Below are 114,446 nucleotides of genomic sequence, written 5' to 3'. Positions count from 1 at the left end.
CGCCCCCGTCGTCAACCCGGCGCATTGCGCGGACGGATCAGAATAAGCGAAGATTTTGATGAGACACCGACGGACCTTCTTGAAAGCATGGAACGCGACCTGTGAAGGTTCTGCTTGATACGCATGCGTTGCTGTGGTGGCTTTCGGACTCCGACCGGCTGGGTGAGACTGCACGGGAAATCATCGCAGACCCGGTTCACGATATTCTGGTGAGTATCGTGTCACTCTGGGAAATTGCGATCAAAATCCGTATCGGAAAGCTGGATGCGGATATGAACGATATTCTGGCAGCCATTCCTGAAGAAGGTTTCTCTCTATTACAAATACAGCCCGAACACCTGCAGATCCTGATGTCTTTGCCTCTGCATCATCGTGATCCGTTTGACCATCTCCTGATGGCGCAGGCGCAAGCTGAACACGCCACATTTCTTTCGGAAGACGGACAAATGGATCATTACCCCATCAAGAGAATACGCTGTTCGTGAAGCAGAAACTGCCTTCAGAACACGCCTCATATTTGACATACACACCGACGAACAGCTTTCCGCATAACGGACATGAGCCGCACGATCTCTTGCAGGCGGGTTGGGCCGATAGTGAGATTTATAATTTTAAGGTAAAATCGGGGAGATAAGCACGCGTTTCCTTAAGGCGATGCTGTTTGCCGAATCCCCAGGCCTCACAGGCATGTCTCATTATTGCTTATATACGCAGAATGATGCGAAAAATCAATCAGACCGCTTTTTGAGCCAGGCTCTCGGGTAAACATGGTGTTTGCCGTTCCGCCGCAGAAAAATAGTGAAAGTCGTCGCATTTATGAACGCTGACAATCTGACAGGGCTTATCGGATATCTGAAGCAGGATCAGTGGCAATCCTGCTTTGAAGAGGTGTTGGGTGAGCATTTGGGACCGGCTTTAGAGGCGGCGGATATCAGCTTCGAAGACCTGGAAGATATCCTAGGGCAGGGTGCGGCGATGTCACTCTGGGGCTGTGCCTTCGAAGATTTCTTGGGACAGGAATGGGATAACGAAAATTTCGTTGAAGTCTATCTGAAACGACGGGGCTGGAAAGAAGGTCCACGTAAAAGTGCTTATATGCGGGGCCTCAAAGAGGCCGTCATGAGCCTGTATGAGGTTTCGCAGATCGTGCCGGGTCAAAGCATGATGGTGCGTGACCTGTTGCGGGGTGGTGACCCTGTTCTGGTTCATGAACGCTCAGCCACACAGTCCTTGAAGCCTTGGGCGCGCATCGCGGCACGCCTTGTTCCCGAAGACGGTAAAATGGTTTTGGCAGGGAGTCTGTTGGCATATTCGCCGCAGGCTTGCGAATATCTGGCTGAGAATTTGCGCGATGTTCTCAAGCGTAAGCGAGGTCAGGCTGAGTTTCCAAAGATCAAAACAGAGGTGCTCCGCGATCTGGCTCCGGTCTTTACGTTGACCTGGCTCTTTAGAACCATGGAAAACATGGTGAGCGCCTCTGAGCCACCCGTTCTGTTTAACGGCGATGGCGAAGACCTGGTCTTTCATGACGTGTGTTTTCCTCTCAGCAAGGGAAGCACCCAGAAGAGCATTGCCAAGGTTTTGAAGACGATACCCTGTTTGCAGCATGCGGGGCGCATGATCTGGAATTGGACGCGTCAGGCTGGGGACCATGTTCCTGAGGCCCATTCTAAAGCAGGCGACAGCAAAGCTCAGTTTTTGAGCACCACGTTGGATGATGGTGGTCTTGTTCTGGGGACTCTGGAACTGAAAGGCCATCAGCTGAGATTGCAGGTCAACTCAAAAACACGGGCTGAGCAAGGCACGGCTGTACTCCGCAACGCCTTGGGAAGCCTGATTGGATCTCCTCTAACACAGATTATGACCGCCGAGCAGGCTTTAGAAGAACAGCGGACCTCTGGCCGAGGGGACGTGCTTGAAGACGAGATCCCGCTCGAAGCGGAAGCGGAAATTTTGGCTGCTGTTTTTGAGCAGCATTATCGCCGTGTTCTGGATGAGGTTGTTCCGGGGCTTGGGCATGTCACGCCGAGGCAGGCTGTTAAAACAGCGGCGGGGAAGAAGAAAGTCGCGGCCTGGTTGAAGCAGATTGAAGCCACGACAGCAGGCCTGGGGCGTGAGGAGGCAGGGGCCTCTTTCAGCTTTGACTGGATGTGGGAAGAGCTGGGTATCAAGGGGTTGCGGAAGTGAAGGGGAGCGCTGCTCACAAACGCAACCAGTCGGGCCAAAGATGTGTTTTAGGTCGCCACTCTATGAGAGGCACGCGCCTCTTTTTAGGTGGGATAGTCGCGGCGTTGTTGTGCATGCCCATACCCAGTCATGCCGCTTCGTCTCGCTGTGATCCTGTTACCTATGGTGCACGGCATGATGGCCGCACCAATGACGATCCGGCCATTCAACGTGCCATTACAGCCTGTAGCGAGGCAGGCGGTGGCATGGTGTCGTTGACGTCAGGAACATGGTTGAGCGGACCTTTATCTCTCAAAAACCATGTCACGCTGAATCTGGGGCAGGGAAGTACCCTTCTGGGGAGTTCGGACACGCGTCTATTCCACTGGGCCTTTCTGGGGAAAGCAGCGCAGCCCGGTGAAGCCCTTGTTTCTGCGATTGATGTTCAGGACGTGGCTATAACCGGTCAGGGCCATATTGATGGGAATGGGGCTGCTGTCTGGTGGCCTCAAGCGGTGCGGGCGCACAAGACGCAGACCTCAGGTCCTTTACCTTACGGGCCAGACTATCCGGGGGTTCCTGCTGCTAATGGCCTACCACGTCCTTGGCTGATTGAGTTTTCGCATGTGCAGCATGGACGGATCTCAGGCGTTACGGCGACCAATTCTCCGATGTGGACGGTCGTTGTAAGGGAGTCCAGCCAGATCAAGATCGATCATCTCACGATCCGCAACCCGGCCTCGTCTCGGAATACCGATGGTATTGATCTTGTCTCCTCGGATCATGTCACGATGAGCACTCTCGATATTGCGACGGGGGATGATAATATCGCCATCAAGTCCGGTTTGAGGCAACCGGGACGAGCCGTGAGTGATATCAGCATTACACAGTCTCGCTTTGGCGAAGGGCACGGTCTGTCTATTGGCAGTGAACTGGCCAATGGGGCCCATCATATCAGAATTTCTGACGTCTCGTTTCAGAACACGCTGTCCGGGCTGCGGATTAAGTCTGGACGAGATCGTGGGGGAGATATTGGCTGGATTAGCGCGGAACATGTGATGATGAATCATGTCCGCGCTCCGCTGTCGATCAGTGATTATTATGCAGGGCAGCCCGGTGGAACCCAGAAGACTGTCTCAATGACCGATCCCGCTGCTCCGGTAACGTCAACAACCCCGCATATTCACGATGTCACCATTACCGATCTGACGGCGAAAAATGCGGAGACTGCGGGGGTTGTGTTGGGATTGCCCGAAGCGCCGATTGAGGGACTGACTTTGAGAAATATTCGACTATCGGCCCGGAAGGGGCTTCAATTTAGTCATGTTAGCGGACGGGCCTCTGAAAGTACGTTTGCAGTCCAGACGGCTCCAGTTCTTCAGTGTGGATCTGCTGTGCATATTGACGGATCAGATCTGCGCTGCCCAGATGAGAGAAGCGTTCATGAATGAGTTTTTGCTCGTCATGATTGACCGTCTGTCGACGCAAAACAAAACAACACAAAACAGACAGGCGGCAGTCGCCTACATGTCAGTCATAGAAAAGATCTTAATAATTTTCCAAAAGCGGACGTGATCTCTAGAATTAGAATGCTGATATCTCCGAGTTAATTCATTATTTTATTATTGCCACGAACGAGCCAGTAGACGATCCCCAAGGCCAGGATTGCTGCCGATAGTGCTAGAACTTCCATGACGTCGACGCCGCTGAGATCGAGAACAATGAATTTGCGAACGGTCGCCATCATGCCGATGAGAAGGACGGACCGCATCCTGACCATGCTGTGCGAGGGTGTGTCAGGCGAGACAAGAATAGAGTGCTTGAACTCCAGTGCAATCAGGACTGTAAAAAACAGACCAAAAAGGCTCTGGAGAACCGCAGGATTGGTTGGGGAGAGGGTCGCGGTCAGCACCATTTCAAAAACGGCGTACAGAACATGTACGAGACCCAAAGCCGCAACCACCACGATACAAAGCGTAAGAACCAGCATTGCGAGTTCTTCAAAAAGGTCGAAGATAGCAGAGAGCTTTAAAAATCCGGGAATATTCTTGATCATTCTTGTCGTCACCATTTTTCAACGCATCTTCGGGCAGTTAAAAACCTAATACTACATCAGCTCCAAAAGTGAACTGACCAACATTTCTGAGATCATTGAATGGCCTAGTTCCGTTCAGTGAGCGATCAAACCGAATTTCAGGACGGATCTCAAACAACTTGACGGAATGGCCGAGCACAGGACGCCACGTAGCACCCAGTGTCAGCGCGCCGTATGTCGTCGGCGGCGCCGATTGCGTGATCGTGGGTTTGCCAAGCGTCGCTTGCATGTAGGCATTATTTGCGATGAAGGATGTTACTAACAGACCACTATCATCACGATAGATCTCGCCGCGGTAATTCAGAAGAAGTGTCGGCGTCAGTTGATAGGAAAGGTAGCTGACAAAACTGTATGTGTTGGCATGAAGCCCTTCGTCGTGCAGGAAATTCAGCTCGCCGGTAAAGGAAAGCCGATCCGAAATCTTGTAACTCCCGCTCAGATCATTCCAGTAACGTTGCGCGGAGTTTGCACGCTGCCCGAGGGCGCGGGTAGCGTTTTCAGGACCGACGCGCCCAAGATAAGTCAGAGACAATTTGCCATTCGCAAGACTGGACGCCGTTAGACCGAAATACCCTGCAGCAGCACGATTGTTGTCACCTCGCCCAAACGAGACCTGATTGCCCGTATCGACGCCGAACAATGCGTCGATACGGTCGGTCAGATGCCATTGAAACATCGCCCCCACATGCTCGAACGGCGTAGAATACTCGGTCGTGTAGGACAAAGTATAGAAAGGACGGAGGGAAGGATCGAGGGATTCCACGCCCATCGGCGAGGCCAGTATGCCCGCCTGCATGTCCAGTCCGTGTCGGGTTAGCCACGGCAGGTGAACGTCGATATGGGCCTGAGGCACAATGAACTGATAACGGCTGGTCATCAGACGGTCCGTGACACCCGCAATATTGAAGTACCGTCCATCAGCACCGTAGAGCCCCCGGATCATGAAGCCCACGTCGTAAGACGACGCTGTCGTATCCACGGCGCGCGCAACCGTCAGTGTCAACTGGTCCAGTTGGGCCTGGTTGGCCCTGTCACCGAAGAACTGTCCGAAATTGACCCCGTTTGCGGGGCGGCTGACGTTGGCGTTGATCCCTCCCTCGATCTGCCCTGCAAGAGTGACGTCATCGAACCACTCCGAAGGGGTTTTCGCGGCCGCATCGTTCATATCCAGAAAGCCTGCCATAATGGCTGCTGTCAGGAAAAGGCCTGCACTTCGGGCTTGGGTCGCCCTCTTCGGAAACGTTGATCCGTCCGGGTAAACTCTGTTCATCATCGTCGTGCTCTTGCCAGAAAGAAACGCCGCATGAACCGGCTCTGACATCAGGGGGGCGGTTGGGCGACGATCCGGAGCTAGTCTCCAAAGACGGCGCACGACAAGACGGGTAAGACGTTGAGTCAGCGTTTTAGGGCAGATTCCTATGACTTTCCTATAAACATTGCCGCCCTCTTCTCTGTCATTCCTATGCGGTTCGGCTGGATACTTCGAGATGCACACAAGGAGCATTCTCGTATGCTGGATATTCTGTATATCGCACTTGGAGTGTTCGGCTTCGGCGTTTGCGTTGCCTACATCTCCATTTGCACGAGGGTCTGATCATGACCTTTGAACTTATCATGGCCAGCGTCGTTACGCTCGGCCTCCTGGTCTACATGACAGCGGTTCTCCTGCGCCCGGAGAAATTCTGACAATGTCATTTTATGGCTGGGTCACCATCATGGCCTTTTTCATCTGCGTTGTGGCGATGACGAGGCCGCTTGGTGGTTTCCTGAAACGTGTTCTCGAAGGAGAGCCGCATATTCTTGGGCGGATCTTTAGTCCGTTTGAACGCGGCATCTATCGTATCGCAGGTATTCAGCAGGATCGGGAGCAATCCTGGTCACAGTATGCAATCGCAGTCATCGTCTTCAAGATCATCTGTTTCATTGCAGTTTACGCGCTTTTGCGTTTCCAGGGCTTCTTGCCACTCAATCCGAATGGCATGGGAGGCGTTGCGCCTGATCTCGCTTACAACACGGCGATCAGTTTTGTGACCAATACGAACTGGCAGAGCTATGCGGGCGAGACGACCATGAGTCATCTCAGCCAGATGCTGGCATTGACGGTACAGAACTTTGTCTCCGCTGCTGCAGGCATTGCGATTGCAGCGGCCGTCATCCGTGGTTTCACGCGTCGGAGTGCCTCATCGATCGGCAATTTCTGGAGAGACCTCGTCCGCACGACGTTGTATGTCCTTCTGCCGATCTGTGTGGTTCTGACCCTTTTCTTCGTGCTTGAAGGGGTGCCACAGACCCTGACCGGCTCTGTCACGGCTCAGACGGTCGAAGGCGTGCACCAGACGATCGCGCTCGGCCCGGTTGCTTCGCAGGAAGCGATCAAGATGCTCGGGACGAATGGCGGCGGCTTCTTCAACGTAAATTCCGCCCATCCGTTCGAGAATCCGAACGCACTGACCAATTTTGTGCAGATGCTTGCCATTTTCACACTAGGTGCCGGACTGACCAATATGTTCGGGCGCATGGTCGGCAGGGAGCGGCAAGGATGGGCAATTTTCTCCGCTATGGCGGCGTTGTTTCTCGTCGGAGCCGCTGTGACGTACTGGTCCGAAGCCCATGCCAACCCTTTGCTGCACGCACTTGGAATTGATCCGTCTCTCGGCAACATGGAAGGCAAGGAAACACGCTTTGGCATCGTGGGGTCGGCGCTGTTCGCAACGGTCACGACCGATGCGTCCTGCGGTGCGGTCAACGCCATGCACGAGAGCTTCCTGCCACTGGGTGGTATGGTTCCGCTCGTGAACATGATGCTCGGCGAAGTGATCTTCGGTGGCGTCGGTTCGGGTCTCTATGGCTTCCTGCTGTTTGCCATCATTGCCGTCTTTATGGCGGGGCTGATGGTTGGACGCACGCCGGAATATCTCGGCAAAAAGATCGAAGCGCGCGAAATCAAAATGACGATGCTGGCTGTCTTGTGCCTGCCTCTGGTTATGCTCGGTTTCACTGCGCTCGCCATTGTCGTGCCATCTGGCCTGTCCGCCCTGTCCGCGAGCGGCCCGCACGGCTTTACCGAGGCGCTTTATGCCTACACGTCGGCCGCAGCAAATAACGGCAGTGCGTTCTCCGGTTTAACGGCAAATTCGTTCTGGAACGTCACGCTCGGCATTGGCATGATGGTAGGGCGCTTTTTTGTCATCATTCCGGTACTGGCCATTGCCGGGGCAATGGCGGCGAAGAAAACAGCCGCTCCCACGCCCGGCACATTCCCTACCGATACGGGTCTCTTTATCGCCCTCGTGACAGGCGTGATCCTGATCGTAGGGGGGCTGACTTTCCTTCCTGCACTCGCTCTCGGGCCGATCGTCGAGCATCTCGCGATGCTGCGTGGCACCCGGTTCTAAGAGGCGCATTGTTCATGGCACTCCATTTACCTCATTCCGAAGCCAATCATGGCGGGCGGCATTCGGAACATCGCAGTCAGAGCAGCCTGATGCAGGCGTCGCTTCTGCTGCCCGCGATCAGGGAAAGCTTCCGCAAGCTTGACCCGCGCATCATGTGGCGCAATCCGGTCATGTTCGTCGTGGAGGTCGTCACCATTCTGACGACTGTCCTGCTGGTACGCGACATAATCATTGGGGGAACGCATCCCGGTTTTGCGATCCAGATCAATCTCTGGCTTTGGTTTACGCTCCTCTTTGCCAATTTCGCCGAGGCCGTCGCGGAAGGGCGTGGCAAGGCGCAGGCCGACAGTCTGCGCCGCACCCGAACCGAAACACTCGGAAAGCGTCTCTTGGCCAATGACGACGGAGGCTACTCACATCTCGGTCTGTATGAGCAGATCCCGGCTCCTGAACTCGCGGTGGGCGACATCGTGCTGGTTGAAGCTGGCGACTTCATTCCGAGCGACGGGGAAGTCGTCGACGGGATCGCATCAGTCGATGAATCCGCCATCACCGGCGAGTCCGCTCCCGTGATCCGCGAAAGTGGTGGCGATCGCTCCGCGGTGACGGGCGGCACACGAGTCCTGTCCGACTGGATTATCGTGAGGATCACGGCGGCTCAGGGTTCCACCTTCCTTGACCGGATGATCTCGCTTGTCGAAGGTGCGCAGCGCCAGAAAACGCCCAACGAGATTGCGCTGACGATCCTGCTGGCAGGCATGACGCTGATCTTCATTTTCGCGGTCGCGACGATCCCGAGCTTCGTGCATTACGCAGGTGGTCATATTTCTGTTCTGATCCTCGTCGCACTGTTTGTAACGCTCATTCCGACGACAATCGGTGCTCTGCTGTCCGCGATCGGTATTGCCGGTATGGATCGTCTGATACGTTTCAACGTGCTCGCCATGTCGGGGCGTGCGGTAGAGGCTGCGGGCGATGTCGATACGCTACTGCTCGACAAGACTGGCACGATCACTATTGGTGACAGACAAGCTACCGCGTTCGTTCCTGTCGCGGGCGTGACGGAAAACGCGCTCGCTGATGCGGCGCAGCTTGCATCCCTGGCCGACGAAACGCCGGAAGGGCGCTCGATCGTCGTGCTGGCCAAGGAAAAATTCGGTATTCGTGGCCGCGACATGAACGCCCTTGGTGCGCATTTCGTCCCCTTTACGGCACAGACACGCATGAGTGGGGTGGATATCGGGGACAGACAGATCCGCAAGGGTGCGGTGGACAGCGTCATCGCCTGTCTCGGAGAAACCGCGCCATCGGTCGATCAGATCCGTCAGATCGCCGACGAGATAGCCCGCCAGGGCGGTACGCCGCTCGCGGTAGCGGACAATACGCGCCTGCTCGGCGTGGTCCATCTGAAAGACGTTGTCAAAGGGGGAATACGCGAGCGTTTCGCGGAACTGCGACGGATGGGCATCCGGACCGTCATGATCACAGGGGATAATCCCCTGACGGCCGCAGCGATCGCGGCGGAGAGCGGTGTCGATGACTTCCTTGCGCAGGCAACACCGGAGGCAAAGCTCGCGCTGATCCGTTCGGAACAGGCGTCAGGCAAGCTGGTGGCGATGTGCGGTGATGGTACCAATGATGCTCCGGCTCTCGCGCAGGCCGATGTTGGGGTGGCCATGAACACGGGAACGGTCGCGGCACGCGAGGCCGGCAACATGGTTGACCTGGACAGTGATCCGACGAAACTCATTGAGATCGTGGGGATTGGAAAACAGCTCCTTATGACGCGTGGAGCCCTGACGACGTTTTCGATCGCCAACGATGTCGCCAAATATTTCGCCATCATTCCCGCGATGTTTGTGGGCTTCTATCCAGCGCTTTCGGCATTGAACATCATGCATCTTGCCACACCGGAAAGCGCAGTGCTCTCGGCGATCATCTTCAATGCCCTGATCATCATTGCGCTCATTCCTCTGGCGCTGAAGGGTGTTCGTTATCGTCCGGTAGGCGCGGCGTCGCTTCTAAGGCGCAATCTCCTGATTTACGGCATTGGTGGCCTGATCGTCCCGTTCATCGGAATCAAACTCATAGACATGCTCGTGACGAGCATCGGTCTGGCCTGAGGACACTGGCATGACACTTATCCGTCAACTTCGTCCCGCGCTGGTGATTTTCGGGCTTCTGTCCCTTCTCACCGGCATCCTGTATCCGTTAGGCATGACTGCCGTTTCGAGCGTTCTGATGCCGGACAAAGCGGCCGGCAGTCTCATCCATGACGGCGAACGAACGGTAGGTTCGTCACTGATCGGTCAAAATTTTACGCAGACCCGCTATTTTCATGGTCGTCCCTCGGCAACGACAGGTGCAGACCCGGCCGATCCAACGAAGATCGTCCCGACCCCCTATAATGCCGCGGTGTCGGTGGGGTCCAACGCCAGCCCGACCTCAAAGGCGCTCGTTGAGCGTGTGGCCGCAACTCTGGCGCAAGTAAGGGCGGAAAATCCTGAGGCCATTGCGGCGGGCTGGCCAATCCCCATGGATCTTGTGACGACGTCAGCCAGCGGTCTGGACCCCGATATCTCGCCACAGGCTGCGTTTTTCCAGGTCAAGCGTATTGCGCGCGTGCGTCACCTGACCGAGGAGAGGGTCAGGCAACTGGTGGAACACATGATTACACATCCCCTCATGGGTTGGCTTGGCGAACCTCATCTTAATGTGCTGGAACTCAACATGGCTCTGGATTCCCTACATCGGTAATGGAGACACATCTCATCCGCCCCGATCCTGACGCCCTTCTCCGGCAGACTGTGCTGGACGGTGACAGCCACAAACGCGGCCGCTTCAAGGTTTTTCTTGGTGCGGCTCCCGGTGTCGGCAAGACATTCGAAATGCTGACCGTTGCGCATCAGTTGCAACGCGACGGTGTGGACGTCGTGATTGGGGTGGTCGAAACGCATGGTCGCTCTGAGACGGCGGCCTTGGTGAACGGGTTGGAACTGGTACCTTTACGGACCATGACGTACCGCCACCGGATCCTGACCGAGATGGATCTCGATGCTGTGCTGATGCGGGTGCCGCGTGTCGTCGCCGTGGACGAACTGGCGCATACAAACGCGTCGGGATCACGCCATCCGAAGCGATGGATGGATGTCGAGGAACTGCTTGCAGCCGGCATTGATGTTCTGACGACCGTCAATATTCAGCATCTTGAAAGCCTTAACGATATCGTCGCATCCATCACGCGGGTCCGTGTGCGGGAGACGGTTCCCGATCACGTGATCGGAGATGCGGACGAGGTCGAACTTATTGACCTGACACCGAACGATCTGTTGCAACGCATGCGGGACGGCAAGATCTATGCTGAACACACCGCTGGAAGGGCGCTGCTTCATTATTTTTCTCCAGGTAATCTGACGGCGCTACGCGAGCTTGCCCTGCGTCAGACTGCACAGCAGGTTGACGCACAGCTTGTTGACCACATGAAGGCCAACGCGATTGCCGGACCATGGGCGGCAGGCGAGCGGATCATGGTCTGCCTGACCCTTCAGGACGGGGATGCCAGTCTCCTGCGTTATGGCAAGCGCCTGGCTGATCGTCTTCATGCTCCGTGGATCGTGCTCCATGTCGAGACGAACCGTGATCTGAGCGATACGGCTCGTACAAGAATGGCGTCTCAGATGCATCTGGCGCAGTCCTTGGGCGCGGAGACGGTCACGATCCCAGGCCAGGACGTAGCGCTTGATGCTGTTGCCTATGCAAGGACGCAGAACGTGACACAGATCGTGGCGGCACATCCTGCCGGTCACGGGTGGAGCGGGCGGATCCGGCAATGGTTGGGACGCGCAACGACGGAGCGTCTGATCCAGTGTGCTCAGGGTTTTCCTGTGCATGTCGTGCCACGTTCTCCCAGCGACGATGCGGTGACAGAACAAAACAGCAATGTCGAATCTTTCAGGGTTGGCCCTTATGTAACGGCTACCCTGATCGTTCTCGGCACGCTGGCGGTAGCGCTTCTGTTGCGTCGGGGCTTTGAGGTCAGCAATGTTTCGCTGGCCTTTTTGACCGCTATCCTCGGCGTGGCGGTGGCCTACGGTCTCTGGCCATCGTTGTGGGCATCCCTGCTGGGGATGCTCTGTTTCAATTTCTTTTTTTTGCCTCCTCTTTATACGTTGACGATTGCGGCCCCTGATAATGTTGTGGCCCTGTTCTTCTTCTTCGCAACGGCTCTCATCGCTAGTAACCTTGGGGCACGCGTCCGAAATCAGGCTGTGGTGGCGCGACACCGGGCGGATATCACGCAATCGCTGTATCATTTCAGTCGCACAATCACGGGGATCATTAAACTCGACGATCTACTATGGTCTGCAAGCCATCAGATCGCGACAATGCTCGACTGCGATGTGGCCATGTTGCTTCCTGAGAGCGAGAAGCTGGAAGTCAAGGCGTCCTATAACGGCGGGAAAGTCGTTGGGGCTGACGATCTGGCAGCGGCAACCTGGGCATGGAAGCACAATAAAGTAGCGGGTCGAGGGTCAGATAATCTCCCGGGTGGGCGATGGCTCTTCATCCCTCTGCGAACCGGACGTGGACCGGTCGCCGTGATCGGCCTTCAGACAGAGAGAACAACAGGACCCATTTTTGACCTTGAGCAGCAGGGGCTGCTGGATGCTTTGGCCGATCAGACCGCATCCGCCATTGAGAGTATTCTTTTGGCTGGGGAACTGGATCAGGCACGCCTTGATGTCGAAACCGACAAATTACGGGGTGCATTACTGACGTCGATTTCCCACGATCTGAGAACGCCCCTAGCCTCCATTCTGGGCGCGACATCCAGTCTTGAAAGTTACGGAGAAGAACTCGACGGCACTGCGCGCCAGGAACTGCTCTCAACCATTCACGACGAAGCAGAGCGGCTTAATCGCTTTGTCGCTAATCTGCTGGACATGACCCGCCTTGAAGCCGGTGCTCTCCAGCCACGCAGGGAACCCGTGGATGTTGGCGAGGTCATTGCAAGCACGCTTTCCCGCGCTGCGGGTCTGTTGTCCGATCACGAGATCGAGATGCTCATTGAACCTGATTTACCAATGCCGCTTCTGGACGACGTTCTTCTGGAACAGGCGCTTTTCAATATTCTTGATAACGCTGGGAAATATACTAACCCGGAGACAAAAATCACCGTCATAGCGTCCTCTGACGCCGGCTCTCTTCTCATCCATGTCAGAGATCAAGGAGAGGGATTTGCGGTGAGCGATCCAGAGGTCGCCTTTAGTAAATTCAAACGTTTCAAATCTGCTGATCGATCGAGACCCGGAACCGGTCTGGGGCTTGCCATCTCCCGGGGTTTCATTGAAGCCATGGGAGGAACAGTTGTGGCGCGCAATCGGCAGGACCGTTCGGGCGCAGAGTTGATCATGACGTTTCCTTTGAACGAGAAAAATACAAAATGAGCGATCCGTCGGTACTGATTGTGGATGACGAGCCTGCCATTCGTCGGCTTCTCAGAACGTCGCTCGTCAGCCAGTCCTGGCGCGTAACAGAAGCCCGGACCGGGGAAATGGCACTGAACATGGCAACAGAGGTCTTGCCAGACATTGTCGTTCTTGATCTGGGTCTTCCAGACATGGACGGTGTGGAAGTCCTTCGACGCCTGAGACGCACTCATCCAACCTTGCCTGTCGTGATCCTCTCGGTTCGTGATGACGAACGGGAGAAAGTCGCGGCACTTGAAGCGGGTGCTGATGACTATGTAACCAAGCCATTCAGCATGGCTGAACTTATCGCTCGCATGCGCAATGCATTGCGTCACGCATTACAGCAGGAAGGCACCATCCCACTGTTTGTGTCAGGTGATGTGACAGTTGATCTCGTGCGCCGCCAGATCTTTCGTGGCGAGGGGGAGATCCGGCTGTCACCACGAGAGTGGGATATCCTGCGCATGCTGGTTCGTTACGCGGGACGTGTCCTGACGCATCAGACCATCATGAGTCAGCTATGGGGAGCAACGGGCGATGTTCAGCAGCTTCGCGTCTATATCCGCCAGATACGTCAGAAGATCGAAATTGATCCGGAGCGGCCACGTCTTATCATCACTGAAACGGGCGTCGGGTATCGGATGGTTCAATTGTGAAAACTCTCCAACAAACTCGTCACACATCAAAATTATTTTTACGAGTTAAAATAAATTAGGTCTGCTTCAGGCAAATCCAGTCGAAAACCGGACCTTCCGTTTACCCCCCCAAGTCAGTCGCAGCACGTGAGTGGTCAGAACCCCATCGCCTCTCTCTGAGCCTGCCGATTAAAAGCCGTTCCCCGTTGGAGCGCGGGACGGCGCCTGAGATTGCGCCCCCAGCCATCCCGCCGCGCCTGGAGCGGGATCTCGTCGATGAAACAGCTCGGACTGGCCTGCTCGCCCCGACGAAACTCGCACCAGGACACGCTAACGCGCTGGCGGCCTCGGGTGAGTGCGACATAGGCCAGACGGCGTTCTTCTGCCGGGTCAATATTCGTGCGCGACGGGAACAGTGTGTCTTCCCACCCGATCAGAAAGACATGCCCGAACTCCAGACCCTTTGATCCGTGAATGGTCATCAGCTTGACCCGGCCGACACTCTCATCGCCGCTGCTTTCCGAGCCAAGGGCCGCATGGTCGAACAGCTCCTCCACCGAGCTGAACTCGTTGGCGAGCGATAGAAGCTCGTGCAGGTTTTCGAGCGCCGTGCGGCCATCGTCCCCGGCTGCCTGGTGCATCGCGAGATACCCGCTCTCTTCTACAAGAACCCTCAGACGCTCTCCCAAACTGGGCTCGCCACTGCGGGCGCCTTTCAGGATCACGTCCAGAAAGCCGCGCAGCTTGTCAGCAGCTTTGCCAGTGCGTCCCTGCACCGTGCGCTCCGCCGCCTCGTACAGCGAGATCGCCTCCTCATCCGCGACCTGTTCGAATGTCGCCATGGCCTTGGCCCCGATCCCCCGGGCGGGCTGATTGACGATCCGGCGGAATGCCTCATCTGACTGCCGCTCATACGGAAAACATGTCAGACGCAGGAAGGCGAGCGCATCCTTGACCACGCCGCGCTGCCAGAAGGCGGTGTCATTGACCAGCTCGTAAGGGATCTTTGCGCGCAACAGAGACTCTTCCAGCAGCCGGGAGAGATGGTTGAAGCGATAGAGCACCGCCATGTCCTCGTAAGGCACGCCTTCCAGGGCGCGACGTCCGATCTCCGCGGCAATCCCGGAGGCCTCGTCCTGGCTGCCGGTGTGTCGCAGAATATCCACTGGCTCCCCATCTCCGGACGCGGTATACAGTGTTTTCTCCAGCCGGTTAGCGTCGTGAGAAATCACTGCGTTGGCCGCTGACAGGATGTGACCGGTCGAACGGAAGTTCTGCTCCAGAGCAATCATGCGTCCGGTCGGAAACTCCTTGAGAAAGCTTCGGATAATCCGGACATTGGCCCCACGCCAGCCGTAAATCGACTGCGCATCGTCGCCCACAACGAAGAGCTCGTTGTGGTCTTTGGACAGGCATTTCAGCCAGAGAAACTGGAGCCGGTTGACGTCCTGGAACTCATCGGCCAGCACGCAGTCAAACCGGTCCGCCCAGTCCCGTCTGTAGCGTTCGTCGCGGAGCATGGTCACGGTAGGCCACAGCAGCAGGTCTGCAAAATCCGCGCGATTGCTTTCGCGCAGCATCGCCTGATACGCAGGATAGAGCACGGCCGCATCCCGCCAGACCATGATGTCATCGCCTTCGGTGATGGCATCCGTCGCAATCCGTCCCTCGACCCAGGCCACGGCATCCGGGGGAAGAACCATGTTTTCCTTGAGCATGGCGATGCGCGAGCTGACGGACTTCACACGCTTGCGAAACGTCTCTCCGTCATCGGCATTCATGACGCCTGCTTCAATCGCCTTTTCCAGGAGCCTGCGCACGATCTTCGTGCTGTCTTCGCTGTCACAGACGTCGAACCCCGGACGCAGACCGGCAATGTCGGGGTCGGTCCGCAGCTGACGGCGTCCGTGCGCATGGAAGGTGCCCACCCAGTACGGGGCTTGCGCGATGTTCAGGGCCGCCGCGATCCGCGTCTTCATCTCCCCGGCCGCCTTGTTGGTAAAGGTCACGGCCAGAATGCGGTCAGGCGACATCCGGCGCTTGACGACACGGTCGACAATACCGGCCACAAGCGTCTTGGTCTTGCCGGTCCCGGCACCCGCCAGAACAACAACCGGTCCTGTCTGATGCGCGGCGTCTGCCTGGGAGGGGGTCAATCCTGAGAGATGATTATCCACGACCACGTCCCTGCTCCCGGGTGCCATGAAGAACCTCGCACCGCGTCGCACGGCGGCCATCAAGGCTGAGGATCATGTCCGGCTCGACCATCAGGTCGAACTCCTGCCCGAAGTCCCATGTCCCCTCCGCCAGGACCGTGCCTCCGACCACGAGACCGCGCAGCACATCATCGCCGAACGCGATCTCGGCGTAGGTCTGCGGGAAAGGCGGCTGATTGTGCAGCAGAGCCCAGGTATGCCAGGCGCGGGTTGTCTCTACATCGGCATGCCAGGCGGCGGTCAGTTCTGCGACATCTCCCAGAAGTGTGACGGCATCCGGACGGTCAGGATGAGGCGTGCTTCCGGGAACGGTGCCAATCAGGACAAGCTGCTGCTCCCCCGCCCGGCAGGTCAGGAACCCACTGTCTCCGGTTGGAGACTGAACAAACAGGACGATGCGTCCGGAGAGATCCCAGCCTGCCGCACTCCAGCGTCCGCCAACCACGAGACCCTGACGCCGATCCGTCTCAGGACCGTATTCTACCAGCGCCCAGGGAATACGACATCCGAGGTCTGGCATCCGGCGCAGATAATGGTCCGCATCCGGGTGCGCCAGAAAGGCCGTTCTCAGAGCGTCATTCTTTTCATGCCCGGGAAACAGCGCCTCCATTTCCCGTCGTGCCTTGTCATTCGTCATCAGTCTCTCCTCAGGCGGCGCGGGCGGCGGCCACAACAGTCTTCAGGGCGTCGTTGAAATCTTTGCAGCCACCGTGGGGAATACGGCGGATCACGCGGACACCGGCTTCGCGGCCCAGCTCTGCAAGGCGCGCGGCATAGCGGTTGCCGGCTTCATCATTATCGGTTGCAGCCACCAGAACGGCAGCCGGATCTTTTGCCATTTCAGCCAGCTCGGCCGTGAGGGCTTCGACCGTCTCCGGTCCCATGCCACCTGCGGTCGAGCAGTACAGGGTTTCGCGCGTGCGCTCGCTGTCGAGGGCGGCGTAGGACAGGGCATCAATGGCGGACTCACTCACCACCAGCCGACGGACCGTTCGGCCAAGGCCGGGCTGGAACCGGAACAGCGTTTTGACCGTACCCGACAGACAGATACCCTTGGTGTCCGGACCGCGCAGTTCCGCACCGCAGACCGCTCCCGCCGCATCCCGGTGGCAGAACCAGGCGGCGTGATAGCCGTCCCGGATGCAGCCGGTCATGTTGGCCCGACGCAGAACCCATTCCGGAAGGCAGCGCTCCTCGGTGAGATACGCCCAGACCTTCGTGCCGGATTTGAGCTCTTTCCTGGCCTGCCAGCGCTCGGCCGGAGCAACGTCTGGCGTTTTGGCCTGACGCTCGCGGACGTATTCTGCCCCCTTTGGTTCAATACCTACCAGTTGACCCAGTTCCCGACAGGCATCGCGAAACTTCAGACCGGGCGTCAGGCGCTGGATCAGGGAGAACACATCTCCCTTTTCGTCCGATCCCGTATCCCACCAGCCACGGCCTTCATGGTTGACGATAATCGTCTCGCCCTTTCCCGCACGGTATTTCAGAGCGTTCCGCGTGCTTTCGGGCTTGTCGAGAAGATAGCCATGGCGCTCAAGCAGCAGAGCACAGGAGACGCCTTTGACAATGTCGGTCCGGTCGTCATCAGACAGTCTGAACGGCTCAAAGCGTGCCATGATCGTCATCCTTTCTCGCTTCGGGGCGGCGCAACGGTCAGAACCGGCCTCAACGCCCCTGTGATCTGGGTTTAATTTACGAAAAATCCGCAAGTATTGCAAGGGAAAAACGGCTGTTTACTGCGGTTTTTATCGGTTTTATTTGCGGTAACTTGCCAACATACAAACATCATCGCCACACACTTAACGAATACTTAAACAAGCCTTTCGTTCGACCCGTGCCGGAGGCAAAAGGGGCGAAAGCAAGCGCAGCGACGCCTTTCGTCCCGACACTGCCAGGTCCGTCACAAACGCAGCGCAGGACACGATGCCTTCTCAGGGGACCCGGCTGCACGGAGCAACCGAAGGGCGCGGAGGAAGCTGGGGTGGAAGGTCGTCTTGTCCGGAGCGAGGCTTGTGGCACTCCAGACCTTTCCTGGCAGAGGCTCCCGCCCCTTCATGCACAGCTCCGCCCCATGAAGGGCTGGGCATCACGCTTGTCTGGTGTGCGCTCCGCGCCCGCTCGGGAAGGTGAGCCGATCCCTCGAGCTCGCGCGCAATGGCGTCGATCTGAGCCTTCAGGGCCTGAATATCCTGCAGGCAGGCCGATCCGGTCCCTTCGAATTTCGAGGCGTCCGTACAGGGCGATCCGCTCAGTGCCGTTCTCAATCGTCAGGTCATCGATCTGAACACTTTCGCCTGCGTCAAGGAAAGGAATAAAACTCATGGCATGGTCTCCAGCACAGGGCTTCCGGAAGCAGGCCGGATGCGATCAGCATAAGGACTTTTAAGGGGTCGAGGCAGCGTCATGGCCGTCTGACGGATCTCATCGGGAAGAGACGGGAAAGGATCTACACCCGTCGCCTGGGTTAACGCGCCGATGCTGATGATCGTACAGGTTGGTTGGCTGCTATTTTGACAGAAATACGCGCCTGCTTCGTCCTCGACAGGATCGTAAACAGCCTTCCAGGTCGCAGAGGGCACAAAAACCCGATGCGATCCGATGGTCTTGACCGACGCTTCAAATGCCGGACCGGTCACGACGTAAAGCTCGCCTTCGCGCTGTGCGAGACGACGCACCGCCATTTCCACGCCCGTCCAGATGCCTTCATTCAGTTCCGGGGTCTGGGGAACAACATTGGCGAGCGAAAAACTCTGCTCCTGCGCCTGAAGACTGTCTTCGTCCGCCGAACAGGCCATATGGCCGCGGTCATAATCCGACGCGCGGTAGTCGCTCAGCTCGGCCCTGTCCTCAAAGGACAGACGGGGATCGGCATGAAAGAACCGGAGGACCCGGCCGATCTGCATGCTGCGCTCCAGGCCTTCCTCGGTCAGATGCTCTGCCGTCCACAGGGGGCCATGACTGATCCCCGAGTGCAGGACAGCAAAGCCGTCATTGCACAGAAGCACGATCTTCTGCCCAAGCGCTGCGTTAGTCAGAACCGGGAGCTGACCGTCTCCGCCGAAAGTGGAGCACTTTGCAGCGGCCGCGTGGGTTATGCCTGCCCATAGCAGGCTTGCCAGGGTCAACCCTGTCATCGGAAGCCGCATGGCCCATCCTTTTCTTCCTCGAAGCGTCTGTCTCAGGTCGCAGGATCGCACGGCCTGTTGTGAGTGCAGGTGCGCGGCTCTCAATGGCAGACACTCAGAAGCGTGCGCTGTGCCGAGCGGTGTGCGGTGCTGGCGTCCCGCCTCAATGCAGCCCGTAGCGCCGCTCCGAGACGAACATCATTCGCGTCGTCAGCCAGAAGATCGGCTTCCGCGTAAAAGCGCCGTGCGCGGCCAATGGTCTTGCCTGCCGAGACGGCGCGGTGAAAGACGGGCGCCTCAAGAGCGGGAAGAAAACTGGACGTAGGGGTGAGCATCTGGATCTGCACGATGCGGTTCCTTTCTTGTGTTTATTGACCGGATGCGGGCCGCGCTGCGGCCCTGATGTCAGTGGAGGAAGGAGAGGATCGGGAGAGTGGTCTCAGTCTTCCGTCCCAGGCAGGGAAGCGCGCTTGACGGCCCGACCGTCGCTCGCAAGGCATCGCTTTCCGTCGTGCATGTAGTGGTTGCGGCGAACCTTTCGATACACGGCTCCCAGCTCTGCCCCAGCCATGCGGAAGGTTTCTCCGAGTTCAAGATCTGCAAAGAGAACCGTATCCGGCCCAAAGACCTCTGCCTTTTTACGGACTGCTGTCAGATCTGTTTTCCTGCGCTTGGACATGTTCTGCCTCTCTCGGAATATTTCGTTCCCGATTGGCAGCCTCATGGGGCGGGTGGCGTGGCATGGGCGGCGCTGTGCGCCGGGAGCGGAGCGACGCACCCTTGCTGCGACGCCTGCCCCATGAGAGCCCCTTCCCTCCCTCCTCTTTCTCTTTCGCGCGCGTCTCTTTTCTGGCCCCCAGAGGTTTTCGCGAGGGCCAAATAATGCCGGTATCTTATTGTTTTTATTGACTTTTATTTGTGGCGCGCTTTACGCTTACCGCACAACGACAGGAGGACACCGATGAGTGCACAGACAGATCAGACCGCCACGGTGATCCGCTTTCCGCAGGAGCGACGTCGTGCGCCGACCCTGGACGCGCTCACCGACGCAATCCTGCCCGAGACGCAGTTGCGGTCGCTTGCCGAAATCCGGGCCGTGACACCGCCCCGACAGGTTGAGCGCCTCCGCGCGTTCGGACGCGAGAGGGCGCGACAGATTTTCGAAGCCACGCCTTTGCCCGACACACGTGAGGGTCGTCAGCGCATGGCGTCTGACTGGCTGTCGCAGCTTGTTTCTCGGGCACTGGCCCGGGTTTCCGACGCACGGTCCCTCACGGAGCAGGCGGAGCGCCGTGAGATCGAAGATCCGCAGCGCGACGGCATCTATGACGATCTTGCGCAGGCGCTTCGCGCCGAGATCGTCGCCTGGGAGACGGCCCAGAATATTCTCGGCGGATGGGAGGTCGTTCAGGGACTGATCGACGATCCGGACTCCTGCGCCGCCACGGACAGCGCAACGTGTCAGAGCAGACCCATCTGAACAGGCTGCTGCCGGGACAGGGTCGCAGCCAACGCCGGAGCCAGTGAGATGCGGCCTGCATGATCGGCCGGCACGCCGTGACGGTCGATCAGCCTGCGCAACAGCGCCTGTTCGCCTCGGACAGTCTCCTGCCGCAGTTCGGAGCGGTACAGGTCCAGCACCTGATGCTCGACCAGAAGAGCCGCGATCCGGCTTTCCACGTCTGACCAGGTCCAGGCGGGATCGCCGATCCCGCCACGCGCAATGATCTGATCGAGGAAGGCGAGACGCCCCTGCGTTGTGCTGAAATACCGGCCCGCAAAGCCGTTCCGGTTAAAGCAGGCGATAAACCCCCACATCTGGCTGGCGCGCTGGTACAGCGCCTTGCTGAACCCCTCCTCCGGCAATCCTTTCGCAACAAAGGCGAGGATTGCATTGGCCAGTTTCGCTTTGTCCTGCGCTGTGCTCCACTGGGTGGCCGTCAGGCCCTCGGCCTCAATGCGGACGCGCCGCAGGTATGGCAACAGCAGGCTCATGCGTAAGCCTCCTGGACGAGCGCGGACAGAGCCTCCGCGACAGCGCCCGCAAGATCGGGCCGCTGCGCGATCAGCCAGCCTGTCAGCGCGCTGCGATCCGCCGCGTCAACAAGGGAGACGACGCGGTCGACATCGCAGCGTCTCAGCTGCTCCACGCTGTCAGCGGCCACCGCCACGGCCGAGGCCCAGATCTGCTCGTGGGGAACAGGCATAAGATCGGACATTCTTTCACTCCTGAAGGATTGCAAGGAAGGCCAGTCAGGCCAGAATTTTGAGGGTTTCAGGCGTAATGTTCAGCCGCAGTGTGTCACCGGACACCTTGCTGAGGGCCCGTCGTACAAGCGCAGCTTCCAGGAACTCGCATCCGTCATCCCCGCCAAAAGCCTGTCGCTTGACGTCATGAGCCCTGCCCGCGTTCTGTGCCGGGTCAGCCTCGCGCGCATACGCGCACAAATTGGGCTTCTGACCGTCATCGGACGGCAGAAGGGGAAGCCCGTTCGACATCATGTAGATCCCGTGATCTCCAACCAACCACAGACCCGCAGGGATCTTGGCGGGATCAATGTCTTCCGGACGGCCCCATTCGCGCGCGCCATGCCCAGGCTTGCGCAGGCTCTTGTCAAAAAGCTGTGTCAGCGTGGCACGTCGTTCCGACGCAACCTCGGCATGGGCAAGAAGGCGCTCGATCAGCGCGCGGTCGAAGGTGACGATCATGGGATATTTCCTGGGATCAGAAATGGAAAAACCCCGCACGATGGCGGGGCGTGGGTGCGTTCGGAAACGTGAAGACTCAGCCGCGGGGGTGAGCGCTGTGCGATGCCGAGGCGAGATAATGATGGGGCACCGGCCCCGCCAGAAAGCTCGGCAGGCACGTAAAGGCGAAGACCAGGGCGAGAAAACCGAAGACCCCACCGGCCAGTCCGACAACGTCCTTGATGTCCTGAAGGGTCTGCTGGGAAATCTGCATGAAAGGTCACTCCTGTTGCCGTCATCTCTTTTCTCTGATGACCTCTCCGGCACAGGCACAGGATGGCTGCGATGGCACAGGCGCCGCGCAGCGGCGGGATCTCCACGACCCGGAGCCCGCCAGGGCGAGGACGCGTGGAGACCCACCCTTTGCCAGCGCAGACAGCCTGTGCTGCCCCTCTTTCCTTCTGCTTCTTTCCCTCTTTCTTCTTCCTGCTCTCCCTCCACCCGGCTCGCGCGGGTGACGATAAGGGGGTCAGATGTGTCCATTTTGGCGCGCGGATTTCTCCTGCCCGGCCTCATCCACCAGCTGATAGGCCGTCAGGGTCAGGTGGCCCGTCCAGCGATGCCTCAGGACGATCATGGGGACACCCTCGACCGTGCCATGCTCCCCGCGGCGGCTCGCCTCGGCGATCTGGGCGCGCGTAACGCGTGGCGGCTGCGTCCGGGTTCGGAAATCCGTCTCCGCCGCCTGTCGGTCCGAATAGGGGCCGTGCCAGTGCTGGGCGGCCTCTTTCGGCCAGAACGACGTTACACGCAGATAGACGCGCCCATCCGGCGCAATGCCAAGATGAACCTTGCGACGTTCCAGAAGACAGGTCTCAATCTGGAGAAGGTTTTCATCGACCATGGAAAACTCGCTCTTTTTTAAACTGCAGGATCTGGCAGGGGAGGCATTATCCGCTCCCCTGCATTGGCCTCAGGCGGCCAGATGCTCGGCCATTGAGGACGCAGTCAGGACGGCGGCGGCCAGGGCAGGATGCTGGTGGGCGCGATAGCGCGACACCAGAGCGTCCCGGGTCTCGCAGCCCAAAGCGGTCGCAGGTGCGCCAATGGTGTCGAGAATGGCCGCGACTTCCGCGGCCCATCCCTTGAAACCGAGATGGCCGTCGTCAGACAGGCGTTCGGCCTCGGTGAGCGAAGCTTCGCGCGGCTGTGCACCGTCCATGCGGAATGGCGTGTACCGTCTTCCCCATGAGGCCACACCTGCCATGCCGTCGTGGGGAACCGGGTCTGCAACCGTGGTTTCCAGCCATTCGGAGGTGCCAAGCGCCTCGGAATCGTAAGCCGCGTCGAAGCCGCGTGGCTTACGGCTGCCACGATTGACCGTGACCATGATCTTGAACGACCGACCAGGGTGCTGAAGGGCGGTGTCGCGGCCGAAACTCAGAATGAGCGGCTTGAGGCCATCCACCGACTTTGCCTCGACAACGCGCCGCTCTCCCAGATGGGACATGAGCGCCATCGTGGTGCTGGTGAAATAGCCCTCACGCTTTGCGGTGGCGGGCGTAGCACTGAGCGTAAAGAAAGCCATGTCGATCTCCAGATATGACAAAGGCCGCCTCGCGGCGGCCTGGAAGAACTGTGAAGGGGTAAGGTGGGGTCAGAAGACGTATTCGGCGCTGCCAAAGACGTCCTGCCAGGGGCTCCGGCGCTTGGAATGGCAATCCGTCACGTCGTCATAGAACCCCGATCTGAAGCGTTTTCTGATGTTCGAAACTGTCTCGTGTTCCGTATCGTCCAGCGGAGCGTCGCAGCTGATCGACACCGACCCGTAGGAGGTTTTGCGCACCCGGAATTTGTGGTTTGGCAGGGCGGCTTTCAGCAGGCGGCGGATGTTCTTTCCTGCCAGCACCCCGCTCTGGTCCGATCCCTGCTCCAGATGGGCGTACTCGGGATCGGTGCGCAGACGCTCGATTTCGGCCGCGTGGGCTGCCTCAGCCTGCTCCTTCTGCGCCTGCTTTTCAGCACGGCACGCTTCGGCATGAGCGCGCAGCTGCGCAATTTCCTCAGGCTCAGCCTTGGGCTCGTCGTGGAAGATCGTCCACTGCACGCCGTGCAGAATGCTCTCGGGCAGCTTTTTGCTAATACTCCCGCAGGCGAAGACGATGTCAAAGCTGGCATTGCCCCCCGCGGCAATGAAGCCGCCAGCAAGGCGTCGGATCGTCTCGGGACGCGGCGTGCCATGGACCGCATACACGACGCCCCGGCCTCTGTTGTACAGGATAGTGCTGACGCGGGTGCCCACGGTGACAGTCGGGTGTTCGGACATGCTGATCTCCTTCTCTTCATGTCTCTTCAACTGTCCTCTCCGGGGTCAGGGCCTGGCTGGCGGGGCAAGGGCGACGCGTCAGCGGCGGTCCCGCAGGCGTCAGCCGAGGACACCACCCCTTGCGGCGACAGACAGGCTCTGGCACCCGCGCCCTCTCCTCTTTCTCTCTTTTCTCGGCTTTTTTCCTTGCGCGGGCTGTCCTGCCCTGTGGAACAAGGCAGCGTCTCACTGCACGAAAAAGGGCGGAGCCATGCTGACTCCGCCCTTGAAAATCGTAACCGGTTCGTCCAAGTTCAGAGGTGAGCCGTGAGGGGCTTCGGGAAAAAACACCTCACGGCCCGGTTTACCTTAAGTGATTTACTCGGAGAGGCTCTTCAGTGCGGTGGCAACCGCCTGAAGGGTCTTCTTCGTTTTACGAAGAATCTTCGTAAACCACTTACGGTCCACCACGATCACGAAGATCATGGTTTCCCCTTTCACTCTGACGACTGTGGGCAAAGCGACCCCCGACCCACACCCGGTTACGATTTTCGGGGGCCGCGACGTCTGACCCGTAACCTGAACAGACGTTTCGTCGCGCGGACTCATCAGGCGGCCCCCGATCTCCTGTTGTGCCAGATCAGGCGTTACGCGCAAGTCTGGCCCGGAACCCTAGTCCGGCCCCGATCCCACCAATGTCACAGTCCTGCGTTCGGCAACGGATTTCAGCGCCTGCACAAGAGGACTCAGTGTTTTGATTTCCTCTGACAGATCCTCCGTCCGGTCTGAGGCCGCCATTTCCAGACAAAGCACGTCGTGCGCCGTCGCGGCCATCCCGACGTCGATACGCACAGTCTCATGATCTCCATTGGCGATGCTGTCGGCCATGTCGACCAGATCGAGAGAGGCAAGACAGTCACCTGTTTCAAGATCGATGACACAGGCGCCACCACCATAACCGTCGAGGCGGGGCTTGCTACAGTCATAGCTCCACACCACAGACCACCTTCTGCCTGCACAGAGCTTTTGACGGGCACACGCCTGGACAAATTCAATCAGTCCATCGACATTGCTACCACCGTCGTCATGAACCCACAGAGGTGCCGTTCCGTCTGTCGCGGGATCCACAATTTCCACTCCAAAACGGTAGTGTTCGTCGTGATGCGGCTGTCGCTCCTCCCACTGAGCGTTGTGGGCGTCCTGAAGCGCAAGCGCACACGCGCGTGCTTCAACGCTTCGGAATGGAATCAAGGCTGAGAATTTTGAATAGTAGTCTGCCATAGGGGCTCTTTCTTCTGTCTGCTTACAAACAAGGCGGCACTCAGAAGAGCGCCGCCTGACGTCAGGTCTATTCGTGGCCGCGTGCTGGCTCAGATCCGAAGGATCTCCAGCCGGCCTCCCATGGCAGCCTGCATGGCCACCAGTTCCTGCGGCACCACGAGGTCCGGTGTTTCTGTCGGCTCGTCCTCCGTGACGTCCGGATCGCCAGCGTCTTCTCCGCCCTCCTCGTCGATCCCGTCTTCCAGATCCTCCGGATCAGCGCACTCCAGACCGTCTTCATCCTCGACTTCCAGATCGTCATTCAGGGCGGCCCATTTCGCGCGGCGGGCCTGCCTGTTTCGAACCTCCTCGGTCCAGACGCCAATCGCCTGCGCAAAGCCTGCGGCCTCCGGAACCCAGTGCCCGTCTCCCACGGCGTTCAGCAGGGCAGCGCGCATCTCCTTGCCCGTATTGAGTGGCGCGAGCCCATGCGCCTGCACCGCTTTTGTGATCCCGGGCTTGCTGTAGGTCTTCAGAAAGTCCTCATCAGCCATGGTCGGCATGTGGGCGTCCGCGTTGAACAGACAGCCCAGCAGTTCCGCTGCCATGCCGGAACCGGAGTGCATACTGACCTCGCAGTTCATGAAGCCCGCGAGGCTTTCCAGCGCGTGCCGACGGATCAGCGCTTCATCACGCACCAGTTCGCCCTCCGGAAACAGCGCTTCCATGGCGGTCTTCACCGCATTCTCTTGAGGCGAGCTGCTTTCGCAGCCGTAGATATGGACGTTGTTGGCATTCAGCGCGAGCAGCAGGCCGGCCACCAGATCCCACGGATCCGCGTCTTCGCTTTTCGCCGTCAGGGCCTTCTTCAGTGCGAGGGTCCGTACAGAGCCGATCATCTTCAGACCCGTGCCCGAGATGTCAGCGCGCTCCTTCTTTGGGGGTGGCGTCTGCTCCACCACGCGCGGTTCGGAGCGGACGGTCTCTTCACCCGTGTAGCGGAACTTTCGCTCTTCGACTTTCAGGGTACTCCGATTGAGCCAGTAGCCGACAACATCGGTCTCCTGCTCGCCCATCCAGTTCGTGACGAAGTTATAGCCCTGAGGGCGGAGGGGAGACCCATACTCGTCCGTCTCGATCGCGAGCGTTCCTTCGGGACGATGCTCGGCAATCCAGTCTTCCTGCGCAGCCCGAAACGCCGTGGCATCCGTGACGTAGCGATTGTCCTCACTGCCCTGCCCGAACAGATCTTCGGTCCAGACGACGCCATGCTTTTGCGCCAGCGCATCGTCAAACCGGGCATCACGCGCATACCACTCCTCCTGACGCAGGTGCCAGGTGAAGTCACGCCAGTCCACGGTATCCTCCGGATCTTCGGCGTTAAGACGATACCCGGCCGGGTCCTCTCCCTCCTCCACGCTCTCGGCAAACATCTCAGCCCAGGCCGCGGCCTGATCCTCCAGAGACGACAGGGCCAGAGTCCGACGCTCTTTCAGGTCGGGGCCGCGGCCAATCTCGATGGCGTGCAGGATTGGCGGATGCAGCTTCGCCAGCAGTGTCAGTCCACGGAGATAGGCAGGCGTGATCATCAGCGCCATGCACAGCTGTTGATCCGTATAGCCAAGGTCTTCGCGCATCCGGGTCACGGCACGCCACTGGTCCGGCTCAGACATGCCTTCGCGGATCATGTTCTCACTGGCCGCCGCCAGGGCTTCGTGCTTGCTCTCTTCGTGCGTCACATGAACCGGAATTTGGGAAAGTCCGGCATAGATTGAGGCCCGCTTCCGGCGATGACCCGCTATGATCATCAGGCGCCCGTCTTCCAGCTCCCGCACTTTTGGCGGGTGAATGAGTCCCACCTGCAAAATGTTCATCGCAAAGCGTCGGATACTGTCCTGGCTGCTTTCTGCTTTGCGCGGATTTTCCGGATTGTCGACAAGGGTGTTGGGATCGACAAGGCGCAGTTCGTCCATGATGGGCTCCAGTGATGTCGTAAGGGTGTCGGTGGGGGAGACGTCAGGCGGTCAGGCTGTGCGCGAGGTGGGAGACCACACGCTCGATATGTTCGACCTCAAGCTGCCGCGTTGCCAGCGACAGCGTGGCCGAGCCGTAAGACCCGTCTTCATCGGTGTCGTAATCGGCCTGCACGCGCCGGATAACGGTTTCGACGCAGTGCCAGACCACAAGGTCAAAGCTGTTCGGAAACAGAGGGGCAATCGTCTGGTCAGGCCCAAGCGCTGCAACGGCCTTCTCAAGGGACAGGTCTTCGAACAGATCCGGACTGTCGTCCGCTGTCACATGAAGCGTTGTCCACCAGCCTTCTTTGGCCTCGTACTCAACTTTGACCGTCTTCACGCCATGCGCTCGCATCGCGTCAAAGATCAGCGTCAGGTTTGCTCTGAGCGCCACTTCGGCCGCGGGTTGTCCTGCCGGGTCTGACACGCCTCTCTCCTTTTTTCTGTCGTGATGATCTCGGCGCGGGCACGGGGCGTGGCTTCGCGCAAGGCCGCGCGTCAGCGCGCCCGGCCTGAGCCTTGCGCGGAGCCGCGACCTGTGGCGGCTCCCTCTCTCTTTTCCGTTTGTTTTCCAGCCCCCTTCTCTTCTCCCTGAGGCAGGCAAGGCGGTGGCGGTTCAGTCGTAAAAAGGCAGCGTCTCGTCGATCGACCCGTCCCGATCGAAGTGGATGTAGTGGCAGTCCTGCTTTCGCGCCTGAGCCATCAGGGCGGCCAGTTCGGGAGACACGTCCTGCGGGACGTCCTCCGCCTCGGTGGGAACATAAATCATCCAGCCATAAGGCCCGCCAAGACAGCTTCGTCCTGCTGCGCCCCCGCTGCTGAGATAAAGCTCGCACGCATCGCGCTCTGCGACCGGAAGATGCCCGGTACTGAGATCCAGGTGCCGGCAGACGAGGCCTGCGGACGTCGGAAGGACTTCGCTCATGCCCGGGCCTCCGGCCGGACAATGAACGGTGTCAGACAGGTCGCCCCTGTCCAGCGATGAAAGGCCAGAATCATCTCGCCATACTCGCGCGTCTTGGAAAGTGTCCCGTTCAGACGCCTGCGTCTGACATCCTCGGGTGTCAGCACAGGCAGCGCATGGCGGTCCACGAAGTCGGCCTCGGCCTGAGCGGCATCCGCATACGGGCCATGCCAGTCATTCCGGTTGACCGGATAGGCGTCCACGGTGCGCAGCAGCACCTCACCGCTCGGGTACGTGAAAATTTCCACATTCAGGCCGCACAGGACTTTGGAGACGGTCGTGGTTTGCGGGGACGTCTGATGGTCGCACATGCTCTCTTCCTCTGATCTCTCTTTCAACCTCTCCGCGGATGCAGGGGCTGCCCGGTGCGGCAAGGCCGCGCGCCAGCGCGCCCGGCCTGAGCCTTGCCGCACCGGGCGGGCCATGCCCGCCCCTTCCCCCTCTCCTTATGCTGCCGCTTCTTCTTCCTCTCCTCCTCCCCCATTGTCGTTGATGCTCAGGCTTTCCATCGCGGCCAGCGCTTCGGCGGCCTCAGCCTCCCGACGCGCCGTATCCTCGGCCAGATCCGCCTCCAGAGACGCCATCTCTTCTTCCTTCTCCTCCAGGAGTGCAGCCTCGCGGAACGGCATCCCGTCGCGGGCACGGTAGCCGGGCAGCTTGCGTTCCGTCTCGGCCAGCAGCCGCTGCGCATCCGCAAGCTCGCTGTCGAAGCGCAGCAGGGTGTTCTCGATGCGGGCGATAAAGCCAAGCGGGGCGGTGTCATGATCAAAGTCGATCCCGATCATCCGGTCCTCGGCCACAATCGCAATCGTCGCGTCCCATTCCTCTTCACCCATGAAGGTCGAGCTCCAGGTCTCGCACACCAGTTCGAAGCCGCCGATTTCGCCAAGTGTCCACCGACCCTTCGTCTCTGCGCGTTTGGCCGTGCGCGCCTGACCCATCAGCCACTTGCCGGCATCCTGCCGTTCGGTCAGGACATCCGACTTGCGCACAAGCTGGAACGCTTCGCCCCGTGTCGTCTGGCGCTTGGCGATATCCGCCCGGATCTTCGGAATGACGGCTTCGGCCACCTTCTGATCGCGCTCGGCCCGTTCGATCGCGCGACGCACGTTGAACTGGTCGTCGTAATGGGCGGCCTTGAGGCGACGCAGGCGGGCCAGTTCTGCTTCCAGTCCCGCCTTTTTCATTAGGCGTTCGTCACCTGAAGCCAGCGCCTTGGCCATGGCAAACTGGTTCGCACTCTCGCCGATATCCTCCAGACGGCGGATTGACCGGTCTCCGGACATGGCCAGACACAGGAAACGCTGCTTGCGCTCCAGAAGCTGCCAGTTCGTGGCATCCACCGAGCCTTTCAGGGCATAGGCGTAAATCTGGATCACAGGGTTCTGGTTGCCCTGGCGTTCGATCCGTCCCTCACGCTGGATGATGTCGGCCACCAGCCAGGGCACATCCAGATGGTGCAGGGCAATCAGACGCTGTTGTGCGTTCACGCCCGTCCCCATTGTCGCACTCGAGCCGATCAGGATGCGTTTGCGCCCGGAATTGAGATCCCGGAACAGCCCCTGCTTGGCCGCACTCTTTTTGTAGTGCTGCATGAACGCGATCTCGTCTCGCGGCACGCCCATCCGCATCAGCTCGTCGCGGATCCACAGATAGGCCGAGAAGCCCCGTTTCTCCAGCGCCGCTTCCGTGCCCAGATCGGAGAAGATCATCTGCACGGCCCCGGTCAGGTCATACGGCTTGCCAGTGTCGGGATCGGTGTAACGGTTGTCGCGCGTCTCCTTCCAGATGTTGAAGACCCTCGCGATCATGACGTTCAGCTTGTTGCTGGTGTCGTTGTCTTCCCAGGATCGGACAAAGCGCAGATCAATCGCCGCGTGACGCGCATCGTTGATCACGGACAGGATGATATCCTCACCCTTCTGCGGCTTGCCCTTGCGCTCCTCGATCACCTTGATCCGGGCTTCCAGTTCCTTCTGGTAATCGCGGAAGGCGGGTCCGCTGTCAGCGACGATGATCTGGCGGCTGCCCGTGGCGATTTCAGGCAGCTTTACGTACTGGCGCAGATCGTCCTGCTGCACGACGTCTGCGAAATGCCGGTACATGGCCATCAGATCGGCCACGTTCACGAACTCCGCAAACCGCGTCACAGGCTTGTACAGCCCGCTCGGCTGAAGCTCGAGTTCGGTGCGGGTCTCCCCGAAATTCGCGGCCCAGGCGTCGAACTCGTGCAGGCCGCGCTCGATCAGGGCGTCGATCTGCTGGAAGCGCTGCACATTGTACATCTCGCCCAGAGTGTTCGTAATCGGCGAGCCCGAGGCCATGACCAGCTCGCGACCGGGATTGATGCGGCTGAGATAGCGGGCCTTGACGTACAGGTCCCAGGCCCGCCCGCTGCCGTTCGGATCGACCCCCTTGAGGCTGGACTGGTTCGTGCCGAAGCTCAGTTTGCGGAACTGCTGCGCCTCATCCACAAGGATCTGGTCGATCCCGATCTCGCCAAGATGCACCAGATCGTCCTTGCGGCTGGCCAGCCCGTCCAGCTTGGCTTTCATCCCCTCCTTCATGCGCTCGATGCGCTTGCGCGAGATGCGGTCGTCGGCGTCGATCTCGCACAGCAGGCTTTCGTAAGACGCGATCTGCGCCTCGATCATCGCCTGCTCAAACGCGGTTTCGACCGGGATGAACTTGAAGGCATCATGCGTGATGATGATCGCATCCCACTGTCCCGTGGCCGCACGGGCAAGGAAGCGCTGGCGCTTGGCCTTCACGAAGTTCGTCTCATCCGCGACCAGGATTTTCGCGGTCGGATAGAGCATCAGGAACTCGCGGGCCATCTGCGCCAGACAATGTCCCGGCACCACAACCATAGCCTTCGAGATCAGGCCGAGACGGCGCTGCTCCATGATCGCCGCGCACATCGAGAAGGTTTTTCCCGATCCCACGGCGTGGGCCATGTAAGTGTTTCCCGTGGCGATGATGCGCCAGACCACCCGTTTCTGGTGGGCGCGCAGCTGGATCGTGGTGCTGGCCCCCGGCAACTGCAGATGCGCGCCGTCGAATGCGCGGGGGACGAGGTTGTTGTAGGTGTCGTTATACAGCCGCACCAGACGCTCGGCGCGCTCTGGATCCTGCCACACCCAGGTCTGGAAGGCCGTCTTGATGGCGGCGAGCTTTTCCTTGGCGGCCTCGGTCTCCTGGGCATTCAGCTGCCGGTGCTCGCCGTTCTCGTCGCGCCAGGTGTCCCAGATCTGCGGGATGGCCTGATTGAGCGCATCCTCGATCAGCTCCCCTGCGGGACGCCGTTCGGTGCCCCAGACGGACGTCGCCTCGGCCTTGCCCCGGAACGGTCCCTTGTCCAGGGTCCAGGACGCCACCTCCTTCGTATGCCACACGCCGGCTTCGACCCCGATCACCTCGGCAATGAAGCCCTCGATGTCGGCGGTCGGGATCCACGGCGCGCCCAGACGGGCCGTAATGTCACTCGGCCGCAGGTCCTCGGGCTGGGCCTCTTCCAGCGCGGCCACGGTGCGGGCGAAGCGGGGATCGGTCTCAGCGGCCTTGCGGGCCTCCGCCAGCTTCGTGCGCACGGCCCCTGACAGGGCTTCGTCAGCGGGCACCCAGACATCGCGTCCGGGCTGGCTGCGTCCGGCATCGAGATAGATGGCACTGCCCAGTTCGGCGATAACCTCGTCCTCGGACCGTCCCAGCAGTTCGGCAATGCGCGGGATCTCCACGACACCCGTCTCGTGCAGACAGACCGCAAGCGCGTCATGGGCGCTGTGCACCTCCGGCTCCAGTGTCGCCTGGATCACACGCTCGGAGAACAGCGGCCCCTGTGTGCCGACCTGCCGGTCCTCGTCGTACTCCTCGATCGAGCTGACCAGCCAGACGTCCGGATCGTCGTAGAAGGGCTGGAGGTTTGGACGCCGCTGCGTCGTGCTCTCGTCTCCGGTTTTCGGATCAACACGCGTGCTGGTGATTGTCAGGTTGATCGGGCCGAACTGGCGCACGAACGTCTGGTAGGCGCGCTTGAGGTCCGTCTGGAGCGCACTGTAAGGCAGGTTCTCCACCTGGGCGCGCAGGACCGCACGGGCGGCATCGCGGACGGGAATCAGGCCTTCGATGATGCGTGCGTGCTTCTGGAAGATGCCGTCCTTCTGCTCGCCTTTCTTGACCTTCACCGGCACCGACTGGCCGTCGATGATCTGATGCAGCGCACCCTTCTCGATCAGGTAGCTGCCTTCCTTGAGGCTCGCCCCCTCCCCTGCCGTGCCAACATCCGCACGGCGGCTTTCGCGCAGCGCCTCAACATCGAACGTCTGCGGCACCGGGAACCGGGCCAGCCTGGCCAAGCGGGAAAGAGCGCTCGGCAGGGCATCGTCGAGCATCAGCATTGGGTTCGCCGCGCAGGTGTATTCCGGCCCGAACTGTCCGCTCGTCCAGCCGTGCCGACCCAGCACCTGCTGACCGTTCTCTACGAAATAGCGGTTGATGCTGAGCGGTCCCTCCCCCTCATCCGTGTCGGGCAGATCCGCAACCTCCAGCCAGGCGCTCTCGCCCGGGCTGTCCCCGATCTCGCGCCGGCGCAGAACGAGCACGTCGACCACCACATCGGTCCCGGCATCATCGCGCATCGCGCCAGCCGGCAAGCGGACCGCCCCGACCAGGTCGGCCGTTTCGAACAGATGCCGGCGGGCGGTGGCGTCGCGCTTGTCCATCGTCCAGCGTGACGTCACGAACAGCCCCATGGCACCGGGACGCAGGCGGGAGACAGAGCGGGCGATGAAATAGTCATGCAGGGACAGGCCAAGCCGCCCCAGCTCGTCCGTGCCGCGCACCGTGCGGTTGCTGAACGGCGGATTTCCGATGGCGAGGTCGAACTGCTCGGCAATCTTCGCCGTCGTGAAGTCCTCAGACCGCACCCACTGGTTCGGAAACAGCTTGCGGGCGATGCGGGCCGTCAGAGGGTCGTTCTCGATCGCCGTCCAGGCTGTCTTGGGGGCCAGTTTCTCCGGGATCGCGCCCATGAACAGACCCGTGCCACAGCCCGGCTCCAACGCGCGTCCGCCGCGGAAGCCCATCTGCGCGACCAGATCCCAAAGCGCATGTACGATCAGTTCCGGCGTGTAATGGGCATACTGCGTGGCCCGTGCCAGCCCGGCCCGCTCCTGCTGGCTCGTCAGCGTTTCAAGCTGCACCCCGATCTCTTCCCAGCCCTGACGGAAGGCTTCGCCAGGACGGGGGAACAGGCTGTTGGCCAGCTCCCCGGCTCCAAATCCCGTAAACTTCGCCAGCAAAGCCTGGTCGGAGGGCGTTGCATTGCGGCCGTCCGTTTCCAGTTCGGTCAGGAGGCGGATGGCAGCGAGATTGTCCCGCGCCCGCGCTTTCCAGCCCTGGGCCAGATCGCGTGTGCCGCACAGGCGAAAGTCGATCTTCGGGGCCACCACAGGAGCGGCAGCGGCTTCTTTTGCGAGGGACGCAGCCTCGTCGAGCGCACGGTCTCCGGGCAGGTCGCCCCAGAACAGGGTATTGCTGCCGCCTCCAAGGGCTGAGGTGTCGAAAAAGCTGAGCTGGGTCTTGCTCATGGGCGGAACTCCGGACAAGCGGCAGCGCCCGGTGCTGCACGAGGCAGACCGGGGGGCCGGAAAACAAACAGGATGGGATCGGGCGAAAGGCGCTCAGGCCTTGCAGATCAGGTCACAGCGGGCCGAAGCGCAGGGAGATCTGCTCACGCTCACTGGACGACAGACGCGACAGGGCCTCTCGGTGATACGACGATCCCTGTCGGGCCTGACGTGCGACCTGCCACCAGGCATTCTGGTCCGAGCAGGTCACGCCGCGCAGCTGGGTGTCGGCGTGCTCAGGGCCGCAGCCTTCGAGAATGGTCCAGCCCTCGCGGTGGGCCTGAACCAGGCTGAAATTCTTTGTGGGGGTTGGGCGTGTAAGGGCCATGACGGGCATCGTCTTCTGTCTCCTTTCTGACCCTTTCCGGCGCGCGCGGCGTCGTTCTGGGCTGCAAGGGCGACGCGTCAGCGTCGGGACCGCCCGGCCCGCAGCGCCAGCGAGGACACGGACGGACCCACCCCTTGCGGCACAGGGCGATCCCGTGGTGCCCCCTTCTCCCTTTCCCTCTCTTTCTTCTTTTTCTTTTGTTTTCGCGTAATCGTCGTAATCGTCGTAATCGTCCGAAGATTACACGATTGACGGACACTTCAGCCTACATACAGGCTATAAAGTAGGAACTGGATCTCTTCCTCATCGGACCTTAAAATATAAATAATTCAAGCATCGATGATGGCGATATAAAGCTAATTCGGCGCGCGCATTTCAGTACGATAGTTCGTCTGGGCTCACACTGTCCTGAAGTCGGAGAAAGTCCACAAGGAAGCGCATGATGGCCGCTGAGTCCGCTGGACCCTCGTAGGTTGATTCATGCTGATGCCACGCTGAGCGTAATCGAAACGAAGGTCGCTTTACAGGTTCGCCAGTGCGACTTGTCCTGAGGCTGCTAATCTGACGGACCGTTTCAAAACGAGCGCAAAAATCATCGAGAATACGTCGATATTTCGTTGAAACTGGTCTATTATCGAAAGCGACATCAATCGTAAGAATCTGCTTTTGAAGCAACTCCTGTAAAACAGATTTATTCTGCATGATAACCTAATCCTGACTTCTAGATTGTTTTCTTGACCCCGTGCCAAATAGTTACACAACAGGTTTAGACATGTTCCGACGTCATGGAGCATTCGCATCAAGGCGCTGGAAAATATTCTTGAATGACTCTTGCGCCATACCCGGTTGAGATTGTTGTTTCAGCGCTGTTTCGTTATGCGCGTCGCCAACGACGATAAGTCCGACCATGCCTATGAAATAATGAGGTGAGCACCTGAATCCGTAGAGCCCGGACTTCTCAAATGTGACGGTCAGATCACGGCTCATCTCTCCGCCGAAAGGTTCAGCGCCTTCGGGTAACATGCCAGGAACTGACTGTGCATTGTGCCCAGAGTCTGTAGCAATAAAATGAACACTGTCACCCGGGACGATACGGACGAGATCAGGCACAAATCCCGGGCCTCCTGCTGGAGTGTTATTTAGCATCCGGACTTCAACTGTTTTTGCCAAAGTCGTTGCGGGTGCCAAGAACAAGCAGACACCAAGGAATAGTGAGATTTTCATTTTTTTCCTTCAGTCCCCATGATCAGACTGATTATGGGGACCTTTTGTTCTTGTTAGCGTTGCAGATCGAAGCGATCGAGGTTCATGACCTTCGTCCAGGCTTTGACGAAGTCTGCGTAGAATTTCTTTTGGGAATCTGCAGATGCATAGGCTTCTGCTGTAGCCCGCAATTCTGAATTCGCTCCAAAGACCAGATCAACATCCGTGGCCGTCCAGCGCTTTGTACCGGTCTTACGGTCAAACCCGTTGTACACTCCGGGTTGGCTACTCGATTTCTCCCAGCGGGTATCCATACTCAGAACGTTGACAAGAAAATCGTTGGTCAACATGCCAGGATGAGTAGTCAGCACTCCAGCAGGGGAATGACCTGAGTTAACGTCGAGCGAACGCATACCACCAAGCAGCACTGTCATTTCCGGGATGGTCAGATCAAGTGTACTGGCTCGATCCACCAGTGCCTCGGTTGGAGACTTCCCGTCAGGTACGCTGCGATAGTAATTACGAAAGGCATCAGCAGTAGGTTCGAGAGCGTTGAACGACTTCACATCCGTATCAGCCTGGGTCGCGTCAACCCGACCTGGTTCGAAAGGAACCTGAATTGTAACGCCAGCCTGATGTGCAGCATTCTCAAGACCGATGTTCCCTGCCAGAACGATAATGTCAGCAAGAGAAACTTTGTGCCCTCCGTGATGACCCGCATTGAAATGATCCCGAACACCTTCAAGTGTAGACAAAGTAGCTTTAAGTTCTTCCGGATCGTTCACGGCCCAGCTATCTTGCGGATCAAGAGCAATCCTTGCCCCGTTGACGCCCCCCCGGTGATCGGTCGTTCGATGCGATGCAGCTGCTGCCCATGCCGTCTTGACCATTTCTCGGTTCGAAAGACCGGAAGTTGCAATAGCGTGTTTCAGAGCAGTAATGTCAGCTTGATTAATGGAAGCATAGTCAGCCTGGGGAAGTGGATCCTGCCACAAGAAGGTCTGCCCAGGAACTTCAGGCCCAAAATAGCGTGATTTTGGCCCCATATCGCGCACAACCAGCTTGAACCAGGCTCGCGCAAACGCGTCAGCAAACTGGTTCGGGTTTTTTACCCAACGCTCAATAATCGCCCGATAAGCTGGATCCGTTTTGAGAGCAATATCAGTCGTGAACATCATCAGCGGATGCATTTTAGCACGATTGGTTGGCTCACTCGCATCAGGCACGATATTTACCGCGTCCTTCGGGACCCATTGCGTAGCACCGGCAGGGCTCTTCGTCTGCACCCAGTCATGACCAAGCAGGTTATCCAGGTACTGGGTCGTGAAATGAATGGGATCTGACGACCACGCGCCTTCAAGCCCACTGGTAACAGCATCAGTGGCTTTGAGATGGCTGGTTGCACAGTTGTTTTTCCAACCAAGCCCCTGCTGTTCGACAGGCGCGCCCTCAGGGGCTGCACCAATACAGGAGGCAGGTGCTGCGCCATGAGCCTTGCCAAAAGTATGACCGCCAGCAATCAAAGCCACAGTCTCCTCATCATCCATAGCCATGCGTCCGAATGCGAGGCGGATCATTTTCGCCGAGAGCACTGGATCAGGGACACCGCCAGGACCTTCTGGATTAACGTAGATCAGCCCTTTGTTCGTAGCGCCGAGTGGCTTCTCCAGATGTGCATTACCGCTGGCATCGAATTTGCCCTGAACAGCAGATTTTGCGGGGAAGAACGTGGTGCCGGGGCCCCAGTACACTTTCTCAGACTGCCAGTCATCAGGACGACCGCCAACAAAGCCAAGCGTCTTGAAACCCATTGACGTTAATGCAACGTCCCCTGTCAGGACAATCAGATCACCCCACGAAAGCTTTTCACCGTATTTCTGTTTGATCGGCCATAGGAGACGGCGTGCTTTATCCAGACTTGCGTTATCTGGCCAGCTGTTGAGTTCAGCAAAACGTTGTTGAGCGCCTTCTTCGCCACCACGCCCGTCAAGAACGCGATATGTGCCTGCATTGTGCCAGGCAAGGCGAATGAAAAAGGGACCGTAATTTCCATAATCGGCCGGCCACCAGTCCTGCGATGTCGTGATGACTTTCAGAATGTCTTTACGCACCGCAGTCAGATTCAGAGTCTGAAACTTCTTGTGATAGTCCTGACGGTATGCCGGACCGTAAGGATTGGACTCAGTATCCTGAAACCGTAAAGGTTCGAGGTCCAGACTTGTTGGCCAATAGAACTGGTTCGATTTTTCCACCCCATCTGCTTGTGCTGAAGCAGAAATAGACCCAAGGACAGTCCCGGCCAAAATAAAAGCCATAAAACGTCGCGTAATCATTTATCATCTCCTAAACCGAATACAATATGACCAGGTTGGATGCCTGGGCACTTAGGGGCATTCAGATAGGGATCTTCTTATGATCTGGATCAAAGATATAAAATCAGTTTGATTTTATATCTCTTATAGGTAATCGTCGCCGCATAAAGAACAATCCATCCTGTGAGAACGTTTTGAACAATTCGATTAGAACTGCGTTCTCAGAAAAGGCCATACGCACGTTCATATGCATGTGGCAGAAACAATGAGCGACCTGTCGGTGGTGCAAAAAAGACGACACGGTCCGGTGCTGAGTTTTGAACGCTTATAAATTGTAGGAAAATTTCATGATGGCATCCGGCATTCCATTACATACAACAGACTCTGGCATTCCTGTTTCGAATGACGAACATTCACTCACGGTGGGCTCAGATGGTCCCATTCTGCTGCATGATCATTATCTGATTGAACAGATGGCGGCATTTAACCGTGAAATGATCGCTGACCGTCAGCCACACGCCAAAGGTGGTGGTGCTTTTGGTCGGTTTGAAGTTACGCATGATGTCAGTCGCTATACATCTGCAAGCTTTCTGCAACCAGGCATGAGAACCGAAGTCGTAGCCCGGTTTTCAACGGTAGCAGGCGAGGCTGGAAGTCCAGATACCTGGCGTGATCCGCGTGGCTTTGCCCTGAAATTTTATACGGACGAAGGCAATTTCGACATGGTCGGCAATAACACACCGATTTTTTTTCTCCGAGATCCTCTTAAGTTCCAGCATTTTATTCATTCGCAAAAACGCCGTGCTGATAGTGGCTTACGCGATAATGATATGCAGTGGGATTTCTGGACGCTAAGCCCCGAAAGCGCTCATCAGGTCACGTGGCTGATGGGGGACCGTGGTATCCCGGCAAGCTGGCGTCATATGGATGGCTTCTCGAGCCATACATATATGTGGGTGAACTCAAGCGGAGAGCGCTTCTGGGTAAAATACCACTTCAAAACCGATCAGGGCATCAAATGTCTGACGCAGGAGCAGGCAGGACATCTTGCTGGGACCGATGCCGATTATCATCGCCGTGATCTCTATATGGCGATCAAACGTGGCGAGCATCCAAGCTGGACGCTCAAAATGCAGATTATGCCTTATGAAGATGCCAAGACCTATCACATCAATCCGTTTGATCTGACCAAAGTCTGGCCGCAAGCCGAATACCCGCTCATTGAGGTTGGAAAACTTATTCTTGACCGCAATCCAACGGATTTCCATTCCCAGATCGAACAGGTTGCGTTTGAACCAAATAATTTCGTGCCAGGAACAGGATTATCTCCTGATAAAATGCTGCTAGGACGTTCCTTCGCTTATGCAGATGCCCATCGGGCGCGGCTGGGAGTGAATTACAAGCAGATTCCAGTTAATGCACCCAAATGTCCGGTGCAGGGGTATACAAAGGGTGGGGCCATGCGGATCCGTAATACGCAAGACCCCGTTTACGTACCGAACTCAAAGGGAGGCCCTGTCGCCGATCCGCAAAGATTTCCCGAAAATGCAGTCTGGGCTGCAGACGGCGAATTCGTGCGGGCAGCGTATACCCTGCGTCCTGATGATGGGGACTTTAATCAGGCCAATGTTCTGGTCAACCGTGTCATGGATGATGCCGCTCGTGATCGCCTCGTGAGCAATATTGTCGGACATATATTACAGGGTGTTGAGGAGCCTGTTCTATCCCGCGTTTTTGAATATTGGTCAAATGTCGATGCCGTTTTGGGTCAACGCGTGAAAAATGGTGTAATGGAAGCAAGAGTATAATATCACGGAAAGCTCCACAGATGCTCTAGCGTCTGTGGAAATGAGATTTATTAATCAATCAATCACGGAAGTCCGATCAGAGAGAAGAACATGTTCTTTTTGAGGTTCTTCTACTCTAAACTGAACATTCTGCCTCCCCCCAAAGTCAGCTGTTGGTGCTTTGGGGAAATGGGAGCAGTTCGCTGAGACGTGCGGCTGGATGTCCGTCGATCATGCGCGTCAACACGTCACGCAGCCAGGCAAACGGCTCAATGCCATTGAGCTTGGCTGTTTCGATTAATGACGCCACGATAGCCCACCGGTTGGCCCCCCCCTCGCTGCCCGCGAACAAGGCATTTTTACGACCGAGCGTGACGGGTCGAATGGCCCGTTCCACCGGATTGGTGTCGAGATCTATGCGCCCGTCCCCGACAAAGCGCGCGAGATCATCCCAGCGGTTCAACGCATAGCGGATCGCTTCTGCCAGTCTGGAGCGAGAGGGCAGCAAAGCCAGTTTTTGTCGGAGCCAGAGTTCCAGCGCCTCAACACGCGGTCGACTGTGCTCCTCCCGAAGGGTTTTGCGTTGATCAGGCGGCAGCCCCCGAAGGGATGCCTCAATCTCATACAGAGACCGGATCTGCACCAAAGCTTCGGTTGCGATTGGTGATCCCGTCTGGTGCAGCTCATAAAACTTGCGGCGCGTGTGCGCCCAGCAGCCTGCCAGACGGACTTTTCCGTCCTGTGTCAGCTGCTCAAACCCGGCATAACCGTCAACTTGCAGAACGCCGCGATAGGTCTTCAGATGGCGGGCTGGCCAGGCGGACGTGCGATCTGGTGTCGCATAAAACACCACAGCGGGCGGGGCCGCGCCGCCAAAGGGGCGGTCATCGCGCGTGTAGGCCCAAAGCCGTCCGGTTTTAGTCCGGCCACGTCCCGGATCAAGGATGGGTAGTGGGGTGTCGTCTGCGAAAACCCGCTCTGCGGCACAGACATGGTTCATCAACTGCTCGCGCAGCGGGGCCAGCCACCAGGCGGCGGCCTTGACCCAATCGGCCAGCGTGGAACGCGCGAGAGCGACACCGTGACGTGCCAACATCTGGCTTTGTCGATACAGCGGCAAATGATCACAATAGCGGCTGGTCAGCACATGCGCGATCAGACCCGGAGTGGCGAGACACCCTTCAGTGATGCGCTCAGGCGCCGGAGCCTGATGCAGCGTCCCGCAGGCGCGACACGCGCATTTGGGCCGATTGATCCGCACAACCCGCACCGAGGCCGGAACCCAGTCCAGCATTTCACTGGCGGTCGTGCCTGCGTCGCACAATGCGCCACCGCAGGACGGGCAGGCTGCCACGTCGGGCAGGATCGTCACGTCCGTGCGTGGCAGGTGTTCTGGTAGGGCTTTGCGATGCGGTGGTTTTACGATCGGCGCTGTGCCGCTGATGTCCGGTATTGTCGTAGAGATCGGCATCATAAGGGGCGGTTGGTCAGCATCAACCTCCAGCGTCAACAGGAGCTGGTCGGGTTCGAGTGTCTCGGCACGACGACCGAACCTGGCGCGCTGGAACTCCCGGATCATCTGCCGCAAGCGGTCAATCTCGATCTGCCCCTCATCGACCGCGCCTGCCAGATCCCGCACCATCGTTTGCAGGGTGATTGGATCAAATGGCAGGCTGTCGAGGGCAATCCGCATGTCTGTAAAATGCCAGTTTTCTGCGGTTTTGTACAAGAAAAATCGGCGCGTTTTACCCTGCCATCAGCATACGCCGCGCAGGAGCCTGTGCCCGCCAGTCCAAACCTTCCAGCAGCATCGACAATCGGGCCGGGGTGAGCAAAACCGTCGCAGGTTCTCCGGGGCTGGCCTGCGTGAGCGGCCATGTAAAGATCCCCTGATCGAGGCGCTTGGCATACAGGCACATGCCGTTGCCATCGTGATACAACAGCTTGATCAGTCCGGCCTTTCGGCCGCGAAACACAAAGACATGCCCGCTGAACGGATCGGCCCGCAGCGTCTCCTGCACCAGCACCGACAACCCGTCGATCCCCTTGCGCAGATCGGTGTAGCCCAGGGCCACATGAACCCGGACATGAGGTGGCAGGGTGATCATGCCGCAGCCTCGAGCGCATCCGCCAGTCGGGTCATCACGTCAAAGTCAATCGGAGGAGTAACCCGCAGGATACGCCCATTGCGCAGCACGATCTCAATATGCGCTTTGGGGTTTTGCCTGTCTTTCGAGACAAGCGGGGAGGCTCGTGTTTGGGGCGTGGAAGGGATCTCTTCGATTTTAACCGAGGCAAATTTCGGCTGACGTGCCAGGGGATCAGCCGGACATTCTGCAATTTGATCTGCGAACTGCTTCTGCCAACGATACAGCACACTGGATGTCAGACCGTTCATTTTGGCATAGCGATCAAGCGACATCCCTGATTGCCGGGCATCGATCAGAAGCGCCAAACTCTCTTCGGGCGTCCATGTCTTACGCACCCGGACGGCCAGAAGACTTTTCAGATCCCCGACGGGGATGGCAAGATCCGCCCTAGACGAGCCAGAGAATTCCTTAGCCCGTTCTCCTGATGTCCCGTCCGGAATCGACGCCTTGATCGGTGGCGGCCAGACAAAACCAAGCCGGCGCGCCCAGAGCCGAAGAGCTTTGGCGCTGAGACCATGGCGGCTGCAGAAAGCAGTCTGCGTCAGCCCGCTCTCAGCAAACAGGACAAGCCGGTCTCGCCAAACCTCTTCCCGATTAATCATGACACTCCAATACCCGTAGTGAAGGCACGATAAAGGCACACCTCACGCAGGATCGCAGCGTGTCATCTCCGGACGCTTACGTTTTCGCCGCTTCTGCAGGTCGGAAAAAACCATGCGGCAAGTGTGAAGATGCTGTTAACCGGAGTAATGTATTGTCGTGGCTGACTTGCAGTCACCGTTCACAGAAACGATTTACAGCTCACCATCATTACACTGAGGGATTTCATGACTGACCTGACACCCGCCACAGAGCCCCCTCACTCTGACCTGCGTTCCCTGACGGCCGAAATCGTGGCCGCCTATCTCTCAAGAAACGATGTCGCGCCCGATGGGCTCCCGGACCTGATCCGTTCCGTCCACACGGCCCTGACCGTTCCGGCGGTCTCCGAGGCTGCGGCCGAAGAGGCTCCGGTTCCCGTGGTCAATCCGAAGAAATCGGTTTTCCCGGACTACATCATCTGTCTGGAAGACGGGAAAAAGCTGAAGATGCTCCGCCGTCATCTCAAAACGGCGTACAACATGACGCCTGATGAATACCGGGCCCGCTGGGGTCTGCCCCCGGAATATCCGATGGTCGCTCCCGGCTACTCCGCACAGCGCGCGGCTCTTGCCCGGGAAATCGGCCTGGGCTCCAGAACCCGCGCTTCTGGGTCTCAGGAAGAAGACCTCCCTCCGGTAAAGAAGCTCCCCGAAAAACGGCGGGGCCGTCCGGCCCGCGCCCGAAACTAGAGGGGCCCTCCCCCGGTGCCGAAGGCACCGGTCGGGAGAGTCCAGTTTTCTGTCAGAACCGTCTGTAACGGGCGGTCTGACAGGCAGGCTGCGACCAGATCGGGCCGCGACCGGGCCGCTTCATAAACCGTCCCTTCGGACGACAGCTGCGCGAGCCCTCTGTCACGTTTGATCGTGCAGCCGAAGTCTTTTTCATATCCAGCCAGTTTCGCAAACCGGTTCGCATCCATCCATTTCAGGGTGGCGAACTGGTCTGCATTGCCAAAGATGCAGAACGCGCAGGACAGGCGCGAAAATCCGACCTGATATGGATAGGCTGGCATGACGCGCCAGCGCTCCAGGATCGCCCAGACCTCTGCTTCGGACCACTGATGTACCGGCCTCCAGTGATCGACATGGCGACGACGACGCGTCCCGTTTCTCGTGTCGGTACGGTGAGGCTCAAAGGCCGCATATCGAGCCCGTGCGGGACTCTCTTCAGCACGCTCGCCTGTCACGACCAGGGTACGGCGGTTGAGGAACCGGTCCTGTCCGCGAAGGGCACGATCGGCTACGTCAACCTTGAGGCTTGCCGAACACCAGCGCACGGAGAGGCTGGCCGAGACCTGGGGAAAGCGCAGGCGTGTACCCTCTGGCCCTGGCCGCCGGCAACGACGCGCCCCTCCGGGGTCTCGAAGACCACGGGCGCGGTCGGCATATCGTGACGCAGCATCTCGCGCTCGAAGCCACCCTCGCGCCAGGACCGATAGAGTGGCAGTCCGAAGTCGCGAGCCAGGGCTTCGACATACGGGCCTGTGGAGGGCCAGTCCATGAAGGACCGCCCTGCCCCATCCACCTCGTGATGCCAGAGCTCGATGCGTTCGGCTGGAGCACCGGCTTCCAGCAGGGCGAGCAGACAGGCCGTGCCGTCCTTGCCGCCCGACACGGCACAATGATGTGGTCATAGGACGCGAGATCCGGGCTCATGATGTCCACCGACTGACCGGGGCGCCTGTCCGGACCGAGCGGCACATCAGGGCGTGGGCGATCGGGCGCTCCCGCAGCAGCAGCGGCTTTTCGTGGCGACCATCCCAGGTCAGTCCCTCACACCGTGTCAGCAGTCCCATCTGGACGGCCGCTTCGTCGCGACAGGCGCACACACGCTCATTGCCACCGGAACTGCGGCGGCACGGCTCATCCGCAGGAGCGCCACAGCCTGTGCAGGCAATCGTCAGCGCTGGATCACCGTCTTCCCAGTGCGTGTTGCAGCGGCGGCAGGTTGTGGCCTCCTGCGTGTCGGTCCAGCGCATCGGAGGCCGGCCACGGGGAGTTGGGATATAGGGAAACTGGTAGCGTCGCATGATGCTCGATCCATCTCTGGTTCTTCAGACATCCTTGCGACGGCTTGTTGGTCGCCCGCGCTGCAACAGTGCCGCGCAGCGGCAGGATCGGCGTCACCCGCACCCACGCGCAGCCGGCGAGCATGGGGAGGACGGACGGCGACCCACCTGTTGCAGCGCGGGCGACCAACAGGTAGCGGCTTGTTTTCCCTCTTGGCTTTTCATGCTTTTGCCTGTTTTACCCTCCGCCGTGGTCTCGCTCGGCAAGGGAGAGCAGGGTGATGCAACGTTGCATCAGACTTATCTCAAGCGTGGGTGATGCAACGTTGCATCACCCAGATGGGGCTATCCGACCAGTTTGGAAAGCTCTTCGTATAGTGACCGAAGCGCAGCGATATCGGCCGTACTAAACTCTGTGTTATTCTCCCCAGCCTGCCGGAGCATCTCTATGATTTTCGGCGCCGTCTTGGTTATGTTAAGACGTCGCCTCCTATCAGACCCTTGTGCGATCGCCTTTTCCATTTGAACTTCTTCAGCTGCATTATTGTTCTTCAGAGATGCAACTGTGAGTTCACCTGCTAACGCTTTTCTCATAAGGCCTTCGCGGCGCGCTGTGTCATCCACGCGAGCAATTCCGACAAGCACGTTCATCGGTACCGCTGATTTCCCAGCCAAATCGAGAAACTCCTCTGGAAGGCTTAGTACACGTATCGCTCTGCTTATCCGCGCCTGATCCATTCCAAGTTCAACGGCTGCCTTCCGTTGAGACCAGTTATTGTGATCCAGCAAGTTTCTTATTCCGCGAGCCTCTTCGACCGGGCTCAAGTCTACTCGCATCAGGTTTTCCATCAGCGCCGCTGACGTGGAGTTACCCTCGTGAGGAACCGCCAAGATGGAGGTCCAGCCAGCCAATTTGGCCGCTCTCCAGCGCCTCTCGCCTGCAACAACAATCCACATGTCCCTATGGGATGGGTCTTGTCGGAGGAGGATTGGCTGCAGCTGACCTTGCGCCTTCAGCGATTCAGCAAGTTCGTCTAAGGCAGCTTGATCGAAACTTCGCCGAGGCTGGTTTGGATCAGGTGAGATCTTGTCGATCCCAGCCTCGAATGAGTGCCGAAATTTACCTTCACCCAAAAACGGTGCATCAACCTGACTCATAATTTCTGAATGAGTTTGAGAAAAGGCAGAGGGAGGCCGTTGCTTAAAAGGCCGCTTCATAGTGCCTCTCCTTCAACGGCTTCGAGGCCAAGGGCAGACGCAGCGTGAATGAAGGAGCGTCGGCCTGCGATAGCCTCCGCTAGCCGCACATATACTCTGACAGCAGGACTTCGAGGCGCCGCTTCAACTGGAATCTTGGATGCCCAGGCTGCATTGCTAAACGACGTACTAGACGGAACAGGCTCAAGAACTGGCGCGCGATTACCCATCACGTTAATCAGGTGCTCCACGATCCCGACGTCTACATATTGGTTTTGAACAAACTGTGTTGGCAACACTCCTCCCAAACGTAACCGCGGATTGCTGCGGCGATTTACCTTGGTAATGGTGTCGAGAATCAGGTTAACGCCCATAACGTCATAAGGCTCAGTTCTGACTGGGACAAACACTGTGTTGGATGCAGCTAAAGCCATCCAGGTAAGAAAACCAAGATGGGGGGGGGAATCTAGAATAATGAACTCGTATTCGTCCTGCACTTGGGCAATCGCATCTTTTAGCAAACCTTCGGTGCCAGGCTCGCGGCGGATATCGACTTCAGCGAGGTCAATGTGACTGGGGCAGAAATCGACTGGAATTTCGACGTCGGTACCATGGACCAGTCCTTTTTTAACAATGCAGTCGGTTATTGGCGCATCTTTAAGAAGAGCGTGAGCCAGCGTTCTACCTTGGCGGTATAGCGGCACAATGTGCATACCTAGTAGGGCGGAAGTCGCGCTCGCTTGGGGGTCTACGTCTATCAGCAGTACGCGGTAGCCCATTTTAGAAAGGGCGACTGCCACATTGAGAGCGCTGGTGGTTTTTCCTACGCCCCCTTTCTGGTTCGCGAAGGTTATGATGGTCGTTTGACGCTTTTCCCCATGTAGCAGAGTCTCTAACTCCGTCGTCACTTCGGTAGGGAGAGGTTGTTTGCCGTTTTCCCACCGAGAAATCGTATGCCGATCATAGCTCCTGCACAAACGCAGGTTCAGGACATCTTTTAGTTGGCTCTGTGAAAAGCCTAACTGCTCTCTAATTTCTTTGAGCGTGGGCATTGTGTGCGTCTCCATACCGAAAGGATAGGATCAACAATCAACACTCAACATCAACAAGTCAACATCAACAGAGCAAAAAGGGGATTTTTTGTTTAGCAGCAACCGATGCAACGTTGCATCACTCATCGTTAAGGCTCTAGGCCGTGGACTTTTGTTGCATACGTCGGTCACCCGGAATTGCGTTTCTCTATCATATCTTCCCCGGGACCCGTCTTGAAACTGGACTTGCACTTGGGGCTAGGATGACACCATCCTCATCGATACTCACTCTAGCTTCTGGGTAGATTGCTAGCGCGATTTGCAACGCATCTCTGAAGCGTATCTTGAAGTTCCGCATGTGAGTGTAGCTTGCACCAAACTGGGCTTTCAGAGCAGGCCAAGAGACTTTTTGGACAGTTACTCGTTCGTGCAATCGATAGACCAGCCAGAAATAGATATCGAGAGCCTGCGAATTGTTAGAAATTGCCCGGATAGCAGATTCCTGAAGCGGAACGGGGTGGCGTTTCAGCTGATCGAAAAAGCTCTCAGAAAGGCGAACGGTTTCTAAAAGTGCGCCATCGTGTTCGTCGGTAAACAAAGCTGTATCGACTATGTTTTGATTTATAAGGCCGATTTTATTCCCGTCTTTAATCTCGAACGTCATTCGACACCGAGAAATCCTTGTAGCTTGCTCCTTAACGTCCCTCATCGATTTCCCTCCAATGGGAACATTGAGCCTTTTCAGCCAGCTTCTAAGAGACTTTCCTAACTCAATTTCGCGACTATTTGTTTTGATCGCTTCTGTCTGCAAGAAAAGAAGTATTAATCTTGCTCTAGAACCGTACGGCACCCCAATACGAGCAGGCACTCCGTCGCGTTTTACCGAGCCCGGTTCCACCATTAGGCGGACATAGCTAGTTTCGAGGAGCCATATTTGGTCATCGTCTAATCGGCGATGAGGCAAGCCGGTTTGGCACCATCCTGAATATAGAAACCCAAGAGAAGGATCTTCGTCGCTCAGAAATTCTAGAGCCGCATCCAAAGCCCGCCGTTCTGCGTCGTTTGAAGTAAGATCGAGCGCGCCTTGGCGACCATAGGCCTCGATGCGTTTATGTATATCGCTCATAGGGTGATGTTAGACGAAGTCTCAAGAGGATGTCTCCGTGGACTTTTGATGCACCTTCAATCGTCTCAGCAGGGATTGTACGAAATTTACCACGCTAAATTGTCTGCGGACTCTTGTTGCACAACCACTAGGGGTTATTAGTAGATATATATTAGTAGGTGCACCAAGATCCCACGGGATAACTTCCAGAGACGAGGGAAACTGTCATTTCCTGTTTCCCCTGCTGCAACAAGATCCCACGCAAGCGCACCAAAAGCCCACGCAAATCTGGGGATAAAGGCTTTAAAACCGACTTCGCCCTGGATGCTTGGTCATGGCATCCTCGACCTCGATATATTTCTCCACCACACCGAAGGTCTGGTGGCGGGAGAAACGCTTGAGCGAGACCAGATCCGTGCCGTCACGAGCTCCTGTGGTGATCGCTCCGCGTCGCAGGCTGTGTCCGCCGAAATCGCCTGTCAGTCCCGCATCGAGGCAGCGCTTCTGAATGATGCGGGCCACAGACCGGTCAGACAGCGCCTCTGAACCCATTGCGGGCAGGGCAGGGGGCTGACCGGCCTCGGCAGCAGGCGGGAGCCACACGCGCCGGAAAACCGGTCCCTTGGCCTCGGCCAGTTTCGCCTTCCGAAGCCACGCTTCATAGGCCCGGACCGGACACAGGGCAGTAATCCCGCGCGGGATGGCGACTTCGACACCCTGACTGGTCCGGTCCCCCTTGGACCGGTCCAGCCGGATCCGCATCCCGTCATCATCGAGCGCTACATTCTCCAGGCACAGCGCCGCCACTTCGGACCGTCGGAGGGCGCCGGCAAAGCCGAGCAGAAGAATGGCCCTGTCGCGGACGCCCACGAGCTCGGTGCTATCGATCTGCTCAATGACCTCGCTCAACAGATCCCAGGTCAGTCCCTTGACCTGACGGGACGCGCTTCCCGTCGACGTCCTGCGAATACCCGCAACAGTTTCGGACACCAGGGCATGGGAGGTCGGGACGGGAACCTGAGCGATATGATGCAGATAGCGCAGTGCGGCACGGTGCAGATCCACCGTCGCGGGTCGCTTCTTCTGCAGCGCAAGATCAGCCAGATAGGCGGCGACATCCTCGCTGCGGGCGGGCAGGGCAGGGAGCCCATGTCCTGCCGCCCATGCGCACCAGGAGCGCACGGCCGAGCGATAGGTCCGGCGTGTGTTCAGTGCCTTCGCGGCGCGGGAATAGGTCTTTGAGGCGCGCTCCGCCGTCACCAGCGTCCCGTCATAGTCGGGCAGGGCCTCGTCAGTCAGGGCATCGAACCACTGCAGGACCGCGCCAGACTGCTGACCCAGAGGAGAGGCCAGCGGCGCCAGCGTGGCTGTCTGCGATCCCGCTTTGCGCCGCTTGGCGGCCTTCGGCCTGAGCCAGGCGACGAACACCGGTTCGGGTTCGAGATCCAGAGCAATCGCCAGTTCGTGCCCGGAGGGCAGGGCGGTCAGATGGGCGCTGGCGATGGCCAATGCCTCTTCAGCCGTCTCGACATCGGTCGACAGGACCGTGTCTTCGGCAAATTCGTTATCGCGGTATTCGATGCCGCGAATGACCAGAGAGAGATGAGGGGAGAAGCGACCGGTCGAGAGAAGGGCCACCGCTTCTGTCAGATCGCCGGCAGGAAGCTGCTGTCGGGTCTTCTGGTCCAGCCGGTCCAGGACGGCCTCACGGGCAGCCTTTGCCGAGCCTGCGATGTGAAGATGGCTGAGCATGAACGCCTCCGAAAAACCAGAACCTGGCTTCTGATAGCATGAAGCCGGGGTGGGGCAGAGGGCCGGAAACGGTTCAGCGTGCTGCTGTGGACTTTTGCTGCAAGACGCGCGCGGCCCGGTGGGGAAGCGCGCCCATGTCCACGCGTGAGAGAGAATCAGTGCCGGTGTCATGCGCCGCTTTGGGGGAAAGGAAGGTACGGCCATCCAGTTCTGCAGCGCCTGCCTTGAAACGCCCATGACGGCCGCTGCTTCCGACATAGGGCAGGGTCAGAAAGTCGAGGATCTGTCGCAGACGCTGACCTCTGACTAGAGAAAATGTGCTAACGAAGACTGAATGCCGATCCGACCGGAACTGAAAGCGCTTTACCCTCCCAACTGGCCCGAGCTGAGCCGACAGGTGCGGTTCGAGCGGGCAGGGGGTGTCTGTCAGCGTTGTGGTCGGCTGCATGGACATCACCTTCAGGTCTTACCGGGAGGCCGATGGAAGCATCCGGACACGGGGCACTGGTTCAGTGGTCGGGGCAGGCGGGTCTCACCTCCGGACCTGATCGAGCTTCTGCAGGTGCGCCAGACGAAAGTGTCCCTGGCGGCGGCGCATCTGAATCATGATCCCACCAGCAACCGGCTGCGCAATCTGCGCGCGCTGTGTCAGCGCTGCCATCTGCTGCACGACCGGATGTATCATCTGGCTCAACGACGCCTGACCTTGCGACGGCGTCTGGCGCTCGGGGATCTGTTCGAAGGTCTGTATCGGGCCGGGGTCCCGCCTCTGGGCCTGTAACGGGTCAGATCAGGCACCTGTCTGGAATGGGACGTTGGCCTTCAGACGGCGGGGGGAAGGGGGCAGCTTCCTATCGCTCGCCAATCAGATGTTCAATGTGCGTGACGTTCCCGGCCCTGACGCCAACACGGCTCTGCGCCTGCTCCACGAATTTCCGGTTTAGCTCGTGGGCCAGCGTTTCGCCGTCCTTGATCGGCGCAACACTGTAGGTTCTGATTGCCCAGGAGATGTCGCACTGCCAGTCGGTATGGCGGCTGCGCGTATGCCACTGCTTCATGGCCTGGTCTCCGCACCGGGCTGCTTCGGAGCGGCTCCAGCCATTCACCTCTGCCATCCAGGCCAAAGCGGCATCCTGTCTGCCCTCGGTCATAGTCTTTCCCCAGTGACGCACGCCATGGCAGTCCGGGCAGAGGGAAATCACCCCTTTGAGGGTCTGGATCCGCCGCTCGTCATCATACGCCCACCCTTCGTCAGCCTCGACCGGCCATTGAGGTCCGCGTCCTCCGCACACCCGGCAACGGGACCCGGAGCGCGCATAGGCATCCTTTCGGATCCGGTTCCAGTCTTCGGTCGCCAGGAAGGCGCGCAGATTAAAACCCCACAGTGCCTGCGGCACCATCCACGGACGGATGTAGGGAGGCTTACGGTCCGGCCGATACCGGTAAGGGACGAACGGCAGGAGAGCGTCGAGCTTGTCCTGATGTGCCATCCAGCACTTCTGCTCCCCGTTAAACGTGGCACCGCCCCGCGCTGCTTCCTTACGGCGCTCAAACGGGACGCAAAGAGGAATGAGTGTCGTCAAGGCAATCACTACAAAAGGGACGGCCGGACGTGGCCGTCGTGGAAGGAGGGAATGTCGAGGCGCTCAGGATATATCCCGTCAATGCTGATGGTACGCCCCCTCATCACCCTTCGGCATCGGGGCCACGCTCTCATTATCACTCGAACTAATTAAAACACGGGATTAAACACCTAGGCTTCCGTTTGCGTGTCAGAACAGGATGTCCATGAACGCCGCTGTTGAGCGTAGGCGGACAGTCTTGTGGATCGCTGCTTGCGGCAAGAGGGTTGTGTATCGATCTTCGTCGGGATGGCCGTAGGCATTGGGCCGCGAGCAGGAAAATATCACGTCTAAAGTGTCCGCTTTAGGCCAGTTCCGCAGTAGATTTTCGGTAGACTCAGTCCAGTGTGTCCCTGCGCCATGATGAAAGGCAACAATTGCCCTGAGTTTTACGCCTTGCGCCGCCAAACTGACAAAGGGAGCGATCGTATCGAAAGGAGCATCACCCGGAAGCAGGATGGCTTCGGCACCATCGCTCTTACCACGAATAACGGCGAGCGCGACGCCGCTCTTATTGCAGTCTTCGTCCGCTGCAAGCGCTCCGGGGTACGACCCAATCTTCTGCGCAAGAATGTAGTCGCCGTTTCGCGCGGAGAAGGAAATTGATCGACCGACATACTTTTCGGGAATGCAATGCATGTCGTCGACTGTCGCAGAAAATTCCACCGCCCGCGGCGAAGTCAATTGGCGTGGTACCAGCCATTTGGCTCTCTTTGCCTGGCTTCCTCTCGATGCCGATTTCCAGTGATCCTCGTCCCAGTGGGTCAGCATTACAAGCGTATTTTCGGACACTGGCATCTTGGCATCGACGTCTGCGCCGTTAACGAAGGGGTTGTATGCGCTGCCACCGTAGTCAAGTTGAAGCGGCATTGGGTTGGTCCCTCCCATATCCGCCAGTATAGCTATCGAGTCTCCTTGTCCGACGTCGAAAACGCGGACACCTCGAATTTCCGATGCAGCCGACAAAGGCTGAAATCCCGAAATAACGACCGCGTCCGGGCTCCTAATGGTTTCTCTGAAGCGACCACTCATCTTAGCGCCCTACGTTCCTGCTTGCGAAAGATTCAAATCAGCTTTCGCCGAACGATTTGGTTCAGGCCCAACCCCGGGTTCAGGGGGGAGCGGTTCCGTTGAGCCGCCAGTGTCTTCTCCAAAATCAGCGTCAGGGATGTGCACCAGAGAGAATATGTCCCTAAGCCGGCTTTCTACCCCGGGTATTATGTCCATGAAAAGTAGAAGGCTGCCATCAATATACAGGTCAGAGGGCAACTCTGCAGCACCAATAAAGACGGGAATCCCTATATCTGAAGGTTGTCCTACACCCACAAAATACCACGCTCCAGGGTTAATGTTATCTCTGGAATATTGAAGAAACGCATCCTCCGACCCTAGATAAATGTCAACAATAGGGAGCGTTGTGACACCAAATAGCTCGTTCAGATGGTTCTTCCGCCGCCTGCGCTGATCGTCTGTAACGTTATCGTGGTCCAATACTTCGAACTCGGACATGTTCTCGTAGAAGTCTTGGGTTTTGATACCGCTGGCGCGAATGCGCCAGGACCGATCTCTGAGTGTCTCGTTTAATATATTATCGCCGAATGGCCGTTCGTCCGGGCGCATTATCCCTTCCGGATTTATCGGTCCAATCTCCTCTATAAACACGAAGTACTTATGCTCGGGAAAACGCCCATCAAAGTGCCAGCAGTTATCGACGTACATGTAATCAGGATAGCGTTCCACGAAACCAACGAACCTTTCAACAACGGCGAGCCATACCCAGTAAACCACCAGCGCGAGGCGCGCCTATCAGAGTGTGTCGGTCACGTCGACGCGCCACCGCACGGACGCTTATATCCTGTACCGGATGGAACACTTTGTCACATACTACAGATGTAAGTGCACTGTGAGAACTTCTCTAAAACTGCTTGAAGTCTGCCTTTAGCGTGTCGACTACAACACTCCAAATCGGCAGAAATCGGCTTTAACGATCGGCAGTTTAAGTCGGGAACTTCGATTTCGGGACGCACAGCAGTTGCCGCGCGTAATTTGATTGGAGTGAGAAAATATCATCGAATTGTTACAACGCAGCGCTTTAGGAAGGCTTCGCGAGGAGGATTTCATGCGACCCTATGTCCGATAAAGTAGATTAACGGATGTAAGTTTACCTTGTCAGGCTTGCTGAGAACGGTCGTCTCAAATGAGACAGGGAAGGGGGCTCTTAGGTAAGCTCAAGGCAATAGGAATTCTACCATGTAAAGCATCTCTTTACATTGGGAACGTAAAGCTATAGATTACATCTATGGAGATTGACAGCATCAGTCACAAAGGCCTGCGCCGTTTTTTTGAAACAGGTAATGCTAAAGGTCTGGTTGGCGATGTGACCCGACTTCGAAAGATGTTGGCATTCATTGATGCAGCAGCATCATTGGACGAACTCGCTATACCTCCAAATTATGGGTTGCACCCATTGACGGGGGATCGCGCAGGCATCTGGTCAATGACGGTCACCAAAAACTGGCGTCTGACGTTTCGCCTGAACGAGCAGGGTTCCCTCTGCGATATGACACTGGAGGATTATCATGGCGCTTAAAATGCACGCCTCGCTGGCCGTTCATGTGGGTGACTGGATCAGGACAGAAATACTGGAGCCTTATAATATCAAGGTAAACACCGTTGCGGAACATTTTGGTGTCTCGCGTCAGTCGATCAGTGCTCTTCTAAACGGAAGGTCTAACCTGTCTGCTGACATGGCCATTCGGTTTGAGAAGGCCTTTGGAGTACGCGCCGATACTCTGATGCGTATGCAGAGTGCTTTCGAGTTGGCTCAGGCACGAGCGCATGAAGCCAATTTGAATGTCCAGCATTTCAATCTCGTCGCACCTTCCAGGACTGAACAACGGAATATTTAGGTCTGTTTTTTTGAGGAAGCAGAAGGTCGGTTATTGATAGAAGATGACCAACATTTGCCATGCGTAGCGCCGTCTATAATGGCGACGATCAATCGAATTCACTGCCTTCAAGTAGAAGGCGTCATTGTGGACACGGCCGCTTCGGCGTAAATTGACGCTTAATTTTTACTTGAGAATAGCATGTTGATCCCAACTTTCTCTGTAGGGAAACGGAAAACCGACGCGTGGCCTCTTCGACGATCATAAACATCCCGACCGACGACAAGGTGTTCGAGAACAACTGTATTCCGATTTTCGCGGAGCATCTCAATGACCCCAATGTCAAACTCTTTGGTACGCGAGGCAAGAAGCAGTTTGGCCTCGATCTGATTGGCAGACGCGAGCGCGATCCAGGCCAACCAGTCGGTATTCAGTGCAAACTCATCACCCGTGGCGCGAAGCTCGCCGAAACGACGATCCGCAAGGAGGTTGATCAGGCGATGGGTATCAAACCGCCACTGACGGAATTCTATATCGTCACCACCGCGACAGACGAACCTGCTCACGATATGCTTGCAATCGAGTTGGGCCAAGACCAGGCGAGGCTCGGTCGAAAGGTCGATATTCAAGTCTGGGGCTGGGACACCCTTCAGGAAAAGATTCGAAACAACCCGAGAGCGCTTGCTGCCTTCGACCCTGATTACAGCTCATCGACCAATCGCCTGCTTGAGCTCGGCAGCGAGACGCTGTCGGGGCAGGCGGAGATCCGCGCTCAGAATGACCGGACACTACAATGTCTGGCGGAGATCCGCACGACGATTGCGATCGGGCCAATAGATACGGCCCGCAGTGCCTTCGACCAGCATCTCGACGTACAGATCGACCAATATCGCGACATGCTGAACGCGGGAAGGCCACGGACCGCGTTAGAATTGCTCCAAGCGCTCGATAATACGCTCAACGAGAAGAATGTCGTCTCGATCCGAGCGCGGGTGAAGGTCAATATTGCCATCGCCCGGATGAAGCTCGGTGATGAAATCGATGCCGCCCCACTTCTCGATGAAGCCTATGCCCTCAATCCGACAGATCCACGCATGCGAGCGAACAGGATCCTCTCACTCATCATCCAGGGAGATTTGACGGGTGCGTGGACGTTTGCAGAGGATACACTCGCTGAGGATGCCAGCAATGTTGGCGCTGCCGGGCTCGCATTCCAGGTGGCAGCGGTGGACAGTGTCGAGCGAGATCCTATGGCGATGGTCTCGCCGGATCTTCTGGACGACCATAACGTTCGTATTCACCGCATCAACTACCTTCGTCAGAAAGGCGCTGCGGGAAGCTGGTGGGCCCTGGCTGCCGAAACGCTCGAACGCTTCCCTCAGGATGGCAACTCTATCCAGATGGCCGGTGATGCTCTGGTCGACGAGGCTCTTTCCGGCGACGTCGTCGAACGCCTAGGATTTGTTCGCAACGATCAACGGACCAAACTGCGCGAGGGAGCGGAACTGCTACAACGCCGCTGGGACGAGGTTCGTCACTTTGAGCATGCGACCCATCCCACTTGGTGCATGGTGGGGTATAATCTCGTAACAGCCTATCGCGCTCTGGGAGATTTGGACCAAGCGAAACTCATTGCAGGCCAGGTTCTGGCGACAGGGACCAAGGATCCAGATGCTACGCTGACGGCGGCATTGGTTGCTATCGATCTAGAAGAATTTGCCGAGGCCAAACGCCTCTTGTTCAGTGTCCTTCTTTCAGACAATGCGGTCCTTCCACTGCTTGTAGTGCTTTGCAACCTCCACCAATGGGCGGAGGTCCTCAAGGAAGCGACCAACGAGCGCCGCGAAAAACTGCCGATTCCCGCGCGCCAGCTTTTCGACGTGTTGGCCTTCCGCGCGCGGCACGCTGGTAGGATGGGCGCAAACCTTGACGAAGATGTCGATCAACTCCTCGAACGCTGGCCGCTAGGTGTCGGAGCCCATATCGCTGTGGCGGATATTTATCGGATAGCGAGACCTGAAGCGCTCGGAGCGATGGCGGAGAAGACGCGATCGCTTATTACTTCGGCGACAAGCTATGCGGACAGAGTGATGTTCGCTCAGCTCTCGCTATTACGTGAGGCTTGGGATGACATCATTAGCGTACTCGATGGGTTTGTTGGCATAGACCGGCCATCAGAGCCGCTGGCTTGGCTTGCCCACGCCTTCGCAAACGCGCCGACGCAGGCGAGGACATCGCCTTTCTATCACTCTCTTGCTCCAAAGGTGATCGCTCTTCCGCTCTATGCGCGGTTGGCTGGCGCGGCTGAGTACAATCGGGGTGATCTCGGAGCTGCAGAGCGCTACCTTCGCTCAGCGATGTCTGCAGTGTCGAATGATCTGCGCGCCATCCTCCTGCTATCGCACACACTAATGCGCGCCAATAAGGAAGACGAAGCCCGGGATTTAGTCGCTGGCATCGATGACGACGCGGTAGACGGTTCTCCTAACGATCTCATGCGGCTCGCTTACTGGCATCGACGCGCAGGGGAAACCACACGAGCACTACGACTTGCGTATAGGGTAGCCGCAACCAATCGGCACGATGAAAACGTTGTATCTTCCTATCCTTCAATTATTTTAATGAACGAGGCTCTGCCTTCTCCGATTGGTCGGGCAGGCCCTGCACAGACTGACTTCTGGTTTGACCTTGAAGGGTTGGACGGCGCCAAGAATGTCACCGGCATCATCAGTGAAGAAGAGATTCTCGGGGTTGACCAGTTTACGTTGGACCACCCCTTGGCAATTGCTTTGATGGGGAAATCTCTCAACGAAGTAATCGAAATCCCCGCAAAAATCGGCTTTTCAAAGCGTTACAGGATAAAAGAGCTCAAGCACAAATATATCTGGCTGCTCCAAGATATCATGGCGAAACACGCGGCTCGGTTCCCAAATGCGCGATCGCTCTTCGAGATGAGTATAAAAGAAGGCGACGTACAGCCGATCCTTGATGTGATTCATGAACTTCAGCACAGGGATGACGTAATCGCCGCAGCCTATACGTCCCACCCTGTCCCGCTAGCAGCAATTGCCGCCTGCTCTAACCGCTCGGTCCTTCAACTGGCTGAACATATGACGCGAACCGGAACCAATCTCCGCACCTGCGTTGGTACAGCTGACGAGCGCACAGAGGCTACGATGTTCGTGCGTCAGGCACGCGGCAAAGGTGTTGCGTTTGACACACTGACCGTCTGGCAACTGCACGAACTGGGGCATCTTCAAGCTGCAAAGGATTATTTCGGAAGGCTGTGCATTGCACGCTCGACCATGGACGAAATGATTGAACTGCGGACGAGAATTGAGAGCGCCCGTGGCCGCGAATTCATGACCATTGGCTTCGATGGTGAACAGGCATGGCGGGAGGTCCATAGCCCTGAGGCCACGGAGAAGCGGCTGGCAAGGGTGAATGCGATCATTGAGAACATTGAGACGCTGTGTGAGATCCTGCCAGTCGACGGGTCGCTAGATGATCGGCTAGACAAGCTTTTCGACAATTTCCGATCGAAAGAAATATTCGATCCCATCAACCTCGCGCGAACTGAGAATGTTATCATTCTCTCGGAAGACCTAAACCTCCGTCAATATGCAGCAAGTCAGGGCGTCAAAGGTGGGGCTTGGCTTCAAGTAGTCCTAAATGTCTTTGTAGAAGATGGCCGGATCACACTCGACCAGCACCTGGTCGGCGTTGGCATACTTGGAGCAATGCGCCACGGCCATCTCAGCCTTAACGCCCAAACGTTACTCCATATGCTCGCATTAGACGACCTACGGGCGTTCGCATTGTACAACGCCGCCATCCAATTTATCGGTGGACGTAATGCTCATATGCTTTCGCATATTGCCGTTTCGGTCGACACCATGAGGGGCGTATGGAGATTGAAGTTGCCATCATGGCAACAAAGCCGCGTCATCGGCAGGTTGCTGGTGCAACTGGTGCGATCGCGACCCGACGACTGGAAAACAGTCCTTCATGTCATCGATGCCGAACTTGCAAGGCATGCCCTTGCCGGCGATCATTTTGCTCAATGGGCGCGAGATTACCTGGAAGGTTGGATCAAAGGCCATTTTTACGACTTGGCCGAAATTCGTTCACAGGAACGTGTCATCTCATCTGTCAAACCGAGGCGCCGAATAAAGAGAGCAAAAATGTTCCGTTCAAAGAAAATCGGTCGAGGTTAGGATGAATGCTGCGCGACCGGCAAGTATCTCAACTTATGATCTGAAAGCCTCTGTTTCTAATTTTTAAAACAAGCTCTAGGGCGGTTCGTATGGCAATGTTAACTTCGGAGAGCATTCACCGAGAGACAGGTAGATCAGGGGGGGGGAAAGCGGAATGTCGGGTATTGGAAAGATATGACCGAAAACAGTCCTTTGTGCCATTTATGCAAATGACGGCTACCGATCAACTCGAGCCACTTCGCTTGGCGGTAGAAAGCGACCACCATCAGGATATGCTATCGTTCGAACTAACTTGATCAGATACCATTGGCGACGCTTCGCTGCGTATCGACCTAGACACATTTAGCGGTAAGATCGTGACATACAGTTTCACCTCCCTCTCTCCAGCCGATTTTGAAGATCTTGCACGAGACCTGTTGGGCGAGGAATTAGCTTGTCGATTTGAGGGGTTTGGCCCTGGTCCCGATGGAGGTGTTGACGGACGCCACGCAAAATCTGGAGCAACCACGATCCTTCAGGCGAAGCACCTTCGCAAGTCAGGCTTCGCAGCATTGGCAAGGCAAATGCGGAGTGCTCGCCCATCGATCAATCAAATACAGCCAGACAGATATATTCTCGTTACTTCGGTTTCTCTTACGCCCGCTAATAAGAAGGTGCTCGCGGATAGCATAGGCCCAAGCCTAAATAACGCATCTGATATATTGGGTTTTGAAGACCTGAACTCGCTTCTTCGAAAGCATGACAATGTCGCTAAAAGCCATGTCAAACTTTGGCTATCTGATATGGCGATCCTCGAACGAGTTTTGCAGTCCGGATCACATAACTTCAACGCAGTCACCCGAGCGGAGATCACCGCCAAACTAAACGTTTATGCCGAGAACCCGAGCTTTGGTCAGGGACGAAAAGTTCTCGAAAGCCAACGCATTTTGATCATTTCCGGGTCTGGAGGCGTGGGAAAGACAACTTTGGCCGAAATGCTGGCGTATGCGTACATCGGGGAAGAGTGGGATCTCGTCGCGATCCGAAGTCTCGACGACGGATTTGCGCGGATAAATGACAGTCGCCGACAGGTGTTCTTTTTTGACGACTTTTTGGGTCGCATTGCGCTCGACGAAAGAGCCTTATCTACCCAAGACACCGAGCTTGGCCGGTTTATTGCGCGAGTACGTCGCACGCCCACAGCACGATTTATTCTCACGACCCGTGCACCAGTTTTTCAACATGCGAAACTTGTGTCCGATGTCCTTGCCGACCACAGGCTCGACGTGGCGCAATATCAGCTTGATGTAAGTATTTATACTCGCCGAATACGGGCTCGAATTCTTTACAATCATCTCGTCGTCGCTGGCGTACCAATCGAACATATTCGAGCACTCTATGATACCGAAACGATTAAGAAAATTATTGATCACAAGTGCTATAATCCACGAATCGTAGAATGGATGACTGACGCATCGCATATCGAAGATGTGGCGGTCGAAGATTATCCTGAAATATTTATTAATAAGCTAAATGATCCCGAGTCAATCTGGGACAAGCAATTCCAGAACCACATACCACGTCGGTGTCAACATCTTTTATTTTCTCTCTATTTTGGATCACAATACGGCGCAGAAATTGAAGATATTCAGGAAATATTTGAAGGGCTGCATCCAATTTTGTGCCAGAAATTCGGCATAGCTTGGAACGCTAAGGATTTTGAGAGCAGCGTAAAAGTGCTGGAAGGCGGCTTTATCGCCGTCGCAAACGGCCGAATATCATTTATTAACCCGTCCGTTCGTGATTATCTCTACCGCTATCTGCTCGACAAAAAATTGTTGGTAACAATGGCGGCAGGAGCCCCCACGCCCTCGTGCGCGATGCGAATAGTCGATCAGTTCAAAAAGTTACCCGACCTAACGCCTGATGACTGGAGGATATTTTTGGCGGGTTTCACGACGCTTGTGCAACGCCTCGACACGATACCGAGATGGAAGCGTATTTCTTCGAACCCTATCAATTTCCGTGTCTATGACACGACAACATCAGACCGTATCAATATGCTGCTTCTATGGTGGAAGTTGAGCGGACATGAGCTATTTTTGGAAAAGGCGGTTGCAATCGCGACCGACCCAAAAGACCAATTCAAGTCATGGGATGATGCTCGGACGCTGCCCACCATCCTCGCAAACCTGCTATCTGCACCTCAGAACGAAAAAAAAGATACAGGCCCGTTGGTCGTCGCTATCGAGAACGCCATTCGCAAGATGCTCGGCGGCTCTCTCGATCCTGATGACCTCGAACGCGTTGTAACATCAATTGACACCAACAAGGCCAATCTCGGGCATATGTTCGATGATGAAATAAATACGGCAATTCCTAAAATGATCGAGAATGTAAGTGACAATCTCAGGCACGTGGACTCAGATTCAACTCTCTCTGACTACATTTCGACTGTTGAAAAACTCGCCAATCGTATCGGGTACAACCCACAAGCAGTGGAGAGCGCTAAACGTGCCATTCAAAGCCGGATTGAAGAGGTGAATGAAAATGCCGCGCAGGATGAAGAGTTGTCGGTGACCGGTGAGGATGTGCAGGAAGATACTTTCGACGATCAAGATTTGAAAAATCTCTTTGAGCCGCTTCTCGCCGAAGAAGATTAGGTCAGTGAAGGGTAGTGGGGGCTTGCCGGCCGCCTAATGGAGTTGGAAAAGCAGCCACTCGCCTGCAATACGCCTTCATTCCTGCCGCGCAAGTCCCTGTCCGATTTCCCAAAAATTCCGTTCGCATGCCTCACTGCTGCTGCGACAGCGTCTTGTAATATCGTCGGGGCGCGCCAGGCGCAGGCTCGAAGGTGAAGCAATCACAATAGTCGTCAATGGCTTGCATCACGCCAAGCAAGGAGGGGCCGGAGAACGCTGCAGTTTGGCCAGTACCCCAATGACTTAGAAAATTTCCGACAATCGTTATCATATTGGTGTTAAGACCAACTTCCTGTGCCGAGGCCAGCGTGAGTATATTGGCCGCCTTGTGCAGCTTAACCGCAGCCTCGATTGCTTTTAGAAACTCATGTGACAGGTGTTTGTCGTCGTTAAAGGCAATATCGACCGGCACAGGGATCCGAAGTTTGCTGATGAGATCACTTAATCGGTACTCCAGGTATTGCCGCACTCCTTCCTTGGCAAAGTCGACCTGACCAGCCTGAAGCATTGATATTGTGCGGTCCCGGACCTTATTGACTGCTCCGGCTTGCGGAAGGACGGCCACTTGGGGCGATCCTTCTATTCGTTGATGCCACCACGTTCCTGTGCCGGTGTGCTTGTTAAAAAGCTTCTCAAGCATGGTGTCATGGCTCAAGAGTATGACCTGTGGGCCCACGGCGTTGCCAGGGCGCGCAAATGTTGTCCTGATAAGTTCAACAAGAAAGTTCTGATGACCGGCATCAAAGCTTGACGTCACGTCGTCGAGCACGATGAATTTCGGCAGACCGCCGTAGAGTGATGCGGCGGCCAGATAGAGCGATATAGCGAAGGCGTTCCGAAAGCTCTCGGAGAGGAGCGCCTGCGGAGAGACATTCGTCAGCCCATAGAACTGGGCAAGGTTAATGCGGAGTTCCTCGCTGTTCACCTTCTTGGAGACAGCTGGTTCCACTCCGTAGAACGACATCTTCTTGAAATAGCTTTTGAAGATGGGTTCGACTGCCGCAAGCCGGGCGCTGCTCATGCTAGCCTCAGCTGTCGCAAAGGCGCTGGATGTGCCCTTCAAGAAGATCCTGATCCGGTCAACGCAATCTTCCCTCGCTTGCTCTGCAACCAATGCCTTCTGTGACAGATCGAGCTTGTTCCAATTCTCCTGCAAACGTCGCGCGGTCTCCACCTTCTTGGTAACTTCCACCGATGACGGTGGCAGTTCCTGCTCGAGCTGAGCCTGTTCCCTCTCGAGTTGCTCATCAAGCTCCGTTGCTTTCGAGCGCAACGTTGCCAAGTATTGCACCAAAGTCTCGGCTTCAGCCTGTGTGATTGTGCCAGATCCGGCACGGGCCTGGTGCCCAGAGAACAGGCGTTTTTCTGGAACGGTCTCAATGACTGCTTCAAGTTGTGTTAGCTCTGTCCACCCGGCTTCATTCCATTCGGCCGCAAGTAAGGCGGTCGCTTTGTCCAATGCTTCAAATTCGGAAAGCCGGAAGGCGAGGTGTTCTTTTAGGCTACGGGGTGCCGTTCCATCACAGAGCGGGCAAAAGTGCGTGTCCTCCCACTGTCCACTTTCGATAACCTTTGTACCGGCTTGATAAAGCTGGAGCATCAAGTCGCCAGCGGTTCTTTCCAGTGCCTCCGCCCGCTCGGTCGCGCGAGTAACCAACAGCTCGGCACGCGCCGTGTCGGGAGCGTCGTGGTTGACCTTTGCGAGGCCTCCACGCTCGCGGATACAGGCACCGAGCCGTTCGCGCTTCGGTCCACCCTCAGCATTTTTGATAGCCTCGATACCGGCATCGATGTTGATGGTATCGAACGCCTTTCCCTGGCACACCGGTTTGAGTGGGGCGATCTGGGTCAGCGCTTCATTACACTTTTCTTTTGCAGTCGTCGTATCCAATGTTCCGATGGCGGTACCAACCAGTGTTTCGTAGTCGTTGGCAATCGCCCTTGATAACTCGCCTACTGTCCGTTCCTCACGGGTTTTAGCTTGTGTATGGGCAGTGATGCCGAAATGACTGTTGAAGGCTCGAGTGTTTGCCAAACCCGCCAGTGCTTGGCGAAGGTCGCTGTATGCAGATAGGCCTAGAAGCCCAGAGAAGGTACGCCCGCGAGCCAGTGGTGCAGCCTCGATGAATTTCTGAAATGTCGGACCGTCAAGAAATACGAACTCACGATTGAGCCCAGCCAGTATCGCTGTCGCGTCCCACGGTGTGGGGGCACTAACCGCGCGCTGCCCCAACGAGTTCCGAATTACCGTGATCTCGCACTTTTCGGAGCCTGGTTCAGCGACGAGTTGAAGCTTGATGGTTGATTGCCCGGTAGAATGAAAGCGATTCTGGTAATAATCCTTGTCCCGTTCGGTAGCAGGAAGGTCGTCGAGCCAAGGCAGCTTTCCGGTAATCGCATAGCGCACTGCGTCGTAAACGGACGACTTTCCAACACCGTTGACCGCAGAAATGCTGTTGATTTTCGTCGGGTGAAGTTTGAGTTCGAGCGGCTGACCTTCGTTGTTCACTCCTCTGAATCCCTCGATTAAGACGCCTTCGAGGAGCCAACCTGTCACGGTTGGGGGCGGAGTGGGCAAAGATTGTACGACCGCTGGCGCATTGGGGTTTGCTGCCGCGGTTTGCTCATGAGCCGTAGCAGCGGCTTCCGTTACTGGCGGTGTGACGCAGATATCGAGTAATCGATCCCATATTTCCTCGGCCTTGTACTTTCCATCGAGCAAGATCGCAAAGCGGTCACACAGATCTGCGGCAAGCGCCGCATCCAATTGGCTGATATGGCTTCCGAATGCAGATAGATTTTCGTCAAGACTTGCATTCTCGTCGAACTCAAAAGCGCCTTCGCGTGCAGTCATAACAGCCCCTAATTTCCCGAAAATATTGTGGTATTCTCGATCTATACGCATGCGTTCTATCATATATACCGGCGAACGACCTGCAATTTTTGTGATTGCGTCTCACTGAAACAATGCAAAATGTCGATATGTGGCAATTTACAACGAGACAGCATCGTCCCATGTCTTTGCCAACACTTGAGGGAAATTCATGTTCCGAACTGCTTCACGTATGTCATGACCTGTAAGCGGTATAATCAATGTCTCTTCACGGCTACCTCTTAGCATTTCCTTTGTGATCGTTTCAGCAAACCCATTCCACGAAATCAGAAAACCTAGTGTTGCTCTCCGACTACGATTTTCAACTTTAGAACGAAATACGACAAATTCATTTTTTCCGCATTTCCCGGACCAATTCTTACACTCAGCGAGAATAATTGCTCCTTCCCGTTTGAAACGGGAATCTTCACTTCCATTTACAATGTAAATATCAATTTCCTCAGTCTCAGTAAGTATGCGCTGAGTGACTGACATGCCAGGAACTGTTTCAAACAGTCGGCTACAAAGTTCTTCTAAAGAACGCCCCTTATCTTGATTTGTCGATGCGGTTTCTACAGCATCAATAAGATTATCTAGACTTTCTGATCCCCAGCCTGATAGGCGGGCGGCTATCTCTGATATCCGCTTGCCAACTTCGTCCGACGCAGCAGTTGCAGCTTCTTCGACTTGATGGCTAACTTTGAGTATAGCAGCATAGGCCAAACTCAAATTGGCTTCGGTTGTCATTATTTCGAAACTTAGCGCGACAACGCCCCATCGTCATCTTGATAGGTTATCGCAACGTCGCCACAAGATTTTTGCCGTGCCTCTATGGCTCGACGGACAAGATCAAGATACTGTTCCAGACCAATCGGAGAATACCAATACTTGCGCGTCCATGTATGATCGGCTTCCCCGACCAAATTCGCGCCACGTCGGTAGATGGTGCCATTCCACTCGATTTTATGGATGCTATCTTCGATAGTACCGATTTGAAATCCGCAACCATCTGGAATATCATTTACATTAAGATTTTTTAGGACAGAAACTGGCAACACTGGCGGTTCCTCCTCATCCAATCCCCGTAAAATCTGCCGTGCTTGCGCCGCGTTCATTTGTATTCCTTTTGAAAGTCAATCAAATACCGATCGTGAGACGTGCCGAGATTAACTACTATCTTTTTGAGAAAATTACGTGGCCAAGACGATTGGATCCAGAGGGAGGACATCACGTCAACTTCTTTCGAGACGAGAGCTGAATCGCTTGTGTCCGCTTTGCGAGAATGGGTTCTGAAGTCCATACGTCCGAGATGAAGGCGAAAGCAGACCCGTGCGTTGATAAAAACGCGATCGCGTTTTGTAACCTAATTAAGGGCTTTTTTTGCATCAATAAGGGACATTCGCCTAGGGTGTGTCGTCAGTTAATTCCAATGATGGCGGAGACGAATTGCACGGCTGCGAGGAAAGTTGACTTCAGCTTGTCATATCGTGTTGCAATACCTCTGAACTGTTTAAGTCTGGCGAAGAAGCGTTCGATGATGTTTCGTTTTTTATAAAGCGAAAAGAGGATTTTCCGTGGATTGCGTCGGTTTTTCTTTGACGGAATAACCGGTGTGATCCCCCGCTCTTCAAGCTTTTCGATGAGGGGATCGGCATCATAAGCCTTGTCGGCGATGAAGACCTCGGGATCGACTTCATCGAGCAATGGCTCTGCTTCTGTGATGTCGGCCCTTTGTCCGGGCGTCAGGGAAAGAGCCACAGCCTTTCCCGCGGCATCGACAATGGCATGGATTTTCGTGGTCAGTCCGCCACGGGACCGCCCGGTGGCCTGATCCATCCCCCTTTTTTACGGGCGCCCGCGCTATGCTGGTGAGCACGGACAATGGTGCTGTCGATCATCATGTATTCGTTGTCATGGTCAGCAGCCAGATGCCGGAAAATCCGCTCGATCACGCCGCCTTCGCACCAGCGACGCAGCCGCCGGTGCACGTTCTTCCAGTCCCCGAACCGGGCAGGCAGATCACGCCAGGGAATGCCTGCACGGTAACGATACAGCACGGCTTCGATAAACAGACGGTTATCCGCAGCCGTCCCACCGACATGACCTTCGCGACCCGGGAGAAGATCTTTTATCCGTTCCCACTGACCATCGCTCAGACCATACCGTCGCATTCACACTCTCCCCGTTCCAGAAACAGGAAGAAAACATCACAGATCAAACGGGAGTACAAGCTTCATAAGCCCCCCGTTTAACTGACGACACGCCCTAGGGCCTGTGCCTACGCAGGCCCTGTGCTGCCAAGCCGAGCCGTTATCTAGGGCGGCATCCCCGGTGATTGTCAGCCGGAAGCCGACGCAGGCACGACACAACGGTGCCCTTGACCACGACTACCCCCGGCCCATAGCTGAACCCTCTTGTCTTCTAGCGATGACAAGCAACTGCCGCGCCCTCTGGTGCGGCTCTTTCGTTCGGCCTGTCCACTCCGGCCCTCGGGCCGGGGCCCCCAAGGAATGCAGTGCATGGGCTTATCTGATGCACAGCGCCCTTCCCGCTGGTGTTTCGACGGACCCACTTACCGCACCTTCCCTTGCGCTCACCGGGTACAAGGGCTACGCTCGTCCCCTCAGGCACCGCAAACGGATCGAGGAGGCTTTCGGCTGGGCCAAAACCATCGGAGGCGCCGTCCAGACCGTTTATCGCGGCATTGAATGCGCACGGTTTCGCTTCATCATGACGCTGGCCGCCGGAAATCTCCCCAGACTGCCAAAGCTGACCCGGCTTGAGCAGAAGATGACGTCGCAAACCGACCAAACCCGCCACACAGAACAGATGAACAAGCCAAAGCCGCAGCAGAGCTGAAAATGACATCTTCAGCGCGGCACTAAACCAGCGACCTGTTGGTCTCCGAGTGCTACCCTCCTCACGCTTTAGCGTTCTCGGGCGGAATCCCCACCAAGTGCTACTTAAGTAGCTATTTTTGTTGTCACCCTTGCATAAAATGGCAGCAAAGTGCTAACCTCGCCTGCCGAAGACAGAACGCTGTCATAATTTGGTAGCAACGCGTTGCCACCCGGAGTAAACCAACTGACCAGACCTTCCGTTCGAGGTTTGGAAAAGCCCAGGCCGCCATGACGACCAAAGTTGAATTCAAGGATATCAGCAATTTCGTTCATGTCGCGAGGACGGGAAACCTGATGCGCGCCGGTATGATTTCCGGCGTACCAAAGGCAACGCTCAGCCACAGCATCCGCCGCCTGGAGGATTTGCTGGAAGTTGAGTTGTTTCATCGTTCTCAGAGAGGCTTGCAGCTCACAGATTCTGGACGTGCCCTTCTAGATAATACCGGCCGTATATTTGACAGCATCGAACTGGCTGCAAGTGCGGCTCAACGTGCCCATAGCTCCTTGAATGGTAAAGTGAGGATATTAGGAAGTGCGGAGTTTGGGACCAGCATTATTGGCGCAGCAACTTTGTACTTGGCAAGAGAGCATCCGGGGCTATCCTTCGAAACACGAATGTACCCTAGTGACACTCCATTGCCAGAACAAACAGAATTTGATTGCCTTATTTTTGTTGGCACTGCCCCATCATCTCATCACGTTTGTCGAAAACTAGGCAATGTTGGGTATCGCGCCTACGCTAGTCCGCTACTTCTGCAGCGGCTAGGAACCCCTAATTCTGTTGAGGATATAAGGGAAATGCCCGGCATAGAATATACGCGCAAGGGAATAGCGGAGCCTTGGCTACTTCAAGACACAGACGGACAGCGGATTGGCGATTACAATGTGCGATTCAGCGTTCATGATTATTGGATGGCAAAATTCTATGCAGTTTCAGGAGAGGCAATAGCATATCTGCCGAACTTTTTTGTGCATTATGAAGTTGCTCAAGGTCACCTCATACCGCTCCTCCAAGAAGCCAACGAGAGTGAAAAAATATCTGTCTGGGCAATATATGGCGCCGCCCGCCATCGCAACCCTCGCGTCAAACTAGTAATTGATACGCTTTGCCAAAACTTCGACAAATTGATTCGTCACCCAGGCTATGCACTCGTGCGTCAGGACCTATAACTCTAAACCTGTCAACGGCGGCGCAAAAATCGGCCATGGCGGCGGAGCAAAACCAGGCCAGTTGGTGAGGGTGTGCGCCATGGCACGCGCGCTTTCCACATAGCTGGCGTGTGCCATTGCGCACTGGCCCGTCAGGGCCAATCGTCGTGAGATATCTGGATCGAGATCAACGCCGCTTGGTAAGCGGCAAGGAGACCCCGTGGGTTAGCGGCGTTGCCGGTCCGGGATAGGCTGGTGGCGTTGGTCTGACGCCGGGGTTCCATGTCTACGACTAGTTCTACGCCTATGCCTGCGACTGGTAGCTTACAGTTGGTCGAGGCTGTGATCGAGTGTTGATTTTCACTGAGAACTGATGGGGTGGATGCCCGCTCCCGACGGCATCGCGAGATGTGCCAAGGTGATGTTGTTGTTCAACGTCACGGGAAGGAGAAGGCATCCATGGACGGAGTTGCCATTATTGGCCTTGATCTTGCAAAGCGGGTTTTTCAGCTTCACGGCGCTCGGGCAGACGGAAGCGTAGCGTTCCGCAAGAAGCTGCCGCGCGCTCAGGTAACGACATTCCTGGCGAAGCTGCCACGGTGCATCGTTGCGTTGGAAGCGTGCGCGACAGCCCACTTTTGGGCCCGGACGATCGGTGCGCTCGGACATGACGTGAGGCTCGTGCCGCCGGCGTATGTGAAGCCTTTCGTCAAGCGGCAGAAAAACGACGCGGCCGATGCCGAAGCCATCGCAGAAGCGGCGAGCCGTCCGACGATGCGCTTCGTGGAGCCCAAGACGGAACGCCAGCAGGCTCGGGCGATGGTCTTCAGGACGCGTGACATGTTCGTGCGTCAGCGGACGCAGATGATCAACGCGCTCCGGGCTCACCTGGCGGAACATGGCATCATCGCCGCCAAGGGAATCACGAACGTGCAGGAATTGGGACGGATCATCGAGACGGCGGAAACCGGGATTGAGCCTCTGGTCGTGGAGACGGCCCGCATCTATCTCGATCAGATCGAACAGATTTCGGGGCGCATCGCTGCATTGGAGAAGACGCTCAGGCAGGAGGCCGGTCAATCCGACAGGACGGAGCGGATGATGAGCATGCCGGGGATCGGCCCGGTGACGGCCATGGCGGTCGAGGCGTTCGCGCCCACCCTGTCGACATTCCGGCGCGGCCGAGATTTCGCGGCATGGTTGGGCCTGGTGCCGAAACAGCATTCGTCCGGCGGCAAACAGGTTCTGGGGCATACGTCGAAAATGGGCCAACGCGACATCCGCCGCCTGCTCATCATCGGCGCCATGTCCGTTATTCGCTGGTTCAGCCAAAACACGCCCGACGCCGATACTTGGCTCGGGCGGCTGCTGCGCCGCAAGCCCCGTCAGTTGGCTGCCATTGCCCTGGCCAATAAAATGGCCCGCTCGCTCTGGGCCATGGAAACACGGGAAGAGTTTTTCAGGGATCCGCGCGCGGTTGCCGCCTGACAATCAGTCGGGAGTAACTACGCGCGGTACGTCGGCGTGTGAGGAGGTCGTCGAGCAGTAAGGACAAACGATCGGAAAGAACGGGTCTGGAAAAGCATTCGGGTCAATGAACCTCGAGTTCGCAGAATTGATTTGCACCAGATCCGCGTAGCCCATACCGGCCAGTGGTCATGTTCAGACCGCATCCAAAGGCCTGATACATGACCGCATCCGATCACACGCCTCTATTGTTCAACGCATCTGCTTGCACGAACGCGGGCATCCATACATGACCCGGGTAGGGCGGAAATTTTCATTGAGATTTGACCCATGCCTTCACACTCCCCGGCATCATCTGCTGGGGGTTTGAGGAGTGATTGACATGGAGCTTCTGAGTGTGATCCGTCGGTGGCACTGCCGGGATCATCTTCCGATCCGCGAGATTGAACGCCGGACGGGGCTGTCACGCAATACGATCCGGAAATATCTCCGGGCGGAGAGTATTGAACCGCGGTACCAGGTTCCCGAACGCCCCAGCCGACTGGACCCATTTGTTGACAGGCTGAGGGGATGGCTCGTCCTGGAAGCTGCCCGATCACGCAAAAACCGGCGCACGGCGCGACGACTACATGAAGACCTTGTGGCGCTGGGTTATGATGGCTCCTACGGACGGGTGGCCGCTTTTATCCGGCAATGGAAACACGAACAGCACCAGGCACGCCAGACAACGGGTCGAGGTGTTTTTGTCCCCCTGCGCTTCCAGCCCGGAGAAGCCTTCCAGTTCGACTGGGGTGAGGACTGGGCGGTGATTGCCGGGCATCGCGTCAAGCTGCAGGTTGCCCACACCAAACTGTCCTTTAGCCGGGCCTTCATACTCAGGGCCTATCCCCTGCAGACCCACGAAATGCTTTTCGATGCGCTTACCGAGGCCTTCCGCGTGCTCGGTGGTGTTCCGCGGCGGGGTATTTTTGACAACATGAAGACCGCCGTGGACCGGATTGGGTCAGGCAAGGCACGTCAGGTCAATCTGCGCTTCATGGCTCTGGCCAGCCATTATCTGTTCGAAGCGACTTTTTGCAATCCGGCAGCGGGATGGGAGAAAGGGCAGATTGAGAAGACCGTGCAGGATGCCCGGCGCCATATCTGGCAGGATCTGCCTGCCTTTGCGGATCTGGGGGCGCTGAATGCCTGGCTGGAAGCCCGCTGCCTGGACTGCTGGGAACGGCTGCAGCATATCGAACTGGCCCGGACCATCGCCGAGGTCCATGCCAGTGAGCGTCCACACCTCATGGTCCCGGGGCGTCCCTTTGACGGTTTTGTCGAACAGACCAAGCGCGTCTCGCCAACCTGCCTGATCCAGCCGTCATGCGTCATGATCCTGCAGCCGCTTCACTTGTCATCATGCTCCGTGGACTGCGGATGTATGGCATGGCCCAGGCTACGGCTGACCTCATAGAGCAGGGCGCGCCAGCTTTTGAGGCGGCCATCCCCATCCTCTCGCAACTTCTGAAGGCGGAGCTGGCCGAACGCGAAGTGCGCTCCATCGCCTACCAGACAAAGACAGCCTGGTTCCCTGCCTACAAAGACCTGTCCGGGTTCTCTTTTGCCGATACGCAGATCAACGAGCCCATGGTCCGCCAGCTCCATGGCGGGGACTTCATCGAGCGTGCTGAAAATGTCGTGCTGATCGGCGGTCCGGGAACCGGGAAAACCCACCTGGCGACCGCGCTGGCCATCCAGGCGATCACCCATCACCGCAAGAAGGCACGCTTCTGGTCAACGGTTGACCTCGTCAATGCGCTCGAACAGGAAAAGGCCGCCAACCGGGCCGGGCAGATTGCCGACAGGCTGCTCCGCCTGGATCTCGTGATCCTTGATGAACTCGGTTATCTCCCCTTCAGTGCGTCTGGTGGCGCCCTGCTGTTCCATCTGCTCAGCCGCCTCTACGAGCGCACCAGTGTCATCATCACAACCAATCTGAGCTTCAGTGAATGGGGAGAGGTCTTTGGTGACCCGAAGATGACGACGGCGCTCCTCGATCGGCTGACCCATCACTGTCATATCCTCGAGACAGGAAATGACAGCTACAGGTTCCGCGCCAGCACTGCCGCGTCAAAAAACAGAAAGGACAGATCTCCTTCTTGACCGCCCGCATAACTATACCTGAAATAGCATCTGGCTGGGTCAATTCCTGATGAAAAACCCGGGTCAGTTCTCGGTTCTTCCGCACTTTTCGTGATGATGTTTTTTGATTATGCGGGCTGAAGGACACGCGCCCTGAGGAGTTCGAAGCCTGCTCTTCCGAACATGGTTCGCTTGATCATTTTCAGTCGGCTGATCTGTCCTTCAACCGGGCTGGTTGTCCAAGGTGTGACAAGAGACGCTTCAATGGCAGCCGCATCCCGTTCAAGCGCGGGAATCAGACGTGACAGCAGCGTCGTCTTTCCTTCTTCCAGCAGAGCCTTCAGATCGCCTCCCGTGCAGGTGTCACCCCTTTTACAGAGCAGGGTCTGCATTTTCCTGAGCCAGCAGAGTGTGACGGCAAGGTGCGGTTCAGCTTCCAGAAGGGCAGGAACCAGCAGTCCCTCCTGTCCGGCAGATAACGGATCCTCTGCGAGGAGAAGCCGCGCAAGTCTGCGTCCCCGAGGTGCAACGACATGCGCGGAAGGAACGGGTTTCGCGGAACATCCCTGTCGCGTCGCCACCCATTTCCAGACGGTGCCATATTGTCCTGCAAAGCCCTGCTCCAAGAGTTCCCGCCATAGCTGACGACTATTGCGACATCCTTCGGACCATCTCTTTTCCAGGTGGGCTGTGTAAGGCACGAGTATGCTGCGTGACGGAACCGTTCTTTTCCATGGTGGTGCATGGCCCCGCTGAAACCAGCGCCGCACGGTTTTTCTCTCTACCCCGATCGTTGTGGCGATAGCCTGAATGCTGTGTCCCGCTGCTTTCAGGGCAAGAGCTTCCTTGAAAAGAATGTCACGCCGTTCCCCAGAGGCTGACCTGACGACCGCCTGCGCCTCTTCTGGATGCGCTCTGATTGTTTCAGATATTTTGCTTACGACCGTTGATACGTTCATCTGTCGTGTCAGGGTCCTGACAGTCGTCGTAAAACGGTCCAGAATGCTGACAAAAGCGTCTGACAGGTTCTTCAGCAGATGCCAGCGGTCTGTCACCTGAAGAGCGGATGGTGCGCCTCTGCGGCATCCGTCTGCATAAGTACCGGCACGGTCTCTGGCAATGATTTCAATACCGGGGTGGACCTGCAGCCATCGGGCAAGGGTATCAGCGTCCCGATCTGGCAGGAGGTCAATGACATCATTTTTCTCAAGATCGACCACAATCGTTCCATAGTGATGTCCCCGCCGCCATGCCCAGTCATCCACCCCCACCACACGTGTAAGGGCCGTGCCTTTTGTGGTGTTCTGCACACGTGAGAGAAGACGGCGGACAAGAGTATCCGCGCTGATGGGGCAACACAGGCGCACGGTCATTCGTGCTCCAGCGGAACCGCCCAGGGTGTGGGCGATATAATAATGAAGATCGGCAAGACGTGTGGTCTGTCTGCCATGACGCACGGTTATCCCCTCAAGGGGCATGACAAACGTCCGACGTGGACAAAGCATCGTCTGGCAGAAAAAGCGCGGCACAGAAACGATCAGCGTGGCTGGACGGCCCTGCCATGGAAGATCCGCGAGTTTTCTCTGATAGAAACTGTGAATGCGTTGTGTCGGGCACTGACAGTCCGGACACACTGCACTCCGTTTTCGCAGACCGACTTCGATCTCCACTCTGTTATCCAGTGCAACAACACGACGAACGACGAGGGAACGGGGAAGATCAAGAGACCGAAGGCGTGACACTGGGGAATATCCATGAAAGTGAACGACTTTCTGGATTTCCCAGTTCCGGAACCTCAGTACAAAATACCCATCACGAAAAGTGCGGAAGAACCCAGTTCTCAGTGAAAATCAACAATGTCGGCAATCGAACACTGTCGCACCGCAGCCCTTGGTGGTCATGTCGCAGCGTGCGGGGACTGTGGACACAGGCGGATCGCCTATAACAGTTGCCGCAACCGTCATTGTCCGCGCTGTCAGGGGAACGCCGCACGGACATGGCTGGCCGAACGTGAGGCCGATCTGCTGCCGGTCGGGTATTTCCATGTCGTCTTCACCCTGCCGGCGCGGATCGCCGACATCGCGCTGCAGAACAAGGCCGTTCTCTACGCCCTGCTGTTCCAGGCGGCCTCGGAGACGATGATGACGATCGCCGCCGATCGCCGCCGATCCCCGGCATCTGGGTGCCCGCATCGGCATCACCGCCGTGCTGCACAGTTGGGGTTCGGCGCTGACCCACCATCCCCATGTGCACATGATCGTGCCAGGTGGCGGGCTCTCGCCCGATGCCCAGCGCTGGATCTCGTCGCGCCCGGCTTTCCTGCTGCCCGTCCGGGTGCTGGGCAAGCTGTTCCGCCGTCTGTTCCTCACCCGGCTGCTGGCATTTTTCGACGCCGACCGGCTGGCCTTTCGGGGCCAGCTTGCTTTCCTGGCAGACCGCCGTGCCTTTCTGCGGTATCTGGCCCCCGTGCGCAGCCGACGCTGGGTTGTCTACGCCAAACCACCTTTTGCGGGTCCCAAAGCGGTGCTGGCCTACCTGTCGCGCTATACCCACCGCGTTGCCATCTCGAACCGTCGCCTTCTGGCGTTCAACGAAAACGGCGTGACGTTTCGCTACAAGGACTACCGACGGGACACGGCCCACCAGCAGCAGGTCATGACACTCGCCACGGATGAGTTCATCCGCCGTTTCATGCTGCATGTCCTGCCACGGGGATTTCATCGCATCCGCCATTATGGCCTGCTGGCCAGTTCCAATCGCAAGGCCAGCCTCGCTCGGGTGCGGGACCTGCTGAAGGTCATACCCATGCCAGCACCAGAAGTCACGGAACCCGAACCGGTCATGCCACCGCCCTGCCCATGCTGTGGTGGTCCGATGGTCGTCATCCCGATCCTTCCCCGCTGGTGCCAGCCCAGAGGACCGCCACGGACGACTGATCTGGCCGGGAGATCAGCATGATGATCGGCAGACATGACCCTATAACCCGATGCCTGCCGGAACCGTCTCGTTCCGGCGCACCGACAGGCTTACGTAAAACGCGAAAAAACGACGGAAAGCGCGCACCTGGCCCTGAAGATCCTGTCATCTTCATGTGTAGGATCAGCGGGAAACACCCTTTGTCGCGTCACGAATGTCGCCACGTGACCCCGCTCAGAGGCGCCTCAGGGCAGCGCCAGTTGCAAATTCCCCATAACTGAGTCTCGGTGTCGCGGGTTCGGTCTTCCCAGACTTTCGTACGCCTCGCGGCGCCCGAAACCCTTCAGGCAAACGGAATGTCTGCTTCCGGACAAAAGATGCAGAAAGCCGCCAGTTAATTCCACAGTTTCAAAGACGCCCCTAACAGATTTCGTCTCCACCCGAAGCCAGAAAAGCGCGGATCCAAAAAATCTGACAATCTGTTCATCGTAGTTTACTCACGAAATGTCTGAGATGATCTGCAATGAAACTGGCTATAAAATAATAACTGTGATCGTAATCAGGACGAAGATTCAGAATGAGTTCCTGCCCTGCGTTCTGTGCGGCTGCCTGGAACAGTTGTGGCCTGAGTTGTTCTTTCAGAAATTGATCTGCCAAACCCTGATCTATCAGGACAGGCAGTCTTTCCGTTGCTGTCCGCACAAGTTCAAGCGGATCATAGGCCGCCCAACTGGCACGATCCGGACCAAGATAAGCGCTGAACGCTTTTTCACCCCATGGTACCTGCGTTGGCGCCACAATGGGTGAAAAGGCTGACACAGAACGATAGCGACCAGGATTACGCAGCGCGATCATGATGGCGCCAAATCCACCCATCGAATGTCCCGCAATACCTCGCTGCTGCGTAACCGGAAAATTCGCTTCAATCAGCGCAGGAAGTTCCGTGACGACGTAATCATACATTCGATAATGTGCCGCCCACGGTTCCTGCGTCGCATTGATGTAAAATCCAGCGCCCTGACCAAGATCGTAAGCATCGTCATCAGCCACCTCCACACCCCGTGGACTGGTATCTGGCGCGACAATGGCGATGCCCAGTTCCGCAGCCACGCGTTGCGCGCCAGCCTTGCCAATGAAATTCTGCTCCGTGCATGTCAGGCCAGAGAGCCAGTAAAGAACAGGAACCTTTTCAGTTTTTGCCTGCGGAGGCAGGTAAATCGCGAAGTTTGCTTCCACACCCAACGACACGGCATTGTGTCGCCAGACTTCCTGCACGCCCCCGAAAGAGGCGTGCGTTTCTTTGCGTTCCATGGCTTTCACGGCCTTTTGCGCACGTCAATTGCCGTCCGTGAAGGTATAACTGCATATCTTGTTACCTGCCGGATCCCGGAGATAGGCGGCATAAGCGCCCGGTAGATGGCTTCGCGGGCCGGGTGCGCCTTCATCGGTTCCTCCATTGGCGAGACCTGCGGCATGAAAAGCATCCACTTCGGCGGGTGTCGCTGCCGCAAAACCGATGGTGACACCGTTGCTTGAGGGCACTTCACCGTTGCCAGGACGCGCAATGATGAACGCTGGTTTCTCGCGGCCATACAGAATCCACCCATGCCCGAACGGCCCCAGGTTTTTTATGCCCAGAGCCGCAAGCGCGGCATCATAGAATTTCGCAGATACCGCAGTATCCACCGCCCCGAGAAAAACGTGAGAGAAAACACCGTCACCTGAAATAACTGCCATGATTGTTCTCCTGTAATTTCCAACCGTTGGAAATGATGTTGCGCCGCGAGACACAGACCTTAGAAATGAATGACGGAACGGATGGATTTTCCTTCATGCATCAGATCGAAGGCCGTATTGATATCTTCGAGCGGCATGGTGTGCGTTACGAAAGGCGCAAGCTCGATATCGCCGCGCATGGCGTCTTCGACCATTCCGGGAAGTTGGCTGCGCCCCTTGACACCACCAAAAGCCGTGCCGCGCCACGAACGACCCGTGACAAGCTGGAAGGGACGGGTTGATATCTCCTGACCAGCCCCAGCCACACCGATGACGATCGACTGCCCCCACCCACGATGGGCGGCTTCCAGCGCCGCGCGCATGACATTGACGTTGCCGATACATTCAAAGGTATGATCAATGCCCCAGCCGGTCATTTCCACCAGAACCTGTTGGATCGGTTTGTCATAGTCCTTCGGATTAAGGAACTCCGTGGCGCCGAACGCCCTGGCAAGTTCAAATTTTTCCGGATTGGTATCAATAGCGAAAATCCGGCCAGCCTTTGCTTGTCGCGCTCCCTGAATCACCGCTAGACCGATCCCGCCCAGTCCGAAGACGGCAACCGTATCTCCCGGCTGTACCTTGGCCGTGTTGTGTACCGCACCGATCCCGGTGGTGACGCCACATCCCAGCAAACAGACATGCTCTGGATTGGATGCGGAGTTGATTTTAGCCAAAGAAACCTCGGCGACAACCGTGTATTCGCTAAACGTCGAACACCCCATGTAATGATGGATCGGCTGACCTTTGTAGGAAAAACGCGTCGTACCATCCGGCATCACACCCTTACCCTGTGTGGCGCGCACTGAAATGCAGAGATTGGTTTTTCCAGACTTACAGAACAGACATTCACCACATTCAGCCGTGTAAAGCGGAATGACGTGGTCGCCGGGGGCAACGCTGGTCACCCCTTCCCCGACCTCGATCACAATTCCCGCGCCTTCGTGACCCAAAACGACCGGGAACAGTCCTTCGGGATCATCCCCTGACAGAGTAAACGCATCGGTGTGGCAGACACCCGTATGTGTGATCTGCACGAGCACCTCACCCGCACGAGGAGGCGCTACGTCGATCTCGACAATCTCAAGGGGCTTACCCGCCTCGAAAGCAACTGCGGCCCGTGATTTCATGATTTTTCTCCAAATAACCTGTCAGTCAGCGTCGTGAGCATTACCGGAGATAGGATCGAACGAGTGACACCACATTCTCGATCGAACCACTGGCAGCATCACGATCACCGGCGCATTCAACAAATTCTTCCCGCAGGTGGCTTTCAAGAACACCGGCCATTAATCCGTTGATCGCTCCTCGGATAGCCGCAACCTGTTGCAGTACCGGACCGCAATCAGCCCCCTTCTCCAGAGCCTGTTCCAGCGCATCAAGTTGCCCGCGAATACGGCGCACGCGGGTCAGAACGCGCTTTTTCTCAGCTGGTGTGTGCGGCACGAAACGTTTACTCCGAATATACTGCCCTTGAGTATTCTTTCATACTATGGGGCAGTATGACAAGGATACATACTATGGGGCAGTATGACAAGGATATAACGATGTGCTTGTCATATGATCCGATCAAAAGTCCGTATCGCTGAAATTTTCACCGTAACGTCCATTGGGGGACTGCCTGTGTCTTGGAATCATTCAATAGGTGTAATCAGTGAAATCCAGACAAGCTCTACAACGAGGCTTTGAAGCGCTGATGTCCGCTATTTGACAAATAATCTTGTGGTCCAAACGACCGAGATGAGGCGACTGCCGCCTGTCTGCTTTGTTTTTTCTGAGTCGACAGACGATCAATGTAGTCTTCCTCCACCTCTTGCTGGCGCTATTTACCCAGCCCATATTCCTGCCGTCGTCCGACACTGCTTAACAGACACGGAGGATTCCAAAATGCATTTTTCTCGTATGTTTCAGGCTGGCGTCTTTGTTGCTACACTGGCCTGCGGCGCGGCTGCCCTGCCTGCGCAGGCTCAGGATACGTTGCGCGTCGTTGATGCACGGGGACACCAGGTCGGTATCCTGGTCCCAGTCCAGGGCATCGCGACGACAGCGGCACTGCCTGATATCGACATGTTCGACGCCGTTAATCGCATGATGGCACGCAATATGGCTCTCATGGAGGCGGTCGATCGGACATTGGGCTCGCGGCTGGGCGGTGCCCTGCGCGCCGTTCCGGCTGTTAGTCATGATCTCCCGAAACAGAGCATGTCCTGGCAGCGTTTCGAGGCGGTCAGCACCGGTGGACCCATCGCCTGTACGCAGACGATCACGATCACATCAGACGGTCAGGCGGCGCCAATCGTTCATGTGTCACGCACCGGAAGCAACGCCTGTGCGGCGCTCGCTGCGCAGATGGCAGTTGACAATCTCGGAGATCAAAAGGCTGGTTCGACGGCTCTGACGCCCGCCGTCGAGACGCTGACGGAAGACCCGACGAACGGACACGCTGGAAGCGCTCTGTAAGACAGGTGGTGGCCGGAAAACCCTGGGCCACCATTATAGAAGGAAAATATATTGATTTTCTGCGATCATCGCTATGATATTTGACTAATATAAACACCTCCATGGAGGGTTCTAAAAACCTCTTGGTATTGAGGCCTACGCTGTGATTCCATTTTTCTGGTTCTGGTTGGAGGAATGGCGCTATGAAACAGGCGGGATTTTTTGACGTTGAAGAGCGGCTTGCTCGGTTAAGCGGTCTTGGCGACCAGCTCGAAGCGTTTTCCCGGACTGTGGATTTTGAGGTGTTCCGCCCGGAACTGGACAAAGCACTGGCCTATTCAGACGGGAGCAAAGGCGGGCGTCCGCCGTTTGATCCGGTGCTGATGTTCAAGATCCTGGTGATCCAGACGTTGAACAATCTGTCCGATGAACGGACGGAATACCTGATTAACGACCGTCTCTCCTTCATGCGCTTTTTAGGTCTGGGGCTGTCGGAGCGTGTACCTGATGCCAGAACGGTATGGCTGTTTCGAGAGCGTCTGACCCAGGCTGGTGCGATTGGTGGTCTGTTCAATCGCTTTGACGCAACCCTGCGTAACGCTGGTTATCTGCCGATGTCAGGCCAGATCCTGGATGCCACGCTGGTAGCGGCTCCGAAGCAGCGCAATACCAATGCGGAGAAGGCGGATCTGCGTGAAGGACGGATCCCTCAGGACTGGCAGGACAAGCCGTCAAAGCTGTCCCACAAGGACAGGCATGCGCGCTGGACCCTGAAGTTCACGAAAGCGAAGCGACAGGAGGACGGGAGTATCCCTGCAACAGATCTGGCCATCCCGTTCTTTGGCTATAAATCGCACATCTCCATCGACCGGAAATTTCGGCTGATCCGCAAATGGAAGACGACAGATGCCGCCGCCAGTGATGGCGCGCGATTGAGGGAGGGCCTGCTTGATAAAAGCAATACAGCTTCAACGGTCTGGGCAGACACAGCCTACCGCTCAAAAGCCAATGAGGACTTCATGGAAAAGCAGGGCTTTGTCTCGAAGGTTCACAGGAAAAAGCCGCATCTCAAGCCTATGCCACGCCATATCCAGAGATCCAACGCAGGAAAGTCCGTTATCCGGTCGCGTGTCGAGCATGTCTTTGCCGATCAGAAATCACAGACGGGGCTGTTCGTCCGAACCGTAGGCATAACGCGGGCCACCATGAGGGTCGGGCTGGCCAATATCGTCTATAATATGCGCCGCTTTCTCCTTCTGGAGCGGATTAACGCCGCCGCGTAGCAATCCAGAGCAGGAAACCATCGCTCTGCTCAAAACCCAGAGTAAAAGTTAGACCAGGGAAGCAGCAGTCAACACGCTAAAAACCTGAAATCAGGCACAAGAGAAGTCAATCAAAGGTTTTTCGAACCCTCCAATTGCATCGAAACGGAATATCATTTGATATCTGAATATCAGATGATATCGTCATCCGTGCGGATAGTGCGATGACCGACTGTCGTGCCAGAATAAAGGGATTGTCATGAGTGATAATGTATCCTCAGGCTCAGAAAGCCCGACCAGAGCCTTCACTGTCGAAACCGATGCAACGGCGACCTATTGGCGTAAGGGACCGCAGGACACGTTGCCTCCACCTGACATGATGGGGCCATATATGCGCAATCATCCTGTGCCGGTTGAGGCGGTGGATGGCCGCAAGGCATGGATCATTGGCAGCGGCATTGCCGGGCTTGCCGCCGCATTCTACATGATCCGTGATGGCAGGATGAAAGGTGAAGACATCACCATCCTCGACACGATGGACATTGCCGGCGGGTCACTGGACGGCGCGGGTAACGCCGAAGAGGGCTATATCGTTCGCGGCGGCCGGGAGATGAACTGGAACTACGACAATTTCTGGGATCTGTTCCAGGATGTTCCAGCCCTTGAACTCCCTGCGGGCTTTAGTGTTCTCGATGAATATCGGCAGGTCAACGATAATGACCCCAATTACTCCAAATCCCGCCTCATGCACCAACAGGGGAAAATTCGTGATTTCGCGACTCTGGGCCTCAGAAAATCGCATCAGTGGGAACTGATCCGCCTCTTGCTCAGGCGCAAGGAAGACCTCGATGACATCACGATAGAGGCGTATTTCAGCGAAAGCTTCTTCGAGACGAATTTCTGGTACCTGTGGCGATCGATGTTCGCTTTCGAGAACTGGCAGAGCCTGCTGGAAATGAAACTGTACATGCATCGCTTCCTGGATGCGATCGACGGGATGGCGGACATGTCGACGCTCGTTTTCCCGAAATACAATCAGTATGACAGCTTCGTCGTCCCCCTGGCACGTCTGTTGCAGGACAAGGGCGTGAAGATCCAGTTCAACACGCGCGTTCATGATGTCGATCTTCAGATACGCGGGGACGAAAAGACCGTAACCGGACTGCGGGCCATGGTCGATGGACAGGAAACCACCATACCTGTTCATCCGAATGATCTGGTTTTTGCCCTGACCGGCTCCATGACGGAAGGCACGGCCTATGGTGACATGGACACGGTGCCAGTTCTGGAACGTGGCCTTCATGAGCCCGGGGAAGAGAGCGACTGGACGCTGTGGCGCAATCTGGCCCGGAAATCTCCTGTCTTTGGTCGGCCGGATAAGTTCTATGGTGATGTCAAAGGCTCAATGTGGGAGTCCGCGACACTGACCTGTCGGCCGTCACCTTTTGTCGATAAACTGAAGGAGCTCTCGGTCAACGATCCCTATTCGGGCAAGACCGTAACGGGCGGTGTCATCACCTTCACCGACTCAAACTGGGTGCTCAGTTTCACCTGCAATCGTCAGCCACATTTTCCGACCCAGCCTGATGATGTGCTGGTGATCTGGGTCTATGCTCTTCTGATGGACAAGGAAGGCAATTATGTGAAGAAGCCGATGCCCGCCTGTACCGGTCGGGAAATTCTGTCTGAACTCTGCTACCATCTCGGAATAGTGGAGCAACTGGACGCCATTGCGCTGAACACGAAGGTTCGTCTGGCGTTGATGCCTTATATTACAGCACAGTTCATGCCGCGCGCTGCTGGAGACCGGCCGCATGTCGTTCCCGAGGGCTGCACGAACCTTGGTCTGCTTGGTCAGTTCGTAGAGACCAGCAACGACATTATTTTTACAATGGAAAGCTCGGTCCGTACGGCGCGTATCGCGGTCTATACGTTGCTTAAACTACCAAAACAGGTTCCGGATATCAGTCCGACGCAGTATGATATCCGGACAATATTCAAAGCGGGCAGAGCGATCAATAATGGGGAACCATTCCCTGGTGAGCGGTTGTTGCACCGCCTTCTTGATAAAACCTATTTCTCTCATATCCTGCCACCTCTACCGAAGAAAGAAGAGGCAGATGGCGATGATTTTGGAAACGATCTGTCCGGCTTGTTTGGAAAGGGGAGTGAGGCCCTGCACAAAGTAACAGACTGGCTGGAAAAATTTCGCGCTAATCTGGGGTGGAAACGAACATAAAGGTAGGTCTCCGTAGCGGGAGGACAATAGGTCGTGTCGTCAGTTAATTCCGATGATGGCGGAGACGAGTTGCACTGCTGCGAGGAATGTTGACTTCAGCTTGTCGTAGCGTGTTGCAATGCCTCTGAACTGCTTCAGCCTGGAAAAGAAGCGTTCAATGATGTTTCTATTTTTGTAGAGCTGAAAGCTGATTTTTCGTGGATTGCATCGGTTTTTCCTTGAAGGGATTGACGTGCCCCCTTTTTTGTATCCACTCAAAAGGAGAGTTCCCGTTTTTTATGGCTTTGGGTTGATGGGATGACAAGTGTCTCGGGGGCATGCCCCCGAAACACTTGTCTGGCGACCTGATCCGGTGTCCTGCCACCCAGCTGGGAATGGGGGCGCACCGTATTGTAGTCTTCCCGCCAGTCAGCCAGAACCTGTCGGGCATGGCTGAGAGACGTGAACAGCGTCTCGTTGAGGCATTCATCCCTCAACCGGCCGTTGAAACTTTCGACAAAGCCGTTCTGTTGCGGTTTCCCGGGGGCGATATAGTGCCATTCAACCTTCATCTCATCGGCCCATTTCAGGATGGCATGGGATGTGAACTCCGTACCGTTGTCGCTGACAATCATGAGGGGTTTGCCATATCGTTCCACCAGGGCCGTCAGTTCCCGCGCCACACGTCCACCTGACAATGACGTGTCGGCAACCAATGCCAGGTTCTTGCGACTGAAATCGTCGATAACAGCCAGAATGCGGAACCGGCGGCCACAAGTCAGGGCATCCGAGACAAAATCCAGGCTCCAGCGCTGCCCGGGTTCCTGAGGGATGGTCATGGGAGAACGCGTCCCCAGTGCCCTCTTGCGGCCACCCCGATGGCGGACTTTCAGCCCTTCCTCCTGATAAAGGCGGAACAGCTTCTTGTGATTGGGGCTGAATCCTTCCCGCGCCAGAAGATAACCCAGGCGGCGATAGCCAAAGCGGCGTCGTTGGTCCGCCAGTTCCCGTAGGCGCTGGCGCAGGGCAGCATCGTCCGCTCCTGTAGAAACATACCGCGCGACACGCCTGGCAACACCAACAAGCGCACAGGCTCGGCGTTCACTCAGGGCCAGAGCTTCCTGAATGTGTCGGACCGCCTGCCGTTTCGCGACAGGCGTTACCACTTTTTTCCAACGATCTCCTTCAGCGCCGCATTATCCAGCATGGCATCCGCCAGAAGACGTTTCAGGCGGCTGTTTTCATCTTCCAGCGCCTTCAGCCGTTTGGCCTCGGATACCTCAAGGCCACCATAACGGGTCTTCCATTTGTAGAAGGTCGCGTCACTGATCCCGTGCTTACGGCAAAGATCAGAGACCTTCAGCCCGGATTCCTGTTCCTTCAGGAGCCCTATGATCTGCTCTTCCGTAAAACGACTGCGCTTCATCCGTCCGTATCCTTCTCGATCGGACTCTACTTTTAAATGGTTACATTTCCGGGGGGCACGTCAATCGTGTTCGACAGACGCCAGGACAGCACCTTGCGCGTGAACCAGTCCATGATCGCCACGAGATAGAGAAATCCCCGTTTCATGGGAATATATGTGATATCGGAACACCAGACCTGGTTAGGTCGATCAATGACCAGATCCCGCAGCAGATATGGATATTTCCGATGCTCCGGATGGGGCACACTCGTGCGTGGCTTCTGGTAGATCGCCCGCAGACCCATGATCGCCATGAGCCGGCGGACGCGTTTGCGCCCCACTTCATGTCCCAGGCGGCGCAGATGCCATGTCATCTGCCGCGAGCCATAATACGGCGTTTCCAGGAACTGGGCGTCGATCAGCCGCATCAACTCCAGATTGGCCTCACTCTGTGGCACAGACCGATAGTAGACGCCCGACCGGTTGAGTCGCAGCAGCGTGCATTGCCGGATTATCGGCAGACGCGCTCGTTTCGGGTCGATCATCTGCCGCCTCTGATCACGCCCAACCGAGCAGAGGCATCGCGTAAAAAATCCCGTTCCACGAGAAGCTCGCCTATCTTCGCGTGCAGTTTCTCCACATCAGCAGGGCTGACCGGGGGCTCAGACGCCGCCTTCCCGGAAAAGGTTGCCGCCATCCCCTCGATCGCCTGCCGTTTCCACTGGGCGATCATCGTCTGATGCACCCCATGTTTCGAAACCAGTTCCGCCAGCGTCAGTTCCCCACGGATCGCTTCCAGGGCAACCCGTGATTTGAACTCCGCCGCATACCTTTTGCGCGTAACCTTGCCCATAAAACCCGTCCTCTCTCAGGTCGGATTATAGCTTATCGTCCTGTCCGAAAAATGGGGACCGCCTCTGTAACCGGATGCAAAGCCGAGCCCTATCAGCATCGCCCCAGCCAGTGTCATCCGCACATAGGCGCGCCATCGCGCTTCTTTGAAAAACTGACGCTCATGCACCGGGATCTCGGTCCGTAACTGAGTGAACACCTTGTCGCGCAGCTCGGACGTAACGCCAGAGACGATCCGTCCAAGTGTGGCTTGCAATTCGCGGTCTCGAAACAGTTCCTGTCTCTCGACATTTCGCTCCGCGACTTCGCCAAGCTTTTCGACCTGCCTGCGACTTTCGATGAACTGGTCCCGCAGGGTGCTCTGTTCCTGCTTGGCCATCTCGATAATGTCGCGGGCTTCTGATCTGAACTCCTGCATCTCAGTCGCGCACGATATGGCAACCTGCGCAAAGGCATCCATGGTGGCACGGGTGGCGGAAATCCACTTACCGAATGGAGAATATTGGTCCATCCCTTCCAGTCGGGCAGCCTCCTCCATTTCGCGACCCGCGTCTCGCAACGCAAGCAGCGTCGAATGAGGCGTTTCAGTGTCACTCATGGGAGCCAGCTTTCAATCTTTTCAGCTGCGATGTTGCTTTGAATCAGGTCAAACCAGCGTTTGACCTGTGCACGGCGCAACACGTCGAACGGTGTTCCGCAAGGACGTGGTGCACTTTCCATGACCTCTTGGAAAGACAGGCCACTTTCAATGATAGCGGGCAGGACGCTTAGTCTCGGGATTCTCAGATAACGGACCTCGCAATCTCGCATCTGCTCGAAAAGTGGCTCCTCAATGAGACGAGCAAACGCACGATCCGGATCGTGTCCCACGGGCACCGTCCAGTCGTTGAATACCAACAGAGCTCGCTTCGGACGGAAGAGTTCGCTTTCCCAAAGGCGTTTGATGTAATCGATATCTCCGGGCTGGGGCCCGCACATGAACAGGCCGGTGACTTCGAGACCAATAGTCTCCGCCAGAGCGATAATTCCTTCTTCTTTCGCCCAGAGTTCAAGTGTCCGATCCCCGCCACCGACATCGACAAGAAGAGACCTTTTTTGCTCGGCAGCCGTTCCGAATGCCTCTGAGAACCACTCGCGTAACACCCCAGCATCCTCGTTCTTGGGGCGTGTGAGACCATAACGCTCATAGATCGATTTGAACGCAGAGAGTCCGGGATTGCGTGCGTCACCGTCGGCAAGAAGAGGCGGGCGCCCCTGCATGATGGCAATTTCCGCGAGCGCCGCCTCAGCCGTAGATCCTCCCAGATTACCGCGGCCTGCTTTCACCGTCGCAGACGGGTTGCGGGGTAACTTAGACGGGATAGGCTTTTCACTCATGACAGGTCCTTACTTTCAATGCCTTCTCCTTTTCAGAGAGAAGAGACCTTCAGTATGAGGACGGCGTTTGTGAGTGCGAACAGGGGGCTAGTACAGCGTCTTCATCTGATCACGTGCACGCATCAACAATCCTCTCAGGATCAGTGATCGATCTTCATGTGGGATAGCCTCCACCATCGGAATACACGCTTTTGCCCAGTCTCGATCTCTCTCAAAAAACGAGCGTCGAGGCAGTCCCGGTAACGCTTCATAGTCGATGCGACCATCAGGCTGACGCCCTGTCGCATCGAGGGGCATGAGGGCGTCGAGCGGCAGATACTCCGGCATTCCATCGGGCCGAGGACCAACATAAGGCGGCGGAAGCGGTTTGTCTCTGTCCGCACCATAGCGGGGGGCCTGTGTGAGCATCGTCACATGGTTAGCGATCTGGCCGATTTTAACACGCGGCTGGGTGGCGGTCTCTAAGGAGGCAGGCTGGGACTGCGCGGTCTCGACGACCTCGGCAGGTGCCGTCGGCTGAATGCTGGCCTGATCTGGGGCCACCTTGGGTCTGCGCTGTGCCTCATACCCTGCGATCCGCTCACGGCGCTTCCTGTTAAGGCGCTCTTCGTTATCGGCCTCGGTCATGAGAGCAAGGATCTCTTCATCCGAGGGGCCGGTCAGTGCCCGTTCAGTCGAAACGACTGCGGGGGATGCGGATCCATCGCGTAACCGTCGATCGGCCTCTGCCTTCGCCGCAGTGATGCGCTCTTTGACGCGATACCATTCGACTCTCAAACCATTAGGTGTAGGAGCACGGCCTTGCTGGGTTCGCAGACCGTCGCGAGCGAGGTGCTCTGCAAGGGTTGACCACTTCAAGGCTCGCCGTCCGGTGGCTTTGAGCAACGTCTCGAAATTCTCTGTCAGCCACATCACCACATCAGAGCGTGTCTGGCGTCTGGCGCAGGTCTCCAGATAGCTGCCCGCTGTCTGACCTGAAAACACTGCTGCGCTCATGGACCTCACTCCTGACCCGTCCTCGCCTGTCTAACACCATCGGTTTTTCGTAGCAAGGCCGATGCCTAACCGAAGCGTAACCGCAGCACTGACGTAGCATTAGTGTAGCATTAAAGAAGAGGGTTTTTCTTTTTCCATACACAAATGCAAACTTTCAGTTTGCGCTCCGCGCCACCCTGCGGGTGTTGCATCCGGCGGGGCCGGGGCGGGCCGAGGCCGAAGTCCTCTCGGCGCATTCTGCCCTGCCAAATATGTTGTTTTGCACTACGGAATTGCGCTACGTTAATGACGTTCTGAACGTATGGAGTTCGTCATGGCATCCCCCCTTTCGATCCGTCTGGACGAGCGGTTGCGCACTGACCTGGAGCAGGAAGCAACGGCACGCGGTATCCCTCTGAGCCAGCTCATTCGTGATCTGCTGGAGACAGGGGCAAAGAGTGCACGCCGCGACCGTATCCGCAGAGATAGTGCGCGTGTTGCCCGCTACGTCGCTGCGACGCCTTCCGCCCGGGCGCTTTTTGAAGAGGCTGGTGGAACTCATGGTTCCTGATCGGCCGGTCGCCATGGCAGCGATCTTCTCGCCGGGAGAAATTGTGCTGGCAGACTGGCGTGGAGACGCGCTGCCGAAGGAGCCCAACAAGCGTCGGCCGGCTGTTGTTGTCGAAGACGACCTCTTTCCGCCTGAGTGGCCAAACGTGATGCTCGTGCCGCTGACCGACGATGAGAACCTCGTCATTCCGGATCTGGCGGTACGGATCGACCCAACGGCTGATAACGGCTGCACTAAACCCTGTTGGGCGGTCAGTGCTCTGCTCACCACCACTTCCAAGCAACGTGTCACCGTGACAGGCAGCAAGGTGAGAACCGATCAGCTTGCTGCCATCAGACGTCAGATTGCGCTCCTGGTGGGATGCGACGGCTAGGCAGATAGTCTCTGAGACGATGTGAGCTCGGAGCGACAGTTTCTGTCGGCGAGCACTCACAACCACCTCGAGCAAAATGTCTCCTTTGCCTACGGAGACGATGCATGCCAGACGAAAACGTATTTGACCTCCCGCAACCGGTAGATCGCGAAGCGCCGTTTCAGCTCCTCGTTTTGCAACGGCTGGATCAGATCGGGGAGACGCTCGCCCAAATCCACCAGATGGTCAGCCCTCCAGAGAAAGCAGAAGAAGGCGAGGGCCTGGTCGAGGTCGTCGCGCGCATGGCCCAGGCCATGGAACAGCAGGGTGCTGCCCTTGAGACAATCTCGGCGCAGCTTGGCCGGCTCGAGGCTTCAACCTTCTCTGCGCCGGCTGGAAGATGATTACTTACCGGAAGATCTCTGCGGCAGGTGCCGGCAAGCTGATCGTCGCCTATCTGAGAGAAAATCAGCCCGAGCCGGCGAAGGATGCCCGCTTTGAACGGGAACGGAGTGATCCGACCCGTGAAAACGGTGACCGGCTGACAACCTATTATACCGGACGTGATGGGCGCGGAATGTGGTCCCCAGATATGAGCCCCCGGATCGCTGATGCGCTAGGCATTGACGTCATGAAGGTGCCGACAGACCAGGCGCTGGCCAATCTGTTCGAAGCGAAGCGTGCTGACACGGGTGAGAAATGGGCCAACACCGGCCGGAAACGTGAGCACTCAGCCATCGACTTCACAGCGTCCCCCGATAAATCAGTGACGCTTGCCGCTGAATTTGCGTCGACGGCTGCCGAGCGGGCTCTCATCTGGAGCGCAATTCACAAGGCCAACGACAAGGCTATGGCGTTTATTGCCAAAGAGGTTGAGCGGCAGAGAGATTCAGCATCAGGCTGGCGCCCGCCGTGTCTGAGGTCGCGTGGCCTGGAACAGCGTGACCAAGAGCATCGATCTGGTTCCACAGTGCAGCCATGTCATGCGGTTTTGCAGACAGCATCTGTTGCGCAGCCGGCGTACTGGCCCCCTTGTTCTCATGATCGTTGATCGAGACCGGGACGATCGCAAGCTGTAGCCGGCCGGAAGCAACAGCAGGCTTCAGGGCCGCGTAGGCACGGGTCGAGAACGGACACAGCGGATCAATGAACATATAGACGCGGGGTGCCGTGTCCTGTCCTTCAAGCCCGAAGGCAACCGCTTTCACGCGCTCAACAGGATCCACTGCAGGATGTGCAGTCGTTGCTGATGCTGCGCCCGGCCTTGAGCCCGGGCTCGAGCCAGAGGGATTCCATTGCACGGTTGGGATTGTACCCGGGATCGATGAGACCTGGTCGCGCGTGATGTTATGACCGGTCGCATCCCACATGACCCCTCCGATTTCGGCCAGATGATCGGGTGTGAGGTAAAAGACACGGAACTGCGTGCCGCTCCGAGCAAAGACGGCCTCAAGACCGTGCTCGGATTTCAGCCGATAGAGTTGTGCGCCCTGGCTCGCAAGGCGGGTCAAGGCAGGTGACGCTGATGGCACAGACCTATGGTGCGGACGCGGTGGCTGCGGCGCAGGCGGCCGGGATCAATCCGGACACGCTGGCAGCGTTCGGGCAGATCGAGAGCCATTTCCAGAATGTCGGGAATACGTCCTCTAGCGCACAGGGGGTGTGGCAGGTCACGGACGGCACCTGGAACCAGTATGCCTCGGAACTCGGTCTGAGCGCGGCCGACCGGTCCGATCCCGTGGCCCGGGCCAAGGTGGCGAGCGCCATCATCAGCGATTACGCGTCCGCCGTGAGTCGCTCGACAGGGGCTCCGGCCACCGGAACGCAGGTGTATGGCGCCTACATGTTCGGCACCAAAGCCGGCGCCGGCATTGCAACCGAATCAAATGCGAGTACGCCACTCAGCCAGTATGTCTCCGCCAGGACGCTCGCGGCCAACAACATGAGTGGCTGGACGGTGGGGCAGTACCAGCAGACGGTGGCCAGCCGTATGGGCAGCGGCGCTTCGGAGGCCGTCACAAGTTGAAAATAGCGCGCCAAAATGGACACACTAAACGCCCGTTTTTACTCAATTTTTTCGCTGTCAGCGCGCTTTCGAGGTTGTTACAGCGCCCGAACGGAGGCACGATGCCCGGATGTCTGGAAACGTCCTTGTGGGCGGCGCCAGCGAGTCGATCCAGAGGACCCCCGATGACGTAGCGCCCACAAACCAAAAACCCCGCCTCCTCCGATCGCCAAATCGGAAGAGCCAGGGCTCCAGGCAAAACACGCGTTAGGTGATGAAAAATCGTTAAAATCATCTAGCGTCAGCTCTTTTCGAAACGCAAGCACTAAATTGCGAACGGGAGCGTTTTGTCTGGTGTCCGGCCGTGAGGTGGTTCCTTCACCCCCAGACCGGACCGATCAATGGAGCATTCTGCACAGACGCAGAGGGCGCAGGCCCCGTGCACACGGCGTGGCCGACGCCGGATCAGTGAGGCCATGCTGGCCGCACGCGACGAACTGACCACCCCCGTCCCGGCCGAACCCGGCAAACGGGATATGCTGAACATGCTGAAATCCCTCCGCGGTGTCCTGCCCGTCAGCCGGGGAGCAGCCTCGACGCTGATCATCATGGTGGAGAAGACCTCTCCGGACGCCTGGACGGCGCTTGAGACGCCTTTCATCTACGCGCACAACACGACGCTTATGTCCTGGACAGGGTTATCCCGCAGCACGCTGCAGAGGCACATCCGGGAACTGGCCGAAGCCAGGCTTCTGGTGCCTCAGGACGGCCGCAACGGACAGCGTGGTCGGCGGTGGCAGGCTGAGGACGGGCAGACGCAGGTTGGCTTCAATCTGGCGTCTCTGCGTTACCGCTGGCCGGATCTTCTGGAGTTAAGCGCAGAACAGCGGCGACTGCGTAAGCGTGTGTCCTTTCTACGCGACAGCATTGCAAGCGTGAACGATACGGTGCGGGCTCAGGCGGAAACTCTTGGATTGGAGCCCATCCTTGAACAGGCAGTGGCGATTATGCGTAGCCGTCTGAGGACAGTACAGATTGAGCCGCTCGAAAATCTGTATCGCGAGATGCTGGCCCTCTCAGCTGCTCTGACCGAGCAGCTGAGAGGGCCAGACATACGCCCTGATCACGCTCCTGTGGAAAACGACGCTTTTTCAACGTCGTATCCAGCAGAAATGAGGCCCATGGGTCCTCAAAACGGGGCCCACTATACAGATACTAAAAACATTCAATCTTCTAAAAAAGTAGATCACGTAGCCGCCGATGGCGGCATTCGCATTGAACACATGCGGTGTGAAGGGCCGAGTTCCGGAACCGACCGTTCGAGCGTGTATGACCGGACAGCGTTGCGCGGGTTCAAGGGGACAGCGACGTTCTATCTCGAAATCTGCAGCAGTCTGCGGGATTTCTGTTCCACCGGTCGGCCGAGTGCCGAGCAGCTGATCGAGGCCGCTGAGTATCTGTCAGGGCAGGTGGGTGTAACCTGTCATGCCTGGTCGCAGGCTTGCGTCGTCCTTGGGAGACTGCAGGCGGCTGTCGCCGTGATTGTCATGGCGTCACGACTGGAGCGGGGTGCTGTCATCCGGTTCCGGGATGCCTATTTCCGCGCCCTGATCGAACGCGGGGCACGAAACACCCTGTTCCTTGATCGCAGCCTGTATGCACTGCGGGATCATCGCACCCGGGAAGTGGGCATGCTGGCCGAGGCCGGTGTGTCACTGGCCGCCGTGGGCGTGCAAACCGCAAAAACCCGGGCGGCGTGGATCTGACATGGGTCATGTTGAAAAGCCCACTCTTCTGCGCATTCTGGATCGTCTCGGGGCACTGGCCACTCTGCTTCTGCCGCTGTTTCTGGTGCATTGGCGCGGTATCGCCGAGGGCTGTCTGGATGGGCTGGCCGTCGGATTTCTGCTTCGGAGCGTCCTGACCCGCGAGTGGTCCTGGTGTCGTCAGGGCTTCGTCTGGCCGGCCCTTGTCTGGTGGGGATGGCTGGTCCTGTGTTCCCTGCCACGTCAGGCGCCAGTTCCGGCCGAGGCAACCGCCAGCCTCACCCAGGCACTGCTGGCCATCCGCTTTCCGGTCGCGGCGTTTGCTCTGGCGTTCTGGACGTTGCAGGATCCCCGGACCCGGATATGGTGTCGCCGTCTGGTGATTGCCTGCGTACTGTATCTGGGAGCGCAAATGCTGCTTCAGGCGGTCACGGGCCATAACCTGTTTGGCAATCCGCGGTTTGGTGATGGGACACTCACCGGACCTTACGACAAGCCACGCGTGTCTGCGCCTTTTGCACTGTTGGGTCTTCCGGCTGCCCTGTTTGTGGGGGCGCTGTTGGGACAGCGGGCAACACGCTCCTGGCAAAAAACGCTTCTGACGGGCGCGGTTCTTCTGCCGGTTCTCGGATTGCTGGTACTGGCTGGCCAGCGGATGTCCCTGGCGACATTTCTTCTCGGCACTGCGGTCTGTGCCGTGGTGCTCCCGACCCTGCGGCGTTCTGCGCTCGTGCTTCTGGTCGCCTGTCCGGCTCTGATTGGACTTCTGGCTTTCGTGTCTCCGGACGCTTTCGGGCATCTGGTGACAAAGACGCACAGCCAGCTCGCCCACTTCGCCAGCTCTCCGTATGGGCAGATCTACAATCGTGCGGCCGTGATGATCGAAGCGCATCCGGTCATGGGGTTAGGGGACGATGCGTTCCGGCACTACTGTCGTTCTGAGGTGTTTCTCAAGCCCGGTCCGAGCCATCTGCGACCGGATGGAGGCGGGGTGGCTGTCTGTGTTCAGCACACCCATAATCATGTGCTCGAAGCCGCCACCAACAGTGGATTTCCGGGAGCCATTCTGTTCATTGCGATGATCGGGAGCTGGTGGCGTGTTCTGGGACGAACCGCCAGACGGCAGGTCGGTCTTTCCGCAGCGGAGATTGCCTGGCGTGTCGGCCTCTTCGGGGCCGCTGTTCTGCATGAGTGGCCTCTGTCGTCGCAGAGCGCTTTCCTGAACATGCCGCTTGGCGGGATTGCCTTTCTGCTTCTGGGGGCAAGGCTGGCAGAAGCCGTCAGAGATCTGAAGGCGGATCGCCCTGACGTCGAAGAGACTGCTCGCGGCGCTTTAACTCTTTCTCAACGGCCTCGCGAATAAACTCCGCCATGCCCCCCTGTCCGACAAGACGGACGATCCGCTCTCGCGCGGAGGAATTCAGGCGCACGGATGTGAGTTTGATATCGAGTGGTGGTCTTCCCATGAACCCTCGCTACACGGCAGGGGGGCACAGTGTCAATTGGATAATAACCGAAATCGCTTATTGACGAATAAGAGCAATCGGTTATTACTTTTCCTAACGCAACATACTGTGTCCCCGTTTGTCAGGCGGGGACCGTGATCGACAGGTCCGTCATGACACTGAAAGCCATTTCAAAAACACTTTTCTCCAGCTCTGCCCTACTGCTTCTGGCCGCCTGCAGCAGCGGGATGCCTGCGCCTGAGCCCGTGCTGCTCAGTCAGTTCAACCAGAATACGGACCGTTTTGGCGTTGTCAGCACGGTCGGTAAGGCTGAGGGCACGATCCAGAAGAACGGTCGGTCCTGCGATATCTACAAGATTTACACGACCGGCCTGACGGCTGGCGGCCGTGCAGCCATGAAGGCGGGTGAAGTTGTCACCAGTGTTGCGACCCTGGGGTTGGCGCAGGTCATCTGGGCACCGGTAAAGGCTGGAACCCGTCCGCAGTTGCATACGGTTCTGTTCTGCTTTGGCAGTAACGACAAGCTTGTCGACATCTATGACAAGGATCCGACGGATTCCACCGGTCCCGACCATCTGATCATTAACCGCACGGCTTACAGCACGCCTGTTGTCGCAGCACCGGCTACACCGTCTCTGCAGGCGGAGGTGACAGCACAGCCTGGTCAGCCTGTGAGCGTCACACCGGTTGCTGTTGCGCCTGCGCCTGTTGGGGCTGCGGCGCCCCCTCCGGGGGCGCCGACCACGACGGCCGATGGCGCACCAATCATCTATGAAAAAGCCGTTGCACCGAAGGCGGCGGAAGCCGCTGGTGCGATCAGCCTGGATAACATGGCGCAGGAAGCGACGACCGGGCTGCAGCAGGTTCAGACGGGCAAGGCCAAGGTTCAGGCGGATGCAACGGCAGACGATCTGAACTCAATCAGCTCGCAAAAGGCTGTGGCCGCCAATCAGGCGGTGCTGTCGGGCAAAGCCAAGTAAGCATTTTCAAGCACGTGCTGAGCCACGGTGATGATGAGCATGTTGGGAAACGGGTGTTTCCCAACTCTATGCCCAACTGATGTCGTGTAGCGAACAGGGAATACAGCCGTGAATGATACGGAAACAGAGGTGCAGCGTGCGTTGGAGATCACAATATATGGTGTCGTGCTCCACGTTCTTCTTGATAACGTGGATGCCGTCATGGAGGCTGAGCCTGACGAAGGCATGCCAGAAAATTTGTTAACTCTGCTGTCTCTTCGAAATCAGCCTTTCATGCTTCACGCGGTGCTGGACAATTATATCCTGAGCAAGCTTGGAAGAGAGTTTGGAGCGCCAGTAAGCGCGGACGAGGTGCTCTCGATCGCAGAAGAAAATGATCCATATTTTGGCACGTTACTTGCCGCCGCTGCCGGTTCAGACATCATCGCACATCCTGATCCGTCCGCTACGCCATACTCGAACGCTCGGGTATCAGTACTGGTTGGAGGACGCGGTATGACTGATCAGGCGATTCTCACCGCTCCCGAGGAAGCATCACTCAAGGCCCATTATATCTTGGCGTTAGAGCGTTTCGTCGATGAGACGAACGCGATCCACAAGGCGGTAGAGGCGGACTTGTGCTGGTTTCCGGATATGCTTGCTCTTGCCGAAAGGGCCAGCGTGATTGCCCAGGATCTGGAGAGAAAACCAGCTGATCCCTTCGAGCAGTTCGATGTCTGAGAACAACCTGTTCGAGTCCCGATCTACAAGTATAGCCTGTGCATTTATGGACAGCCGTTTCACGGCCGCTCGCGTCCTGCTGGACAGCCCTTCAGGCTGACCACAGGCGCGGCTCTGCCCACAACTCCACAGGTTCAACACCAGAAAAGCCCTTTTATTTTCGGAAAATAACGGTCGAGGTGGTTCACATTCCTACCGTCTGTCGTGCTGAGCGTGGGTTTTCGAATGGCCCTTCACCGCTCGCTTGATCAAGAAAGACCTGCCCCTCTCAATTCTTGACCCTCAGGAGAAAACGGCATATACAATATGGCATATACAAGCAGGAGGCAGCCATGCCGGTCCCAGAAATTCCCCCGCGCCCACGGGAAGTAAAACTCTTTCGGAATAATCGCAGCCAGGCAGTACGTATTCCGGTCGAATTTGAACTACCGGGAGACCGCGCGCTTATCCGACGCGACGGGGAGAGGCTGGTTATTGAGCCCGTCAAAGCTCCATCTTCGCTTAGCGAACTCCTCGCAGCATGGCGAGAGGAGCCCCCTCTGGCACCCGACGACGACTTCCCTGAAGTTCTTGACGTAGCTGCCAAGCCAGAAGATATCCTGTGAGCGCCTATCTTCTTGATACAAATATTATTAGCGATCTTGTCCGCAACCCCTCTGGGTCGGCAGCAAAGCGTATCGAACAGCTTGATCCGGGCGACCTATGTACCAGCATCATTGTAGCCGCGGAGCTGCGATATGGATGTGCAAAAAAGGGCTCTCCAAAACTCCTGGCCCGCGTTGAAAGCGTGCTGGCTTTTGTACCGGTATTACCACTCGATATTCCGGCCGATGGCGAATACGGGGGCATCCGCGCCGAACTCGAAGCAGCAGGGCAACCAATCGGCATGAATGATTTGTTGATCGCAGCCCATGCATACACTCTACAAGTCACTTTGGTGACGAACAATGTCCGCGAGTTCAGCCGCATAAGAGGGCTGAAGGTCGAAAACTGGTTGGAAGACGCGGTATGACTGACAACGAAACGACCGACGAAATCGATATGCTGGATGTCCTCAAGGGAAGGTTTGGCGCGGGCCAAGGCGTAATCACCTTGTCACGGGACATGAGCGACGCACAGATGGAGGGTTCGAAAAACCCCCTGGTATTGAGGTCTGCTCTGTGATTCCATTTCCCCTTAGTTGATTGGGGATGATGAAAGATGAAGCAGCCGGGTTTCTTTGACGTTGAAGAGCGGCTTGCCCGCTTGAGCGGGCTTGGTGATCAGCTCGAAGCATTTTCCCGGACTGTGGATTTTGAAGTCTTCCGCCCTGACCTGGAGAAGGCTCTGGCGTATTCTGACGGCAGCAAAGGCGGACGACCGCCATTTGATCCTGTGCTGATGTTCAAAATTCTGGTGATCCAGACGCTCAACAATTTGTCTGATGAGCGGACGGAATATCTGATCAACGATCGCCTCTCCTTTATGCGTTTCCTTGGTCTGGGACTTTCAGATCGGGTGCCGGATGCCAAAACGGTCTGGCTGTTTCGCGAGCGTCTGACCCAGGCGGGTGCGATCGATGGGCTGTTCAACCGCTTTGATGCCACCCTGCGCAACGCCGGGTATTTACCGATGTCAGGCCAGATCCTGGATGCCACACTGGTAGCTGCTCCAAAGCAGCGGAACACCAACGCAGAGAAAGCCGATCTTCGGGAAGGACGTATTCCTGAAGACTGGCAGGACAAACCCGCAAAGCTGTCGCACAAGGATCGTCATGCGCGCTGGACACTGAAGTTCACGAAGGCGAAGCGGCAGGATGATGGAACCATGCCCTCCAGCGATCTCGCCATCCCGTTCTTTGGCTATAAATCGCATGTTTCCATCGATCGGAAATACCGGTTCATCCGGAAATGGAAAACAACGCATGCCGCCGCCAGTGATGGCGCGCGATTGAGAGAGGGGCTGCTGGATAAAACCAATACGGCCTCAACGGTCTGGGCTGACACGGCCTATCGCTCAAAAGCGAATGAGGACTTCATGGAGGAGCAGGGCTTTGTCTCGAAGGTTCACAGGAAAAAGCCGCATCTCAAGCCTATGCCCAGGCATATCCAGAAATCCAACGCCGGAAAGTCCGTTATCCGGTCGCGTGTCGAGCATGTCTTTGCTGATCAGAAATCACAGACCGGGCTGTTCGTCCGAACCGTCGGCATAACGCGGGCCACCATGAGGATCGGGTTGGCCAATATCGTCTATAATATGCGCCGCTTCCTCTTCCTGGAGCGGATCAGCGCGAATGCATAGCAATCCAGCGGGGGGCAGCACTCAATCTGCTCAAAACGCAGATCGAAAACGAACCCAAAAGTAGTCAATCAAATCGCCAAAAACCTGAAATCACCAGCCAAGCGTATCAATCAAGGGTTCTTCGATCCCTCCAGGTCGCAACACAATGGCTCGGGACATATAACCATGACAGACCCAACATGGGGAACAGCGGGCTAACCCCCGCCCAGAAACTAAAAACAGCTGCCTGAATTCTCATTCAATGCCCCACTAAAAATGGGGGGATTACCAATTTTTCGAGATCGTTTGTTTTTATGCCTACATTTTACCTTCAGCCTCTGGAAGTGTTTATTTGTGGGTAAGTAATATGACGGCTACTATCAATAATCGCAGATTCAGTAAGGTGCGCGGGAACGGCATCCGTCATGGACAGAATATGAAAGACTGTCACCCCGTGGGCCAGAAGATAGTCAGTAACGATGCGCCTGTGACAGCGCCACCAGAGCACCTCCGCGCACATGATCGCAACAGTTGCCTGCTGTCCCGCCTCGATAAGCCGGGCAAGACCTCGGTGAAAATCTTCTCCAAGCGCATAATCCGCATAATTATGAAAACTCTGAACACGCCAGAATGCGTTGGTCTCCGCAGGCATCGTCTTCGACCGTGGCCGTCGTCCACCAAGCTCTGGAAAATGACTATATCCGATCCCCTGTGCCGCCAGTTCCGGCTGGAGACTGGTGCCATCATAGTCTCGATTACGCCGGGAATACGGAAAAGCCCTCACATCCGCGATCAGTGTCACGCCATAATGACGCAAAAGCGCGATAAAATCAGATAGCGCAAGCGTGGAATGCCCAATGGTGTAGAATGGATGACAAGAAGATGATCTTGCCTCCCCTGCGAGGTTCACATTGGATACGGAGTTTTCCATGCCGTCACAAACTTTCCAGATCGGAGACATCGTATCTTGGAACTCGGAAGCGGGATACGTCAGTGGACGGATCAAAGCCATTCATACGGCGCCCTTTCTGGTCAACGGCTATCAGCATCACGCGACGGCAGAACACCCTCAATATGAAATAGAAAGCCTTAAAACCAGTCATATCGCCTTTCACAAAGGCACGGCCCTTACACTTGCTGAGTGACTGGATCATCTCCTGAGCCAGCATCATGTCTGGGCCGCAATATCCATCAATGTAGAGACAGACGGATTGGCTGAGGTGATCGGAGCACAGAGCACCACATCCAGCGTCGGGGTGACAGACGTGAGTGTCGCAATAAGCCTCTCATGACACTTCTGTCGGCAGTGTTGGGGATTCCTATGATAACGCCCTGGCAGAGACCATTAACGGGCTCTACAAAACCGAACTCATCTATCGGCAGGGGCCATGGAAAAACAGGGAAACTGTTGAACTGGCAACACTTAAATGGGTCGACTGGTTCAATAATCGGCGGCTCCTGTCCTCCATTGGAAACATCCCGCCAGCAGAAGCTGAGGCACGCTTTTATGCACAACAGAAATCACATGCATTAGCCGCTTAAATCAGATAAAAAACGTCTCCACAAAACCCGGGGCAATTCAGTATCGATCAGCGTCATGCCCAAATCGACACCTGCGCGTAGTGCGGCAATCTCATCGGATCGCCGCTCGGCACGCTCGCCCATCTTCCAGGTGCCCTGACCCATCGAAGGAACGACGTCCCCGCCCGGTAGCGTCACGCATCTCATATGCTTTCGCTCCCTTTAATATTCTCGGCTACTCGTTGAAGGTACGCCGATATGTCGGTCACCGCTACGTACAAACGTGGCATCATTTGAGGCGGTGTCACAACCGTCCGTGGCTGTTGAAAAACAGGCTGCTGGGATCTCGCTTGGACGATCAAACCGCAGCCGGCCATCGATCGAGTGCCATTTCGGCGATGGAGAGAAGTTCGTTGATCGTAGCGCCGTCGCGCGCTTGAACGGACATGCCTTGCATGACCGTATTGATGAATTTGCCTAGGACGGCCGGATCAGTATCGGCCGCAAGCTCGCCCTGCGCGGCGCCCCGATGTAAACGCTCGATCAGGAGGGCCTCCGCCGCGATACGCTTGTCGCGCAGCAGGCATTCGATGGCGGCGGACGCCGGCGACACGGCTGCCGCTGCCGAATACATGAAGCAGCCGGCCGGCGTTCCAGGTTCCGAGAACGATGACGCCGCTCGTTCCAGCAGGCCTTTGACGGCTTCGAAGGTGGACAACGCCGGATCGTTGATGGGTTCATAGAGGTGGACGCTGAACGTCGCAGCGTAGCGCTCGATCACCGCCGCGAACAACCCCGCCTTGTTGTCAAACGCCGCATAGAGACTGGCGGCGACGACGCCAGTCTCTGCCACCAGATCGGCCATCGACGTCGCCTCGTAGCCGCGCTGCCAGAACAGCCGTACCGCCTTGTCGAGCGCAGCGTCAGTGTTGAACTTTCGAGGGCGGCCTGCGCCACGACGAGCTTTCGTGTCTGTCATGTCTGATGCCCGATATGGAATGATCGATAAATAATAGCTTGAACCTCGTCGCTGACATCGATACAGAACGATCGTTCAATAATCAAGGAATGGTCCATGAGCCGCATCGTTCGGATCCACGAATATGGCGACGCCAGCGTCCTCAAGATTGAAGATGTGGCAGTGCCCGCGCCCGCGGCCGACGAGGTGCAGATCGCTGTCAAGGCGATAGGCATAAACCGCGCCGAAGTGATGTTCCGCAACCATGCCTACCTTCAGGAAGCCGAGTTCCCGAGCCGCCTCGGCTACGAGGCTGCCGGCACTGTCGTTACGGTCGGGGCGGACGTGACCGGGTTTGCGGAAGGCGAAGCCGTCAGCCTCATCCCCCCGCTCGATATCGCGCGCTGGGGCACCTATGGCGAGGTCGCCAACGTGCCTGCCCGCCTCGTCGTCAAGCATCCGGCGGCGCTGTCGTTCGAGGAAGCGGCGGCCGTGTGGATGCAGTATGTCACCGCTTGGGGTGCGCTGGTGGAGCAGGCGAAGCTCGGCGAGGGCGATTTCGTCATCGTCACCGCTGCTTCCAGCAGCGTCGGTCTTGCTGCCTTCCAGATTGCGCGGATGGTCGGCGCGACGGTGATCGCGACGACGCGTACCGGCACCAAGCGCCAAGCCCTGCTTGATGCCGGTGCACATCATGTCGTCGCGACCGGGGAAGAGGATCTGGTAGCAAAGGTGATGGAGATAACCGATGGTGCAGGTGCGCGCGTGGTGCTCGACCCGGTCGGAGGCCCGTCGTTCGAGCCGCTGACCGCGAGCATGGCGCGCGGCGGCATTCTGCTTGAATATGGCGCGCTCAGCGGCGAGCCGACGCCGTTCCCGTTGTTCTCCGTGCTGGGCAAGAGCCTCACGCTCAAGGGTTATCTCTACAGCGAGATCGTCTCGGACGACGCCGCCCTTGATCGCGCCAAGGCGTTCATTGTGGCGGGACTGGAATCGGGCGCGCTCAAGCCGCGGATCGCGCGCACCTTCTCGCTCGACGCCATCCAAGACGCACACCGCTTCCTCGAATCGAATGACCAGATCGGCAAGGTCGTCGTTACGGTCTGACCGGCAAACCTGGAGGAGCGAGCGATGGCTCCCCCTCCCGGACACAGGATCGGACCCTAAGCGCGCATGCCGTCGTTGCTTGTGGCGCAGGCTTGAGAGCATGATGCTCCTCGTCCGCGTGCCAGACCTGTCTCAGGGTAACATGGCGGCTATGCCTGCCCGATCTGGGGGCGAATTTGGAGATTGGCCAGGGAACCTCGCCTGATTACAGAAGCGCCAGTCTCTGGATAGGATTGAAACTCCCCCCCTGTATAGTATGCTGAAGCGATTTCTTGGGAAAGCGCGATGCCACATTCACCAGAGGACAAGAAGCGAGCCATCACACGCTTGCGTCGTATCAAGGGCCAGGCGGACGCTTTGGAACGCGCGATCGAAGCCGGGGCCGATTGCGCTCCCCTGCTGCAGCAAATTGTCGCCATGCGTGGCGCGACAAACGGGCTGATGGCAGAAGTGATGGAGAGTCACCTCAGGGAAACATTCGGTTCCGGCGCAGATCCGGCCCTCAAAAGGGAGGGTGGCGAACACGATGACGGCGTGGAGGGCGTAATGAAGATCCTGCGTACATATCTCAAGTAGCGATTTCAGGCTCATTTTCTTGCCCGTGTTCTCCCGCAGTTGGAAGCCAGCCCCTGCTGCCTTCTCTGGTTTGAGATCCTCATCAGGACACCTCTTGTATACTGGTAGGGAGTATGTAAAGATACTCCCTGCCAGTATGAGAGCGACGACGAATTTGCGATGACGCAACGGCCTCGCGCCGGCAATCAGTTTCAATCAACTAGGGTATCCCAACATGAAATCTCGCGCCGCTGTAGCCTTCGAGGCGGGCAAGCCACTCCAAATCGTCGAGATTGATGTCGCCCCACCCCGGAAGGGCGAAGTGCTCATCCGGGTAACCCACACCGGCGTGTGCCACACCGATGCGTACACGCTGGCGGGCAGTGATCCGGAGGGTGTTTTCCCGGTGGTTCTGGGCCACGAGGGGGCGGGCATCGTTGTCGAGGTCGGTGAAGGCGTCACCAGCGTCGGGCCGGGCGATCACGTGATCCCGCTCTACACCGCCGAGTGCGGCAAGTGCGATTTCTGCGTGTCGGGCAAGACCAACCTGTGCGTCGCTGTCCGCGAAACGCAGGGCAAGGGCTTAATGCCCGATGGCACCACCCGCTTTTCGTACAATGGCCAGCCCCTTTATCATTACATGGGCTGTTCGACCTTCAGTGAATATACTGTCGTCGCCGAAGTCTCGCTCGCCAAGATCAATCCCGAGGCGAACCCCGAACAGGTCTGCCTGCTGGGCTGCGGCGTCACGACCGGCATCGGCGCAGTCCACAATACCGCCAAGGTCCAGCCCGGAGACTCGGTCGCCGTGTTCGGCCTGGGCGGTATCGGCCTCGCGGCGATCCAGGGTGCGCGCCAGGCGAAGGCGGGTCGCATCATCGCCATCGACACCAATCCGTCCAAGTTCGCGCTGGCACGCCAGTTCGGTGCGACCGAGTGCATCAACCCCAAGGACCATGACAAGCCCATCCAGCAAGTGCTGATCGAGATGACGGGATGGGGCATCGATCATACCTTCGAGTGCATCGGCAACGTCCATGTCATGCGCGCCGCGCTTGAATCAGCGCACCGTGGCTGGGGTCAGTCGATCGTGATTGGCGTTGCGGGCGCGGGCGAGGAAATCTCCACCCGCCCATTCCAGCTCGTCACGGGCCGCGTATGGAAGGGGTCCGCTTTCGGTGGCGTCAAGGGACGGACACAGCTCCCCGGCATGGTCGAGGACGCGATGAGAGGCGATATCGATCTGGCCCCGTTCGTTACCCACACCATGGGTTTGGAGGAGATCAACGAGGCGTTCGACCTGATGCACGAAGGCAAGTCGATCCGCACGGTCATTCACTACTGACCCGCCGATCCGAAGCGGCGCGAGACGCTCGGATCGACAACTCGGCCTTCATCATGGCCCGACCCCGGCCATGATGAAGCGCGCTCTGGCAACTGGGCAACGTGTCGCGATGCGGTAACAACCGCCGAAGTGCAATCGTTACATGCCGATAGCGGCACGGACCAGGGTCGCCTGGCCCAGGCGCTTACCAGCGGAGTGTGTGTGGCCTCGTCGCGCGACCCAACGGGAAAAATAGTTTTGTCGTAACCTTTGTCTAATGCTGGAAAAATATTTCAAAGGTTCCGAACATCGGGCCAGCCTGGCCGTTGGATGTATTGAGTCGCAAATGCATTCATCTTTTACCCCGACCGTAATGAACCACAGGCCGCACGGGCGGATATGGCAGGAAGACTGAATTGAAGGACAAGGATATACACGCGACGACGCCGGCCTCCGACCATTGGCATGCGGGACCTCCCGCTTGCGTGCAGGTTCGTGGCGCGCGCCAGAATAACCTAAAAAATGTGGACGTCGATGTACCGCGTGACGCCTTCGTGGTGTTCACCGGCATATCGGGTTCGGGCAAGTCATCGCTTGCGTTCGGCACCCTTTATGCCGAAGCGCAGCGGCGTTATCTGGAATCGGTTGCGCCCTATGCCCGTCGCCTTATCGACCAGGCCGGCGTGCCGGAGGTCGACACGATCGACGGATTGCCGCCTGCGGTCGCGTTGCAGCAGCAGCGCGGCTCGGCCAACGCGCGATCCTCGGTCGGCAGCGTGACGACGCTCTCCAGCCTGGTGCGGATGCTCTATTCGCGCGTCGGCGAATATCCGCGCCATCAACCCATGCTCTATGCGGAGGATTTCTCCCCCAACACGGTCGCGGGGGCCTGCGCGACCTGCCACGGCATCGGCCGCGTATATGACGCGACCGAAGAGACGATGGTGCCTGACGACAGCCTCACCATTCGCGATCGGGCGATCGCCGCTTGGCCGACCGCCTGGCATGGCCAGAACCTGCGCGATATCCTCATCTCGCTCGGCTATGACGTCGATACGCCGTGGCGCGACCTGCCGAAAAAGGATCGCGACTGGATCCTCTTTACTGACGAGGGGCCGACGGTGCCGGTCTATGCGGGCCTGACGCCCGAACAGACCCGGACGGCGCTCAAGCGCGGTATGGAGCCGAGCTACCAGGGCACCTTCACCGGCGCGCGCCGCTATGTGTTGGAAACCTTCGCTAACACGAAAAGCGCGCTGATGAAGAAGCGCGTCTCGCAATATATCATCGGCCGCGATTGCCCGACCTGCGACGGCAAGCGCCTGAAGCGCGAAGCCCTGTCGGTCAAATTCGCCGGCCTCGACATTGCCGAGTTCGGCGACTTGACGGTGCTCAAGCTGAAGGACTTGCTGATGCCCGTCGCGCAAGGCGCGTATGGGGCGGTCTCCGCCCCCTCGAAGGGCCATGTTCTGGAGAAAGCGGCCCGCGATGCAGCGGTCGAACAACGGGTTGCGGCGGGCGGCTCTGCGCACAAGAGCGCGCCCGACGTACGCCGCACGCCTAATCTCTCCGACGAGAAGCGGATCGCTGCCCAACGCCTCGCCTGCGAATTGATCGAGCGGCTGGACCCGCTGATCGATCTTGGCCTTGGCTACATTTCGCTCGACCGCAGCACGCCGACGCTCTCCTCCGGAGAGCTGCAGCGCTTGCGGCTTGCCACGCAATTGTCGTCACAGCTTTTCGGCGTGGTCTATGTGCTTGACGAGCCTTCGGCAGGGTTGCACCCGGCAGATGGCGAAGCCTTGCTCACCATCCTCGAGCGTCTCAAGGCGGCGGGCAACTCCCTGTTCGTCGTAGAACATGATCTCGACGTGATCCGCCGCGCGGAATGGCTCGTCGATGTCGGGCCAGGAGCCGGGGAAAAGGGCGGTGAAGTCCTCTACAGCGGGCCGATAGAGGGGCTCGCCGACGTCGAGACTTCGATCACCCGCCGCTACCTGTTCGCAGAGCCGCTCCGCAGTGAGCGCACACCGCGCGATCCCAAGGCATGGCTACGCCTTGAAGGGATCAGGCGGAACAATCTCCATGGTCTCGACGTCGAGTTTCCCATCGGCTGCTTCACCGCTGTCACCGGCGTTTCGGGATCGGGCAAATCCAGTCTGGTCAGTCAGGCGCTGCCCGAGCTCGTGACGGAACACCTCGGCGGCTCCCCCGGGGCCGAGGAGGAGGATATCGATCCGCTGCTCGACGTTGCGCAGAACGACACTGAAGGACGCCTTGTCGCAGGCATGGAGCATGTTCGCAGGCTGGTGCGGGTCGATCAGAAACCGATCGGCCGCACGCCGCGCTCGAACCTGTCCACCTACAGCGGCATGTTCGACCATGTGCGACGGATCTTCGCTGATACGCCGCTCGCCCGCCGGCGGCACTACAGCCCGGGAAGGTTCTCGTTCAACGTCGCGCAAGGCCGCTGCCCGGTGTGCGAGGGCGAGGGATACGTCATGGTGGAGCTGCTGTTCCTGCCGAGCGTTTTTGCCCCGTGCTCGACCTGTCATGGCTCTCGCTACAACCCGCAAACGCTCGAAGTCGAATGGAACGGGCGCAATATCGCCCAGGTGCTCGAACTGACGGTCGACGATGCGTGCGATTTCTTCGCTGGCGAGGCATCGGTGATGCGCTCCCTCGACGTGTTGCGGGAGATCGGTCTTGGCTATCTGAGGCTTGGTCAGCCGGCGACCGAGCTGTCTGGCGGGGAGGCGCAGCGCATCAAGCTGGCGACTGAACTGCAACGCGCTCAACGCGGTAACACGATCTACATCCTCGACGAGCCAACATCGGGGCTTCACCCCTCCGATGGCGACCGGTTGATGCAACACCTGCAGGGCCTCGTAGACGCCGGCAATACCGTCGTAGTCGTCGAACATGACATGCGCGCCATCGCACAGGTGGACTGGATCATCGACCTGGGACCGGGGGCCGGTGAAGATGGGGGCCGTATCGTTGCCAGCGGCGTCCCTGGCGTCGTTGCGGAAGCGGAAGGCAGTCTCACCGCCCGCTATCTCAAGGCGGCACTATAGGTCGTAAATCTGGCCGAACGCACGTCCCATAAGGTGCATCTCAACCACACGCTGGAATGGGTCGAATCTGGAAGAGGGAGCCGGCGATGTGTCACCGCGGTTGACGCGGCTCAGGGTTTGAGTGCCCGTCAGATGCGCCGTGTTCGTGTGATACGCGGCGTGGCGGACGGCCAATCGCTGACCATCCGCCACGCTTACTTTGTGAGGGCCTTCTCCAGGGAGAGGGCCCTCACATGGTTCGTCGAAACGCCCCGTCTTAATTCCCTGCTGCGATTTCCTCGACGAGCTTGGCACAGAAGGCGGGTAAATCATTAGGGTCGCGGCTTGTGACAAGGCCGTTGTCGACCACGACTTCTTCATTGATCCATGTACCGCCGGCGTTCTCGACATCGACCTTCAGCGTTGGGTAGGACGTCAGGGTGCGACCCTTAAGCACGCCCGCCTCAATCAATGTCCAGGGTGCATGGCATATAGCCGCAACCGGTTTTTTCTGATCGAAGAAAGCCCGGATGAAACCAATTGCCTCGCCGCTGCCGCGCAGCTTGTCGGCACCGACAGTTCCTCCGGGCACAACAAGTCCGTCGAAATCGTCGGCTTTCACCTCGGAAAACGTCTTGTCGATAGTATAGCTGCCGCCCTCGTCGAGATCGCTATTGACTGTGCGAGCCACGCCCGCTTCAAAACTGACCACGGTCACTTTGCCGCCAGCCTCCTCGATAGCTTGCTTGGGCTTCGAGAATTCTGGCTCTTCCGTCCCGCGGGGCGCGATCAGAACGGCAACTGATTTGCCCTCTAATGTCATAATTTATCCCTATTCCGTAGAAGACTAAGGTCAGGCACCCGGTTTGAGCACGACCTTTGTCCAACCATTATCGCGCGCATCGAAATGCTTGTAAGCGTCTGGTGCCTGATCGAGCGGCAGTCGGTGCGAGATGATTTGACCAGGATTGGCCCGGCCTTGCTCGATAAGCTTCATCAGCCGCCGGTTGTAGTGCTTTACATTACACTGGCCGGTGCCGATCTTCTGCCCCTTGAACCAGAAGTTGCCGAAGTCGAACGCCATCTTGCCTTCCTTCTGGAGATCGTCGGGCGCGTTCGGGTCTTCCGGAATGAACACGCCGACGACGCCGATTCCACCGGTGGCCTTCGTGCTCTTGACGAGGCAGTTCATCGTGTAATTGCTGCGCTCCTTGCCGTGGCGATCGCAACACTGATACCCGACCGCCTCGACCCCCCGGTCGGTCCCGAGGCCGTCGGTCGCGTCAAGGATCTGTTGAGCGGGATCGCCCTTGCGCATGTCGATCGGAATGGCGCCCATCGCCTCGGCCAGTTTCAGGCGGTCATCGTGAGAATCGACCACGAAGATCTGAGAGGCACCGCGGATTTCGGCTGAGTGCGCGGCCATCAGACCGACCGGACCGGCGCCGTAGATAGCGATGCTTTCGCCAGGCAGGAAACCGGACAGTTCGACGCCATGCCAACCCGTGGGGAAGATGTCGGAGAGCATGACATAGTCATCCTCCTTCTCTTCGGCGTCTTCGGGCAGCTTCAGACAATTGAAGTCCGCATAAGGAACGCGCATCAACTCGGCCTGACCACCTTGCCACGGACCCATCTCGGCAAAGCCATACGCCGCGCCGGCGGTTCCAGGGTTGGTCGTGAGGCAAAATCCCGTCAAACCGCGTTCGCAGTTTTCGCAGAAACCGCAACCGACGTTGAACGGCATGCACACGCGATCGCCCTTCTTGATCCGATCGACGGCAGAACCGACTTCGACGACCTCGCCAAGGTTTTCGTGACCGAAGACCCTGCCCTTCTCGAAGCTGGTCCGGCCCTCATACATGTGAAGGTCCGACCCGCAGATATTGGTCGTGGTCAGCCGGATGAGAACATCGGTCTGCTTTTCGATCTTGGGATCATCGATGGTATTGACAGAAACATCTTTGGGCCCGTTGTACACGACAGCTTTCACGGATCTTTACCTTTCGTAGCTCTTCTCAACGCGTCAGCAAATCGAGAGCTTGCTGATGATGCGGTCCATCGCAACGGCGGAGGACATCGCACCCTTCCAAGTGATCTCAGTTTCCTGAACCTTCTGCTACCTGAGAGGTTCCTTCCCGTAGGGCCATCCTGGGATCGATTCACGGCGGTTTTCTGAATGACAGGGCCAGAACGGCCGAATAACGCGCCAAATTGATGTGCTCAAGAATCTCCCGCGAACCGATGGTGCCATTACGTCGCGACACATCAACGGCGCCTTATCAGTAAATTCAGAGGTGCGATAAGCGCAAAAGACAAGGCCATCCACTATCGCGGATGACCTGTCGTATTCATTTATTCATTTACCGATTCGGCCGGGCCATCCATTCCGGATGGAGACACGAGCCTTACCCTGCAGTGAAACGGCAGCTTAGGTTGCCGACCGCTCCGCTATTTCGCGGCCAGCAGGGTGAACTTGTGAATCTGCGGCGGTTCAGAAAACAGTTCTTCTGCCTTGTCCATCAGTGCGGCGGCAACCTTGCCGTCAAGATGGGCCTGCCGATCCTCCTCTGTGTCGAACGTATCGAAGATCGCGTACGCTCCGGGACCTTCCTCGATCGCATACCAGGTCAGAGTGCCCGGCTCAGCTTGAACGAGCGGCAATGCCGAGGTCAGGAAATTGGCGACATCGCGCTCTTTTCCGGGCTTGGCCTTCAGTGGCACATACAGCGCAAGTTTGGGCATCATCGACTCCTCAAGTTAAACGGACAGATATCATTTGGCAAAGTAACGGTCAAGCGGGCCGGAACGTTCCTAGGTGTTTAGTCCCGGGGTTTGATGGTGTGGTATTTTCACGAGAGTGCAAGGAAGCCTTATGGGACAGATACGTCATGGGAGCGCCACGACTACGTACGCCGTGCGAGCAGCAATACAGCGATCGCAGGCTTCGCTCGCGACGCTGAGCGAGGAGTTCGGGATCAATCCGAAAACAGTTGCAAAATGGCGGAAGCGTCAAACGGTTGAGGATCAGAAGACAGGTCCCAAAGAGCCGCGCTCAACGGTCCTGTCCGAGACGGACGAAGCAATGATCGTGGCGTTTCGCCGGCATACGTTGCTGCCGCTGGATGACTGCCTTTATGCCCTGCAGGCCAGCATTCCCCATCTGACACGCTCGGCCCTGCATCGTTGCCTGCAGCGCCACGGAATATCCCGGCTTCCGGATATCGAGGGAGACAAGCCCAAACGCCAGCGCTTCAAACGCACTCCCATAGGCTTTTTTCACATCGATATTGCCGAGGTCCAAACTGCTGAAGGCAAGCTGTATCTCTTCGTCGCCATCGATCGGACCAGCAAATTCGCTGTCACACAACTGGTTGAAAAAGCCGATCGGAAGACCGCCTGGGAATTCCTCGAACATCTCCTGAGCATCATTCCTTATCGGATCCATACCATTCTGACCGATAACGGCATCCAGTTCGCTGATCAGCCCCGTAACCGCAATATGGCCTGGTCTCGCCCCATGCGCTTCGACATGATCTGCGAAGCTCACAAGATCGAACATCGTCTGACGAAACCCAATCATCCCTGGACGAACGGTCAGGTTGAGCGGATGAACCGGACAATCAAGGAAGCAACCGTCAAACGCTTCCATTACGACAGTCATGAGCAGTTGAGGACACACCTCAATGACTTCATGGCAGCCTATAATTTCGGGCGAAGGCTCAAGACCCTCAGTGGCCTCACACCTTACGAATATGTCTGCAAAATCTGGACTTCAGAGCCAGAAAGATTCATCATCAATCCAATCCATCAAACCCCGGGACTAAACACCTAGCTCAGGTCCCTGAACCCGAAGACATCGTGGACTGGATTGAAGCTCAGCTCTACCGTCCAGAATACACATCGGCGAATAGGCAGTAGTCTCTCCTCCCATACCCTCGTATCCGAAACTGTGGCAGACATTCACAGGAGGTGGAGGGATCAAAGAACCGTTAATTGATCCGTTTGGCCGGTAATTTCCATGTTTTGGCAATTTGATTAATGGTTCTTTGGGGCGTTGTCGGTCTGCGTCTTGAGCAGATCAAGGGCTGTTAGGATGCATTGATAAAAGATCTAATCCAGAGCCTTGCGGTGGCGATATGGAGAAAGCTCATGAATGACAAAGCGGTTTTGTCATAGCGGGTTGCGGTGCGGCGCATCTGCTTGAGGTGGTTGAACATCCGCTCAATGCGATTGCGGTCTCTGTAACGCCGCCAGTCCGTTTTCTGTGGAGCACTGCAGCCTGAATCGCCCCGGGATTAGCGGAGACCTATTCACCTGAGAAGAGGGTCTGATGAGCAATCCTGTGAAGAAGTTTTCCCCTGAAGTCCGTTCCCGTGCGGTGCGTCTGGTTCTGGAGCATGAGGGCGAACATCCGTCTCGCTGGACGGCGATGGTGTCGATCGCCAGCAAGATCGGCTGCTCGGCGCATACGCTGAACGAGTGGGTCAAGAAAGCTGAGGTCGAGACTGGCAAGCGGGCTGGTGTTCCAGCCGAGACCGCCGATCGGCTCAAGGCGCTGGAGCAGGCGATCCACGCCCGATGCCCGCCAGGAGCAGGCAATCTTGTCCACCACTCGGATCGCGGCTCGCAATACATCGCCATTCGCTACACCGAGCGCCTGGCCGAGGCCGGGATCGAACCCTCGGTCGGCGGTGTCGGAGATAGTTACGGCAACGCCCTGGCCGAGACAATCAACGGTCTCTTCAAGGCCGAGGTGATCTACAGGCGTGGCCCATGGCGCTCGTTTGACGCCGTGGAATACGCCACTCTCGAATGGGTGGACTGGTTCAATAACCGACGCATCCTCGAACCCATCGGCAACATCACGCCGGCCGAGGCCGAGCAACAGTTTTATGCCGCTATGGACCACGTCCTCATGGCAGCCTAACTTAAGAAAACCAGTCTCCGCCAATCCCGGGGCGGTTCACTATCTGCCTAGCCGTCGCATCCCACCAGGAGCGCAATCTGGCGTCTGATTGCAGCAAGCTGATCGGATCTCACCTTGCTGCCTGTCACGGTAACACGTTGCTTGGATGTGGTGGTGAGCAAAGCACTGACCGCCCAACAGGGCTTGGTGCAGCCGTTATCAGCCGTTGGGTCGATCCGTACTGCCAGATCCGGAATGACGAGGTTCTCATCGTCGGTCAGCGGCACAAGCATCACGTTCGGCCACTCAGGCGGAAAGAGATCGTCTTCGACAACAACAGCGGGGCGACGTTTGTTGGGCTCCTTCGGCAGCGCATCTCCGCGCCAGTCTGCCAGCACAATTTCTCCAGGCGAGAAGATCGCTGCCATGGCGACCGGCCGATCAGGAACCATGAGTTCCACCAGCCTCTTCAAAAAGCGCCCGGGCGGAAGGCGTCGCAGCGACGTAGCGGGCAACACGCGCACTGTCCCTGCGGATACGGTCTCGGCGCGCACTCTTTGCCCCTGTCTCCAGCAGATCACGAATGAGCTGGCTCAGAGGGATACCGCGCGCCGTTGCTTCCTGCTCCAGGTCAGTGCGCAACCGCTCGTCCAGACGGATCGATAGGGGGGATGCCATGACACACTCCATACATTCAGAACGCCGTTAACGTAGCGCAATTTCGTAGTGCAAAACAACATATTTGGCAGGGCAGAATGCGCCGAAATGTCTTCGGCCTCGGCCCGCCGCGGCCCCGCCGGATGCAACACACGCAGGGTGCCGCGAAGCGCAAACTGAAAGTTTGCATTTGTGTATGGGGAGCGGTGAGAGGTTGTTCGAAAACGTACGCTAAGAGTTTGTTGGAGAGCCTTTCATATCGGCGCAAATTTCAGGATCATGTCTGAACGCTGTGTGCTCATCGCCCCATCTCTTGAGGGCCAGAATGACAGGCTCGAGGGTCCGTCCGCGCGGGGTCAGGCTGTATTCCACCTTTGGCGGGACTTCGGGATAAACCGTCCGTAACACGAACCCGTCACGCTCCAGCTCGCGAAGCTGGGTTGTCAGCATCCTTTGGGTGATATTGGGCAACCGCTTGCGGATGGCGTTGAAGCGTAAAGTCCCCTGAAGCAGGTGATAGAGGATTACGCCTTTCCATTTTCCGTCGATGAACTGAAGCGTTGCTTCAACAGCGCAGCCGGGGCTGCAATCGAGCGACTGATGGCGGATGCGGGTCATAACGGTATCATTTCCGACACTATGGGCGTTAAAAGTGCGTTCTTGTCTGAAAACAGCATAGTGCTCACTCTTCTCCTCATTCAACAGAGGAGAAGACACTCATGCGGGCCATCGCTTATCAGACGCCGCTTTCCATCGAAAATCCGGCGTCCCTTCAGGATATTGATCTGCCAAAACCTGTCCCCACAGGGCGGGATCTTCTGGTGGAGATCAGAGCCGTATCAGTCAATCCGATTGATACAAAGGTCCGCAGCAGCGCAACACCGGAGGCGGGTCAGTGGCGTGTTCTGGGCTGGGATGCGGCGGGGGTTGTTGTTGGAACCGGACCGGACGTCACGGATTTTTCTGTCGGCGATGAGGTTTTTTATGCGGGCGCGATCAACCGTCCGGGGACCAACGCCGAGTTTCATCTGGTCGATGAACGGATTGTCGGTCTCAAACCCCGCTCCCTGACCTGGGCTGAAGCTGCAGCCTTACCGCTGACCGCAATCACCGCTTGGGAGATGCTTTTCGATCGTCTGGACATTCGTCGGCCTGTCCCGGGAACGACGCCGTCCATATTGATCATTGGAGGCGCAGGTGGAGTCAGTTCAATAGCAATCCAACTGGCCAAGGTTCTGACTAATATCACGGTCATTGCTACGGCTTCGCGCCCCGAAACGCAGGACTGGGTCACATCTCTCGGGGCAGATTACGTGATCGATCACAGTAAGCCTCTGGCGGAACAGGTTGCTGGCCTTCCTACGGGGGCTCCCGGTTTTGTCTTTTCGACGACGCAGACGGATCGCCACCTGGCAGAGATCGTTGAACTCCTTGCCCCTCAGGGACATTTCGGCCTGATTGATGATCCGGCTGAACTCAATGCTGTACCCCTCAAGCGCAAAAGCCTGTCCCTGCACTGGGAACTGATGTTCACCCGCTCACTGTTCGGAACGGCAGATATCAGCGCACAAGGGAAACTCCTGAACGACGTGTCGCGCCTTATAGACGAAGGTCGTCTCCGTACGACACTCGGCAAAAATCTTGGCGCGATCAGCGCCGCCAATCTGCGAGAGGCTCACGCCCTGATCGAGAGCGGTCAGGCTAAAGGCAAGATTGTGCTCGAAGGTTAGAGGTGGACCCGTCCGTTCGGACAGTTTTTGGGTTTGAATAAGCTATACCCGGTTGTTGTTATGCCGCCATTCTGACGGCGCTGCTGTTGGCCCTCTGGTCCGGGGTTAACCCCGGACCAGAGGGCGTCGGCGCGTCATGATACGCCTCATCGGGCGTGCGTCCAGCCAGTGCCGTATGCGGACGCTGCCCGTTGTAATGCGCGATCCATGCAGTGAGCCCGGCCCGCAGTTCCGAACCGGTCTCGAACGCGTGCAGGTAGACGCATTCGTATTTCAGGGATCGCCACAGGCGCTCGATGAATACGTTGTCGAGCCATCGGCCGCGCCCGTCCATGCTGATGCGGATCTGGCGCGCTTGCAGCACGTCCGTGAACCGGGACGTCGTGAATTGTGACCCCTGATCCGTGTTGAAGATCTCCGGTGCGCCGTAGCGGATCAGGGCCTCCTGTAGCGCCTCGATGCAGAACTCGGCATCCATCGTGTTCGACAGCCGCCAGGACAGAACCTTGCGCGTCGACCAGTCCATGATCGCCACGAGATACAGAAAACCCTTTTGCATCGGGATATAGGTGATGTCCGAGCACCACACCTGATTGGGGCGATCGATCACCAGATCCCGCAGCAAATACGGATATTTGCGATGCCCAGGATGCGGTATCGTCGTGTGCGGCTTCTGATAGAGGCCATCGTGTGGAAAGTACGCTAAACAACGTTTAGCATGAACAGTAGAAGAACGTCTGGGTAGCGTGATCTTGCCTGAGGGCAAGCCGCTGTTTCTTTGTTGAACAACGGCAAGCAGCACGGAAGTTAGCGGATGAAATATCCGCTAACGCGCCAATATGCCTGTTCACGCGAAAGTACGACGGTTTCAACCGCGTTGGGTTTGTTAGCGAAACGCGTCTGGAACTGAATGATCTGATAGTCACCCGCTGGCGCGCCCGGCAGCGTTTTTGTCTGCATCACGCTTTGGAAAGTGCGTGATGACGGGCGTCCCAACGGTTGTCGTACAGACTGGATCGTAGTGGCCCACTGCGCCGGGGTGATCTTTGCCTTGAACAGTGTGCCTGCGGCTTGCCAGCTTGCATCCCACTGCCCTTCATCAAGCAATTCGACCCATTTGCGGGCATCGGCCGATGCCTTTGTTTCGGCAGGACGGGCAATGCTTGTCGAAATATTCTGGGCGGAAACCCGGGCGTCGTCCTGCCCGCTGATGGTCAAAAGCGCTGCGGCCGCAATGATAAGAGACATGATAAGCATTCCTCCGGTAAGCCACGCCAGGCGATGCCCCGACGATCGCGGCGGTGCTGGCTCTTTGGCTCTATCCACCGAAGAAGTTGCTTCGGCACCCCCAATTTCTTTGGGGCCGACATTATTTGGGGTGCCCCCATCCATCTCGGCGAGACGTCGGGCAGCTTCACGGCTGCTCGAAACGCCCAGCTTGCGCCGCGCATCGCGTAGGCGGTCATTTATTGTGTGCACCGACAGACCAAGCGTATTGGCGATGGATTTCGCGTCATGGCCGACCAGAAGCAGACGTAGAGCTTCTTTCTCGCGCGCGCTGAGAACCACTTGATCGTCTGTTGTCATGATACAGCCGATGGTGTCGGCCGCGCGACGCCAAGTCGCTTCATCTCGCGATAGACAGTCGATCGCCCGATCCCGAGCTGACGCGCCGCTTCAGTCGGCGACACGCTCGCCGCGATAAGTTTTAGCGCCGCGCTGATCTTGTCGTTGTCGAGCGGCTGCCGCCCCGGCAGCCTGCCCTTTGCTCTCGCCGCTGCAATCCCGTCGCGTGTACGTTCTGAGATCAGTCGCCGCTCAAAATGCGCAATGGCGCCGAAGACGTGGAAGATCAGCTCTCCGGCTGCGGAGGAAGTGTCGATTTTCTCC

109 protein-coding genes and 9 pseudogenes (1 of these 118 running past the window's edge) are annotated in these 114,446 nt (G+C 57.3%); 51 read left to right on the top strand and 67 right to left on the bottom strand.

Annotated features, from left to right (window positions below; genetic code table 11):
* From HKD27_RS12310 to HKD27_RS12295, 4 genes are all read left to right on the top strand, one after another.
* Positions 1-105, top strand: partial view of a type II toxin-antitoxin system Phd/YefM family antitoxin gene (locus HKD27_RS12310; RefSeq protein ID WP_194689981.1) — the end only. It extends 234 nt beyond the left edge of the window; the window shows 105 of its 339 coding nt (coding positions 235-339); its start codon lies beyond the left edge, outside the window; the stop codon is at positions 103-105.
* Positions 102-485 carry a type II toxin-antitoxin system VapC family toxin gene (locus HKD27_RS12305; RefSeq protein ID WP_006560236.1) on the top strand — a complete coding sequence of 128 codons (384 nt, stop codon included), beginning with the start codon at positions 102-104 and terminating at the stop codon, positions 483-485. The genes HKD27_RS12310 and HKD27_RS12305 overlap by 4 nt, the downstream gene beginning before the upstream one ends.
* 331 nt (positions 486-816) lie before the next feature.
* Positions 817-2,187, top strand: coding sequence for a hypothetical protein (locus HKD27_RS12300; protein ID WP_194689992.1), 1,371 nt, complete (start codon positions 817-819; stop codon positions 2,185-2,187).
* A 272-nt stretch (positions 2,188-2,459) separates the two neighbouring features.
* Positions 2,460-3,617 carry a glycoside hydrolase family 28 protein gene (locus HKD27_RS12295; RefSeq protein WP_370544270.1) on the top strand — a complete coding sequence of 386 codons (1,158 nt, stop codon included), beginning with the start codon at positions 2,460-2,462 and terminating at the stop codon, positions 3,615-3,617.
* A gap of 155 nt (positions 3,618-3,772) precedes the next feature.
* On the opposite strand, the gene HKD27_RS12290 is transcribed toward HKD27_RS12295, so the two are convergent.
* Together HKD27_RS12290 and HKD27_RS12285 are read right to left on the bottom strand one after the other, a co-directional pair.
* On the bottom strand, positions 3,773-4,222 hold the full coding sequence (locus HKD27_RS12290; RefSeq protein ID WP_194689979.1) for a phosphate-starvation-inducible PsiE family protein: 450 nt from the start codon (positions 4,220-4,222) through the stop codon (positions 3,773-3,775).
* A gap of 37 nt (positions 4,223-4,259) precedes the next feature.
* Positions 4,260-5,582, bottom strand: coding sequence for an outer membrane beta-barrel protein (locus tag HKD27_RS12285; protein ID WP_228518559.1), 1,323 nt, complete (start codon positions 5,580-5,582; stop codon positions 4,260-4,262).
* Positions 5,583-5,857: 275 nt separating this feature from the next.
* Between HKD27_RS12285 and HKD27_RS12280 the strand changes: the two genes are divergently transcribed.
* From HKD27_RS12280 to HKD27_RS12255, 6 genes are read left to right on the top strand one after another with little or no spacing between them, the layout of a single operon-like run.
* Positions 5,858-5,947 carry a potassium-transporting ATPase subunit F gene (locus HKD27_RS12280; RefSeq protein ID WP_041247966.1) on the top strand — a complete coding sequence of 30 codons (90 nt, stop codon included), beginning with the start codon at positions 5,858-5,860 and terminating at the stop codon, positions 5,945-5,947.
* A 2-nt stretch (positions 5,948-5,949) separates the two neighbouring features.
* Entirely contained in the window at positions 5,950-7,656 is a 1,707-nt protein-coding gene (gene kdpA, locus HKD27_RS12275) for a potassium-transporting ATPase subunit KdpA (protein ID WP_194689978.1), read from the top strand.
* A 14-nt stretch (positions 7,657-7,670) separates the two neighbouring features.
* Positions 7,671-9,779, top strand: coding sequence for a potassium-transporting ATPase subunit KdpB (gene kdpB, locus HKD27_RS12270; RefSeq protein ID WP_194689977.1), 2,109 nt, complete (start codon positions 7,671-7,673; stop codon positions 9,777-9,779).
* A gap of 10 nt (positions 9,780-9,789) precedes the next feature.
* Positions 9,790-10,413, top strand: coding sequence for a potassium-transporting ATPase subunit KdpC (kdpC, locus tag HKD27_RS12265; RefSeq protein WP_194689976.1), 624 nt, complete (start codon positions 9,790-9,792; stop codon positions 10,411-10,413).
* Positions 10,413-13,103 (top strand): sensor histidine kinase KdpD, encoded by a 2,691-nt coding sequence (locus tag HKD27_RS12260; RefSeq protein ID WP_194689975.1) that lies wholly within the window; start codon positions 10,413-10,415, stop codon positions 13,101-13,103. Before kdpC ends, HKD27_RS12260 begins: the two co-directional genes overlap by 1 nt.
* Positions 13,100-13,783: a response regulator gene (locus HKD27_RS12255; protein ID WP_194689974.1), complete on the top strand. Its 684-nt coding sequence runs from the start codon at positions 13,100-13,102 to the stop codon at positions 13,781-13,783. Before HKD27_RS12260 ends, HKD27_RS12255 begins: the two co-directional genes overlap by 4 nt.
* A gap of 134 nt (positions 13,784-13,917) precedes the next feature.
* On the opposite strand, the gene HKD27_RS12250 is transcribed toward HKD27_RS12255, so the two are convergent.
* The 7 genes from HKD27_RS12250 to HKD27_RS12220 all read right to left on the bottom strand — a co-directional run bounded on the left by HKD27_RS12250 (position 13,918) and on the right by HKD27_RS12220 (position 19,785).
* Positions 13,918-15,918, bottom strand: coding sequence for an ATP-dependent helicase (locus HKD27_RS12250; RefSeq protein ID WP_228518558.1), 2,001 nt, complete (start codon positions 15,916-15,918; stop codon positions 13,918-13,920).
* Positions 15,919-15,931: 13 nt separating this feature from the next.
* Positions 15,932-16,615: a hypothetical protein gene (locus tag HKD27_RS12245; protein WP_194689972.1), complete on the bottom strand. Its 684-nt coding sequence runs from the start codon at positions 16,613-16,615 to the stop codon at positions 15,932-15,934.
* Positions 16,616-16,625: 10 nt separating this feature from the next.
* Positions 16,626-17,597, bottom strand: coding sequence for a DUF3991 and toprim domain-containing protein (locus HKD27_RS12240; RefSeq protein WP_194689971.1), 972 nt, complete (start codon positions 17,595-17,597; stop codon positions 16,626-16,628).
* A 436-nt stretch (positions 17,598-18,033) separates the two neighbouring features.
* Positions 18,034-18,303 (bottom strand): hypothetical protein, encoded by a 270-nt coding sequence (locus tag HKD27_RS12235; protein ID WP_194689970.1) that lies wholly within the window; start codon positions 18,301-18,303, stop codon positions 18,034-18,036.
* Entirely contained in the window at positions 18,300-19,127 is an 828-nt protein-coding gene (locus tag HKD27_RS12230) for a DNA/RNA non-specific endonuclease (protein WP_062493446.1), read from the bottom strand. Before HKD27_RS12230 ends, HKD27_RS12235 begins: the two co-directional genes overlap by 4 nt.
* 80 nt (positions 19,128-19,207) lie before the next feature.
* A complete protein-coding gene (locus HKD27_RS12225) occupies positions 19,208-19,453 on the bottom strand; it encodes a hypothetical protein (RefSeq protein WP_194689969.1) in 246 nt (81 codons plus the stop codon).
* A 92-nt stretch (positions 19,454-19,545) separates the two neighbouring features.
* The gene (locus HKD27_RS12220; protein WP_194689968.1) at positions 19,546-19,785 is read right to left on the bottom strand and encodes a hypothetical protein; all 240 of its coding nucleotides are present in this window, start codon (positions 19,783-19,785) and stop codon (positions 19,546-19,548) included.
* Positions 19,786-20,067: 282 nt separating this feature from the next.
* On the opposite strand from HKD27_RS12220, the gene HKD27_RS12215 reads away from it, so the two are divergent.
* Positions 20,068-20,586, top strand: a complete 519-nt coding sequence (locus HKD27_RS12215; protein ID WP_194689967.1) for a hypothetical protein — start codon at positions 20,068-20,070, stop codon at positions 20,584-20,586.
* On the opposite strand, the gene HKD27_RS12210 is transcribed toward HKD27_RS12215, so the two are convergent.
* From HKD27_RS12210 to katG, 17 genes are all read right to left on the bottom strand, one after another.
* Entirely contained in the window at positions 20,568-21,101 is a 534-nt protein-coding gene (locus HKD27_RS12210) for a hypothetical protein (RefSeq protein WP_194689966.1), read from the bottom strand. The genes HKD27_RS12215 and HKD27_RS12210 overlap by 19 nt on opposite strands.
* Complete coding sequence (locus HKD27_RS12205) at positions 21,098-21,325, bottom strand: hypothetical protein (RefSeq protein WP_011251416.1); 228 nt, start codon at positions 21,323-21,325, stop codon at positions 21,098-21,100. Before HKD27_RS12205 ends, HKD27_RS12210 begins: the two co-directional genes overlap by 4 nt.
* Before the next feature lie 34 nt (positions 21,326-21,359).
* A complete protein-coding gene (locus tag HKD27_RS12200) occupies positions 21,360-21,815 on the bottom strand; it encodes a DUF3085 domain-containing protein (protein WP_228518557.1) in 456 nt (151 codons plus the stop codon).
* Between the two features lie 76 nt (positions 21,816-21,891).
* Complete coding sequence (locus HKD27_RS12195) at positions 21,892-22,068, bottom strand: hypothetical protein (protein ID WP_194689965.1); 177 nt, start codon at positions 22,066-22,068, stop codon at positions 21,892-21,894.
* Between the two features lie 255 nt (positions 22,069-22,323).
* On the bottom strand, positions 22,324-22,698 hold the full coding sequence (locus tag HKD27_RS12190) for a hypothetical protein (protein ID WP_194689964.1): 375 nt from the start codon (positions 22,696-22,698) through the stop codon (positions 22,324-22,326).
* A 69-nt stretch (positions 22,699-22,767) separates the two neighbouring features.
* Positions 22,768-23,382 (bottom strand): hypothetical protein, encoded by a 615-nt coding sequence (locus HKD27_RS12185; RefSeq protein WP_194689963.1) that lies wholly within the window; start codon positions 23,380-23,382, stop codon positions 22,768-22,770.
* A 69-nt stretch (positions 23,383-23,451) separates the two neighbouring features.
* Positions 23,452-24,120: an LPD29 domain-containing protein gene (locus HKD27_RS12180; RefSeq protein ID WP_194689962.1), complete on the bottom strand. Its 669-nt coding sequence runs from the start codon at positions 24,118-24,120 to the stop codon at positions 23,452-23,454.
* 357 nt (positions 24,121-24,477) lie between these two features.
* Positions 24,478-24,708, bottom strand: coding sequence for a hypothetical protein (locus tag HKD27_RS12175; RefSeq protein ID WP_194689961.1), 231 nt, complete (start codon positions 24,706-24,708; stop codon positions 24,478-24,480).
* A gap of 63 nt (positions 24,709-24,771) precedes the next feature.
* A complete protein-coding gene (locus HKD27_RS12170) occupies positions 24,772-25,380 on the bottom strand; it encodes a hypothetical protein (RefSeq protein ID WP_062016346.1) in 609 nt (202 codons plus the stop codon).
* Positions 25,381-25,469: 89 nt separating this feature from the next.
* Positions 25,470-27,332 carry a ParB/RepB/Spo0J family partition protein gene (locus tag HKD27_RS12165; RefSeq protein WP_194689960.1) on the bottom strand — a complete coding sequence of 621 codons (1,863 nt, stop codon included), beginning with the start codon at positions 27,330-27,332 and terminating at the stop codon, positions 25,470-25,472.
* A 43-nt stretch (positions 27,333-27,375) separates the two neighbouring features.
* Positions 27,376-27,801 carry a hypothetical protein gene (locus HKD27_RS12160; RefSeq protein WP_194689959.1) on the bottom strand — a complete coding sequence of 142 codons (426 nt, stop codon included), beginning with the start codon at positions 27,799-27,801 and terminating at the stop codon, positions 27,376-27,378.
* Between the two features lie 189 nt (positions 27,802-27,990).
* Positions 27,991-28,299, bottom strand: a complete 309-nt coding sequence (locus HKD27_RS12155) for a hypothetical protein (RefSeq protein ID WP_194689958.1) — start codon at positions 28,297-28,299, stop codon at positions 27,991-27,993.
* The gene (locus HKD27_RS12150) at positions 28,296-28,649 is read right to left on the bottom strand and encodes a hypothetical protein (RefSeq protein ID WP_061928914.1); all 354 of its coding nucleotides are present in this window, start codon (positions 28,647-28,649) and stop codon (positions 28,296-28,298) included. Before HKD27_RS12150 ends, HKD27_RS12155 begins: the two co-directional genes overlap by 4 nt.
* Positions 28,650-28,784: 135 nt before the next feature.
* The gene (locus tag HKD27_RS12145) at positions 28,785-33,926 is read right to left on the bottom strand and encodes a DEAD/DEAH box helicase family protein (protein ID WP_194689957.1); all 5,142 of its coding nucleotides are present in this window, start codon (positions 33,924-33,926) and stop codon (positions 28,785-28,787) included.
* A 112-nt stretch (positions 33,927-34,038) separates the two neighbouring features.
* Positions 34,039-34,293: a hypothetical protein gene (locus HKD27_RS12140; protein WP_228518556.1), complete on the bottom strand. Its 255-nt coding sequence runs from the start codon at positions 34,291-34,293 to the stop codon at positions 34,039-34,041.
* 783 nt (positions 34,294-35,076) lie between these two features.
* Complete coding sequence (locus tag HKD27_RS12135; protein WP_194689955.1) at positions 35,077-35,517, bottom strand: pseudoazurin; 441 nt, start codon at positions 35,515-35,517, stop codon at positions 35,077-35,079.
* Between the two features lie 53 nt (positions 35,518-35,570).
* The gene (katG, locus tag HKD27_RS12130) at positions 35,571-37,829 is read right to left on the bottom strand and encodes a catalase/peroxidase HPI (protein WP_194689954.1); all 2,259 of its coding nucleotides are present in this window, start codon (positions 37,827-37,829) and stop codon (positions 35,571-35,573) included.
* Between the two features lie 329 nt (positions 37,830-38,158).
* On the opposite strand from katG, the gene HKD27_RS12125 reads away from it, so the two are divergent.
* The gene (locus HKD27_RS12125) at positions 38,159-39,616 is read left to right on the top strand and encodes a catalase (protein ID WP_370544272.1); all 1,458 of its coding nucleotides are present in this window, start codon (positions 38,159-38,161) and stop codon (positions 39,614-39,616) included.
* A gap of 145 nt (positions 39,617-39,761) precedes the next feature.
* Here the strand turns inward: HKD27_RS12125 and tnpC are convergent, their stop codons facing one another.
* Genes tnpC through tnpA form a run of 3 tightly spaced genes read right to left on the bottom strand, consistent with a single transcriptional unit; the run spans position 39,762 to position 42,347 of the window.
* Positions 39,762-41,288 carry an IS66 family transposase gene (gene tnpC / locus HKD27_RS12120; RefSeq protein ID WP_194689989.1) on the bottom strand — a complete coding sequence of 509 codons (1,527 nt, stop codon included), beginning with the start codon at positions 41,286-41,288 and terminating at the stop codon, positions 39,762-39,764.
* A gap of 52 nt (positions 41,289-41,340) precedes the next feature.
* Positions 41,341-41,703, bottom strand: coding sequence for an IS66 family insertion sequence element accessory protein TnpB (gene tnpB / locus HKD27_RS12115; RefSeq protein WP_194689952.1), 363 nt, complete (start codon positions 41,701-41,703; stop codon positions 41,341-41,343).
* On the bottom strand, positions 41,700-42,347 hold the full coding sequence (gene tnpA, locus HKD27_RS12110; protein WP_194689951.1) for an IS66 family insertion sequence element accessory protein TnpA: 648 nt from the start codon (positions 42,345-42,347) through the stop codon (positions 41,700-41,702). Before tnpA ends, tnpB begins: the two co-directional genes overlap by 4 nt.
* A 225-nt stretch (positions 42,348-42,572) precedes the next feature.
* Between tnpA and HKD27_RS12105 the strand changes: the two genes are divergently transcribed.
* On the top strand, positions 42,573-43,076 hold the full coding sequence (locus tag HKD27_RS12105; protein ID WP_194689950.1) for a MucR family transcriptional regulator: 504 nt from the start codon (positions 42,573-42,575) through the stop codon (positions 43,074-43,076).
* On the opposite strand, the gene HKD27_RS16480 is transcribed toward HKD27_RS12105, so the two are convergent.
* Positions 43,073-43,663, bottom strand: coding sequence for a phosphoadenosine phosphosulfate reductase family protein (locus HKD27_RS16480; RefSeq protein WP_370544269.1), 591 nt, complete (start codon positions 43,661-43,663; stop codon positions 43,073-43,075). The genes HKD27_RS12105 and HKD27_RS16480 overlap by 4 nt on opposite strands.
* 35 nt (positions 43,664-43,698) lie before the next feature.
* Between HKD27_RS16480 and HKD27_RS16475 the strand changes: the two genes are divergently transcribed.
* Complete coding sequence (locus tag HKD27_RS16475; protein WP_228518566.1) at positions 43,699-44,022, top strand: hypothetical protein; 324 nt, start codon at positions 43,699-43,701, stop codon at positions 44,020-44,022.
* Positions 44,023-44,038: 16 nt separating this feature from the next.
* Here HKD27_RS16475 and HKD27_RS12095 read toward each other — a convergent pair whose 3' ends face one another.
* The 5 genes from HKD27_RS12095 to HKD27_RS12075 all read right to left on the bottom strand — a co-directional run bounded on the left by HKD27_RS12095 (position 44,039) and on the right by HKD27_RS12075 (position 49,480).
* Positions 44,039-44,416, bottom strand: coding sequence for a hypothetical protein (locus HKD27_RS12095; protein WP_194689949.1), 378 nt, complete (start codon positions 44,414-44,416; stop codon positions 44,039-44,041).
* A 324-nt stretch (positions 44,417-44,740) separates the two neighbouring features.
* Entirely contained in the window at positions 44,741-45,613 is an 873-nt protein-coding gene (locus HKD27_RS12090) for a ParB/RepB/Spo0J family partition protein (RefSeq protein WP_050801490.1), read from the bottom strand.
* Positions 45,610-46,644, bottom strand: a complete 1,035-nt coding sequence (locus tag HKD27_RS12085; protein ID WP_139064487.1) for an AAA family ATPase — start codon at positions 46,642-46,644, stop codon at positions 45,610-45,612. Before HKD27_RS12085 ends, HKD27_RS12090 begins: the two co-directional genes overlap by 4 nt.
* A gap of 190 nt (positions 46,645-46,834) precedes the next feature.
* Complete coding sequence (locus HKD27_RS12080) at positions 46,835-47,749, bottom strand: replication protein RepA (RefSeq protein ID WP_062106895.1); 915 nt, start codon at positions 47,747-47,749, stop codon at positions 46,835-46,837.
* Between the two features lie 282 nt (positions 47,750-48,031).
* The gene (locus tag HKD27_RS12075; RefSeq protein WP_194689948.1) at positions 48,032-49,480 is read right to left on the bottom strand and encodes a site-specific integrase; all 1,449 of its coding nucleotides are present in this window, start codon (positions 49,478-49,480) and stop codon (positions 48,032-48,034) included.
* A 169-nt stretch (positions 49,481-49,649) separates the two neighbouring features.
* Between HKD27_RS12075 and HKD27_RS12070 the strand changes: the two genes are divergently transcribed.
* Together HKD27_RS12070 and HKD27_RS12065 are read left to right on the top strand one after the other, a co-directional pair.
* Entirely contained in the window at positions 49,650-49,790 is a 141-nt protein-coding gene (locus HKD27_RS12070) for a hypothetical protein (protein ID WP_194689947.1), read from the top strand.
* Between the two features lie 24 nt (positions 49,791-49,814).
* On the top strand, positions 49,815-50,261 hold the full coding sequence (locus HKD27_RS12065) for a hypothetical protein (protein WP_194689946.1): 447 nt from the start codon (positions 49,815-49,817) through the stop codon (positions 50,259-50,261).
* A gap of 70 nt (positions 50,262-50,331) precedes the next feature.
* On the opposite strand, the gene HKD27_RS12060 is transcribed toward HKD27_RS12065, so the two are convergent.
* The 3 genes from HKD27_RS12060 to HKD27_RS12050 form a co-directional block, all read right to left on the bottom strand.
* Positions 50,332-50,970: a hypothetical protein gene (locus tag HKD27_RS12060; protein ID WP_194689945.1), complete on the bottom strand. Its 639-nt coding sequence runs from the start codon at positions 50,968-50,970 to the stop codon at positions 50,332-50,334.
* Positions 50,971-51,252: 282 nt separating this feature from the next.
* On the bottom strand, positions 51,253-52,134 hold the full coding sequence (locus HKD27_RS12055; RefSeq protein ID WP_194689944.1) for a hypothetical protein: 882 nt from the start codon (positions 52,132-52,134) through the stop codon (positions 51,253-51,255).
* A 9-nt stretch (positions 52,135-52,143) separates the two neighbouring features.
* Positions 52,144-52,890: a hypothetical protein gene (locus tag HKD27_RS12050; RefSeq protein WP_194689943.1), complete on the bottom strand. Its 747-nt coding sequence runs from the start codon at positions 52,888-52,890 to the stop codon at positions 52,144-52,146.
* A gap of 511 nt (positions 52,891-53,401) precedes the next feature.
* Here HKD27_RS12050 and HKD27_RS12045 point away from each other — a divergent pair.
* The 4 genes from HKD27_RS12045 to HKD27_RS12030 all read left to right on the top strand — a co-directional run bounded on the left by HKD27_RS12045 (position 53,402) and on the right by HKD27_RS12030 (position 60,849).
* Entirely contained in the window at positions 53,402-53,692 is a 291-nt protein-coding gene (locus HKD27_RS12045; RefSeq protein ID WP_061928563.1) for a type II toxin-antitoxin system RelE/ParE family toxin, read from the top strand.
* Positions 53,682-54,011: a HigA family addiction module antitoxin gene (locus HKD27_RS12040; protein WP_061928565.1), complete on the top strand. Its 330-nt coding sequence runs from the start codon at positions 53,682-53,684 to the stop codon at positions 54,009-54,011. The genes HKD27_RS12045 and HKD27_RS12040 overlap by 11 nt, the downstream gene beginning before the upstream one ends.
* A gap of 224 nt (positions 54,012-54,235) precedes the next feature.
* Complete coding sequence (locus HKD27_RS12035; RefSeq protein ID WP_194689942.1) at positions 54,236-58,207, top strand: tetratricopeptide repeat protein; 3,972 nt, start codon at positions 54,236-54,238, stop codon at positions 58,205-58,207.
* Between the two features lie 356 nt (positions 58,208-58,563).
* Entirely contained in the window at positions 58,564-60,849 is a 2,286-nt protein-coding gene (locus HKD27_RS12030; RefSeq protein ID WP_167347195.1) for an ATP-binding protein, read from the top strand.
* A 130-nt stretch (positions 60,850-60,979) separates the two neighbouring features.
* Here HKD27_RS12030 and HKD27_RS12025 read toward each other — a convergent pair whose 3' ends face one another.
* From HKD27_RS12025 to HKD27_RS12010, 4 genes are all read right to left on the bottom strand, one after another.
* Positions 60,980-63,793 (bottom strand): AAA family ATPase, encoded by a 2,814-nt coding sequence (locus tag HKD27_RS12025; protein ID WP_194689941.1) that lies wholly within the window; start codon positions 63,791-63,793, stop codon positions 60,980-60,982.
* Between the two features lie 87 nt (positions 63,794-63,880).
* Complete coding sequence (locus tag HKD27_RS12020; protein WP_194689940.1) at positions 63,881-64,507, bottom strand: restriction endonuclease; 627 nt, start codon at positions 64,505-64,507, stop codon at positions 63,881-63,883.
* A gap of 11 nt (positions 64,508-64,518) precedes the next feature.
* Positions 64,519-64,875 (bottom strand): hypothetical protein, encoded by a 357-nt coding sequence (locus HKD27_RS12015; protein WP_061928575.1) that lies wholly within the window; start codon positions 64,873-64,875, stop codon positions 64,519-64,521.
* 301 nt (positions 64,876-65,176) lie between these two features.
* A protein-coding gene (locus tag HKD27_RS12010; protein WP_085948960.1) for an IS5 family transposase occupies positions 65,177-65,931 on the bottom strand; the annotation gives its coding sequence in 2 pieces (ribosomal slippage) (positions 65,177-65,595 and positions 65,595-65,931; 756 coding nt in all).
* Positions 65,932-66,355: 424 nt separating this feature from the next.
* On the opposite strand from HKD27_RS12010, the pseudogene HKD27_RS16470 reads away from it, so the two are divergent.
* From HKD27_RS16470 to istB, 5 genes and pseudogenes are all read left to right on the top strand, one after another.
* Positions 66,356-66,532 (top strand): annotated as a pseudogene (locus HKD27_RS16470) (IS5/IS1182 family transposase); the annotation flags it as partial.
* A gap of 356 nt (positions 66,533-66,888) precedes the next feature.
* Positions 66,889-67,830, top strand: a complete 942-nt coding sequence (locus HKD27_RS12000; protein ID WP_058988141.1) for a LysR family transcriptional regulator — start codon at positions 66,889-66,891, stop codon at positions 67,828-67,830.
* Between the two features lie 438 nt (positions 67,831-68,268).
* Positions 68,269-69,297: an IS110 family transposase gene (locus HKD27_RS11995; protein WP_034928490.1), complete on the top strand. Its 1,029-nt coding sequence runs from the start codon at positions 68,269-68,271 to the stop codon at positions 69,295-69,297.
* Positions 69,298-69,658: 361 nt separating this feature from the next.
* Positions 69,659-70,633 (top strand): annotated as a pseudogene (gene istA, locus HKD27_RS11990) (IS21 family transposase); the annotation flags it as partial.
* 8 nt (positions 70,634-70,641) lie between these two features.
* Positions 70,642-71,421 carry an IS21-like element helper ATPase IstB gene (istB, locus tag HKD27_RS11985; protein WP_075624000.1) on the top strand — a complete coding sequence of 260 codons (780 nt, stop codon included), beginning with the start codon at positions 70,642-70,644 and terminating at the stop codon, positions 71,419-71,421.
* 107 nt (positions 71,422-71,528) lie between these two features.
* Here the strand turns inward: istB and HKD27_RS11980 are convergent, their stop codons facing one another.
* Positions 71,529-73,142, bottom strand: a complete 1,614-nt coding sequence (locus HKD27_RS11980; RefSeq protein WP_081500468.1) for an ISL3 family transposase — start codon at positions 73,140-73,142, stop codon at positions 71,529-71,531.
* A gap of 114 nt (positions 73,143-73,256) precedes the next feature.
* Here HKD27_RS11980 and HKD27_RS11975 point away from each other — a divergent pair.
* A pseudogene (locus HKD27_RS11975) lies at positions 73,257-74,358 on the top strand (IS91 family transposase); the annotation flags it as partial.
* 441 nt (positions 74,359-74,799) lie between these two features.
* On the opposite strand, the gene fghA reads toward HKD27_RS11975, so the two are convergent.
* From fghA to frmR, 4 genes are read right to left on the bottom strand one after another with little or no spacing between them, the layout of a single operon-like run.
* Positions 74,800-75,627 carry an S-formylglutathione hydrolase gene (fghA, locus tag HKD27_RS11970; RefSeq protein WP_141261916.1) on the bottom strand — a complete coding sequence of 276 codons (828 nt, stop codon included), beginning with the start codon at positions 75,625-75,627 and terminating at the stop codon, positions 74,800-74,802.
* A 24-nt stretch (positions 75,628-75,651) separates the two neighbouring features.
* Positions 75,652-76,053, bottom strand: coding sequence for a VOC family protein (locus tag HKD27_RS11965; protein WP_075595236.1), 402 nt, complete (start codon positions 76,051-76,053; stop codon positions 75,652-75,654).
* Positions 76,054-76,112: 59 nt separating this feature from the next.
* A complete protein-coding gene (locus HKD27_RS11960) occupies positions 76,113-77,222 on the bottom strand; it encodes an S-(hydroxymethyl)glutathione dehydrogenase/class III alcohol dehydrogenase (RefSeq protein ID WP_086654297.1) in 1,110 nt (369 codons plus the stop codon).
* 40 nt (positions 77,223-77,262) lie between these two features.
* A complete protein-coding gene (frmR, locus tag HKD27_RS11955; RefSeq protein ID WP_003626675.1) occupies positions 77,263-77,538 on the bottom strand; it encodes a formaldehyde-responsive transcriptional repressor FrmR in 276 nt (91 codons plus the stop codon).
* 441 nt (positions 77,539-77,979) lie between these two features.
* Here frmR and HKD27_RS11950 point away from each other — a divergent pair, with 441 nt between their 5' ends.
* The 3 genes from HKD27_RS11950 to HKD27_RS11940 all read left to right on the top strand — a co-directional run bounded on the left by HKD27_RS11950 (position 77,980) and on the right by HKD27_RS11940 (position 82,032).
* A complete protein-coding gene (locus HKD27_RS11950; RefSeq protein WP_194690071.1) occupies positions 77,980-78,552 on the top strand; it encodes a hypothetical protein in 573 nt (190 codons plus the stop codon).
* Positions 78,553-78,734: 182 nt separating this feature from the next.
* A complete protein-coding gene (locus tag HKD27_RS11945; RefSeq protein WP_194690072.1) occupies positions 78,735-79,814 on the top strand; it encodes an IS5 family transposase in 1,080 nt (359 codons plus the stop codon).
* Positions 79,815-80,052: 238 nt separating this feature from the next.
* The gene (locus HKD27_RS11940; protein WP_194690073.1) at positions 80,053-82,032 is read left to right on the top strand and encodes an oleate hydratase; all 1,980 of its coding nucleotides are present in this window, start codon (positions 80,053-80,055) and stop codon (positions 82,030-82,032) included.
* A gap of 39 nt (positions 82,033-82,071) precedes the next feature.
* Here the strand turns inward: HKD27_RS11940 and HKD27_RS11935 are convergent.
* The 6 genes and pseudogenes from HKD27_RS11935 to HKD27_RS11910 all read right to left on the bottom strand — a co-directional run.
* Positions 82,072-82,260, bottom strand: a pseudogene (locus HKD27_RS11935) (transposase); the annotation flags it as partial.
* Between the two features lie 26 nt (positions 82,261-82,286).
* A protein-coding gene (locus tag HKD27_RS11930; RefSeq protein WP_194690075.1) for an IS3 family transposase occupies positions 82,287-83,437 on the bottom strand; the annotation gives its coding sequence in 2 pieces (ribosomal slippage) (positions 82,287-83,179 and positions 83,179-83,437; 1,152 coding nt in all).
* A 59-nt stretch (positions 83,438-83,496) separates the two neighbouring features.
* Positions 83,497-84,269, bottom strand: a pseudogene (locus tag HKD27_RS11925) (IS3 family transposase); the annotation flags it as partial.
* A 15-nt stretch (positions 84,270-84,284) separates the two neighbouring features.
* Complete coding sequence (locus HKD27_RS11920) at positions 84,285-84,866, bottom strand: hypothetical protein (RefSeq protein ID WP_194690076.1); 582 nt, start codon at positions 84,864-84,866, stop codon at positions 84,285-84,287.
* Positions 84,863-85,645 (bottom strand): hypothetical protein, encoded by a 783-nt coding sequence (locus HKD27_RS11915; protein ID WP_011251533.1) that lies wholly within the window; start codon positions 85,643-85,645, stop codon positions 84,863-84,865. Before HKD27_RS11915 ends, HKD27_RS11920 begins: the two co-directional genes overlap by 4 nt.
* A gap of 87 nt (positions 85,646-85,732) precedes the next feature.
* The gene (locus HKD27_RS11910) at positions 85,733-86,641 is read right to left on the bottom strand and encodes a hypothetical protein (RefSeq protein ID WP_194690077.1); all 909 of its coding nucleotides are present in this window, start codon (positions 86,639-86,641) and stop codon (positions 85,733-85,735) included.
* A gap of 313 nt (positions 86,642-86,954) precedes the next feature.
* Between HKD27_RS11910 and HKD27_RS11905 the strand changes: the two genes are divergently transcribed.
* The 4 genes and pseudogenes from HKD27_RS11905 to HKD27_RS16785 form a co-directional block, all read left to right on the top strand.
* Positions 86,955-87,191 carry a BrnA antitoxin family protein gene (locus tag HKD27_RS11905; protein ID WP_228119361.1) on the top strand — a complete coding sequence of 79 codons (237 nt, stop codon included), beginning with the start codon at positions 86,955-86,957 and terminating at the stop codon, positions 87,189-87,191.
* Positions 87,181-87,564 carry a type II toxin-antitoxin system PemK/MazF family toxin gene (locus HKD27_RS11900; protein WP_194690078.1) on the top strand — a complete coding sequence of 128 codons (384 nt, stop codon included), beginning with the start codon at positions 87,181-87,183 and terminating at the stop codon, positions 87,562-87,564. The genes HKD27_RS11905 and HKD27_RS11900 overlap by 11 nt, the downstream gene beginning before the upstream one ends.
* Positions 87,565-87,668: 104 nt before the next feature.
* A complete protein-coding gene (locus HKD27_RS11895) occupies positions 87,669-87,947 on the top strand; it encodes a hypothetical protein (RefSeq protein WP_061928996.1) in 279 nt (92 codons plus the stop codon).
* Positions 87,944-88,375 (top strand): annotated as a pseudogene (locus tag HKD27_RS16785) (relaxase domain-containing protein); the annotation flags it as partial. The gene HKD27_RS11895 and the pseudogene HKD27_RS16785, both read left to right, overlap by 4 nt.
* A 25-nt stretch (positions 88,376-88,400) precedes the next feature.
* Here the strand turns inward: HKD27_RS16785 and HKD27_RS16460 are convergent.
* The gene (locus tag HKD27_RS16460) at positions 88,401-89,054 is read right to left on the bottom strand and encodes a hypothetical protein (RefSeq protein ID WP_228518585.1); all 654 of its coding nucleotides are present in this window, start codon (positions 89,052-89,054) and stop codon (positions 88,401-88,403) included.
* A 14-nt stretch (positions 89,055-89,068) separates the two neighbouring features.
* On the opposite strand from HKD27_RS16460, the gene HKD27_RS11885 reads away from it, so the two are divergent.
* The 9 genes from HKD27_RS11885 to HKD27_RS11845 all read left to right on the top strand — a co-directional run bounded on the left by HKD27_RS11885 (position 89,069) and on the right by HKD27_RS11845 (position 96,760).
* Positions 89,069-89,569 carry a transglycosylase SLT domain-containing protein gene (locus HKD27_RS11885; protein ID WP_228518580.1) on the top strand — a complete coding sequence of 167 codons (501 nt, stop codon included), beginning with the start codon at positions 89,069-89,071 and terminating at the stop codon, positions 89,567-89,569.
* Positions 89,570-89,949: 380 nt separating this feature from the next.
* The gene (gene repC / locus HKD27_RS11880) at positions 89,950-91,314 is read left to right on the top strand and encodes a replication initiation protein RepC (RefSeq protein ID WP_194690080.1); all 1,365 of its coding nucleotides are present in this window, start codon (positions 89,950-89,952) and stop codon (positions 91,312-91,314) included.
* Position 91,315: 1 nt separating this feature from the next.
* Positions 91,316-92,677: an O-antigen ligase gene (locus tag HKD27_RS16455; protein ID WP_228518581.1), complete on the top strand. Its 1,362-nt coding sequence runs from the start codon at positions 91,316-91,318 to the stop codon at positions 92,675-92,677.
* Between the two features lie 237 nt (positions 92,678-92,914).
* A complete protein-coding gene (locus HKD27_RS11870; protein ID WP_370544268.1) occupies positions 92,915-93,760 on the top strand; it encodes a hypothetical protein in 846 nt (281 codons plus the stop codon).
* Positions 93,761-93,868: 108 nt separating this feature from the next.
* Entirely contained in the window at positions 93,869-94,480 is a 612-nt protein-coding gene (locus HKD27_RS11865; RefSeq protein ID WP_194690081.1) for a hypothetical protein, read from the top strand.
* Positions 94,481-94,812: 332 nt separating this feature from the next.
* A complete protein-coding gene (locus HKD27_RS11860; protein WP_062493883.1) occupies positions 94,813-95,085 on the top strand; it encodes an antitoxin in 273 nt (90 codons plus the stop codon).
* Entirely contained in the window at positions 95,082-95,492 is a 411-nt protein-coding gene (locus HKD27_RS11855) for a type II toxin-antitoxin system VapC family toxin (RefSeq protein ID WP_194690082.1), read from the top strand. Before HKD27_RS11860 ends, HKD27_RS11855 begins: the two co-directional genes overlap by 4 nt.
* Positions 95,489-95,644 carry a hypothetical protein gene (locus HKD27_RS11850; protein WP_194690083.1) on the top strand — a complete coding sequence of 52 codons (156 nt, stop codon included), beginning with the start codon at positions 95,489-95,491 and terminating at the stop codon, positions 95,642-95,644. The genes HKD27_RS11855 and HKD27_RS11850 overlap by 4 nt, the downstream gene beginning before the upstream one ends.
* Before the next feature lie 36 nt (positions 95,645-95,680).
* Positions 95,681-96,760 (top strand): IS5 family transposase, encoded by a 1,080-nt coding sequence (locus tag HKD27_RS11845; RefSeq protein ID WP_194690084.1) that lies wholly within the window; start codon positions 95,681-95,683, stop codon positions 96,758-96,760.
* Positions 96,761-97,070: 310 nt separating this feature from the next.
* On the opposite strand, the gene HKD27_RS11840 is transcribed toward HKD27_RS11845, so the two are convergent.
* Entirely contained in the window at positions 97,071-97,670 is a 600-nt protein-coding gene (locus HKD27_RS11840; RefSeq protein WP_035366892.1) for a DUF488 family protein, read from the bottom strand.
* Between HKD27_RS11840 and HKD27_RS11835 the strand changes: the two genes are divergently transcribed.
* Together HKD27_RS11835 and HKD27_RS11830 are read left to right on the top strand one after the other, a co-directional pair.
* Positions 97,669-97,884, top strand: a complete 216-nt coding sequence (locus HKD27_RS11835; protein WP_061507197.1) for a DUF2945 domain-containing protein — start codon at positions 97,669-97,671, stop codon at positions 97,882-97,884. The genes HKD27_RS11840 and HKD27_RS11835 overlap by 2 nt on opposite strands.
* A 136-nt stretch (positions 97,885-98,020) precedes the next feature.
* Positions 98,021-98,281, top strand: a pseudogene (locus HKD27_RS11830) (integrase core domain-containing protein); the annotation flags it as partial.
* On the opposite strand, the gene HKD27_RS16715 reads toward HKD27_RS11830, so the two are convergent.
* On the bottom strand, positions 98,270-98,404 hold the full coding sequence (locus HKD27_RS16715; RefSeq protein ID WP_304602345.1) for a hypothetical protein: 135 nt from the start codon (positions 98,402-98,404) through the stop codon (positions 98,270-98,272). The pseudogene HKD27_RS11830 and the gene HKD27_RS16715 sit on opposite strands and share 12 nt — an antisense overlap.
* A 214-nt stretch (positions 98,405-98,618) precedes the next feature.
* Complete coding sequence (locus tag HKD27_RS11825; RefSeq protein ID WP_194690085.1) at positions 98,619-99,239, bottom strand: TetR/AcrR family transcriptional regulator; 621 nt, start codon at positions 99,237-99,239, stop codon at positions 98,619-98,621.
* Positions 99,240-99,335: 96 nt separating this feature from the next.
* Between HKD27_RS11825 and HKD27_RS11820 the strand changes: the two genes are divergently transcribed.
* From HKD27_RS11820 to HKD27_RS11805, 4 genes are all read left to right on the top strand, one after another.
* Entirely contained in the window at positions 99,336-100,325 is a 990-nt protein-coding gene (locus tag HKD27_RS11820) for a zinc-dependent alcohol dehydrogenase family protein (protein ID WP_160986423.1), read from the top strand.
* Positions 100,326-100,610: 285 nt separating this feature from the next.
* Positions 100,611-100,901: a metal/formaldehyde-sensitive transcriptional repressor gene (locus HKD27_RS11815; RefSeq protein WP_194690086.1), complete on the top strand. Its 291-nt coding sequence runs from the start codon at positions 100,611-100,613 to the stop codon at positions 100,899-100,901.
* A 214-nt stretch (positions 100,902-101,115) separates the two neighbouring features.
* A complete protein-coding gene (locus HKD27_RS11810) occupies positions 101,116-102,225 on the top strand; it encodes an S-(hydroxymethyl)glutathione dehydrogenase/class III alcohol dehydrogenase (RefSeq protein WP_194690087.1) in 1,110 nt (369 codons plus the stop codon).
* Between the two features lie 410 nt (positions 102,226-102,635).
* Positions 102,636-105,281: an excinuclease ABC subunit UvrA gene (locus HKD27_RS11805; protein ID WP_197436615.1), complete on the top strand. Its 2,646-nt coding sequence runs from the start codon at positions 102,636-102,638 to the stop codon at positions 105,279-105,281.
* Positions 105,282-105,537: 256 nt separating this feature from the next.
* Here HKD27_RS11805 and HKD27_RS11800 read toward each other — a convergent pair whose 3' ends face one another.
* The 3 genes from HKD27_RS11800 to HKD27_RS11790 all read right to left on the bottom strand — a co-directional run bounded on the left by HKD27_RS11800 (position 105,538) and on the right by HKD27_RS11790 (position 108,005).
* Positions 105,538-106,083 carry a type 1 glutamine amidotransferase domain-containing protein gene (locus HKD27_RS11800; protein WP_194690088.1) on the bottom strand — a complete coding sequence of 182 codons (546 nt, stop codon included), beginning with the start codon at positions 106,081-106,083 and terminating at the stop codon, positions 105,538-105,540.
* A 30-nt stretch (positions 106,084-106,113) separates the two neighbouring features.
* On the bottom strand, positions 106,114-107,253 hold the full coding sequence (locus tag HKD27_RS16780) for a glutathione-independent formaldehyde dehydrogenase (RefSeq protein ID WP_194690089.1): 1,140 nt from the start codon (positions 107,251-107,253) through the stop codon (positions 106,114-106,116).
* Positions 107,254-107,711: 458 nt separating this feature from the next.
* On the bottom strand, positions 107,712-108,005 hold the full coding sequence (locus HKD27_RS11790; RefSeq protein WP_014132969.1) for a putative quinol monooxygenase: 294 nt from the start codon (positions 108,003-108,005) through the stop codon (positions 107,712-107,714).
* A gap of 130 nt (positions 108,006-108,135) precedes the next feature.
* Between HKD27_RS11790 and HKD27_RS11785 the strand changes: the two genes are divergently transcribed.
* A complete protein-coding gene (locus HKD27_RS11785; RefSeq protein WP_194690090.1) occupies positions 108,136-109,095 on the top strand; it encodes an IS481 family transposase in 960 nt (319 codons plus the stop codon).
* A gap of 256 nt (positions 109,096-109,351) precedes the next feature.
* On the opposite strand, the pseudogene HKD27_RS11780 reads toward HKD27_RS11785, so the two are convergent.
* Positions 109,352-109,516: pseudogene (locus HKD27_RS11780) on the bottom strand (hypothetical protein); the annotation flags it as partial.
* 77 nt (positions 109,517-109,593) lie between these two features.
* On the opposite strand from HKD27_RS11780, the gene HKD27_RS16775 reads away from it, so the two are divergent.
* Positions 109,594-110,190, top strand: coding sequence for an integrase core domain-containing protein (locus HKD27_RS16775; protein WP_131973963.1), 597 nt, complete (start codon positions 109,594-109,596; stop codon positions 110,188-110,190).
* Positions 110,191-110,237: 47 nt separating this feature from the next.
* On the opposite strand, the gene HKD27_RS11770 is transcribed toward HKD27_RS16775, so the two are convergent.
* The 3 genes from HKD27_RS11770 to HKD27_RS11760 form a co-directional block, all read right to left on the bottom strand.
* On the bottom strand, positions 110,238-110,621 hold the full coding sequence (locus tag HKD27_RS11770; RefSeq protein ID WP_024716503.1) for a type II toxin-antitoxin system PemK/MazF family toxin: 384 nt from the start codon (positions 110,619-110,621) through the stop codon (positions 110,238-110,240).
* A complete protein-coding gene (locus HKD27_RS11765; protein WP_228119361.1) occupies positions 110,611-110,847 on the bottom strand; it encodes a BrnA antitoxin family protein in 237 nt (78 codons plus the stop codon). Before HKD27_RS11765 ends, HKD27_RS11770 begins: the two co-directional genes overlap by 11 nt.
* A gap of 210 nt (positions 110,848-111,057) precedes the next feature.
* Positions 111,058-111,444 carry a helix-turn-helix domain-containing protein gene (locus tag HKD27_RS11760; RefSeq protein ID WP_174787494.1) on the bottom strand — a complete coding sequence of 129 codons (387 nt, stop codon included), beginning with the start codon at positions 111,442-111,444 and terminating at the stop codon, positions 111,058-111,060.
* 101 nt (positions 111,445-111,545) lie between these two features.
* On the opposite strand from HKD27_RS11760, the gene HKD27_RS11755 reads away from it, so the two are divergent.
* A complete protein-coding gene (locus HKD27_RS11755) occupies positions 111,546-112,556 on the top strand; it encodes a zinc-binding alcohol dehydrogenase family protein (protein ID WP_194690091.1) in 1,011 nt (336 codons plus the stop codon).
* Between the two features lie 58 nt (positions 112,557-112,614).
* On the opposite strand, the pseudogene HKD27_RS11750 reads toward HKD27_RS11755, so the two are convergent.
* The 3 genes and pseudogenes from HKD27_RS11750 to HKD27_RS11740 all read right to left on the bottom strand — a co-directional run.
* Positions 112,615-113,238, bottom strand: a pseudogene (locus HKD27_RS11750) (IS3 family transposase); the annotation flags it as partial.
* A gap of 125 nt (positions 113,239-113,363) precedes the next feature.
* Positions 113,364-114,143: a DUF4019 domain-containing protein gene (locus HKD27_RS11745; RefSeq protein ID WP_035979553.1), complete on the bottom strand. Its 780-nt coding sequence runs from the start codon at positions 114,141-114,143 to the stop codon at positions 113,364-113,366.
* Positions 114,140-114,446, bottom strand: a 307-nt coding sequence (locus tag HKD27_RS11740; RefSeq protein WP_173575543.1) for a recombinase family protein, incomplete at its 5' end; no start/stop codon positions are given. The genes HKD27_RS11740 and HKD27_RS11745, both read right to left, overlap by 4 nt.

Source organism: Gluconobacter sp. R75690, assembly GCF_015244525.1.
Lineage (GTDB): Bacteria > Pseudomonadota > Alphaproteobacteria > Acetobacterales > Acetobacteraceae > Gluconobacter > Gluconobacter potus.
The sequence above is the reverse complement of the archived record's forward strand: the minus strand, read 5'-3'. Positions and strand labels throughout refer to the sequence as shown.

Coding starts and splice junctions, on each gene's coding strand:
- HKD27_RS12300 (WP_194689992.1), top strand. CDS start 817: ATGAACGCTGACAATCTGACAGGGCTTATCGGATATCTGAAGCAGGAT.
- HKD27_RS12290 (WP_194689979.1), bottom strand. CDS start 4,222: ATGATCAAGAATATTCCCGGATTTTTAAAGCTCTCTGCTATCTTCGAC.
- HKD27_RS12285 (WP_228518559.1), bottom strand. CDS start 5,582: ATGTCAGAGCCGGTTCATGCGGCGTTTCTTTCTGGCAAGAGCACGACG.
- HKD27_RS12280 (WP_041247966.1), top strand. CDS start 5,858: ATGACCTTTGAACTTATCATGGCCAGCGTCGTTACGCTCGGCCTCCTG.
- kdpA (WP_194689978.1), top strand. CDS start 5,950: ATGTCATTTTATGGCTGGGTCACCATCATGGCCTTTTTCATCTGCGTT.
- kdpB (WP_194689977.1), top strand. CDS start 7,671: ATGGCACTCCATTTACCTCATTCCGAAGCCAATCATGGCGGGCGGCAT.
- kdpC (WP_194689976.1), top strand. CDS start 9,790: ATGACACTTATCCGTCAACTTCGTCCCGCGCTGGTGATTTTCGGGCTT.
- HKD27_RS12260 (WP_194689975.1), top strand. CDS start 10,413: ATGGAGACACATCTCATCCGCCCCGATCCTGACGCCCTTCTCCGGCAG.
- HKD27_RS12255 (WP_194689974.1), top strand. CDS start 13,100: ATGAGCGATCCGTCGGTACTGATTGTGGATGACGAGCCTGCCATTCGT.
- HKD27_RS12245 (WP_194689972.1), bottom strand. CDS start 16,615: ATGACGAATGACAAGGCACGACGGGAAATGGAGGCGCTGTTTCCCGGG.
- HKD27_RS12240 (WP_194689971.1), bottom strand. CDS start 17,597: ATGGCACGCTTTGAGCCGTTCAGACTGTCTGATGACGACCGGACCGAC.
- HKD27_RS12235 (WP_194689970.1), bottom strand. CDS start 18,303: ATGAGTTTTATTCCTTTCCTTGACGCAGGCGAAAGTGTTCAGATCGAT.
- HKD27_RS12230 (WP_062493446.1), bottom strand. CDS start 19,127: ATGCGGCTTCCGATGACAGGGTTGACCCTGGCAAGCCTGCTATGGGCA.
- HKD27_RS12220 (WP_194689968.1), bottom strand. CDS start 19,785: ATGTCCAAGCGCAGGAAAACAGATCTGACAGCAGTCCGTAAAAAGGCA.
- HKD27_RS12215 (WP_194689967.1), top strand. CDS start 20,068: ATGAGTGCACAGACAGATCAGACCGCCACGGTGATCCGCTTTCCGCAG.
- HKD27_RS12210 (WP_194689966.1), bottom strand. CDS start 21,101: ATGAGCCTGCTGTTGCCATACCTGCGGCGCGTCCGCATTGAGGCCGAG.
- HKD27_RS12205 (WP_011251416.1), bottom strand. CDS start 21,325: ATGTCCGATCTTATGCCTGTTCCCCACGAGCAGATCTGGGCCTCGGCC.
- HKD27_RS12200 (WP_228518557.1), bottom strand. CDS start 21,815: ATGATCGTCACCTTCGACCGCGCGCTGATCGAGCGCCTTCTTGCCCAT.
- HKD27_RS12195 (WP_194689965.1), bottom strand. CDS start 22,068: ATGCAGATTTCCCAGCAGACCCTTCAGGACATCAAGGACGTTGTCGGA.
- HKD27_RS12190 (WP_194689964.1), bottom strand. CDS start 22,698: ATGGTCGATGAAAACCTTCTCCAGATTGAGACCTGTCTTCTGGAACGT.
- HKD27_RS12185 (WP_194689963.1), bottom strand. CDS start 23,382: ATGGCTTTCTTTACGCTCAGTGCTACGCCCGCCACCGCAAAGCGTGAG.
- HKD27_RS12180 (WP_194689962.1), bottom strand. CDS start 24,120: ATGTCCGAACACCCGACTGTCACCGTGGGCACCCGCGTCAGCACTATC.
- HKD27_RS12175 (WP_194689961.1), bottom strand. CDS start 24,708: ATGAGTCCGCGCGACGAAACGTCTGTTCAGGTTACGGGTCAGACGTCG.
- HKD27_RS12170 (WP_062016346.1), bottom strand. CDS start 25,380: ATGGCAGACTACTATTCAAAATTCTCAGCCTTGATTCCATTCCGAAGC.
- HKD27_RS12165 (WP_194689960.1), bottom strand. CDS start 27,332: ATGGACGAACTGCGCCTTGTCGATCCCAACACCCTTGTCGACAATCCG.
- HKD27_RS12155 (WP_194689958.1), bottom strand. CDS start 28,299: ATGAGCGAAGTCCTTCCGACGTCCGCAGGCCTCGTCTGCCGGCACCTG.
- HKD27_RS12150 (WP_061928914.1), bottom strand. CDS start 28,649: ATGTGCGACCATCAGACGTCCCCGCAAACCACGACCGTCTCCAAAGTC.
- HKD27_RS12145 (WP_194689957.1), bottom strand. CDS start 33,926: ATGAGCAAGACCCAGCTCAGCTTTTTCGACACCTCAGCCCTTGGAGGC.
- HKD27_RS12140 (WP_228518556.1), bottom strand. CDS start 34,293: ATGGCCCTTACACGCCCAACCCCCACAAAGAATTTCAGCCTGGTTCAG.
- HKD27_RS12135 (WP_194689955.1), bottom strand. CDS start 35,517: ATGAAAATCTCACTATTCCTTGGTGTCTGCTTGTTCTTGGCACCCGCA.
- katG (WP_194689954.1), bottom strand. CDS start 37,829: ATGATTACGCGACGTTTTATGGCTTTTATTTTGGCCGGGACTGTCCTT.
- HKD27_RS12125 (WP_370544272.1), top strand. CDS start 38,159: ATGGCATCCGGCATTCCATTACATACAACAGACTCTGGCATTCCTGTT.
- tnpC (WP_194689989.1), bottom strand. CDS start 41,288: ATGCGGATTGCCCTCGACAGCCTGCCATTTGATCCAATCACCCTGCAA.
- tnpB (WP_194689952.1), bottom strand. CDS start 41,703: ATGATCACCCTGCCACCTCATGTCCGGGTTCATGTGGCCCTGGGCTAC.
- tnpA (WP_194689951.1), bottom strand. CDS start 42,347: ATGATTAATCGGGAAGAGGTTTGGCGAGACCGGCTTGTCCTGTTTGCT.
- HKD27_RS12105 (WP_194689950.1), top strand. CDS start 42,573: ATGACTGACCTGACACCCGCCACAGAGCCCCCTCACTCTGACCTGCGT.
- HKD27_RS12095 (WP_194689949.1), bottom strand. CDS start 44,416: ATGCGACGCTACCAGTTTCCCTATATCCCAACTCCCCGTGGCCGGCCT.
- HKD27_RS12090 (WP_050801490.1), bottom strand. CDS start 45,613: ATGAAGCGGCCTTTTAAGCAACGGCCTCCCTCTGCCTTTTCTCAAACT.
- HKD27_RS12085 (WP_139064487.1), bottom strand. CDS start 46,644: ATGCCCACGCTCAAAGAAATTAGAGAGCAGTTAGGCTTTTCACAGAGC.
- HKD27_RS12080 (WP_062106895.1), bottom strand. CDS start 47,749: ATGAGCGATATACATAAACGCATCGAGGCCTATGGTCGCCAAGGCGCG.
- HKD27_RS12075 (WP_194689948.1), bottom strand. CDS start 49,480: ATGCTCAGCCATCTTCACATCGCAGGCTCGGCAAAGGCTGCCCGTGAG.
- HKD27_RS12070 (WP_194689947.1), top strand. CDS start 49,650: ATGCGCCGCTTTGGGGGAAAGGAAGGTACGGCCATCCAGTTCTGCAGC.
- HKD27_RS12065 (WP_194689946.1), top strand. CDS start 49,815: ATGCCGATCCGACCGGAACTGAAAGCGCTTTACCCTCCCAACTGGCCC.
- HKD27_RS12060 (WP_194689945.1), bottom strand. CDS start 50,970: ATGGCACATCAGGACAAGCTCGACGCTCTCCTGCCGTTCGTCCCTTAC.
- HKD27_RS12055 (WP_194689944.1), bottom strand. CDS start 52,134: ATGAGTGGTCGCTTCAGAGAAACCATTAGGAGCCCGGACGCGGTCGTT.
- HKD27_RS12045 (WP_061928563.1), top strand. CDS start 53,402: ATGGAGATTGACAGCATCAGTCACAAAGGCCTGCGCCGTTTTTTTGAA.
- HKD27_RS12040 (WP_061928565.1), top strand. CDS start 53,682: ATGGCGCTTAAAATGCACGCCTCGCTGGCCGTTCATGTGGGTGACTGG.
- HKD27_RS12025 (WP_194689941.1), bottom strand. CDS start 63,793: ATGCGTATAGATCGAGAATACCACAATATTTTCGGGAAATTAGGGGCT.
- HKD27_RS12020 (WP_194689940.1), bottom strand. CDS start 64,507: ATGACAACCGAAGCCAATTTGAGTTTGGCCTATGCTGCTATACTCAAA.
- HKD27_RS12015 (WP_061928575.1), bottom strand. CDS start 64,875: ATGAACGCGGCGCAAGCACGGCAGATTTTACGGGGATTGGATGAGGAG.
- HKD27_RS12000 (WP_058988141.1), top strand. CDS start 66,889: ATGACGACCAAAGTTGAATTCAAGGATATCAGCAATTTCGTTCATGTC.
- HKD27_RS11995 (WP_034928490.1), top strand. CDS start 68,269: ATGGACGGAGTTGCCATTATTGGCCTTGATCTTGCAAAGCGGGTTTTT.
- istB (WP_075624000.1), top strand. CDS start 70,642: ATGCGTCATGATCCTGCAGCCGCTTCACTTGTCATCATGCTCCGTGGA.
- fghA (WP_141261916.1), bottom strand. CDS start 75,627: ATGGAACGCAAAGAAACGCACGCCTCTTTCGGGGGCGTGCAGGAAGTC.
- HKD27_RS11965 (WP_075595236.1), bottom strand. CDS start 76,053: ATGGCAGTTATTTCAGGTGACGGTGTTTTCTCTCACGTTTTTCTCGGG.
- HKD27_RS11960 (WP_086654297.1), bottom strand. CDS start 77,222: ATGAAATCACGGGCCGCAGTTGCTTTCGAGGCGGGTAAGCCCCTTGAG.
- HKD27_RS11950 (WP_194690071.1), top strand. CDS start 77,980: ATGCATTTTTCTCGTATGTTTCAGGCTGGCGTCTTTGTTGCTACACTG.
- HKD27_RS11945 (WP_194690072.1), top strand. CDS start 78,735: ATGAAACAGGCGGGATTTTTTGACGTTGAAGAGCGGCTTGCTCGGTTA.
- HKD27_RS11940 (WP_194690073.1), top strand. CDS start 80,053: ATGAGTGATAATGTATCCTCAGGCTCAGAAAGCCCGACCAGAGCCTTC.
- HKD27_RS11920 (WP_194690076.1), bottom strand. CDS start 84,866: ATGAGTGACACTGAAACGCCTCATTCGACGCTGCTTGCGTTGCGAGAC.
- HKD27_RS11915 (WP_011251533.1), bottom strand. CDS start 85,645: ATGAGTGAAAAGCCTATCCCGTCTAAGTTACCCCGCAACCCGTCTGCG.
- HKD27_RS11910 (WP_194690077.1), bottom strand. CDS start 86,641: ATGAGCGCAGCAGTGTTTTCAGGTCAGACAGCGGGCAGCTATCTGGAG.
- HKD27_RS11905 (WP_228119361.1), top strand. CDS start 86,955: ATGGCATCCCCCCTTTCGATCCGTCTGGACGAGCGGTTGCGCACTGAC.
- HKD27_RS11900 (WP_194690078.1), top strand. CDS start 87,181: ATGGTTCCTGATCGGCCGGTCGCCATGGCAGCGATCTTCTCGCCGGGA.
- HKD27_RS11895 (WP_061928996.1), top strand. CDS start 87,669: ATGCCAGACGAAAACGTATTTGACCTCCCGCAACCGGTAGATCGCGAA.
- HKD27_RS11885 (WP_228518580.1), top strand. CDS start 89,069: ATGGCACAGACCTATGGTGCGGACGCGGTGGCTGCGGCGCAGGCGGCC.
- repC (WP_194690080.1), top strand. CDS start 89,950: ATGGAGCATTCTGCACAGACGCAGAGGGCGCAGGCCCCGTGCACACGG.
- HKD27_RS16455 (WP_228518581.1), top strand. CDS start 91,316: ATGGGTCATGTTGAAAAGCCCACTCTTCTGCGCATTCTGGATCGTCTC.
- HKD27_RS11860 (WP_062493883.1), top strand. CDS start 94,813: ATGCCGGTCCCAGAAATTCCCCCGCGCCCACGGGAAGTAAAACTCTTT.
- HKD27_RS11850 (WP_194690083.1), top strand. CDS start 95,489: ATGACTGACAACGAAACGACCGACGAAATCGATATGCTGGATGTCCTC.
- HKD27_RS11845 (WP_194690084.1), top strand. CDS start 95,681: ATGAAGCAGCCGGGTTTCTTTGACGTTGAAGAGCGGCTTGCCCGCTTG.
- HKD27_RS11835 (WP_061507197.1), top strand. CDS start 97,669: ATGCCGTCACAAACTTTCCAGATCGGAGACATCGTATCTTGGAACTCG.
- HKD27_RS11840 (WP_035366892.1), bottom strand. CDS start 97,670: ATGGAAAACTCCGTATCCAATGTGAACCTCGCAGGGGAGGCAAGATCA.
- HKD27_RS16715 (WP_304602345.1), bottom strand. CDS start 98,404: ATGGGCGAGCGTGCCGAGCGGCGATCCGATGAGATTGCCGCACTACGC.
- HKD27_RS11825 (WP_194690085.1), bottom strand. CDS start 99,239: ATGACAGACACGAAAGCTCGTCGTGGCGCAGGCCGCCCTCGAAAGTTC.
- HKD27_RS11820 (WP_160986423.1), top strand. CDS start 99,336: ATGAGCCGCATCGTTCGGATCCACGAATATGGCGACGCCAGCGTCCTC.
- HKD27_RS11815 (WP_194690086.1), top strand. CDS start 100,611: ATGCCACATTCACCAGAGGACAAGAAGCGAGCCATCACACGCTTGCGT.
- HKD27_RS11810 (WP_194690087.1), top strand. CDS start 101,116: ATGAAATCTCGCGCCGCTGTAGCCTTCGAGGCGGGCAAGCCACTCCAA.
- HKD27_RS11800 (WP_194690088.1), bottom strand. CDS start 106,083: ATGACATTAGAGGGCAAATCAGTTGCCGTTCTGATCGCGCCCCGCGGG.
- HKD27_RS11790 (WP_014132969.1), bottom strand. CDS start 108,005: ATGCCCAAACTTGCGCTGTATGTGCCACTGAAGGCCAAGCCCGGAAAA.
- HKD27_RS11785 (WP_194690090.1), top strand. CDS start 108,136: ATGGGACAGATACGTCATGGGAGCGCCACGACTACGTACGCCGTGCGA.
- HKD27_RS16775 (WP_131973963.1), top strand. CDS start 109,594: ATGAGCAATCCTGTGAAGAAGTTTTCCCCTGAAGTCCGTTCCCGTGCG.
- HKD27_RS11770 (WP_024716503.1), bottom strand. CDS start 110,621: ATGGTTCCTGATCGGCCGGTCGCCATGGCAGCGATCTTCTCGCCTGGA.
- HKD27_RS11765 (WP_228119361.1), bottom strand. CDS start 110,847: ATGGCATCCCCCCTATCGATCCGTCTGGACGAGCGGTTGCGCACTGAC.
- HKD27_RS11760 (WP_174787494.1), bottom strand. CDS start 111,444: ATGACCCGCATCCGCCATCAGTCGCTCGATTGCAGCCCCGGCTGCGCT.
- HKD27_RS11755 (WP_194690091.1), top strand. CDS start 111,546: ATGCGGGCCATCGCTTATCAGACGCCGCTTTCCATCGAAAATCCGGCG.
- HKD27_RS11745 (WP_035979553.1), bottom strand. CDS start 114,143: ATGACAACAGACGATCAAGTGGTTCTCAGCGCGCGCGAGAAAGAAGCT.